The following is a 114,039-nucleotide window of genomic DNA, read 5'->3' as shown; positions in this document are numbered from 1 at the left end:
CGAAGGCCACGCGGGCCTTCGGCTGGAGAGGAAGGAAAACCACCTGTGGGCTGCGTCAGCGCGGGCCGTCGTCAAAGCCGTTCGCTGCGTCAGCAATCGCACCCGGCCCGTTTCGTGGCTGGGGCCGGAAACCTCTGGCGTGCATCCACACACAAAGGGAGCCCGTTGTTCCGCCGGCGGGCACCGGCACGGAATACCCTCGGCCCAAGGGGCCTCCTCACGGCTCGCGCGGCGGCAAGGCGTCAGGAAGCCCCTCGTGACCGAGGCAAGGCACACCGATCAAGGGAATGGCGGCGGGCGCGATTCGTGGGAGCAATGACCTTCTCGCCCCGTCGCCCGATGGCGGGCATACGGGGCGCGCACACCGTTGCAGAAGGAGACGCGCGCTTTGGAGTCCCGCGCGGTGCGGGACGTTTGCCTCGCCGCCAGTGAAGTGGCCGGCGCGGCAGGGGGAAAGCGAGGATCAGGACGCCTTGGAGGCAGCGCGCCGCTTGCGCGGTGCGCTGCGCCGGCCCGTCGGGGACTCGATCGGCAACGTACCCTTGCAGTCCGGGTAGCGCGAGCAGGACCAGAACGCGCCGCTCTTGCCCGTGCGCTGCTGCATCGGTGCGCCGCACTGCGGGCAGGCCGGCGCCGGCGGCAGCTTGAGCGAGAGCGTTGCGCCGCGGTACTGCTGCACGAGCTGGCCGACCCACACGGACTGCTTCTCGATGAAGGTGTCCAGCGCCATCTGGCCGGCCTCGATCATGTCGAGCGCCTGCTCCCACACCGCCGTGGTGCCGGGGTCGGCGATGGCCGAGGGCACCGCGTCGATGAGCGTGAATGCCGCGTCGGAAGCGCGGACGGCGCGGCCTTTCTTGACCAGGTAGCCTCGACCGATCAGACCGTTGATGATGTTGGCGCGTGTCGCCTCGGTGCCGATGCCGGTGGTATCGCGCAGCTTCTGTTTCAGGCGCGGGTCGGTCACGAACTTGGCGACGGTCTTCATGGCCTTGATCAGCTCGCCCTGCGTGTAGGGTTTGGGCGGCAGCGTCTTCAGCGCCTTGAGATCCACCTTTCCGACCGGGCAGGACAGGCCCGCATGCAGGGCGGGCAGCACCTGGCTGCGCTGCGCATCCTCGCCACCGGCATCGTCCGGCCCCGGCGTCGCCAGCACCTCACGCCAGCCGATGACGGCGATCTGCTTGCCCACGGCCACCAGCGACTGACTGCCGCACGAGAACTGCGCCACCGTCCGGTCGAACTCATGGTGCGGGAGGAACTGCGCGAGGTAATGGGCGCGGATCAGCCGGTAGACGGCCAGCTCCTTCTCGTTCATGGCCGACAGGTTGGCGGGCTCCAGCGTCGGGATGATGCCGTGGTGAGCCGACACCTTGCCGTCGTTCCATGCACGCGAGCGCTGTTGGCGATCCAGGCGCTCGATCAGCGGCCGCAGGCTGGGGTCGGTCTTGACCAGACTGTCGAGTACGGTCGGCACCTCGGCCAGCATGCTCTCGGGTAGGTAGCCCGAATCCGAGCGCGGATACGTTGTCGCCTTGTGCGTCTCGTACAGCGCCTGGGCAATGTCCAGCGTCTCCTGCACGTCGAGGCCCAACTGCTTGGAGCACACCTCCTGCAGCGTGCCCAGGTCGAACGGCAGCGGCGGTGCCTCGCGCACGCGCTCGGTGTCCACTGACACGACCTGCGCATCGCGTGCGGCGCGAATGCAATCCGCAGCCTGCTGCGCCACCGGCTGCTGAAGGCAGCGACCCGCTGCATCCGTGCTGCCTTCGGGCGGTATCCAGCTCGCGGTGAAGGACCGGCCGGCATGGGATAGCAGCACGTCCACGGCCCAATACGGCACAGAGACGAAGCGCGCGATCTCGCGATCACGATCCACCACCAACTTCAGCGTCGGCGTCTGCACGCGCCCCACCGACAGCACGCCCGTATAGCCGGCCTGACGCCCCAGCAGTGTGAACAAGCGGCTCAAGTTCATCCCGATCAGCCAGTCGGCGCGCGATCGGGCGAGTGCGGAGAAATACAGCGGCAGCGTCTCGGCGGACGGCTTGAGCGCACCCAGCGCTTTGCGGATCGACGCATCGTTGAGCGCCGACAGCCACAGGCGCTGAATCGGCCCGCGGTAGCCGCACAGGTCGATGATCTCGCGGGCGATCATCTCGCCCTCGCGGTCGGCGTCGGTCGCTATCACCAGCTCGCCCGCCTTGGCGACGAGCTGCTGCACGACCTTGAATTGCGCTGCGGTCGCCGCCTTGGGCTCGACACGCCAACGCTCGGGAAGAATGGGCAGTTGCTCGATGGCCCAGCGCTTGTATTGCTCGCCGTAGCCTTCGGGCGGAACCGCCTCCACCAGATGACCGATGCACCAGGTCACGACGACACCCGCGCCGCTGTAGCAGCCGTTGCCGCGTTGAACGGCACCCAGCACACGGGCGATGTCCTTGCCCTGGGAGGGCTTCTCGCACAGGAACACGCGCATGAAGCCTCCTTGGAAATGTGCGGTTCATCGGATGGGCGTCAGCTTGGCGGGGCCAGGAGATGCCGGCAGCAAGGAAGCCGATTGATGCAGACACCGCTTTGTGATCGGCAGGCGGCCCGTTCCCGCAGCGGTGTGCATAGACCGCAGGAGCTGGCACAGCAAGAGCGTCGTTTCGGGAGGGCGGCTGGAACTCCGTGGACGACCTTGGAGCTATCCCCTGGGGATAGCTCGCTGGTGCATCGCGGGCGTATGACGGTTGCTACAGCCGCCCTCGGGGGAACGGCGATGGGCGAATTACTGTCCGCCGGCCGGCTTGGTGCTGAGCGCCACCGACTCGATGCGGTACGGCAGGATGCCCACGCGCCGCGCCTCGACCTTGAACGTCACGCGCTCGTTCTCGTCGGCGTCCTCCCATTCGTCGCGCACGGTGCGGCCCTCGACCAGCACCCGCATACCTTTCTGGTACAGCGTCTTCCAGTGCTCGGCGTCGCGGTGCCACAGCTCCACGGGCGCCCAGAAGCCGCCGCGATCTTCGTACTCGCCGTCCTTCTTCGGGATCGGGTTGTCGAAGTAGACGTTCAGGCGAAGCAGCCGGCGCGGCTCGTCGTTGCCGTTCGGAAATTCGCGGTAGTCCGGCGCAGAACCGATGTTGCCCTCGCCGACGAAGTGCGTGCTCATGGTAACTCCTTGGTGGTGGGTGGAACGGCCGCGGTATGCCCGTGGACACGCCGCAGGTAAGCCGCTTCGGCCTGGGCGGCCTTGCTGGCGCATTCCAGGGCTTGGCGAGCGATGCTGTGGGTCAGGCTGATCTGCATGTTCAGCACGATGCGCTGCAGTTCGATCGCGTACAGCTCGTCGATCAGCGAGGCCGGCGTCGCGGGGTTGGCCAGCAGGGCCTCCCACAACGCCACGCCCATGGAGGAACGGTCGAGGTTGCGCCAGCGCAGGAAGGTCGTCCCTGCGCCAGTGGCCTGCTGGGCCAGTTGCACGTCGAGCAGGCTGAAGGGGTAGGCGCGTGCCTGGGGCAGCACACGCCGCTGCGCCAGGCCAATCACGTCGTCGCGCAGCGCTGCGCACTGGCTGGCCCAGGTCACCAGACTCCCCTTACCCTTAAAAGGCTGTAAAAGGCCTTTTAGGTAGCCTGCGTGTTCCAACCGCTGGAAGTCCGCCTGTTCCAGCGCCACGAAGCGCGTGGAGTGACCGATGGGGGCGATGCCGTCATGCGTCAGCACCCTCATTACCCGTCGCTGGATTGGCTGCGCCATCCGTGTGAGCCGGCGCATCGGGCACGATGGCGGGCGCAGCAGGCGGCGTGCCGGGCTTGGTCGTCCGCCGCGCGATCGGTGGCGCGAAGCGCGAGCGGCGCGTGCCTTCCAGCACGTCTTGCGGCAGCTCGCCGAACTTCTCCAGCGCCGCTCGCGCCGCGGCGTTCTTCGCCGCGAAGTCGTCGCGCGTCGTGCCCGAGTAGCGGTACTGCTGGGCGAGCGAGAACAGGCTGCGCAGCGCGTGCGCACCATCATTGAGCCAGCGCTCCAAGGTGCTGCGGTCGATCAGCGCCGTGTGGTGCGCCAGGATGAGTTTGCGCGCCAGGTCGTCGTAGTCAGCCAGCAGGTACACCGCCATGAAGCCGAGCTGGGCGTTCACGAACAGCGGCAGCTTAACCGGCTGCATGTTCATGTTCTCGCCCAGGGACAGCGCCGCTGGCACGTCGGCCAAGGCCTGATCCACCTGTTCGCAGGGTCTGCAGACGGGTCTTGGTGTCGGCGAGCTTGTCCTCGATCCGCAACATCCACCAATCCGAGTACGGGTCGTCCTGCTCGGCGCCGCGCTTCATCTTGTTCATGGCGCCGATGAAGCCGTTGAGACCGATGATGCCGGGGCGCCCCTCGGTCGGCGCGCGGCCGTGCCAGATGCGCGAAGCGTGGTGCGTGTGCAGCGTCAGCGACATCGCGCTGCGCAGCGATCCGAGATTCAGTTGCAGGGGTTCTGTGCGTTCGTTGGCCATGGGAGCGACTCGCGGTGAAGGGGCGAGTCGCCAGCATCGGCATCGGCCGGAAGGCTGTCAGTCAACAAACCGCAGCCCATGCGCGCCCGGTTTGTTCCGCACGGAAGGCTGTGTGTGCCGGCTATCCCCTGGGGATAGCTCGGCGGAGTTGTTCGCGGCTCGCGCGGAGGTGAGACCGCGTTGCGGGGCTATGCCTCGCGAGGTCTGTACCAGGCGGCCCGTTGCCCCTCCACCTCACGGTAGCGAAGCTCGAACAGGCGGCACTCGTGCACCACCTGCCGCCAACTGCTGCAGCCGTACTTGGCTGGAAGCTGCTCGGGATGCTGGTCCGCGATCCAGCGGCCAGCGGCGGCAATGGGTGTCCAGCCCTCGACGGCCAACTGCGCGGCGGCCTCGCGCAGCGCGCGAACGATGCCGGCGGCCGGCCAGTCCACCGTGCCGTCCGGCGCGATGCCATTGACCACCAGGTCGTGGAACACATCCGACTGGACGAACTCCGCTGCCAGGCGCCGCGCCTGATCCATGTGCTCGGCCCAGCCGCGCAGCTGCTCAAAGTGTTGATCGATGCGCGTGTAGGCGGAACCGAGTTCGTCCTGTGCAGCGCGACACCCGTCCACGGTCCATAGATCGTGCTGGTCGATGAAGTGGTGCACCAGGGTGTTGCGCAGCGATACCAGGTCTTTGAGGTCGGCCTGGGTTTTGGCGTAGTCCTGCGCAGACAGGCTCAGTTGCACGCGCGTGCGAAAGGAAATCACGTCGCCAGGAAGATCGTCGTCGCGTTCCTCGCCGCCATTTCCATCGGTGACGACATACGAACCAAACAGTTGTCCGATCAACGTGCCCAGGGTCTTGGTCGCGGCATCTTCAATCCGCGCTGCGCGAATGGCCTCCAGCGAATGCGCCGGGCCTGAAATCGGCTCTATTCCGTTTCCAGTGGAAATTGACTTCTCAACAGACATGGCGGTAGCGGCCAATCTCACGGGAGATGGCCGGTATCAAAGGATTGGCGGGTAGATGCTTGAGCTTGGACATGCGCAGGTAGGCCACCGCGATGAAGTTGCCGACATCGCGGAATCCGCGTGCGGCCGTCTTGGTCTGCTGCAGCAGGCCGTTCATGGCCTCGACGTAGGCGTTGCTACGCCCGTCGAGCATGCCGCGCACCACCCCGCCCAAGTGGGTCTTGAGGGTCTGGGCCAGACGCTTGAACGGCTCAAGGCGGCAGCGCCGCGCCCAGCTCATCCATTTGGTCAGCGCCTGCTGCGCGAACGGCTCACTATTGCTGTTGGCCGCCTCGCGATAGAGGTGGCGCAGCGCCTGCTTCAGGCGCCAGGCGCGCGCACTCTTCAGGTTCGTGCGCTGCAGCCAGTGCATGGCGTTCAACTGCGCGGGCGTCCACTGTGCCGCGTCCTTGCGCATGCCCCACAGCAATTGCCGCAGCGCCTTCTTGTCATGGGTACCGAGGGCCTCGCGCACCGCCGCGGCCGACGCTCGCATTTCCTCGCGGCGCACCTCGTCCATCGCAGCATTGGCCAGCGCCACCACATGAAAGCGGTCGTAGCTGACTTGGGCGTTGGGCAACGCCTGCCCCACGCCCTTGGTGTAAGCCGCACTCATGTCGATGCACACGTGCGCCACCGCGTCCGGGTCGCCCCCGTGCGCCCGCAACTCTGTGGCAAAGGCTTCGATCGTTGTGTGATCGCGTCCCGGGCAGGCAAAGAGCAGTCGCCTGGCCTGCAGGTCATGCACGAGGGTGATGTACTCGTGCCCGCGCTTGACGCTGGTTTCGTCGATACCGACGTGACGCACGCCGCTCATGTCATCCTGGGTACGTGCCGCCGTAACGTAGTGATGGACACGGCGCCACAACCGTTTGGCGCTCACCCGCATCTGCCGGGCCGCCTGGCTGACCGGCAGCTCACGACACAAGGACAGACCCAGCGCCTCGAACAGCAGTGTGAAGCCGCTCCCCTCACGCGCCCACGGCACGGGCAACTGCGTGGTCTTGCCGCAGCCGCTGCAGCGCACACGCGGCACCTCGGCGTGCAGCCACGCCTCGAACTGGAAGAAGTCCAGATGGCGCCAACTGCGCTCAATCCGGTCGTGGATCAGTTGGTGCTCCATGGCGCAGGCCGGACAGCTGGCACCCTTGGCGCCATAGGCCACCTGAAAGTCGATGCGCCGCTTTCCCGTGTTCAGCTCCACGCTGACCACCTCCCAGGGCGATTGCAGGCCCAAGGCCGTGGTGAAGAGGGTTTCGATCTGGTTGTTCATCGTCGTTCGGGCGGGCAATGGCAGGCCGCCATTGAACCAGCCGCCATGTCTGTTGAGAAGTCAATTTCCACTGGAAACGGAATAGAGCCCTGAAATCTCGTGGTGGGCCACGATGGCTTTCATGAGGCGCTCGTATTGTTGAAGGCGCAACAGGCATCTGCCCAGCAAGCGCTGAACGTCTCGCTGTAGTGGTTGCAGTGCGTTTGTGACGGGGAAAGTCGTCATATCCATCGTTGGCCGGGCTCGTGCGTGGCTGTCCTCGTTTGATTCACAGGCGACAGTTTCGCCTGTCGTTCGGCGGGCAGCAATCGAGCACGGCGGAAGGGTGTTTGTTCCAGCTATCCCCTGGGGATAGTCAACATCGGCGATCACGCAAGGCTTCTCGGAGCTGAGCCAGGTAGGCACGTGCCACCTCGGGGTCAGCCGCACGGGATGCTGGCGGTGACGAGGGCGCAGGTGACGGGGGCGCTGGCGGCGTCGATGCAGTTTCTCCGGCCCAGGCCTTGAACTCCCCGCGGATCGCCTTCTGGATGATGCCAAACAGGTAGCCGGCCGGGTTGCGTACCGCGCTGTTGTGGCAGCGTGCCGCCCACTCGTCGAGAACGGCCTGCCTCTGCGCCTCGTCCACCTGCTGCAGCGCCACCAGCGCGCCGGCCTGCTGCTCGTCCTTCAAGCGCAGGAAACGCTCGGGCAGTCGCAGGTTCTGCAAGGCCCTCGCGCGCGGTACTGTACGTACTTCATTTATACGATCATTACGTACTGTACGGTCCTCCTTCGGAATCCGAAGAGAGCTGTCCGGCGCGGGTTTCGGCCCTGCTTCGGATTCCGAAGACGGGCGCGCAGCATTCCGAAGAAGGGCTTCCTGGCCTTCTTCGGATTCGTGGTCCGCACCCTCCTGTGGATAACCTGGCGTCGTCCAGCCATGCCGCGCCATGCGCTGCGCCAGCACTTGCAGACGGGTCGGCAGTGTGCGCCCGCTGAGCAGCGGGTCTTCGGCGATCTCCCGCAGCGTGTTCATGCCCACGACCTGCACCGCCTTCGCCGCGTGCGTGAGCGCCTGGCTCACCAGGCCCAGGTAGTCCGGGTCGAGCTGCATCGCCTCGAAGGGTGACAGCGGTTCGTCGTGCAGCACGTAGAGGTTGCCTTGGATACGGCCGGTCTTGGGATCGCGCCGCCGCCGCACCAGGCTGAGCCAGCGCGTCAGCCGCAGCAGCGTCAAGGCGCGCGCCACGGTCTCGTGCGAGGCTTGCGCCGCACAGGGCATGGACGCCAGATATGGGCGGAGCTGGTCGTAGGTGGGAAAGGCGGTCACGCCGTCGTCGTTGAGCTGCAGGCGGAACACCTGCCAGGCATTGCGCTCCAGCGGCGTCAGGCGCCGGTCGAGGAACAACGCGCGCGGCACGCTCTCGTGCCGGTTGCCGCTGTAGAGAAAGCCGTCCTGGCTCGGCGCCGTGCCCTGCGCCGGTTCCTTCGGCTCAAGGTGCCGCAGCGCCTCGTCGAACAACGCCGACAGCGCAACCGGGCCATCACGCCGTGGAGCGTCGCCCGTCGTCATGACCTACACCAGCCCCTGGTCGACCCAGTTCCGTATCGCCGACCAGATCACCGACATGGGCAGGGTCATGGCCTCGGCCAGGTCCATGGTCAGCGCCAGCATCGCCATGTCGTCGTTCAGTGCGATGTGCCGCTCCGTGATGCCGGCCTTCCAGCGTTCCCACAGGGCCACGTCCTGCGCCTCGTCGAGCACCGGATGCCGACCCTTACGCTTGGGCAGCCCGAGGATGTCGCGGCGCAGCGCCACTTCCTGATGCGTGAGGCCGTAGAACTTGCTGACCATCTCCGTGCTCGCCCCCAGGCGCAGCATGCGGTCCACCGTGGCGATCTCCCGCTCCACGTCGTGCACCTGGCTCAGCAGCCGCTTCAACACTTCCCGGTTCACCGACACCGAACACCACGACACCGTGGCATTCACCAGCATGCTCACGAGTTCTGGGTGCTTCAGCGCATCCAGCTCCTCCTCACCGAAGCCCATGGCCTTGCAGCGGCGCAACTGGCCGTTGCGCAGGTCATGCAGGGCCTGGGCGATCACGGCCTGGTTGAGCGGGTGCGGTGCCGACATACGGGAGCCTCCTGCGCTCAGGAATCCTGGCTCGCTACGCCGGCTTCCAGATCCAGCAGCCGACGCGCCAGGCGCAGCAGACGGAACAGCTTTACCAGCCCGGCATCGCTCAGGCGCGTGACCAAGCCGCCGTGACCATGCAGCAGCGGCCCAAGGTCATCGGCCAGCCGCGCGCTGTCCAGCCCGGTCGCGGGTGCCGGCGCGGTGCTCAGCGCGTGCAGCAGGGTCAGCATCGCACGCGCGAACGCCGGGAGCGCCTTCGCCTGGCCCACGGCCGGCGTCACGCAGACGAAGCCGATGCCGCCATCGCTGGCTTCGATGTGGTCGCCCACCGCCGCTTCCCCCGCGATCTCGCGAGCGAACTGCGCGATATGCACGCGCAGGCGATCCGGCACGTCCAGGCCCGGCTCGATGTACCAGACATCCGAGATGGGAAAGAGCCCGCCAACCTGCACCGGGATCGCACGCAGCGCATCTGCCTCGAAGTCGGGTAGCTTGTCGCCGAGCTGATCCGCGACCATCCGCTGGATGGACTGCAGGCGCTCGGTGGTTGGGGCCGGCGTCACGATGTGCCCCTGCAGGCGCTCGTCGCGCTGCCCGTCCCGGGCGTTTGGTGCAGCGGCAGGTGGTGCCGAGGGTGTCTCTGCCGGTGGCGCGACGGGCGAGGTGTCCCGTGGCGTTGGCGCCGCGGGCGACAGTTGCGGCGTGATGGCTGGCGCCGCAGGTGCGACAGGCGTTGCCGGGTTCGGCGCGGCCGGCTCGCTGGTCAATACTCGCTGACGGCTTTCGCTGTCATCGACCTCCAATGCCAGCGTGTCGTAGTCCGCTTCCAGCAGCTCGGCCATCTGACCCACCAGTTCGTCCTGCACGCGCTGGGGCGAGAAGCCCTCCGGCTGCGTGTCGAACTGCGACAGCACATCCTGAAACAGCGAAGCGAAGTCCACGGTCAGCGGCCGGCCCAGCGCACGCCGCTCCCAGGTGCGCTCGCACGCCTTGCGCAGCACTGCGAGCCGGTCCACCTGATGCCGGCCCAATCCGCCGTACAACAGCGTCGGGATCGCCGGCAGCAGATAGCGCACCGCATCGTTCATGCGGCTGATGTGTGACTGCGGCACCGGATAGCCGTCGGCCGCCAGTCGCCGCGCGAGTTCGCTTTGCGACAGCGCCTGGCCGCTTTCCTGCTCGTAGAACTCGCGCGCCTTCTCGATGCCCAAGGCCCGCTCGATGAAGGTCAGGCCGCCGCGCAGCTCGTTCTCGGCCAGATGCCCGGTCAGCGCCACGATTTCGCCGCGCGCCGGCCACGGGCGGAACAGGCACGCAATGCGGAAGAAGCGTTCCTCCTTGGTCTCGCTCCACAACTCGCGCAGGATCGCCAGCCGCGTGTTGCCGCCGTTGCGAATAATGTAGTGCGCCTCGCCCGGCCTGCGCGTGATCGCGGGGGGCGCGTCCAGCCCACGTTCGCGGATGGACGCCTTGATCTCCGCATAGGCCGGGTTGCGCGTCACGCGTGGGTCATGTTCATAGGGGCGCAGCTCGTCCAGCGTCACCACCATCGGTGTGTCGGCGATGGGGTCGGTCAACGCCGCGGCCGAAGGACCGTTGCGTTCGAAGCCCTTGGCCAGCAGCTTGGTGGCCATGTCCTGCGGCGTCGGATCAGCCATCGCTGCTCTCCCGAGATGCCGTCAGTGCCTGTCGATCGGCGCGGCGAAGCTGCGCGCGTGCGTTGCGGCTGGCGCGGTGATCGCTCGCAGTCGAGCTGGTATAGATCGCGGCGCAGCCGGGCTTGGTGAACATCAGGTGCCCGCCGCGCGTGCGTTTCACGTGCCAACCTTCGCCCAGCGCGAACTCGATCAGCGCGCGTAGCCGCGCATGGCCGCGGGCCAGTTCATGCGCGATCGCCATGACTGGCTCCTCCTGCGCGGCCTCTGCCGGTAACGCATGCAAAGCGCTCCCGCCATGCCGGGAACAGCTCGCCAGCCAGCGCACGCATCGTCTCCAACGCCGCAGGCGCAGTACGGCCCACTGGTTGCCGGTATTCGACGCGATGCACTGGCAGCCCCCGTGTTGCGGCACGTGGGTAGGCTTCAATGGCCGGGACGTCGGTGCTCAGGACCTGTATGCCAGCGTGCGCCTGGAACACTTGTCGCAGGGCCTGCTGGATCAGTCGGGCGTTCGACGAAACCGGATGCACACGGTTGATGAGCAAGCGCAGCGGTGGCGGCTCGATGCCGAGGTGCCGATACGGAGCGATGTCCTCGATCAGTTGCAGCGTGCCGCGCCTCAGCTCACGCGCCGCCAGGATTTCCGGCGTCACCGGTGACAGCGCCAGACTGGAGGCCAGTACCGCCATTTCCAGCAGCACACTGCGCGCTCCCTGGGTATCGATCAGCAGCAGGTCGTAGTGCGACGCCAGCGCGGGGAGCAGGTGACGCAGGCGCAGCCGACCGTCGGGTGCGTGCAGCAGCAGTGTGTTCAGTTCGCCGCGATGGTCGTTCGACACCACCAGGTCGAGACCCGCCACAGCGGTCTGCGAAGCCAATTGCTCGATACGCTGCTCATTGAAGGCCAGCATCTCATAGATGCCGGCAGGCGCATGCGTGCCGAGCGTGAAGTAGCTCGACAAGGTGGGCTGTACGTCCAGGTCCAGCAGCAGCACGCGCAGTCCCGCATCGGCGATGAAGCCGCCCAGGTTCGCTGCGGTGGTCGTCTTGCCGACGCCACCCTTGGTCGAAATGATGGATACCACCTGCATGGTGCGACTCCTCGTGGAAGGGATTCCGGGGGGCGCGGGCTCACGCCCGCTCACTGAGTCGATCGGTGATCCACTGATCGATCTCCACCGAATCCCATCCGATGGCGCGTACCCCGAGGCGCAGGGGCTTAGGAAACTTGCCCTCCTTGATCAGGTTGTAGATGTGGGCGCGTTTGAAGCCGGTCTTGGCCTCGACTTCCGCGCGGCGCAGGATGCGGTGTTCGTTCGGCGTCGCGGTGGCGATGGTCTGGGCAGTCACGAGGGACACTCCTTGGCGCTGTGTAGCGGCGATGATGGAAGTGCCCCGTATTCAATAGCGCGGTTCCCGCGCGGTCACCGCAAGTGCAGACACGCCGTCTGCACTTGCAGTCAGCGGTCCTGGGTAGCGAGATGACGCTTGGCTGCCGAAAACTTCGCCCACAGCGTTCGCTCGCTGATTCCGGATTTGTCGCCGTAATGGGCAACCAGCGCATTGATGACCGATTCCAGCGTCTCGAAAGACGAATAGGGAACGCCATTGGGTGACTTGCCCAACAGCAGGGTCAGAAGACCGCCAACGATGTTCAGGTAGGTGGATTCACTGCGGGCGCCCGGCATCCCGGATCGCTTCTCGCGCTCCGTGCGCGCCTGGTGCTCCTGGCTGAGCGTCTGGAACTGCTCATAGAGCGCGTCCCAGGCCTGCACCTTGTCGGCAAGCTGGAGCTTCAACGCCTCGCGATCCATGACCAGTGCCTGCACGGCATCGACACTGACGGCCGGATGCAGGTGACGCTCGAAGGCATCGAACAGGAATGCCGGTCGCTGGTCGGGATAGAAACGGATCATCCAAGCCTTCAGATCGACGTGGCGGATCGTGAGGCCAGGATCATCGAGCAAGGCGGGATCGTTGCTCGTGAGGCCATCCTTGCCGTAGGGAAGGTCGAGATGCACCAGTGCGTCGTAGATCCGTTCCGCGTTCAGGCGAAGCTGTGGCCAGCGCGCCAGCGCAGCGTGCTCCGGCAGCCGGTTCATCCCTTCGGCAATATCAAGGATACGGCGCTCGAAGCGTGACAGTCCCGCCCACTGGATGGCCGCCTCGATCGGACGATAGAAGACCTTGGCTTGGGCGCCGGAAGAAGATGACTTTCTCATGGGCTACTCCCTGGTGAACGGGTTCAGGACATCGGCTTTTCTCGTGGTCTGGTCGACGCCATCCACACCTTCGCGGCGCGGAGCGGTGGCGACTTGGCTTGTGGAAAGGTTGTAGTGACGGCGAATGGCTGCAATGCTCACCCCAGCAACCAGTCGATGTGGCACCTTGTCCACCAACACCGAGCCTCTGCGTGGCGGTATGCTTCAAGATGTTTCTCGCCCGAGGCGGGGAGGCTTGGTGGTGAGGTTTTGCTACAGATGCCATCGCGGCGAAAGACGCATTCGGTCTACGTGCTTTCAAGTCTGGGCATCACCCGCATGTCAGACGCCGAGGGTCTTTCAGCAGACGCGGTTCGGGTGGCACCAGGCGCGGCGACGCCGTCTCGACGGGCAACGATGAGGCTTCGAGCCAGACGGCACGGGTCTTCGTTCAGATCAAGAAAGAATGACAGGCGAATGCCATCGATTCACCGACAAGTCTCAGAACATCAACAGTTCTATTGCGGGCAACCGACATGACAGAAAAGCCGATCACGGTCTTCCAGCATCTTCACCTCAGGGGCAAGACAGCAACCGCAATGCGCAGTGGCATCCTCGCGCAGGTTGGTGGCTCTTGGCGTCACGACGCTGAGCGGGAAGAAGACCTCAAGCAACACTTGGGCGACGACGATGTGATCGTGCTTGTACGATCTGCATTCGACGACGTCGATGAATCGGCTCTGGTGCTGTGGCAAGAGCCTGATGGCTACAAGGTTTCCAATATCGTGCCGCGAAACGTCGGTGAGCTTTGTATTGACAAGTACAACGCGATTCTTCGCGACTTCGTCGCCCAAGTCGCGGAACCGGCGTCCCGGGCCGGCGGTTTCGGCGTCGAACTGACCTCTCCCAACCAGACTCTTGAGGATTGGCTGGATGCCGAACCGGCAGCAGCCCTGCGGCGCTTCTCGCGGCTCGCCAATAAATCCACAGGTGCGGCCCATCCCATGGACAGGGAGCGCTGGTACGCGTTCCTGATTGCCGCGCACCGTGCATCGAAACGACTGGATAGTGACCAATTGGCACGGTGGCTTGTCGAGGTGGAGGCCTGGTCCGCAGGGCGGGCGCAGGACTTGGCCATCGACTATGAATTCGCACTCGGACTGCTTGAACAGTATGACCAGTCGCATACATGAGCCTGAATACTTCAGTCATTGACGACTTGGCTGCTTTAAACGCGCCTGTGTTGTGCGTGGATACATGCACCGTCCTTGACGTCATCCGTGACATCACGCGCGAAACAGCGGTAGCACACGATGCCAACGCCGGGCTTGCCTTGCTTGCGGCAGCCGAGGCCGGCTCCGATCTGATTGTTCTGATGGCAGAACAGGTGACCATCGAACTTGCTGCTCATGTCGCTGGCGTCGAGGTAGAGGCTCGAAACGCTTTGGCAAGGTTCCGGGCACAAGCTCAACGTATCCATGAAGTGGCCTTGGCCTACGGTGCCCAGGGAATGCTGCCGCTGGACCACCTTGAGGGACACGTCGCGCGGGCCAGGACAGTGCTGAACAGGTGGCGGGACGTTGCCAGCGTGGTGCCGCACAACGATGGGGTCGCCAGCCGTGCGTTCAAGCGAGTCAACGAACCTCGTGCTCCCGCCCGACTGGGTAAAGAATCAATGAAGGATTGCGTGATCGTCGAAGCCTATATCGAGGCGGCTGGCCAGCTTCGCTCCGCAGGGCTGGTGGCGCCGATCGTGTTCGCCTCGTCGAATACGAAGGAGTATTTCGCGCCGAACACCCGACGTCTTCAAGATGAAATCGCTGCCGATCTAGAGGACGTTGGTGTGGAGTACGCCCCAAACTTCGGCGCAGCGAAACACAGTCTCGGCCTATAGGCGCATCTGGACAGGACCCTGGTGGCTGTGCATGGACGTTGCTGGGCGATGGCAGACGATCCCGGGTTGCCGGGCAGGTGGGGCTGGTACATAATCTGGTCTAATTCCGTGGCGCTCACGGAAGAAACCCGTTATCAATCAACGGGTTGAGTGCGGCGTGATGTTCCCTTCGCCCGCTCCACTGTATCAATCTGCGGACTTCCGCAGAAGTCCAAGAGAGTCTGCAAGTCGTTGCCGCACAAAGACTTTTCCTCTCTTTGACGGTCTGCCGTAGTCCACTGCGATCCGCCTACAGCCGGGACTTTTAAGTCCACAAACAAGTCCATTTTTGTGGGCGCGGCTGATTCCGGATTGTTGATGGAGGGGCGAGGTCGACGTGACCAGCATCTGGTTCCTGACTCATGTTCAGGAGCAAGAGCATGGCACTCTCAGACCTGGCCGTTCGACAGGCCAAGGCAACTGGCAAGGCATACACCCTCCCTGACTTGGATGGCCTCTCCCCTGGCCGTCACGGCTGCAGGGGGCAGGACTTGGCACTTCCGCTACTACTGGGCGGGCAAGCAGAAGCGGATGTCGCTCGGCACCTACCCGGAGGTGACGCTTCGCGAGGCCCGCAGCCTGCGCGACGAAGCGCGCGCCCTGCTGGCCAAAGGCACCAATCCTCGCGTTCACCGCAAGCAGAAGCGCACCGCTGTCCGGCTCGCCGACGAAAACACCTTCGAGGCGGTGTATCGCAAGTGGCTCAAGCATCGCGGGCTCAGCCTCAAGGAAGGCCGGCAGACGACCCTCTCGATACTTCCGCGCATCTTCGACAAGGATGTGCTGCCCGCCTTGGGCAAGCGGTCGGTCTATGAGATCAAGCGTCCCGACCTCTTGGAGGTGATCGCCAAGATCGAGAAGCGCAAGGCGCTCTCCGTCGCCGAGAAAGTCAGGACGTGGTTCAACCAACTGTTCCGCTACGCGCTGGTGATCGTGCCGGGCCTGGAACAGAACCCCGCCTCCGATCTCGATGTGGTGGCGCTGCCGCTGCCACCCGTCAACCACAACCCGTTCCTGCGCATGGCCGAACTGCCGAAGCTGTTGCAGCGGCTACGCAGCTATCGCGGCAGGCGGCAGACCCAGCTCGGGCTGCGGCTATTGCTGCTGACCGGCGTGCGAACCGGAGAGCTGCGACAGGCGACGCCGGATCAATTCGATCTGGACCGTGGGCTGTGGATCATCCCGCCCGACGTCGTGAAGCAACTCCAATTGGATATGCGCAAGAAGCGGCAGCAGCCAAAGGACATCCCGCCCTACATCGTGCCGCTGTCGATTCAGGCCATGGAGATCGTCCGGCACCTGCTGGATGAGTTCAAGCCGGCCCAGCGCCACCTGTTCCGGCACGACAGCGACTTGAAGAAGCGCATCAGCGAGAACACGCTCAATGGTGCGCTCAAGCGCATGGGCTATCAGGAACGCCTGACCGGACACGGCATCCGCGGCACGATGTCCACTGCGCTCAACGAGATCGGCTACCCGAAGGTCTGGGTGGATGCACAGCTCTCGCATGTCGATCCCAACAAGGTCAGCGCGACCTACAACCATGCCGAGTACGTGGAGCAGCGTCGCCGCATGATGCAGGACTGGGCCGATCGGCTCGACCTCTTCGAGCAGAACCAGGTCGAGGCAGCCAGCATGCCGCTCACCGTGCATCTGGAAGGCGTGCCCGCGTTCCCGAGTGAGCAAACCGCAAGCGCGCCCTCCACGCCGGTTGCCGCTTCGCCAATCCTGCTGGTGACGAAGCCGGGTGACGCCATGCCGTTGGTTTCTGCCGCCGCACATCGGCTGCCGGCGGTTCCGCCCCCTCGATCGGCCGCGCCGCTGGTGCCTTCGGACATTCAGCGCGAGAGGATGGAACTGTTCGATGTCTTCGAGGCGCCGCACAACCTTCCCGTCGCTGCGTTTGCCAAGATGGCAGGCAAATCCCGCAGGTGGATCAGCTACGAGATCAAGGCGGGCAACTTGCTGGCGTTGAACGTAGGCAACCGCGGCCAGCGCGTGCCGGACTGGCACCTCGACCCACTCAAGCACGAGCTGATCCAGTCCGTCCTGAAGCTGACCAGGGGTGCGGACCCTTGGCAGATCTACCATGCACTGCTGCAGCCGCGCTCGATGCTGCGGGGGCGTTCGGCACTGGAGGGCGTGACGGCCAGCAATCTCGACAAGCTCGTCATGGCCGTGAGCACAGCCGTGAAGGAAAGCGAATGGACCCTGCCGCGAGTCGTGGTTGCCTAGCAGCAGGAATGCGGGATCGTGGCGAAACCGCGATCCCGGCGTATCTGTCAGGACACCAAGCGCGCGCGGCGGGCGAATCTTGCCTGGGTGTCCGACAAGGAAGCGTTGCGGCGCAGCAGGTAAGCCATCACGATCGCTGGTGCGCCGGCCAGCGGCCGCACGGCGATGCCTCGGCGTAGGTAGCTCGCCAGTCTCGCGGCAGGCGCAATGGCGATCCCGTACCCGGCGGCAACCAGCGTCATCGCCACATCGAATGTCTCCACCGTTTGCTCCCGCTCCTGCAGCGCGTTCTCGAACACGCGCTGCACGGTCATGCGCCATGGTTCATCGGCCGTGGACTGCGAGCAGATCAAGGGCTGCTTGAGCACTTCCTCGCACGGCACTTCACGGTAGGCCAGCAGGTGGGAGCGCTTGGCCACGGCGACCGCCAGCGTGTCATGCCACAGCGGCTCGCATACCCAGCCAGGCCACTGCCGGGCAACCGCAGACAAGGCGAAGTCGAAGCCGTCGCCCGGCAGCTCCGCGCCTCGAACGGGATCTGTCCATCCGGCCAGGACGGCATGAGTCTCCGGCTCTTCGGCACGCTGCAGGGCGAGCACGTCGGCGAGCTGGGGAGGCACCCATTCGCCGAGGACGGCCATGCGAATTTCGGCGGTGATGTCACTCGATTCCACGTCCAGCTCCCCCCAGGCGGTGAACTCGTGGCAACTGATCTCGAAGCCGTTGAATGAGTTAAGTTTAACGTGGTTTAAATCGTGACCGTGTTCGACGCTCTTGGCAATGCCAAAGCGTTCGATCCAAAGGGGCCGCCCCACCGGCACCACTACCTACGAAGCGGAACCAGCCATCGCGTTTGGGGCTGCCGTGCGGGAAGAGAGAACCAACCAGGGTATCGCTCAGGAAACGCTGGCTCACATGGCCGGCATCGAGCGGTCTCACATGGGCAAGATCGAGCGCGGCGAGCATGTCCCCACGCTCCCCCTCATCCTCAAGATCGCCCGTGCGCTGAAATGCAGTTCCGCCCACTTGATGACTCTGACCGAAGCCAAGCTGGCAGAGTCGGCCCCATCCGCGGATTGAAGCCGGCCTGCGCAGCGGCCGCACGCCTACCCCTGATCGTCGTTGTCCTTGCCCCCAAGGGCTGAATCTTCGCGCTTTGCGGCCTCGTTGAGGAGCCGCAGGTATGGGTTGTCTGGCGGCGTCTCCTGGAACAGCGCATCCGGGCTGACGAGCAGGTAGCCGTGCAGCCGGCGCGACTTGCGCGGCCCCGTGACTTCGCAGGTCCAGATGTTCAGCCCGCTCGGCTGCTTGCGGTGCTGTCCCAGCTTCTCGAAGCGCTTCTGTACCCACTGCCACCCCTCCAGCTTCTCCTGCTTGGCCAGCGCGGCGACTTGAAGGTACTCCTGCGCGTAGCGCTGGAACACGCCGGGGCTGACGAGGTAGGTCGTACCGGCGACGGTATGCACCAGGGCCTTGGCGTCGTTGATGATGAGCTTGCGCGTCTGGATGCTCTGACGCAGCCAGGCCATGAAGTGCGCCCCGGAGGGTTCCGCGCGATCCTGGGAAGGCGCGAGGCCCATCTGCGGCGGGGGTACGGTCGAAGGGGCCGGCTCGGGCTCGGCAACAGGGGAACTCGGGATCTCCGGTGCCGTGGGTGGAGCGGTGTCGCCCAGCAGGTCGAGCAGCGCGGCCACGCCGGTGTCCATGGCTGCGGATGCGACCGGCGCCGTGCTCGCGGATGCAGCTTCGTTGCCTTCCGCGCGCGGCCCATCGGCCACCGCCGGCGCCTGCGGCGTCGGCTCCGCTTGTTCCTCTTCGACCTGCACACGGCCTGCGAACGGCGCCGGCCGGTCGGCGGCATCCCAGATCATCGCCGGCGAGAGTTTCAGGAAGGTGAAGGCGTGCGACCAGCCGGCCTCGCTGGTGACCGCAGCCTTCCAGATCGCCTTGCCATCCGGCGTCGGTTGCACGATGCCGTGATCCTGCAGCACGTTGAACACCGCCGTATTGCTCGCCGGGATGCCGTCGATGCCCTGCGACAGCAGATGTGCGCGCAGCTTGTCGGAGACGGTCTTGCTCACCAGCCACAGGGCGTCTTGGGTCAGCCAGCCGTCCGCCGGGCCGGCCTGGTTCAACTTGAATTCTTCCTTGAGCAGGTAGCGCAAGCCGTCGAGCAATTTGCGTTGCAGCGCATGCTTGGGCGCCGCCAGCGCCTTGCTGGGATCGCCGCCGAGCTCCTGGGCGACCGATGCCTGATCGGCCTGCACGACCAGCTCGCCGAGCGTGCCGGCGTGCTCGTACTGGCCGGCCAGCACGTACAGCAGCGCGGCCCAGAGGTCGGGATAGCCGCTGAGCCAGTCGAAGATGTCCCGATCGAGAAGGCGCGCGTAGAGCAGCCCGGTGGCGGCGCTGTGCAGGCGGTACTCGCGCTCCTTTCGGTAACGGAAGCGGTAGGGCTTTCGCAGCGGGCCGTGCCAGGGATGCCAGACGCTGCCGTCGGCATGCTCGACGTGCAGATCGACCGCGATCTTGCCGATGTCGTGCAGCAGGGATGCGTAGGCCGTGCCTGCGGTCCAGGCTTCGGCCTGGGCCGCCTGTGCCTCCGGCGTGACGCCCGCAGGCAGCAGGTATGACTGCCGCAATTTCAGCGCATAGGCGACGATCTCCAGGCCGTGGTCCAGCATGCCGCCCGGATAGGCGTGGTGGTGGTTCTCGGAAGCCGGGAACTGCTGGACCAGCTCGGCGTAGCGCTCCAGTGGGCCGAGGTAGAGCGTGGCGAACTGTCGGCGCGAGAGCGATGTGCGCTGCCAGATGTGTTCCAGCAGTTTCTGCCGACGCGGCGTGGCCAGCAGCGATGCGGCCGACTCCGGCCGCATCGACCCTTTCGGAGTTTCGATGGCGGAGGTGGGCGGCGTGCCGGCGGTGGGTGGCACCCGTTTGCGCTGGAACAGCGAGAGCATGGCGAACCCCAGATGACGGGCTGCTCGGGGGCGCCTTTTGGCCTTTTCAGGATAGGGCCTTTCCCCTTGGCGCCCTTCCTTTGCCCCTTCCCAGCCCTTTGGCCTTTGTCGGAAGCCTTTGGGTATAGGGCCGCTGCTGCGCGGGTGCCACGATGAATGCGGCATGGGGCAATCCCGGCAAGTGGGGCGCTGCGGGATGTTCGTCAGCTCTGGCCCAAGCCGGTGTCGAGGGCGGCGGATTGCGCTGTGAAGTCGTCGGGACGGCGCTTGCGGAAGGTTTCGAGATTGGCGAGCTTCCAGCGCAGTGCCGGCAGTTGCGCGGCGTGCTGGCACTGCACCAGCGACCAGTCCGGTTCTGCGCGCGCCAGCCCGCTCAGAAACTGCTTGTGCGCGGTGCTCAGTCGCTGTGGCAGTTCGCGCCGCAGCCTGGCGCGAGCATCGAGCAGCATCTCCAGGGAGCAATCCACTTCGGTCATGCCGACAAAGGCCCGCTCGTACTCGCCGGCGATGTCCTTGTCGTTGCCGAACAGCACTTCGTGGGGCGGCCGGTTGTGGCCCGCCAGATAGATCACGAAGCACTCGACCATGCCGTCGCTGATGTCGCCCGATTCGTAGAGCTGCCACACGTCGAACAGGTCGCGGGGGTGCTGCCGATCCAGCGCGGCCACCAGCTTGCTGGCGTACAGCTCGTCCGGTGCCAGAACCGGCAGCTCGAACTCGACGCCGAACAGATCGCTGGTCTTGGCGCTCAGCGGCCGCCGCTCGACGGGCAGCACGCTGCCTCGGAACACGACGTTGACCTCGATCTTCACCTGGTTGGCGTCGTTCTCGACGATCAGCTTGGTGTCCCCCAGGTCCTTGGCGCGAACCAGGCGTGTCTGCACGCCCAGTGGTGCAACGCGCGCGGCGATGGCGGCCAGCTCCTGGTTGATGGCTTGCAGCGCTTCGTCGCGTGGCGTCTGCCACGGGAGGTACACCACGTCGATGTCCACCGACAGGCGCGGCATGTCCCGCACGAAGAGGTTGATGGCCGTGCCGCCCTTCATGGCGAAGATGTCGTTGGCGAACACGTCGGGCGCGACGGCCAGCAGCAGGCGAACGGTGTCCGCGTAGGTCTTATCCATGAGGTCTCAGGCTCAGCAAGGTGCCGTCATCGAGCCGGCTCATCCAGCGCGTGTTGCTGCCGGTGCGAACCGGGTACTGCTCCAGCAGGGCATCGACATCCACGAGGCTGGTCTCGCGCGCCCAGGTGAGGAACAGGCGCACGGCCTTCACGCTGGCGCAGCAGGACAGCAGTTGCCCGAGCACGTCCTTGCGGGGGGAACGCAGTCCATCGAAGAGGTTGCGGGCCTCTTCGAGGCTCTGCTTGACGCCGGCTTCGTACAGCAGCTCCAGAACGGCACGCTCGGGGGCTGCCACCCGCAGATCCTCGGGCAGGCCAGGCGGCGTGGCCAGGGTCTTGCTGGCCAGCGCCGTATCCGGCCAGTCGAACAGGCGGGCGTGGACATAGCGGGCCGGAAAGCGCGAAGTGAACCAAGCCGGCAACGCGAAGCGACCGTCGCCCCACAGCACCAGCGCCTCCCGGCTGCCCAGGTTGTGCCGCACACCCTGCAGGGCCAGGGCGCTCTTGCCGCCGACGTGCAGGCCGGGCACGCGCTGTTGCAGGAACTTCAGCGCACCGTAGACCCCGAACTCATCGTTCGGGAAGGCATAGACGCCATGGGCCAGGCGCACGAGCCACCCGCCGTCGGCATAGTGGGCGGCGAGCTGGGGCGACACCCCGAACTGGCTCAGGGTGGCAAGGTCGAACGGCGCCCCGCGGGGGAGTCCCGCCTGCAGCCGCTTGATTACCTGGTGCCGAGAATTTCCATCCATGTTATAAAAATAACACGGAATCCAATCAGCCCCTAGAGCCATTGCAAGAACGTGCAGAGAAAGTAGCATAAGGTTTGATTTATAGTGCAGAATCTAATCGCCCTGCGACCCAGGCCGACCCGGCTCTGCCAGCCGCAACCCGCCCTCCTGATCGCGGTCTATGCTGGAGGGCAAGCCACGACCGGCCACTCCGCGAGGTGAGGCGCCACTGAAGCCGAGGCACATGAGCATGACCACCAACACGCACAACGGGCGCTGGAGCCACCGGCTGGGCCGGGGGGCTGGCCGTGCCTGGCGTGGATACCTGCGCCGCGAGCAGCGTGTCGCCGGCTGGCTGGTGACGCGCGGGGTGCCCGCGGGCGCGGCGACGGCGGTGCTCTGGATCGTCAAGCTGGCCGTACTTGGCATGCTGCTCTACACCGTATCCTGGCTCGTCCTGCTGCTGGCCTTTGCAGTGGTCGCCGCATGGCTCGCGCGGAACGCCGACGAGGACGACGAGAAGCAGCCGGAACTTAGAGACGGACACTCGGGCGTCGGCCTGTACGACAAAGATGACTGGCGGATCGACATGGGCGATCCCGACGTGCCGTAGCTGCCGCATCAACGCGAGAGAGTGCTCCTTACTTCGCAGCACCTTTCGATACAGCCGTCATCGCAAGGCGAGAGCCACTACCCCCAGCCGACTTTGCATCGGACGTGCCAGTGATGAGACCGCCCAGGAAGTTTCCGGCGCGAACGCCTGCCCATCCGAGTGCCATGACCCAGAACGTCGGCAACACGATGAACATCGTTGCCATGACGAAGTTCAGCAGCATGTCACCGAACGCATTGTTCAGGCCGATCAGCGGATCGAAGTTCGTGTGCGGCCTGTCCGCGCCAAACCCCCAGCCGTAGAGCGCGTCCAGGATCGTGCTGTCGATCCAGCGCGCGAGCTGGAACCAGAAGTCCACGAAGAACAGCGCGAACTGGACGCAGCTCACCGTCACCACCGTCTTCAGGTCGTAGGTGCCGATCAGCAGCACCAGCGGGATGCAGATGACGAGCGCCATCTTGAGCATGGTCAGCACCATCGGCAGCGCCTGGCGCACCACGTCCATCGCCGGAAAGAAGCCCAGCGAGCCGACGGTCAGCCCCAGGTCGCTCGCGCCGCGCGTGACGACGTTTGGCAGCGTCTTGTCGATCTGGCCGCCGTAATCGGTGTAGACGGCGCCCTGGTTCATCTTCTGCTGCCGCGGTGAGACGACGGCGCGGATCACCGAGTCATTGACCTCGCTCTGCGACAGGAAGCCCGCCCAGCGCCCGATGCGGGTCAGCAGGTCCGGGTCGACCTGTGCCAGCAGCCGGCTGCGCAGTCCCTGGCCGCCATCGGCCCACCACTGCCGGCAGGACGGATAGCCGCCGCCGCTGTCCACCTGTGCCAGCCCTGCATCGCGGGTCGCGTCGTAGGGCCAGCCCGTGCGTGGGGTCTTGGCGCGATAGGTGTCATAGAAGCCGGGCGTGTCGAGGAAGTAGCTCGACCCGATCCAGGTGACGTCGTTCATCTGCTCGTCGGAAAGCGTCGGCCGGTTCATGAACAGCTTGGCGCGCGACGGCCCGTAGCAGTCGTGCGTGAAGTCGGCGACCTCCTGTGCCAGCACCGGATCGTCGATGCGCGTGGCATCCACATCCATGCGAATCTGACGCAGGTCCGTGCCACAGGGAATCGCCGCCACGGCGGCGCCGGTGACCGCCTTCGAGATGGCGTGCATGAAGAACCACCACACCGGCACCAGCGCGCTCTGGTTGTTGAGCGCCGTGTAGACGTTGGACCAGCCCGTGTCGTTGGGCAGCGGGACGTTGACCTGGCATTGCGCGGAGCGCGTGGTGTCGAACCTGATCGTGGCGAGATCCACCGGGATGAACGGGATGCCCGCGAACATGATGACCACGATCGCCACCCACACCCGGTTCTCGATGCGCATCGACGACAGCACGCCCTTGTTGCCCTCGTCCGCACCTTCGCTGCGGGCCTTGAGCCATTCCTGGATCACGATGGCCACGAACGGCAGCGCGAACACGCCGCTGGCCACGAGGATGCTCCAGATGCCGTTGTTGACCACCCAAGCCACCAGGGTCAGGTAATACTCCAGGTAGTCCGTGGTGTAGAGCGTCATGCCTGCCTCCCGGTCTCAGCCGTGCCGCAGCAGTTGGCTGGCTTCCAGCGCGACCACGGCGATCACGGCCGCGATCTCCGTGCGCAGCAGGCGCTGATGCGTCTCGCGGGACGGCTCCCGCCGCAACAGGCGCCGACGCATCCACCACCAGCCGTAAGCCGTCGCTCCGTAGAGGCACAGCCGCCACACGAAGAAGTGGCCGGCGTGCGCCTGCAGCCAGTGCTGCCAGCCCTCGACGCCGCCGACGACGTGGATGCCGGCGATGTTCACCGCCACCGCGGCGGCGACCACCAGCAAGGTCCACAGCAGCGCCACGCCGACGCGGCGGTTGAACAGCCATGGCAGCCGCAGCCAGGCCAGCCGGCTCATGGCGTACCGCTCCGCGGCTTCTGGACTTCCCGCAGACGGTCGCGCGTGGTGTCGCCCTCGAAGACGCCGCGCGAACCAGCAGCGCGGGTGCTGTGGCGCTGGATGATCGCCATCGCCGAGTTGCCGGCCAGCGTGCGCCGCAGCTCCAGCTCGGTCTTGAGGTTGTTGATCTCCTGCTCCAGCGCACTGTTCTCCTGGTCGACCGCCTGCACGGCCAGTTCGTTGGCGGCGACGTTCGGCTCCTTCTTGCCGGTCAGCAACGTGCGTTGCAGCAGCAAGGCCTTCTCCAGCACGCTGGACAGCGCCGCCTCCGACGCCAGGCGCTTGCCCAGCACGTCCTGGTCGGGTTCGTCCCGCAGGGCCTCGATCACGCCGCGGGTGATCGGCAGCGAGCTGCTGCCGGCCGCGTCGAGATTGGCCGGCGTCGTCGGCCGGGCGCCCGTCACCAGCTCCTGCAGCACCTGCAGCTTGGTCTCGTACTCTTCCTGGATCACTGGCGTGAGCCCGACGCCAGGCGTGGTCTGGGTCTTCGTGCAGTTTTCGCAGGTGCGTTGCTCGCGTTCGCCGAGCACGCGGTTCGCAAAGGCCGCGGCCGCGCCAGGCGACGACCAGGTCTGGCAGGTCAGGCGGTTGCCGCAGGCGCTGCGCGCGATCGACGAAGTATCGGTGACGCTGCGCCCGTTGAGCAGGTTGTAGCCCGCGCGCGTCACATCGCCGACCACCTTGATCGAACTCTGGCCGGAGCCGCCCGCATTGCCGCCGCCGACCCAGGGCACGCCGTTGTTCCCTTTGTTGGACTCGGCCTGCTCGATGGCGGAGACGGCATCGGTGCTGCTGACCGCGTCCCGCAGCGCCATCCCCTCGGCGAGCTGGTCCCAGCCGGCCTGGCCGCCGGCCATGTCCGCCATGCGATTGGCGATGGCCCGGCAGGTCATCTTCGAGCGGTCGAAGTCCAGGCGCGCCTGGAGGATGCCGTTGGTCAGCAGGTTGTAGAGCCCCGGGTCGGCGCGCTGGATGATCAGGGCCGGCAGCGAGGCCACGGCGCTGGTGGCGTTCTGGATCACGTTGCTCATGATCGTCTGGAAGCCGTTGGTGATGCCGTTGAGCTGGTTCTGCAGCGTCGTGGTGATGCTCATGTCGCCGCAGATCAGGTTGCTGTTCCAGCCGATCCCCACGCCGATGCTTTGCATGTTGCCGGCACCACCCATCGACACGGCCCGGCCGCCGCCGATGCTGTAGAGCACGTCGTCGCCGATCACGCTGCCGCTGACGTTCACGCCATTGGGGTCGATGCGGGTCTGCGCCCAGGCGGCGCCGACGGCCAGCGTGATGGCCGCCATGAGCAGCGTGGCCCGCAGGTGCGACTTCGCGCGGCGCAGGAAGTCAGGGAGGGAGGCGTTCATCGTGGGTTCCTCACATGAAATCGACGCTGCCGAGGAAGACCTGGCCACGGCGCCGGCAGCAGGAGTACGGCCGCCACAAGGCCCAGGCGTAGTCGCCCTGCTGGGCCTGCACGCGGGTGCGGCTGTGCGGGAAGACCACGCAACTGTTCGAGAGCGTGGGCGTCAGCTCCTGCCACTTGCCCGTCGAGGCGTCGGTCTCCATCAGCGCGCCGGCCGGCCAGTAGCCGTCGCGGGCGTTGGCCAGCAGGGGCTGATACACGTGAATCTGGTTGCGGCGCGTCACGATGTCGCCCGCGCGCTGCGCGACCACGGCGCCGCTCTTGTGGTCGTCGGTCTGGTGCAGGAAGCCACCGCGGGGATACACGTTGCCCCAGAGGTTCAGGCCAGTGCGCGTACCGATTTCGCGCCGGCCGGGGATGAGCGCTTCGGGATAGAACGCTTCCGGGATGTTGTAGCGCCAGGCGATCGTGTCGAGCGTGCTCAGCAGATACGGCATGAAGGCCGTGCCCGCGCCTTCGCAGGTGTAACCGGAGGCGCTGGCGAACTGGCTGAACACCATCCCGGCCGGATGGCCGATGACATCGGCGTTCTTGAACTTGGCGAGGTTGTTCTCGTTGTCGTGATTGGTCGTGCCGTCACCGCCAGCCTTGGCGCTCGGGTTGGGCATGCTCATCGCCCTGACTTCCAGCCACGGGTTTTCGCCGGTGTTCGAGTAGCTCGACACCACCGCATCGGGGACGTAGTGGCGCACCTTGACGGAGGTGCGCACCGAGCAGCCGAAGGGCGTGCAGTACAGCCAGTAGCAGATTCCGACCACGCGGTATTCGAGGCAGTCGGGGGACAGCGCCGACGAGACGATGGTGGCGGTGTCCAGGGCGAATGTCGACGTGGCCGCGCTCAGCAGCAGCGAGGCGGCGGTGGCGCGCAGGCGCCGGCGTGCCAGCAGGAGGCTCATGGCTGCGTGCTCCGGTAGGCGTTGATGCGCGCGACGGCGCGGGACACGTCGGGCTCGCCATAGACCACGTAGCGTCGATCGACCACCACGGCGGGAATCTTGGCGATGCCCAGTCCCCAGGCATCCGCGACACCTTGGTAGGCATGGCCGATGCGGCGTTGTAGCGCATCGCCGCCATCGCGCAGTCGCTGGCGCACCAGAGTAGTCGCCTTGTCAGGATCGTTGGGCAGATCCGTGGCGATCTTGGCCTCGATGCGCGCCGGCAGGTCCAGCTCGATGACCCGCACGCCGACAGAGGCCTGAACCGGATGGTGGCTGTCGGTGACGACGAGCACGTCGGCTGCTGCAGTCTGGGTAAACATGAACAGCACTGCCCACAGCCCGGGCGCAATGCTGATGGTCGGCAGCCGGGGCGAAGCCTTGAAGACGGGGGCCGGCATATCGGGCGTCCTTGGAGTCGATCAAAGTCACAGTCGACTTCAAGTGCCGATCTAGCGCGACAAAGAAACCGCATCCGGCCCCTGCCGGTTTCATACCCTATGCCGTTGTGAGCGTTGTGATTGCCTCCTGTCGGAGGCGGAGATCAGGTGCGGGACGCTGAGGTGCCCGCGAACCCAAGAAACGCATGCTGTAAGCGAATCGGCATCGACGGCTTGGAGCGTGCATGTAGGCTCTGCCAAGTCCCGTCACTGATGTCGCTCGGGGCGAGGCGATCTACCGAGCGCGAAACTCTTCTCAAGTAAGCGTTGACGCCATCCGCGGATTCCGAAGGAGCGCCGGCAAGAACATACCCCACCATGAAGCCGATAGCATGATTCTCGCCGTACTTCTCCTGGATGAATCGATCCATGCCCTCGACGACGTACTCTCGACACAAGTGAGTGTCCGACCCGGCGATTCGTTTGCATTCGATGATCGCGTGCGGATCATGCTCCTGCGTGCGCAAGAAAATTTCGACGAACGCCAGCGGGATGTCGGTACGTCCGTCTGGCAGCATCACGTTGCTTTTAGATCGCGATTCCGTGCCAGGCAGCACCATAATCTGCTTCCACGGGGAGTTCTTCAGCGCAATGCGCATCCCGTCTCGCAGGCGCTCGGTCATGATTACCTCTCCAGCGTTGGCATTCACGTCCTCGGCTGCGCATGCTCGCTGCCAACCTGCGGCCAGTGTCAGCAGAATGACCGCCACAACCTCGGGCTCAAGTTCAATGAACTCTCTGCCCAGTGCAGGAGGTGTCTCATAGGGGATCCTCAAACTTTGCCCCCTGAAAAGCTCTCCGCGACCACTGCATCGGCATCTTCCAGTGCCGCTATGCCCATCCAGTAGCGCCGCGCTGCTGGCTTGATGATCACGACTTCGTTGCGTCCGTGTACTCGCAATTCCCGCTCTGCACTGAGCGCGGTCGCAATCTTGACTTTCAGGCGCCTGCCGATACGTGTCAGTACTTCACCCAATTCGCCTTGTGGTGCCACGACGCTCACGCTCGCATTACCCGGCCCCTCTTCCAAGACAAAGCGCACGACGCGCAAGGCCGAACTGCTTGGCAAGTCGAACACTTCGGCGCGCATGTGCCGCTTATTGCGAACGGAAAGCCAATCCTCGATAACGGACAGGAACGTCTTGGCATACGCCGTGACCTCAGTACGACTGTCCGATGGCTCCACGGATGATTCGCGGCCGGCTTCCCATTGCCACCCGGCGCGAAGGAGGCCGTCTCGAATGACAGTTCGGTCGGCATCGTTCAGTTCGTACAGATCGAAGACAGCTTCGTCCAGTTCAGCCCATCCCCTCTCGTCGGTGCCGTTGGCGCGCAGATTCTTCTCAATCTGCAGCAGGCGCTGGCCAGCCTCAGATTTCACTGCGCTCGTGAAATTAGGCACCGGCAGGAAGCTGAGGTCGCGAGCCAGCAGCTTCCTCTTGTAGATTCCAAACTCTGCAGCGGTCAGATAGAAGAACCATGTCGCAAAAGCAGAACTCAACACGGTGGCAAGCAAATGTGCCGTCCGCGTGTGCCCTCTCGGAAGAGACACTGCGAAGTATGAGTTCGTGAAGACGAGATCCCGCTCGGAGACGGCCGCCAAGACGCGCGGACTCCCCAGAAGCATTTCCTTCACGATGAGAAGCGGGGCTTGATATATCTCCCGCGATCGTGGCCATTGTGCCTTCGATTGGCTGAAAGTCGGCAAATCACCGGGAATGTTGAAGTGCTGCATGTCTTTGACTTGCAGTACATCCAATCCTTTTAGCGGGCGAGCATCGCGCGTCTGATTTTCTGGGGCCCCGCGAATCAATCCAACCTGGAAGGTAGTGTCGAGTAATGAGAGTTGCTCGCCCAGATTTCTGTGGGCCGAAGTCAAGTCATCCAGCAATAGGAGGTCACGGCGCCGGCCAACGGCTGCTGCCTTGAGCTTCAACGGCTGTTCTTGGATCTCGTCGAGTGTCAAAGTGATGACGTCACTCGGCGCCACCTCGAACGAATGAGTCCTTGCACCGCTGGGCGTCCACGGGATCTGAACGACCGTGACCTGATCCGTTCGCTGCTTCGGTCGATGACGGGCAAAGAGAACCACTGCGGGCATGGCTGCAGTCGCGAAGAGCCAACTGCACAAATTGGACAGATTTACCAAGGTGATCGGAGCCACGGCTCGCATCACATGCTGAGCTGCTGCCATGCCGGTGCCGCTGCGGCTGAAGAACGGCATCGCGCTAAGAATGATGCCGAAACGGGTCTTCTCATGTGAGAACTCCGCCGCTCGCAACACGAAATCCAAGCCTTCACCGCGCGGTTGCGCAGGTACGCCCGCAACCCTGGTCTTGCGCCGCGCTTCGGTTCCTGTCTGCCCCTTAAAGCTCCAAGGGGGATTGCCCACGATAAGGTCGAACTGCTTCAGCCCTGTCGGCGTCGCCAGCACGGCCTTGCCATCTCCATCACGTTCGACAGTACGAGCGTCACCGACGAGCAATGTCCTGCCGATCAATGGCTGGAACTTCAGGGACTGCGGTGGTTGCGGGTCAGGGTCCAGCTCAAGCGCAGCCAGGTACAGGCTGAACGCAGCGACGCGAATCGCGGCTTCGCTAATGTCTACGCCATACACCTGCCCGTAGAGCGTCGAGCGGATCAGCTCCCTCGTGAGCGGCTGACCTTGCGAGCGAAGATGAACCAAGCGCCGCAGCGCTTCGACCAGGAAGACACCGGAGCCGCACGTCAAATCCAGCACCGACTCCCGTCCAGATAGACCATCCATGACCTCATCGAGGACCAGCGAGACGACGGACAGTCGCGTGTAGTGCACGCCGTTTCGCAACGCTTCTGTGCGCTTTCCTCCAGTCTGCGGCTCAGCATGTGCAAACTGCTCGTAGATCGAGCTGATGAGCTCGACCGGAATCACGTCGAACTGGTAGGGGAAGAAGCTGAGTTGCCCGCTTTCAGGATCGACAGCCTCCAGGAACTCCGCAACCCGCGTCAAATGGTGAGCTGCTGGTGTCGTTTTCACCGACGAGGGCGGAAACATATCGCCGTTGAAGGTCTGGGCCAGCCATGCGAACAGCTTGCTGGTCGCTGGCCGGTCGCGCAGGATCGCCGGCAACGCCGTGGGGCCGCATACCCGCTTCAACCGCGCCGCACTGACGATCTCGCGGTCAATCAGGTACTGGGTGAAGATCACGCGCCCAATCAAGGCCTGCGCCGCATCGCGCGCGAGATTGCCTGCGACCAAATCGCGTTCGAGACATCCAAGGTCAGACAGGAGCTTCTGATCGACGCTGGTCTTGCGATCGATGGCCGGCACCTGGGCCCAGAATTGGCCTGTCTCGATCGCCAGTCGGCCGGCCAACTCGTCCAGTTCATGAAGCGAAGCTTCGATGTTCTCGAAACGCCGAATCAAATGTCTCTGGGCATCGCCTTCTTTCGCGGGCGTGCCGAAACCGTTGTACAGGTCGATACGCTGCGGCGAGATCACCCACAGCAACGGCGCGAACCCCTCGTTCCAGACCTCTCGTCGCCACTGGCTGACCAGATCGTCTGCAGGCGCGCTTTGCTCAAACTTGAAGTAGACGGTCAACGACGACGCGCTGCGCCACAATGCGTCCGGAACAAAAACGCGGCCGTGGCGCGAGGACTGCGCCTCAGCCCCCAACCGAAGGCCGGGCGCGGGTCGCCCGTCCGGCAGGTAGCCGGTTGCGGCGAGCACCTGTTCCAGCGTGGCAGTGTTCACGCCCTACTCCGGATAGCTTCGGGTGGAAACGGCAACGCTGCCTGGCTCGGCGTCGGGACGATCGGCAGCATGTACTGCTGAAGCCGCATGATCAACGGATCGAGCGGGATCACGAGAGTCGGTTGGGCCGGCGCCGGCCCAACCCCCTCGGGGCCGATATCGCACAGGGTCGCCGAAGTGGACGTCACGAACGCCACAGACCCGTTCAGCGCCAACGCGCCACTGGTGCTCAGCAACCGAAAAAGCGCGTCCACGCCGACGCTGACGGTGGCGATGTGCACGCCCAATGAGCTGACCAGCTCATTGGTAACGGCCAAGCCAAGGAGATCGGCGAAGGTGAATCGGGCAGCCTTCCCGGTCTTGGACGCCAAGTAGGGCACGGTCTTGCGCCAATGCCGCACCGTTTCGGCGGACACGCCGGTTAGCGTACGCATCTGATCCTGAGTGTACTGGATGGCGGTGACGGCAGACATTCGCGTTGCTGGCAACTAGAAAATACGCACATTCTGCCATGTAAAGGTGTGCCTCTCAACAAATAAAGGCCGGTTCAGCCGCGTATCCCGCAAGCTTTCAAGCTTCCGAAATCGTGACCATCAGAGCGCATCGCAAGGGTGGCAACCGGAACCGTTCATGGTAGTTCTCGTGGAGAGGGGCAAGAGGAACAGGCGCCCCCGGAAGGGACGCCTGCGGATTACAACAAGCCGGCTTCGGCGAACGAGTACGGGCTGCCCTTGCCGACGATGAAGTGATCCAGCACCCGGACATCGACGGTGGCCAGGGCGCTCTTCAGCCGCTCGGTGATCGCACGATCAGCGGCCGAGGGCTCGGTGTTCCCCGAGGGGTGCTGATGCGCCAGGATCAGCGCCGAAGCGTTGAGCGCCAGCGCACGCTGGACCACCACCCTCGGATACACCGAAGTCTGGTCGACCGTGCCCTTGAACAGCGGCTCAAAGGCGAGCACCTGGTGCTGGTTGTCGAGAAACACGACGGCGAAGATTTCGTTCGGCTCCGCGACCAGTTTCAGGCGCAGGTAGTCGCGCACGGCGGCGGGACTGCCCAGCGCTGGACCGGCCTTGAACACGCGGTTCTCCAGCAGGGTGATGGCCTGCCGGATGATCCAGTCTTCGTGCTGGGCGGCGATCAGGGTGAGCGACTCCGGGCGGGAGTCGGCGATGACGAGAGACATGGCGAACCTCCAATGGATGAGATCGGAGGGCGCCTGCCCCTGGAGGGCAAACCCTCCTGGGGACGATGTGGATGGAACAGGTGACGAGCGGGCATCCACCACCGCAGGTGCGGTGGCTGTTCGCGTCAAGGGATGCGATGCGAACGGGTTTCGATCAACGCGGACGAGCCGCGCCGCAGCCTTGAAGATCGATGGCTACCTGGGCATGTCACCGGCAACGCCGGCGGGCATGTCTGGGGAATGGGTGGGTTCGGCTGCGGTCGTGCTGCCGGCGGCGAGCAGATCGATGGCAGACAGCAAGGCATCGCCTTCGACGGGACCGTGCAGCAGGAGGGTCTTGCCGGACTCGCGGTCGCGCAGTTGCAAGGCCGGCGTCGCCGCGATGCCCTGCTGTGCCGCTTCCGCCGCCTGGGCACGGATGACCGCATCGGGGCGATCGCTGTCGAGACAACCCTGCATGGTTGGTGTGAGGTCGGGATAGCGCAGGCCCTCCGGCAGGCCCTGGCCGTCGCCACGGGTATTCGAGTAGAGCCACGCCACGGCCTGCCAGAACGTGGCATGTCCGCCCGTCTCGCCCGCGCACTCGGCCAGGCGTGCCGCGGCGGTCGCGGCCGGCTCGTGCATGGACAGCGGCAGGTGGTGCCACTGCCAGTTCACCTCGGGATGGGCGTCGATCCAGCGCTTGAGCGCGGGGAAGTAGGCCCGGCAGTACGGACACTCCAGGTCGGCGTACCCGACCACCGTGAAGCGCGCATCGGCACGGCCATACAGCCAGGGCGGGCCGGCCGGTTTCGACGCTTCGGACCCGGCGGCGGCCAGGGACATGGGCTCGGTTGCCGGATGCGGCGCGCGCAGCAGCATCCACGAGGCAACCCCAGTCGTCGCCACGATCAGCAGACCGATCCAGGAATGACGGCGGGCGAATGAAGGCATGCGCATCGTGTTGCTCCCGTCAGGCCAACGTGTCCAGCGTCAGAGGTTCGATGCCCCGCGCACGGTCGATCTTCTCGGCCACGCGGAAGGCGGCATCCAGCTCGCTGATGCCGTGCTGCTGCATCAACTGGAAGCGTTCGGCCTTCTCCTCGGGCTCGGTCATCGCCATCGCCAGGTAGAGGCTGGGCGGCACGGCGCGGAACAGCACCTCCATCGACTTGGACAGGATGACGCCCTCGCTGAACTTGCCGGCCTCCTTGCGGGCCGAGAGCATCAGCGCCTTCTGCGACGCGTTGAGTTCGCGGAAGCGCGCGATCTTCTCGACCTCATCGGGCGGCATCGACAGGCAGATCCACCACTCGATCATGTTGAGCATGGGCTCGGCCGCTTTCGGCAGGTCGTCCAGGTTCTGCGTGGCGAGCCAGAACCAGGCGCCGAGCTTGCGCCACATCTTGGTGATCTTGACCACGTAGGGCGCGAGCAGCGGGTTCTTCGTGATGATGTGGCCTTCGTCCGTCACGTTGATGATCGGGCGGCCCAGGAACTGGTCGCGCTCGGCGATGTTATTGACCGTGTTGATGAGCGAGATGTAGGCAATCGAGAGTTGGGCGTTGTAGCCCTCGCGCGCAAAAGTGGCCAAATCCACGATGGTGATGTCCGCCTCGGGCCACGGCGTGCCGGACCGGTCGAACATCTCGCCGTCCACGCCCTGGCAGAACATGTCCATGGCGTCGGCCATCTCCAGCAGCCGTGCGCGCCGCATCTCCGGCAGCGTGGCGTCGCGGGCGCGCTCGCGCAGCGCGTCGCGCACATCGCGCGTGAGCACCGTGCGTCTGTCCGCCACGCAACGCTGGGCCGCATCGAGAATGCACTGGCGGATCAGGCTGCGGTCGGCGCGCGTCATGCGCGCTTCTTCCTTGTCCTCGCCGCCGGTGATCATCAGTCGTGCAGTGATCTCCAGCTCGCCGAGCACGTCACGCTGCTCATCGCCTTCCACGGCCATGCCGGCATCGGTCTGGTCTTCGTCGAGCGCATCGGCGTCCAGCGTCTGTACCTGGCTCGGTGTATCGACCAGGCGCCAGGCGTCGGCGAAGGGAGCCAGACTGACGCCCGCGCCCGGCGCGAGCTTCACCCGATGCACGGTGAGACCCAGCCGTGCCGCGAAGTCGCCGAACAGGCCGAAGCTGTTGCCAGCCTCGACGATGAACAGGCGCGGCCGATAGATCGCCGTCACCTGGTTCAGGATGTTGTTGAGCGTCGCGCTCTTGCCCGAACCCGTGGGGCCGAACAGGAACAGATGCGCGTTCATCTGCCGGTCGAGGCGGTTCAACGGATCGAAGGTGATCGGCCCGCCGCCGCGGTTGAAGAAGGTGATGCCCGGATGCCCCGTTCCCTGGCTGCGGCCCCAGACCGGCGCGAGGTTCGCCGTATGTTGCGCGAACATGAGCTGGGTGTACCACTGGCGCTTGTCGGCAGCCGGATCGAACACGCACGGCAGCCAGCGCAGATAGCTGTTCAGCGGCGCCACCTCGTCCTCTTCGCGTACCGGTTGCAGGCCGGCGTTGAGCATCACGTTGACGAGCTGCAGGCCGCGCGCATCAAGCTGGGCCAGATCGCGCCCGCGCAGGTAGAACGCCAGCGCGCTGCGGTAGAGCTTGTGCGCGCTGCCGATCAGGCCGCGCGCCTGCTGCACGTCCTGCCGGGTCTGCTCCGAGGCCAGGGTCTCGCCGACGGCCTTCCTGGCGAGGTGGTTGAGGTGCGCCTCCAGCACGTCCTGGGGCGTGGCGACCAGCGTCAGGCACATCACCGTGTCCTCGGGCATCTGGTCGAACAGCGCGTTCATGGCATCGCCGCCTTTGCGCGTCTCGCCCGTCAGATGGCCCGTCACGGGTGGCGTGCGCAGGCGATCCATCACGATCACCCGATGCGGCATGCTGTCGAAGAACCACAGGCCGTTGGGCACGTCCGAACGGGGCTGGCCGAAGAACAGCCGTTGTGCGAAGTCGGTGCCGCTGGCGAGTTCGATCTCGCCCTCCTCCCGCTCTTCCGGGTAGCGGGTCAGCGCGTAGAAGCGTTCCCGGTCTTCGGCGGTGGCGCCGAGCAAGGTCGGATTCGGGTTGAACCAGCGCAGCAGCCAGGCGTGAATGTCCGCCGCGCCGAGACGCCGGGCTTTCACGCCGGCATTGGCCAGCCCGCCGACGAGGCGGTCGCAGATCGTGGTCAGCGCCTGCTCGGGCGACTGGCCGCGCCAAGCAGAACGGCCGCAACCGCATCGAGTGCTACTGAGCGGCAACCCGCGCAGCAGAGCGTGCCGGGCGGCGCGCTCGATTTCTATCGTGAAAAAGCGTGCAGAATTTTTCACCATTATTTTCAGGCGTTGTAAATAATGGACTTTTTACGCTGAATCGATATTTATAAAAATCCTTTAAAAACAATAGATTACCAGCATTGTCCAACAAGATTTCGGCCATTATTTTTGACGCCGCCTAGCGAATTCGTTTGACATATTTAACGGCTCTGGCAGGCTGGTAGGCAGGTTTCGACCGGGAAATATCGCCTTCTGTGCGCTCCCGGCAGTGCTCGAAACCTCAGGTAGCGCTGCCTCGAGCGGGCGCGCCTGCACAAAAACGATGGGCTGCAGCTCGTCCAAAGGTGACATATGTCCAACAGCAACATTGGCAACAAGAAACAGACCCTCCGTAAACCCGTCGTCCTGATGTCCATGGGCAGCCAAGAGCGCAAAGGCCACGACTATCAGGTAATGACCCACAAATACATCGTGCCCCTGGTCGAGCAGTCCGATTGCGTGCCGGTACTGGTACCGACCTGCTGCGGCATCGAAGACCTCGAGCAGTACCTGGACATGGCCGACGGCGTGTACCTGACCGGCGCCGGCAGCAATATCGATCCGACCCTGTACGGCCAGGAGAACCAGACTCCCGGCAAGGGCCAGGACAAGGACCGCGACAACTTCGACATCCCGCTGATCAAGGCTGCCATCGCCCGTGGCCTGCCGATCTTCGGCATCTGCCGCGGCATGCAGGAAATCAACGTTGCCCTGGGCGGCGACATCTACCAGAAGGTCTATGCCGAGCCTGGCTTCAATGACCATCGCGAGAATCCCGATGACCCGGTCGACGTGCAGTACAGCCCGGTCCACGGCGTTCGCCCGGTCCAGGGCAGCTGGCTGCAGCAGCTGCTGGGTGACGAGATCCGCGTCAACTCGCTGCATGGCCAGGGCCTGAAGAACCTGGGCAAGGGCATCGAAGCCATCGCCCACGCCGAGGACGGCCTGGTGGAAGCGATCCACGCTCCCTCCCTGTCGCCCTTCCTCTTCGCGGTGCAATGGCACCCGGAGTGGCAAGCCGCGAAGAACCCCGACTCGGTGAAGATCTTCAAGGCGTTCGGCGATGCCTGCCGCGCACAGGTGAAGAAGAAGCAGGCCCGCGCACTCGCTGCCTGATCCGCTTCCCGCGTCATGAAAAGCCCGGCCTTGCGCCGGGCTTTTCGTTTGGTGCTCGATGACAAACTGCAGCAGCGCGCCATGCGCACGATTGCGCTCATGACCTACTCATCGATGGGCATCGCGTCGGGCTCCCCGGTCGTGAGCGCGCGTAGCCGCAGGCAGCAGCGAAGCCTGGGCGATACCCATGCCGCCAACGTCATCAGCCACGCGAATGGCGCGCCCTGCGCGCTCTTGAGAGCATCTCGGGCTACCCTTGGCGGCCAGCGATTTCACTCTGACGAACAAGGTGCAGCCATGAGCAACGACCTCTTCTCCCTCGCCGGCAAGACCGTACTGGTCACCGGGGCCTCCAGCGGCATCGGCGCGCACCTGGCGCGCGTGGCCGCCACCGCTGGTGCCCGCGTGGTGCTGGCGGCGCGGCGCACCGAGCGGCTGGCGCAACTGGCCGAGGCCATCCGCGGCGATGGTGGCGAAGCTCTCGCAGTGGCGCTGGATGTGACCGACCGCGCCAGCGTCGAAGCCGCCTTCGACAGCGCCGAGGCGCAATTCGGCGTGGTGGACGTGGTGCTCAACAATGCCGGCATCGGCAACGGCCAGCGCGCCCTGGATGTCAGCGAAGACGACTGGCGCGCCATGCTCTCCACCAACCTGGACGGCGTCTGGCGCGTCGCCCAGTGCGCGGCGCAGCGGCTGGCCAAGGCCAGACGCGGCGGCAGTATCGTCAATATCGCCTCGATCCTCGGCCTGCGCGTGGGCAGCGGCTACAGCCACTACTGCGCGGCCAAGGCCGGCGTAGTACAACTGAGCAAGTCCCTCGCGCTGGAACTGGCGCGCTACCAGGTACGAGTCAACGCCATCGCACCGGGCTACTTCAAGACCGAGATGAACGACGCCTACTTCGACAGCGAGAAGGGCCACGCGTACATTCGCGACACCGTGCCGATGCGCCGCCTGGGCCGGTTGAGCGAACTGGAAGGCCCGTTCCTGCTGCTGGCCAGCGATGCCGGCGCCTTCATGACCGGCGCGGTACTGGCAGTGGACGGCGGCCACCTGGTGAGCAGCCTGTAGCGGCATACCCAGCGCCACACCACCGAACGAGGCCAGCCAGGCGCGGGAAGATCGGGAACAGGCCGCACGGACCCACGCGGGTGGCGGCGGACGCTTCGCTCCGGCTGGGCCAAGACCTGCGCTGGAGCGGCCTCCCAGCCAAAGGCGCACCCCTCCCGGGCGGCCGAAACCGCCCGAGGATAGGCCGCCGCTGCGACAGGCGCATGGCGGCCAAGGCCGTCAATGGAACGGGAAGATGTAGTTCATCCAGGCCGCCATGCGCAGGAGAATCTTGCGCATGATCGCCACGTGATGGAAGTGTTCGGTGTAGATCGCCGCCTGGCCATAGGAACCGCCGGGCATCAGGCTCTTGTACTGCTCGTACGCCGGATCGGTGATCTCGATCATCACCGGCACCCGCCCGGGCGGCGATGACGTGCTGTAGCTGATCAGCGTGCTGGACGGCTGCACCTGGCCCTCGCCGATCACCGCGATGACCTGCTTGACCTTGCCGCTGAAGACCTGCCCCGGCAGACCGTCGAACGCCACTTCCGCCTCGTCGCCCACAGCCAGGCGCAACTGGCTGTTCTGCCGCATCCAGGCCACGAAGTAGTGGCCCTCGTCGGGGATGAACACCATCGGCGGCTTGAGCGGCAGCTTACTCACGCGCATGCCCGGACGCAGCGACACGTGGGTGACGTAGCCGCGCGTCGGCGCCCGTACCGTGGTGTGGTCGAGGTTGTACTGGGCAGTGGAGAGTTGCGCCGAGAGATCGCTGACACGAGCGTTGAGCACATCGACATCGCGGCGGTTGCCGACGTTGCGGTTATACAACTCGCTGGCGCGGCCAAGGTCGGCCCGCGCGGAGACGATCTGCGCCTGCAACGACTTCACCCGGTCCTGGAAGGGCGCGGGATCGATCTGGAACAGTACGTCACCCTTGCTCAACATCTGGTTGCCCTTCACCGGCACATCGATCACATCGCCAGACACCACTGGAACGACCGGGGTGGAAACGAAGTAGGTGCGCGCCACTTCGCTGTAGGGGTGGTTGTAGTTCATCGCGAAGATCAGCGCACCGATCAGCACCACCCCGCCCAGCACGGCGGTCGGCACCGTCCACTTGTTCAGCGGGATGCGGAATATCTTGAAGATCGCGATGCAGAAAGCGGAGTAGGTAAGAATGAGCAACAGATCCATGATCAGCTCTCCCCTTCCGCCGAGGCGCCCTGCTGCCGTGCGGGCAACGCTGCCTCGATGGCCGCCAGGCGCGCCTGAAGCTCACTGACCTGAGCCTCCAGGTGCCGCACGTGTTCCTTGGGCGCACCTCCGGCACCAAAACCCCAGCCGCGGTCCTCGCGGTAGAGCATCGCCCAGATCCAGAGGAACGGCCACAAGGCGTGCAGGGTGAACAGACTGACCCAGCCGGCGGCGTGGATCGCGTCCTGATGGGGGTGATTGCGGTGCACCGCGATCTCGTAGGGAATGTCGTGCAGCACGATGATGCCGTAGAACAGCACCACCGCCGCAAAGCACAAAATGCCCAGGGCAATGTAATCAAGCATGGTCTTTCTCCAGAACGGCCATTTGTTCAGAACCTCTTATTCCGGCGTCAACGCCGCCGGGCCCACTGTAATGCTCCCGCTACCGGGCACACCGGGTCCGCCCATCCCCCCAAGGGTCGGGCTGCATCAATGTGATCTGGTGGTCGGTCGGGCTACCCCGGCACCCTCGGCCAACGCAGCGAAATGCCGCTCTCCCCTCCAGCGAACGGCTCCTGCGCGCACCTCGTCGCCGCAAGCCGGGCCGACGTGGGTAGTCCCCATGATTCAGCGTAGCCGTGGATTGAATCGCCGTCCGGCCAGTTGGCCCACTTCACGGCGGAAGGCCGGAGGGCCCGCGGGATGCGGCCTGGACGCGTGGCCGGCGATGATGGCAGAGCCGCCTCTGGCACATTGTCGAATGGCGGGTGGATCACTCGTCCAGTTCGCGCAGGCGCTGTTCGAGAAAACGCCGCTCCGGCTCCTGGCGCACCAGGTTCAGCGCTCGGACATAGGCGGCGCGCGCATCCTCGCGACGCGAAAGTCGCCGGCACAGGTCGGCGCGGGCCGCGTGGGCCAGGTGGTAATCCTGCAACTCGCCACGGGCCAGAATCGCATCTACCTGCTCAAGCCCCGCCGCAGGTCCGTCGCGCATGGCCAGCGCCACCGCGCGGTTCAACTCGATCACCGGCGACGGCTGGATGCCCAGCAGCATATCGTAGAGGCCAACGATCTCCGCCCAGTCGGTGCCGGCGATATCCGGCGCCACCGCATGCACCGCCGAGATCGCCGCCTGCAGCGTGTACGGGCCTACCCGCCGGGTCGCCAGCGCGGCCTCGATCAACCGGCGGCCCTCGTCGATCTGCGCCCCGTCCCAGCGGCGGCGGTCCTGGTGCTCCAGCAGAACCAACTGGCCGTCCTCGCCAGTGCGCGCTTCGCGCCGCGACTCATGCAACAGCATCAGCGCCAGCAGCCCCATCACCTCCGCTTCAGGCAGCAGTTCGAGCAACTGCCGGCCAAGGCGGATCGCCTCGGCCGACAGATCGGTGCGGGTCAGCGAGTCGCCGGCGGAAGCCGAGTAGCCCTCGTTGAACACCAGGTAGATCACCCGCAGCACGCTGGCCAGGCGGCTGGGCAACTCGGCGGCCTCCGGCACTTGATAGGGAATCTTCGCGTCGCGGATCTTCGCCTTGGCGCGGACGATGCGCTGGGCGATGGTCGAGGGCGTCACCAGGTACGCGCGGGCGATTTCCTCGGTCTTCAGGTCGCAGACTTCCCGCAGGGTCAGCGGCACCTGCGCATCCGCGGACAAGGCCGGATGGCAGCAGGTGAAGATCAGCCGCAGGCGGTCGTCCTCGACGCTCGCGTCGGCCTGTTCCTCCACCGACTGCGTATCGATCTCCAGTTGCTCGGCGATCTGCAACAGCGACGCATCGAAACGCGAACGCCGGCGCAGGCCGTCGATCGCCTTGAAGCGCCCGGCCGACACCAGCCAGGCGCGCGGATTGGCCGGCACTCCATCGCGCCGCCACTGCTCCACCGCGGCGACGAACGCCTCGTGCAGCGCCTCCTCGGCCAGATCGAAATCGCCCAGCAGGCGAATCAACGTGGCGAGCACGCGGCGCGACTCGCGCCGGTACACATCGTCGACCACATCGCGCAGAGCCTGGGGAGCATAGTCGTGCATGCTGGCCGGTAGTCCGTGGCGGCTGAGGGAAGCCCCTATCCTGCTCCGCTTTTCCACGCCGCGGGAAGCGGGCGGACGAATGTGCGCCGGCAGCAGATCGTTGCAGCGTGTTTCCCCCGCCCGCAAAGCCCGGACGCAACGCCACCGCCCCGTAGCGCAAAGGCCGGGCGGATGATTCGCACAGCAGGCGCCTCAGGGCCTGGCATCGAACAGCAATTGCCCCGTCGCCGGGTCGAAGGGAATGGAGAAATGCTCATGGGCGATCTTCCACTGCCCCTCTTCCCGGCGCAGACAGACCGTCACGCGCGCCCATGAGGCGTTGCGCTGGCCCTTCTCGTCGGTGCCGCCGCAGTAAGCCAGGTAATGGCCGAATGCGATATCGCTGCCGGCCTCGAAGCTCAGCTCGTGTATCTCGAACGTATGTTCGGTACACATCCGCATGCACTCCTCCCAATGCCTGCCGTAGGCCTCCACGCCCTTGAACTGCAACTGCTTCACCGCATCGAAGGCGAGTATGTCGCGGCTGTAGTGGCTGGTGATGGCCGCCACATCGGCGGCGAGCACGGCGCTCAGCCAGCTATCGAGCAGCGCGTGCAGTTCGGTGTCGTCGGCGGAAGTCATGGCAATTTCCTCCTCTTGCGTTACGACGCACAGCAACCGTGCGGCCTGGCAGGCTCCTCGTACTCGTCGTGGAAGCGCGTCCAGTTCATGCCCTTGCCTTCGTAGTCCGGCATGCCGCCCCAGCCCTCGCCACGCCCCAAGGGCGTGAGGTCGAGCAGATGGTAGGTGAACAGCGGCGCCTCAAGCCCGCGCCCGAAGGTCGAGTAGCTGTGGAATACCGTATCGCCGTCGCGCAGGAACACACTCATGCCCGGCTGCTCGCCCTGCACGTGGTAGCCCTGCCCCAGGCGTTCCAGCTCCGCCTTGTCGCGGTAGTTGTACTCCACCGGTGCGACCTTCTCGTCGATGGTCACATGGAAGTCGTAGTTGAAATCGCTACCGAACGACGAATACCACGGCAGGCTCCAGCCCATGCGCTCACGGAACGGCGCGATCTCATCCAGCGGCGCGCGGGACACCATCGCCAGCGTAGTCCCGCGCGCATGCAGGTGTTCCAGGCGGCCCAGGTTGTCGATCAGGAACGAGCAGCCCTCGCAGCCCAGCGCCGTGTCGCGGTGGAACATGAAGTGATAGACGATCAGTTGCGGCCGCCCCTCGAACAGGTCCACCAGGCGCAGCGGGCCTCGCGGACCTTCGAAGCGGTAGTCCTTGTCGATGCGCACCACCGGCAGTGCGCGGCGTACCGCGCTCAGCGCATCGCGCGCCTGGGTGGCGGCCTTCTCCTGCTCCAGCAGACGCTTGCGCGCCTGCAGCCATTCATCACGGGAAACCACGCGGGGGAAAGCCTGGTTGGCAAGATTCATGCTGCACGCTCCTGGGGACACCCCGTAGGCAGGTTGGCACGCGCGCGGCGCAGGCCGCGCAACCGGGTGATGGCGAACGCGCTGGCGCCGCCGGCGGAAATAGCGCCGGTCACCGCCAGCGCCAGGGTGGAAATGCACAAGGGACACATGGCAGAGCTCCTCGAAAGTCGCCGGAAAAACACTCAGCCCTGTTCGCTGAGCCGCTTGAGGTTGGCCAGGCCCGCCTCGGAGTCCTTGCCGACCATGCCGTCCATGCTGAAGAACAGATGGATGATCTTCGTCACGAAAGGCGAAGGGCCGTACATCGCCCAGGTCACCTCCGTGCCACCGTCGCTGGGCAGCAGCGTGAACTCGGCGGTGTTGCTGGCCTTGAACGGCTTGAGGAAGTCCAGCGCGATGACCAGCCGCGTCGCCGGCGTGGTCTCGACGATCTCCATGCGCCCTTCCCCGGCCTTGCTGTTGCCGGCCCAGGCGTACACCGCGCCCTGGCCCTTGGCGGCGCCGGAGAAAGTGCGTTTCATACCCGGGTCGAGCTTCTCGAAGGGCGACCACTGCGGCCACAGGTGGAAGTCCTCGATGTACGCGTGGACCTTCTCCGGTGGCGCCTGGATGCGCACCGTGCGCTGCACCCGGAAACTGTCCGGGCGGCTGGCCGCCAGAACCAGCACCACAACCACCAGCACCGCCACGACCAATGCAATCCACTTCAACATGACATCCTCCTGATGTTGTCGCCTGGACTATTGCCCGGCGAAGTAACGGTCCCAGTCGCGGACCGCGCGAACCTCGATGCAACCCAGCCGTCCCGAGGGAATCCGCCCGGCGATCTGCAACGCCTCGTTGAGATCGCGCGCCTCCAGCAGCACGAAGCCGCCCAGGTGCTCCTTGGTCTCGGCGAACGGCCCGTCAGTGATCGCCAGTGAGCCATCGACATGACGCAGCGTAGTGGCTGTGGCCACCGGTTCCAGGGCCTGCGATGCCAGTAACCGGCCGTTCTCGCGCAAGCGCTGTTCATTGCAGCGGCACTCATCGATCACCTGGCGGAAAACCGGGGCCGGCAAGCTGGCGATGCGCGCGTCGTCGACGTAGATCAGGCAGAGGTATTTCATGCTCGGCTCCCGGCTTGGCGACCTCGTACCCCCATTAGTCGAAGTGCGATGGCCCGGATCGACAAACCGCCGGAAATTTTTTTTGCAGGCTGTAGCGCCCGCCACGCGCGAGCTCCACGACAAAGGCAGTGACGGCCCTGGTCCTTCTTTCAGATTCGTCTCAGATACGCGAGGTGCGCAAAAACCACACGATGTGCATGGGGAAAAACACCCTGACCTAGGAGCAATGACAATGAAACTTCGCGCAACCGCCCTGGCTGTCGCAGCAATCATCGCTGTGCCGGGAATTGCATCTGCCAGCAACACCATCACCTTCAACGGCGAAGTGACCGACCAGACCTGTTCGGCAGTCGTGAACGGCAACACCGACCCGACCGTTATCCTCGATAGCGTGCCGACTAGCGCCTTCACCGGTCTCGGATCGGTCGCCGGTGAAACCACCTTCACCATGCAACTGACCGGCTGCGTCGCACCGTCCGGCACCACCGAGCATTTCACCACCCTGTTCCAGGCGACCAACGCCACCAGCGCCGGCAACCTGACCAACACCGCCGCCAGCGGTGCCACGGGCGTGGCCCTGCAACTGCTCGAGGCCCCGGGTGGCGCCGCCGTCAACCTGGCGGGCGGTGCAGCGGTCGAGGCTGGCGACATCGTCCTCGCCGATGGTCAGAGCAGCACCACCTACGACTATGCCGTGCAGTACGTGGCCGAAGCCGCCACCGTCACCGCCGGCCCGGTGCTCGGCTCGGTGACCTACACCCTGCGTTACGAGTGATCCAGCGGCACCCTCGCGGTGCCGCAACCATCGTGCCGTACCGCTGCGAGACGCCACGCCCCGCAGCGGTCGACCCTCAAGGTGAACCGGATGAACACCCACCCACTGCACCCGCTTCGCGCGGTGACGCTTGCGCTCGCCCTGCTGTTGGCCTCCTCCGCCGCGATGCTGGCCCAGGCCAGCGTGGTGATCACCGGCACCCGGGTGATCTATCCCGGTGACGCACGGGAAAAAACCGTACAGATGACCAACCAGGACGCCTTCCCCAACGTGGTACAGGCGTGGATAGATGTCGGCGATCCAGCCTCTACGCCGGACACCGCCAAGGCTCCATTCCTGATCAACCCAGCCGTCTCGCGCATGGCCCCCGGCAGCGGCCAGACCCTGCGCATTCTCTTCACCGGTTCGGGCCTGCCGCAGGACCGCGAATCGCTGTTCTACCTCAACGTGCTGCAGATACCGCCCCGCAACGTAGCGAAGGCCGACCGCAACCAAATGCTGGTGATGCTGCGCAACCGCCTGAAGCTGTTCTACCGCCCGGCCGGCATCCCTGGCAGCCCGGAACAGTTGCCCGAAAAACTGAACTTCAGCCTGGTGCAGAGCGCTGGCGGCTGGCGCGTACGGGTAGAGAACCCCACCGGTTTCCATGCCTCGTTCGGCAGCGCAACGCTCAGCGTCGGCGAACGCCAATGGACACTGCGGACCAGCATCGTGCCTCCACACAGCACCGCGGAATGGACCGCGGAAAAACCCGCCGCGCTGCCGGTCGGCACACCCCGCCTGCACGCCCTGTTGATCAACGACTATGGAGCGCGAGTGGACGTTCGTCATGACCTGCCGCGCTGAACTCTTGCGCAACCCCATCGTCCCGATCGCCCTCGGCAGCCTGGCTCTGGCGGTGGCGGGGGTGGCGAACGGGGATGCGGATTATCGTTTCGACGACAGCCTGCTGATGGGCTCCGGGCTGGCCGGCGGCAACCTGGAGCGCTTCAACCGCGCCAACCAGATCGACCCCGGTACCTACCACGTCGACCTCTACCTCAACGGCAAGTACGCCAGCCGCGCGGAAGTGGAATTCCGCGCCCGCGGCGAGGGCGTGGAACCCTGCTTCAGCGAACGCTTCCTGCGCCAAAGCCTGGGGGTCCATCCTGACCCCAAGGCTGGCCGCGACGACCAGGGCGGCTGCCACGGCCTGAGCGAGCGCCTGCCCGGTTCCACCTTCAACCTCGACACCGCCCGCCTGCGCCTGGACCTTTCCGTCCCGCAGGCCCTTCTGGACATCAAGCCGCGCGGCTACGTCAACCCGGACGAATGGGACGCCGGCAGCAGCATGGCGTTCGTCAACTACGACGCCAACCTGTACCGTTCCACCTTCGACAGCGCGGGCAGCGGCAACTCCGACTACGGCTACCTCGGCCTCAACGGCGGCATCAACCTCGGCTTGTGGCGCCTGCGCCACCAGTCCAACTACACCTACTCCAGCTACGACGGCCAGACCCGCACCGACTGGAACAGCATCCGCACCTACGCCCAGCGCGCCGTGCCCAGCCTGCGCAGCGAGCTGACCCTGGGCGACAGCTACACCGAAGGCAACCTGTTCGGCAGCATGGGCTATCGCGGCGCACGCCTGGCCACCGACGACCGCATGCTGCCCGACTCGCAGCGCCAGTACGCACCGCAGGTGCGCGGCACGGCCAACGGCAACGCGCGAGTAGTGATCAGCCAGAACGGCCGCAAGATCCAGGAAACCAACGTCGCCCCCGGCCCGTTCGTCATCGACGACCTCTACGGCACCGCGTACGACGGCGACCTGGACGTACAAGTGATCGAAGCCGACGGCAGTGTCTCGCGCTTCACCGTGCCCTTCTCCGCCGTCCCCGAATCCATGCGTCCCGGCCTCTCGCGCTACAGCGCCACCCTCGGCCAGGCGCGGCAGTACGGCGACGGCAACGACCTGTTCAGCGACCTCACCTACCAGCGCGGCCTCACCAACGCCCTTACCGCCAACCTCGGCACCCGCGTTGCCGAGGACTACCTCGCCGTCCTCGGCGGCGGCGTGCTCGCCACTCCGTACGGCGCGTTCGGCCTCAACACCACCTATTCCAACGCCATCGTCGAGAACGGTCAGCGCAAGCAGGGCTGGCGCGTCGGCCTGAACTACAGCCGGACCTTCCAGCCCACCAGCACCACCCTCACCCTGGCCGGATACCGCTACTCCACCGAAGGCTACCGCGACCTCAGCGACGCGCTCGCCTCGCGGGATGCGGCAGACCACCACGACACCTGGGACTCCAGCAGCTACAAGCAGCGCAACCAGTTCACCCTGCTGGTCAACCAGGGCCTGGGCGGCTACGGCAACCTCTACCTGTCCGGTTCCACCAGCGACTACTACGACGGCAAGAGCCGCGACTCGCAACTGCAGTTCGGCTACTCCAACGTCTGGCGGCAGCTCAGCTACAACCTCGCCTACTCGCGCCAGCAGACCGTCTGGTACCGCGACATCGTCAACGATTACGACCCATCGATGCCGCCGGACTACAACATGCAGCACGGCAGCACCCGCAATAACACCCTCACCCTGAGCCTCTCCATGCCGCTGGGCTCCTCCAGCAGCGCGCCCAACCTCAGCACCAGCGCCACGCGGCGCTCCGGCGACAGCCGTGGCAGCAACTACCAGACCGGCCTCAACGGCACCCTGGGCGCCGACCGCAGCCTGAGCTACGCCATCTCCGCCGGGCACGACAGCGACGGCCAGGGCAGCGACTGGAACGGCAACCTGCAGAAGCAGACCTCCATTGCCACCTTCAACGCCGGCTACGCCGAAAGCTCCAGTTACCGCCAGGTCAACGGCGGCCTGCGCGGAGCCGCCGTGCTGCACAGCGGCGGGCTGACCCTCGGCCCCTACGTCGGCGACACCTTCGCCCTCATCGAGGCCAAGGGCGCCAGCGGCGCGGGCGTGCGCGGCGGCCAGGGAGCGAAAGTGGATAGCCGCGGCTACGCCGTGGTGCCGTCGCTCTCACCCTACCGCTACAACCCCATCAGCCTCGACCCACAAGGCATCGACGACGACGCCGAACTGGTCGAGACCGAACGCAAGATCGCGCCCTATGCCGGCGCCACCGTCCGCGTCGAGTTCAAGACCCTGACCGGCCACCCGCTGCTGATCCAGGCGCAGATGCCGGATGGTTCACCCTTGCCGCTGGGCGCCGACGTGCTCGATAGCCACGGCGCGAACATCGGCATGGTCGGCCAGGGCGGGCAGGTCTATGCCCGCGCCGACGGCGACAAGGGCCAATTGCGCGTGCAATGGGGTGAGCGCGCCGAAGATGCCTGCCTGCTGCCCTACGACCTGAAAGGTACGGACCTCAAGCAAGTGCTGATCCGCCTGCAAGGTACCTGCGCCCCCACCAAGGAGGCATCATGACTTCCGCATTCCGGCTGCTTCCCCTGGTCGCCGCGCTACTGGCGCCCGGCGCCTGGGCCACTTGCTACAAAGTCACTTCGGTGGGCAGCGCCAACACCACCTCCACCACACAGATACGCCCGGGCGAAGGCACGGCGGGGAGCTGGGGCGGCGCCTGCGATACCTGCAACGGCAAGCTGGGGCTGCCCAGCGTGATCAACGTCAGCGACCCCAGCTTCCAGCCCTACCCGACTCTCCTCGCCGCCTCGGTAGCGCCAATCACCCAGTACGGCGCCACCGCCGGCTACGACCCGGAACGGGTATTCTTCCGCTGCGCCGCCGAAGACGCGGTGTACGAGATGTTCTCCACCAACGGCGACGACCTCTATAGCGGCTGGTACCAGGGTGGCGACAGCGTCGGCATCTCCATCGGCCTCACCGCGGCCTACCGCACCGCCTGGCCCAACGTCCTGCTGCGCCTCACCCACGTGGAAACCGGCCAGTACTTCACCGACGTCTGGCGCGAGCGGCAGCTCACCGGGCTGGACATCGACTCGCGCGGCTTCCAGTTGGTCAAGGCGAAGAACCTGAGCGCCGTGCGCGCCGAACTTTTCAGTGCGCCGCTGGAGTCCACCCAGGGCTATTCACCGAATACCAAATCGCAGATATATGGCCGTACCCAGCCAGCCGGCTATATCGCCATCAAGGGGCCGGGGCTGAGCTACCCCAGGGTCGGCGAAACCCACTACGGCAACTGGTCCGGCTGGTACAGCAACTGGCCGGGCGCGATCGGCCTGTACAACGACGTCACGCTCAAGCGCTACCCCACCTGCGCCGTCACCAACGTCACCCCGCACGTGGTGTTCCCGTCGATCTCCATCGGCGAAGTCAACGCCGGCGGCTCGCGCGAAATGCCGTTCCAGGTGGACTTCAAGTGCCAGAGCGGCGTACTCAGCAGCACCACCCCCAGCACCAGCCAGACCGGCACCAGCGGCACCGCGCTAGGCATCAAGGTCTCCGCCGGGGCCTTGGCGGCCTACTCGGGCCTGGGGCTGGTCAACGCCAGCGGTGGCCTGTCCTACCTGGTTTCCGACCGCTACGGGCAGCCCGGCATGGCGCAGGGCGTGGGCATCCGCCTGCTGCGCAACGGCAGCGTGATGAACCTGCTGGCCAACGAAGACTCCGCCAACGGCAGCAACGCCGAGGCACGCGGCTGGTACCCGGTGATCGGCGCGGCCTCCAACCAGACCGGCAACAACGGCGGCATCTCCCAATACAGCGAAACCTTCCGCGCGCGCCTGGAAAAGCTCACCGTAGGCACCATGCCCACCGTCACTCCCGGCAAGGTGGAAGCCACCGCGCAAGTGGTGATCCGTGTCCAGTGAGCGCCAGCGCGGCCTGCTGCTGGGCCTGTGCCTGCTGGCCGCACTGGACGCCCAGGCCGGCGTGACCGCAGAGCGTACCCGGGTGATCTTCAACGAAGGCCAGCGCGAGGCCTCGCTGCTGCTGGTCAACCAGAACGCCTACCCGGTGATCGTGCAGACCTGGATCGACGACGGCAATCTCGACACCGCGCCGGAAACCGCCCAGGCACCGATCATGCCGCTGCCGCCGGTATTCCGCCTGAACCCCGAACAGCAACGCAGCCTGCGCCTGCTCTACACCGGGCAGGCGCTGCCGAAGGACCGCGAATCGCTGTATTGGCTCAACCTCTACGAAATCCCGCCCAAGTCCCGCGAACCGCTTGCCGAAGGCCAGTCGCGGCTGACCGTGACCCTGCGTACCCAGATGAAGGTCATCTACCGCCCCGCCGCGCTGCAGGCAGACGCCGAGGGTGCGCCCGCCCGCCTGCGCTTCAGCAGTGTGGCCGGCGAGTTGCGGGTGGAAAACCCCACCCCGTATTTCATCACCCTCGCCAGCGTCGACGTGCCCCAAGGCCAGCGGCACACCATCGTGCAGGGCGAGCTGCTGGAGCCCTTCGCCCGGCGCACACTCACCTTTGCGCAGCCGGTGCCCGAGGGCAAAACCCTGATTCACTACCAGTGGATCGACGATGGCGGCAACGCCCAGGCGGGCGAGAGCACGCTACGCTGACGTCGCATTACCCTCGATTGCTGTCAGACACTGCCGATACAGACAGCACGCGCACCCTGTCCCTTGCCCGTCCCTGAGGCTGCTCCTATGCTGCGCCCGTCACGGCCAAATCCGTGGCCGGGTTTGACAGCCCGAAGGAGTGGCGCGATTGCGCTAGCAGGTGCATGCGAAATCGGCTTTCTCACCCGCCTGCAGCAGCACCTCAAGCGTATGCCGCACGGCTGATCCGCTCCGCGCAACGGCGGGTAACGCAGCGGCGTTATCCGCCCGGCCTCACTGGAACAGATTGGCCTTTACGCAGAAGGTCAGCAGCGCCTGGTCGGTATCGACATCGAGCTTGCGCATGGCGGAAACCTTCTGCGCGCTGACGGTCTTCACACTGCGATTGAGCAACAGGGCGATGTCCCGCACGCTCATGCCGGAAACGAAATGGCGCAGCACCTCGTACTCCTTCGCCGAGAGGCTGGCGATGCGTCCGTCCACGTCATCCTTGCTGGCCAGCACGCTGTTCGCCGACTGCATGCCTGGCCCACGGTACACGCGGCCCTGGGCCAGCGCCTTGAGCGCCACCAGGATTTCATTGAGGTCGCCGTTCTTCAGGATCACCCCCGACACTCCCAGGTCGTACAGGCTGGAGAGAATCAGCGGTGTGGAAAGCATGGTGAGAATGAGGATGCGCGTGTCGGGGAAGTTGCGCAGCAGGTACTCGATCAGCTTGAGGCCGTCGCCATAGGTCTGGTCGCCGGGCATGTTGAAGTCGGTGATGGCGATGGCCGGCCGCAGCTCGCGGTACAGAGCCACCAACTCACTGGAACTGTGGGCTTCGCCAACCACCTCGAAGTTCTCGTCCCGCTCGATCATTTCCCGCACACCCATCAGCACGATGGGGTGGTCGTCCGCCACTACCACTCTGACTTTTTCCATGAGTCCTTCTTGAGTCCCAACCTTTGAATTAGCTAGCCCAATACTTTCTAGCGTAGCCCCTGGCCGTCAGAGCCGCGCCAGTGCCGACTCGATACGCGCCATCAGCGCCGACACCGCGGCCGTCAGTTCCGCCCCGGCCGGCTGGGCGACGAGTGCATCCTCCACCGCACCGCAGGCATCGCTGAGGCGATACGCACGCACCACCGCCAGTGCGCCGCGCAGGCGATGCACCTGCTGGCGCACGGTGGACAAGTCGTTATCCTGCAACGCCTGCCACACGCCCTGCATGTCCTGGCGCATGGTGCGGATGAACAACTCGCGCATCTTCTCCGATACCTGGATACCGTCCTCCGCCGCAGGCTCGTCGCGTTCGACCGGCGGTTCCGCCAGTTCGCCCAGCAGATGACCGCACACCTTGCGCAGACCATCATGCAACGTTCGCAAGCTCATGGGCTTGACCAGCCACAGGTTCATCCCCACCGCCATGCAGCGCTCGCCTTCTTCGCGCAGGGCATTGGCGGTAACGCCGATGATCGGCAGCCCACCGTCCTGCCGGCGCAGTTCGAGCACCAGTTCGTAGCCGTTCATGACCGGCATGTTGACGTCGGTGAGCAGCGCGTCGAAGGCACCCGGCTGCCAGCGCTGCAACGCCTCGCGGCCATTGCTGGTCAGGGTGACGCGGCAGCCCAGTTCTTCCAGTTGTTCCTTGAGCAGAGCCTGGTTGATGGGGTTGTCCTCGGCCACCAGAATGCGCAGGCCGAGCTTGCCAAGCCGCTTGGGCCGCGGCACAGGGTCGGCTTCGCCGACGCCGCCCTGTTGCGCCAGGCGCAGCGCGCGGGCGATGCCTGCGAGGTGGTACAGGCTGGCGGTCCAGCCCACGGATGTCGCCTGCGGTTGCAGTCCGGGTTCGGCCAGGGCGAGCACACGTACCGCCGGCCATAGCGGTTCGACTTCGTTGCGCCCGAGCAGGTCGAGCAGTACCGCGTTGGGCGGCGCCTCCAGCGGCAGCGTATCAACCACCAGCGCCGGCGCGCCCCAGCATTCGATCCAGGCGGCCAGGCTCTGCGCCAGCTCCTTGACCGGCGCGCGCACGTAGATGAGGTCCGCGCGCAGGCGCGTGTTCTCGCTCATCGGCTGGCGCGGCTCCAGCACCGGCAACGGCAGATTGAAGGTGAAACTGCTGCCCAGCCCGGTTTCGCTGACAACGCGCAGGTGGCCGCCCATCAGCTCGCTCAGCCGCGAGCAGATCGACAGTCCCAACCCGGTTCCGCTCACGGTGTGCTCCCGGCCATGCACCTGATAGAACGGCTCGAACAGGCGACGCTGCTGCTCATTGGAGATGCCGATGCCAGTGTCGGTAACCTGCCATTGCAGAGCGACCTCGTCACCCTCGCCGGCAACCACCCGCAGGCGCAGCACCACGCGGCCGATGTCAGTGAACTTGAGGGCGTTGCTGAGCAGGTTGGCAAGTACCTGGCGGATGCGCACCGCATCGCCGCGCACCAGACCCGGCACATTGGCCTCAATGCAGGCATACAGTTGCAACTCCTTGCCTTCGGCCACGCCCGCATAGCTGGCCACCACGTCCTCGGCCAGTTCCAGCGGATTGAACTCCACCTCCTCCAGAGCCATCTGCCCGGCTTCGATCTTGGATACATCGAGAATGTCGCTGATCAGTTGCAGCAAGGTGCTGGACGAGCGCTGGATGGTATCGAGGTAGTCACGCTGATGCTGGCTGAGATCGGTCAGGCCGAGCAGTTCCAGGGTACCCAGCACGCCGTACAGCGGCGTGCGGATTTCATGGCTCATGGTGGCGAGGAATACCGACTTGGCTTCGCTGGCGGCATCCGCCGAGTGCTTGGCGGCGGCCAGCACCTGCTGGGCCTGCTGGTGCGAGCTGATGTCGTTGAAAGTGCACAATACTACGTTCTCGCCCTTGTAGCGGGTCAGCGCGAAGATGGCGTGGAGGTAGCGCTCCTCGACCTGCAGGACGAACTCGTTGCCGACTTCCTCGGCATTGCCGGAAAGGTCCCAGTCGCGGCTGAGCCGGGTGATGGCCTCGGCGTCGCCCAGCCACAGCTCGGCCAGGCGATTCTGCATCACCACCTGGTGGTTGTCGCGGCGCAACACGCACAGGGCGACCGGGGCGGTCTGGATCACTGCGCGGCTGAAGGCGTCGCTCTCGACGATGTCCAGGTGTGCCTGGCGCGCCGGGCCTACCACCCGCCGCGCGTACCAGCGCATGGCTACCCAGCCTCCGGCCAGGCCACCGAACAGCAGCGCCAGCCCACCCAGGACCTGCCACTTGGCGTAGCGGAAGAAGCTGCTGTAGCTGAGCCGGTAGAACGCCGTCCAGCCGCCGTCGAATTCGCTGCGGATCTTGAACACCAGGCCGCTGGCGTCGATGTTCAGGCCATCCTCGAAGTCGGTGGCCTCGCCCAGGGTATTGACCAGCACGGTCCCATTGGGCGACACCAGTTCCAGTTCATCGAACACGGGCCGGTCCAGGACCTGCTCGAAGTCGTTGATTCGATCCAGATCCAGCAACGACACCGCCACCACACGGCGGTCGAGGTCGGACTCCCACCAGAGCGCATCGGGCAGGTCGAGGCTGACGTAGGCGAGCAGTTCCAGCCCGCCAGAAGCGGTATGCCGCTGCGCCTGCGCCCAGTGCACCTGCGCATCGCTGCGCTGGGGCTGGCGCGCCTCCAGGACCTTGCGCACCGCGTCGATGATCGGCAGGTAGTTGCGCCGCGTGAGCGGGCGCAGATCCCGGAAGTTGCCGATGGAGGGGACGGCGATGCTGGTCGGCCCATGCAGATCGAGCACCAGCAGTTGCGGCGAGGGGAAGGACGACCCACTCCAGTAGCTGCTGTAGAAGTTCGCCAGCATCACCCCAAGGGAGAAGGTTCCCGGCCTGTCCCGGGGGTCGATAGGGCGCACCTGCAGGGCCAGGGTGAAGGGCATGGCGAAAGAGAATTCGCGGCCCTCATGGATTTCCATGCCGTCTTCGCGCACCAGCAGGCGGCGCTGCAGGGGGATTATGTTGAGGTCCTGGCGCTGCGTTGATTCGTCGCTCTGCTGGGCGATCCGGTAGAGGAACGCCTCGTGCTCGTGGATATCGCCCACCAGGCGGCTGAAGTGGAAGTGAACCTTGTCGCGCTCCTCCTGCACCAGCCGTCCCAGCGCCCAGTAGCAGGCCCCCACCAGCATCAGGGCGAGCGAAACGGCACACAGCAGCACGACGTTGAGACGCAGCGAGCTGCTGGCCAACTTGCGGATCGAGCCGTTGTCGTGTTCCTTCATGCAGAAATGCGTCCGGTCTTGCGGAAAATGGCGGCGATTGCTCGCCAAGTACCAGCAGACTGTAGATGTGGGTGGGAGATTCAGCGACCTGCGATGTCACCCGCAGGCCCGGTTGGTTCAGGCATTCGACTTCTTCATGCTATGTGTCAATGCGCAACGGCTGGCCTCTCCTGACACAGCAGGCGGGTGAAGACCGGCGGCGGCACAGGTTCCGAAATCAGGTGGCCCTGCGCGCAGTCGCAACGCAGGCGCCGCAGCAGGGCCAGCTCGTCCGGGTGCTCCACGCCTTCGGCGATCACTTCCAGGCCCAGTTGCCGGCCAAGCTTGACGATACTCTCCAGCGCGGCCGCGAGCCCTTCGTCATCCACACAGCCGTGGACCAGCATGCGGTCGATCTTCAGTTCGGTGAAGGGCGTGGAAACCAGGTTGTACAGCGAGCTGTAGCCCTGACCGAAATCGTCCTGGGCAAGCCCGAAACCCTTCATGCGCAGGCGGCAGGTGCCGGCGTAGTAGTTGGCCGGGGAGACAGTGCGGCTGCATTCGAGCAACTCGAAGACGATATGCGCGGGTACCGCACCGGCTTCGGCGACGAATGCCGCCAGCCGATCCGGCAGCCCGCGATCGTCCAGCAGGTGGGTGGGCAGGTTCACCGCGACCGTCAGGCGAAAGCCCTGCCGCGCCCACTCGGCCTGGGCATCGATCGCCTGCGCCAGCATGCACCATAGCAATGTTTCGTCCAGCCCGGCACTGGTGAGCTCGGCCATGAAGTCCGGCGGGCGCAGTACGCCCAGTTGCGGGTGCTCCCAGCGCACCAGCGCTTCGGCAGCGACAATGCGGCCATCGATAAGCGACGACTTCGGCTGGAACCAGGCACGCAGCTCGCCCCGGCGCAGGGCGCGCTCCAGCTCCTCGCCGGTTGGTGCCGGCAGCGGCTGCCGGGCACGGCGCTCGGAACGCTCCAGGCGCGTGGCGAGCTTGTCGAGCAGGCGGCGGATGGTCGGCGCCCGGGCGGGCTTGGCGATCTGTTCCAGCACGGCGATGCCGTGGGCTCGCGCGACCATGCAGGCGCTGCCCATCAACTGGCGCGGGGCGGAACTCATGATCGCCAGCAGCGGCGGGCTTTCCAGCGCGGCGAGCCGCTGGATCAACTGCACGCCGTCCAGGCCGGGCATCATCAGGTCGCTGACCACCAGATCGAAGCGTTCTTGCTCCAGGCAACGCAGGGCGTCGCTACCATCTTCGGCGGCGCGCAGCTCCTGCGCTCCCAGCTCGCGGAACAGGTTGAGCAGGTATTCGCGCTGGAACGGCTGGTCTTCGACGATCAGGATTCGCTGGGGCCGCATGCGTGTGCCTCCGTGGGCAGGGTGGTGAGGCACTGACGCAGGGTTCGCAGGTCCACGGGCTTGAGCAGGCAACGGTCCATGCCCGCCGCCAGGCAGCGCTCGTTTTCCTCGTGCATGGCGTTGGCGGTGGCGCCGACGATGGGCACCCGGCACCCCCGTTGGCGCAGTGCGCGGGTCAGCTCGTAGCCGTTCATGTTGGGCATGTTGACGTCGGTGAGCACCGCGTCGAACGCGCCGTCCTGCCAGCGGCCCAGGGCCTGCTTGCCATCGGCGGCGAGTTCCACGCTGCAGCCGAGGGTTTCCAGTTGGTCGCGCAGGATCAGTTGGTTGATCGGGTTGTCCTCCACCAGCAGCACTCGCAGGCCGAGCGCACCATCGCTCGGGGAATCGGCCTGGCGGGCGGAGTCGGCGGAGTTGCAGCCCTGCGCCAGAGCGATGGCGCGGTAGATGCCGGAGAGGTTGTAGCGGCCGACGTGCCAGTCGCAGTCTTGCTGGCGCGGCTGCTCGCCGCCGACATCGGAGACCACAACGCGGCAGCCTTGCCAGGCCGGCAGCGGCGTACGCTCGTTCGGGTTGAAACGCACATCCAACAGCACCGAGCCGGTGTCTTGCTCGAACGGCTGGTCCACCTGCACCACCTGGGCCCGAGCGCCCCAACGGTTGATCCAGCCGCACAGGCTCTCGGCCAGCTCGCGGCTGGGCGCATGCACCCAAACCAGCGAGGCACACAGGCGCGGTTCGTTGCCGGGCGGCGCGTCTACCCGCTGCAGCGGCAGGCTGAGGGAAAAGCTGCTGCCCAGGCCGACATCGCTGACGACCCGCAACTGGCCGTGCATGAGGTCGGCCAGGCGCTTGCAGATGGACAGCCCGAGGCCGGTGCCACCGGCTACGCGGGCGTGGCCGGTGACCTGGAAGAACGGGTCGAAGAGGTGGTCCTGCATGTCGGCGGGGATGCCGATGCCGGTATCGGTGACCTGCCAGTGCACCAGCAACTGGCGTCCCTCCAGCACGTCGGCGCGCACACGTATGACGATGCGGCCGCTGTCGGTGAACTTCACTGCGTTGCTCAACAGGTTGTTGAGTATCTGCTGGATGCGGGAAGAGTCGCCCAGCACCCGCTCGGGCATCTGCGGATCACAGATCGCGTAGACCTGCAGCCCCTTGGCCCGGGCCGCCGCGGCGTAGGAATCCACCGCGTCGAGGGTCAGTTCCACGGGTGAGAACTCCACCAGCTCCAGGCCCAGTTGGCCGACCTCGATCTTGGAGACGTCGAGTACATCGCTGATCAGTTGCAGCAACGTGGCGGACGAGCGCTGGATCGCCCGCAGGTAGCCGGACTGCTGATGGTCCAGCGCTGTGCGGCCAAGCAGCTCCAGGGTGCCCAGCACGCCATACAGCGGCGTGCGGATTTCATGGCTCATGGTGGCAAGGAACAGTGTCTTGGCTTCGTTGGCGGCGTCGGACAGGCGCTTGGCTTCGGCCAGCGCCTGCTCGGTCTGCTTGCGCGCACTGATGTCGCTGAAGGCGCAGCAGAGCACTTCCGCGCCCTTGTAGCGGGTCGGCGTGAAGCACAGGTAGAGGTGCTTGCCGGTGACGGTGTCGATCTCGTCGGAGCCGCCATCGCTACCGCACTCGAAGGCGCGCTCGAGCCAGCCGCAGACCCACTGCCGGCGCGCCTCGCCACCTCCCAGCCATTGCTGGGCGAGGCGGTTTTCCAGGACCACGGCGGCGTCGTTGCGGCGCACCACGCAGAGAGCGACCGGCGCGGTCTGGATCATCGTGCGGGAGAAGCGCTCGCTCTCCACCAGGGCCTCCAGGCGCCGCTGCGCGGGGATGATCAGGCGGCGGTCGATACGCCGGCTCAGGCCCCACACGCTGAACGCGCCGGTCATCAGCAGCACCAGCGAGGCCGCCAGCTTGGGCCAGAGCGGAAGCAGCAGGGAGGCCAGGTCGAAGTAGTAGATCAGCGACCAGTCGGAGCTGCCCAGGTGCTTGAGCAGCGCCAGGTGCTGGGGAATCAGGCCCGGGCCGCTGAAGGAGAAGGTATCGTGCTCCCACAACCCGCTGAACTGCTGGCCCAGCAAGGGCGTGACGGAGGTACCGAGCAGGGCCCGGTGCAGGCGATCCATCAACAGGAAGCTGCCGGCCTCGGGCACATTGAAGGCGGAGCCAATATCGGCGCCGAACATCTCCAGGCCCAGCCAGCCGGCGTCTTCCTCGCTGGCCACGCGGGTGAACAGGTACTGGCGCGACTGCGGGTCCGACGGCTCGGCGAGCCAACGCACCTGTTGTTCCTCCTTCTGCGTTCCGGGAGCGGCCAGGGCTTCGAGCACCTGCGTCGGCACCACCGCGTTGAGTGCCGGCGAACCGTACAGCCGCGTGACCTGCGGCTCGGCCCCCGGCGAGATGTAGATCAGGTTGAGGCGCTTCTGCTCCATCTCGCTCATGTCGCGGCCGGACAGCGACAGGCTCCACTGCCGCGCCGGATCGCCGAGCGTCACGTAGATGTGCTCATGGGGCGCCACCGGTGCGCTGAGCTGGCGCCACTGCACCAGCGGCCCGCGCTGTTCGAAGGTGACGCCACGGCTGATGTGCTCCAGCAACGACTCGCGCTGGTAGAGGTAATCCTGGGCGTCGAACATGGCGGCATTCATCTGCCGGCGCAGTTGCGACACTTCATTGTTGAACGCCGCGCCAAGGAACAGGCTGAGCGCGCAGACCAGGCAGACCATCGATACCCAGGCCAATATCCACAACAACTTGCGTGCAGCCTTGGGAGTGGAAAAGTATGAGTCCTGGGGACGGAGGAACTGCTTGAGTTTCATGATTGCCAGCCTCGCGAAAAGCCGACGGATGGAACATCAGACGAATCTAAAAAGTTCGAATTCGGGAGCAGGCACACAAGATTCGCGCAGGCTCGTATCCGCCGCAGGCCGCGCTGGTGGGTAGCGCTGGCGCAAGCCTGAACCCATGAGCCCTCGAACATTTTCGATGCAGAGAGCAACTATCTCATCGGCCACTGCGCCAGGTCGCCTGGCGCAGCCGTCGGCCTGCCGCTCAGTGGCGGCCCAGAGCCTGCGCCGCGGCGGGCTGCGGCTTGCGCACCATTCGTCGGAGCGTATCGCCACACGTTGCGTTCACCCCTCCAGCAACCCGCTCGCCCGCTGTACCCGACGCTCGGTGGCCTGCTCCAGCACGTGCCAGCCACGCCCGGCGCTGGCCAGGGTGAACCAGCTACGGGCGCGGGTGATGCCGGTGTAGACCAGCTCGCGGGTAAGGATGGGGTTGAGGCTGTCGGGCAGCAGCAGGGCCGCATGGGTGAACTCCGAGCCTTGGGATTTGTGCACGGTCATGGCGAACACCGTTTCCACGGCTTGCAGGCGGCTGGGCAGGATCCAGCGTATCTCGTCGCCGCCATCGCCCGCCGGGAACGCCACTCGCGGCACCCAGCGCACACCGCCGTCTTCGTCGGCCTGGGGCAGCGCCAGGGCGATGCCGATGTCGCCGTTCATCAGGCCCAGCCCGTAGTCGTTGCGCGTGACCAGCACAGGGCGGCCAAGGAACCAGCCGTGCACACCGGGGATCAGTCCTTCACGATGCAGCAGTTCGGCGATAAGCTCGTTCAAGCCTTCCACGCCCCAGGGCCCGCGACGCAGCGCGCAGAGCAACTGGAATTGCCCGTGGGCTTGCAGCACTTCCCGCGCCCAGGCGTCCAACGCGGCCTGGCCGGCATCACTCTCCGGCCGGTTGCTCGCCAGCACGCTCAGGTAATGGCGATAACCGGCCGGCCCGAACAGGTCGCCGCCGCGTCCGCCATCCACCACCAGGTCGCGCAGGCTGCGGGTGTCCCGGGCGTCCACGGTGATGCGCGCCAGGTCTTCGTGACGGGCCTTCCAGACGTTGCGCAACGCCGCAATGTCCCCTGCGTTCACCGCCTCGGCCAACTGGCCGATGCCGCTGTCGGCGCTGAAACGGTGGCTGTGGCGCAACATGGCCACGGCCTGGTCGAGGTCGCTGCCCTGATCGTCGAGCAGCGCCGGGTCGATGTGCTCGCCGGTCACGGCCTCCAGCCAATCGCGGCTGGCCGGACGGTAGTGGCCGTCGCGGGCGCGGCTGCACAGCTCGCCCAGCACCGCACCGGCTTCCACCGAGGCGAGCTGGTCCTTGTCGCCGAGCAGGATCAGCCGTGCGCGGGGCGGCAGCGCGGCGAGCAATGCCGCCATCATTTCCAGGTCGACCATCGAGGCTTCGTCCACCACCAGCAGCTCCAGCGCCAGCGGGTTGCCGGCATGGTGGCGGAACTGGCGGCTGTCCGGGCGGCTGCCGAGCAGGCGGTGCAGCGTGGTGACGTCGGTGGGAATCGCCGCCCGGGCCGCTTCGCCATCGGGCAGCGCGTCCAGTTTCAGCCCTTGCACCGCGCCGGAAATCGATTCATTGAGGCGCGCCGCCGCCTTGCCGGTGGGCGCGGCCAGGCGGATGCGCAGCGGTCGGCCGCCCTCCCCCAGCGCCAGGCTCTGCAACAGCGCCAGCAGCTTGACCACGGTGGTGGTCTTGCCGGTGCCGGGGCCGCCGGTGACGATGCCGAAGGCGTTGCCGGCGACCAGCGCGCAGGCGAGCTTCTGCCAGTCGGCCGGAGCATCGGCCCGTTTCGGGAAGAGCGCATCCAGCGCCTGGCGCAACTGCGCGACAGGCAGTGAGGCTCGCAACGCTTCGCCCTGGCGCAGGCGCTGATCGATGCCGGCGCGCACTTCGCATTCGTACTGCCAGTAGCGGCGCAGGTACAGGCGCTTGCCGACCCGTACCAGCGGGGTGTCGCCGGCGCCTTCGCCGACCAGCCGGGGGTCGTTCAGCGCAGCCTGCCAGGCTGCCAGTTGCATACCGTCGAGCAGCACACCGGGCAGCTCGGGAGCGTCCTTGGCGGTGTCGCCCTCTGGCGGCAGCGACAGTGCGAAACGGCTGTCGGCCAGGGTGGCTTCGAGGTCGAGGCAGACATGGCCGCGGCCTAGCTGGTGGCTGGCCAGCGCGGCTGCAAGAACCAGCAGCGGATGCGCATCCGCCGCGCGTTCCACCAGGAAGACGGCGAAGGCGCGGTCCAGTTCGCGCAGCCAGCCACGTTCGGCCCAGCGGCCAAGCAGGTCGAGCATCTGGGAGGCGTCGGTGGGCGGCGCATTCATGCCGGAATCTCCTCGTCGACGGCACGGAACAACCGGTCCAGTTCATCCATCAGCGCCTTCGGCGGCCGCTCCAGGTACATCCCCTGGGTGGCCGACTGGCTACCGCGCAGGAACAGGTACATGGCGCCGCCGACGTGGCGTTCGTAGTCGTAGCCGGGCAGCCGCGCCTGCAACAGCCGGTGCAACGCGAACAGGTACAGCGCGTACTGCAGGTCGTAGCGGTGCTCCAGCAGGGCCTCGCGCAGGGCCGGCGCGGTGTAGGCGTCGTCGTCGGCGCCGAGCCAGTTGGACTTGTAGTCGGCCACGTAGTAGCGCCCCTGGTGTTCGAACACCAGGTCGATGAAACCCTTGAGCATGCCGTTGAGATGATTCGCCTGCAGTGCCGGCCGCGCCACACCACCGAGGGTGTGGCGGGTAACGATGCGGTCGAGGCGCTGGCTGTCGACCCGGTGCGTGGCGAACCAGAACTCCATTTCCTTCTGGTAGCTGGATAGCGTGGCGAGGCTGACCGGCGCGGCATCGGGCAGGCGGAATTCGGTGTGCAGCAGTTGCAGCAGCCAGCCGTGCAGCGGCTCGATCCAGCTTTCCCAGCCGCGCACCTTGCAGCGCCGCGCCAACTGGTCGCGCAGGCTCTGCGCGTCGCAACTGCCGAAACCTTCGTCGGCGGCCCACTCCAGCAGGCCGTGAAGGAAGCTGCCGGGGTTCGCGCCACGGGGGAAGGCGTGCAGGCTGAACGGCGCCGGCAGCACATCGGCCTCGCGCGCTTCCTCCATGCCGCCTTCGCGCAGCAGGTCTTCGCCGGCGCTGGTCGGCTCGTCCGCCGCCGGCGCGGGGGCGATGGATTCGACATTGTCGTCGCCAGCCAGGGCGGCCAGCGCGGAGTAGCTGGCGATCCACCATTTCTCCGCCACGCGGCGGCGCGGCTCGCGGGCGGCGCCAAGGTCGCCGGAGCACGTGGCCACGTATACCTGCGGGTCAGCCTCGGGCGCGGCTTCGAGGACGATGCCGGGCTCGCCGTCGCGCAGTTCGCCCAGGCGCTCGCCCAGCTCAGCCACGCTCAAGGCCTCACCACCGCCCAGCAGGTAGCCCATCGCGCCCTTGTGCAGTTCGGGGCTCTTGCTGTTGCTCATCACCAGCGGCGCCACGCCCAGCCACACGGCATGGCGCGCCCGGGTCAATGCCACGTAGAGCAGGCGCATGTCTTCGCTCAGGCGCTCGTCGTTGGCCTGCTGGAAAGCGGCCTTGGCCTGCTCCTTGTCGCGCGACAGCTCGACCACCCGCGTCTGGCCGGACTGGAAGCTCGGCGGCGTGGTGCTCTTGCCGTCGAGCTCGCGCCAGGTGCAGATGAAGGGCAGCAACACCAGCGGGTACTCCAGGCCCTTGGACTTGTGGATGGTCACCACCTTGATCAGGTCGGCATCGCTTTCCAGACGGAGGATTTCCTCGCTGGTGGGGCTTTCCAGTTGTTCCGCGAGCACACGCAGCAACGCGTGCTCGCCATCCAGCTCCACCGCCTCCCGCTGCAGCCATTCGGCCAGGTGCAGCAGGTTGGTGAGGCTGCGTTCGCCGTCGGTTTCGCGCAGCAGGCGCGCCGGCAGGGCAAAGTCCGCCAGCAGGCGGCGCAGCATCGGCAACACGCCTTGCAGTTGCCACAGGGAGCGGTATTCGCGGAAGCGCAGGACCATGTCTTCCCAGAAGCGCTCGTCCTGGTTCAGCCGTTCCAGGGTCGTCCAGTCCAGCGCCAGGCTGCGGGTAGCCAGTGCGATGCGCAGGGTACCGTCGTCGCCGGGATCGGCGCAGGCGCGCAGCCAGTGCAGCAGGTCGGCGGCTTCCTGGCTGTCGAACACCGAATCGCGGTCGGACAGGTAGACGCTGGCCAGGCGGCGCGCCGCCAGCTCGGCGCGAATGGCCTCGGCCTCGCTGCGCCCGCGCACGAGGATGGCAATGTCCGCCGGGCGCAGGGCTTTCCACGAGCCATCCGCGCCGCGCAGACCGCTGCCTCCGCTCTGCGCGGCGCTCAGCCAGCGCTGGATGGCAGTGGCGCTGCGGGCGGCCATTTCCTTGCGGTAATGGGTGGAGCCACAGACCTGGCCGTCGTTGTCCAGTTGCCAGAAGGTCATGGCGGGTGCCTGTGCGCCCTCCAGCACCAGGGTTTCCGAGCGGCCGCGCGCGCCCACTTCGAGGAACGGCACCGGGTTCTCCTGGCCCTCCACGGCGAAGCGGAACGCGGCGCGCGGGTGACCTTCGGCAAACAGGAAGCAGCGGTTGGCCGCCCGCACCATCGCCTGGGTCGAGCGGAAGTTGGTGCCCAGCGTGTAGTGCCGGCCTGCGGTGGCGGCGCGGGCGCGCAGGTAGGTGTGGATGTCGGCGCCGCGGAAGGCATAGATCGCCTGCTTGGGGTCGCCGATCATGAACAGGCCGAGATCTCGCGGGCTCTCTGCGATACGGTAGATGCGTTCGAAGATGCGGTATTGCAGGGGATCGGTGTCCTGGAATTCGTCGATCAGCGCCACCGGGAACTGCTCGCGGATGCGCCCGGCGAGACGCTCGCCAGTACTGCCGGCGAGTGCGCGGTCGAGGCGTACCAGCAGGTCGTCGAAGCCCAGTTCGGCGCGCTTCTGCTTCTCCGCCTCAAGGTTGCGCCGCACTTCGTCCAGGGCGTGCAGCAGCAGGTGCGGGGCGATGTCCGGACGCTGCTCGGCGCGCTCCACCCAGGCGTCGATGGCCTGCAGCGCCGGGTGCTCCGGCACCACGGCCTTGGCTTTCACCTTTATCCGCGTCTGGCCGAACTTGGCGAGGTTCTCCGGCGCCTCGGCGCCTTCGCTCCAGGCATCCAGCGCTTCGATCCAGCCGGCAAAGACGGCATCGTCGTCCTTGCCGCGATAGCTGTTGCCGTTGAGGTCGCCGCGCAGATTGCGCAGCAGCTCGGCAAGGCCGCCGCGGTCGGCGGCCCAGGCCTGGCGGGCGCGGGTTTCGGCTTCGTCGAGCTCGGCATACCACTGGCCGGTGGACTCCAGCAGCGCGCCGAGCGAGTCCGGCGCGGCCAGCGGCCGGTCGGCATAGCGGAAGCCCGCTTCCTGGGCGGCCAGCAGCGGTTGCAGGGCGCGGGCGAGCGCTTCCGGGCCGCTGTAGCAATGGCGCACGGCATTGGCCGCCGCGGCGCCCAGCGGGTAGAAGTTGCGCCGCCAGTAGTCGCGGACCGCTTCGGCGAGCAGTTCGCTCTGGTCGGCGGCCAGGTCCTGGGTGAACAGGCTGCCGCTGTCGAAGGCGTGTTCGCGCAGCATGCGGTAGCACCAACTGTGGATGGTCGAAACGGCGGCCTCGTCCATCCATTCGGCGGCGAGGCGCAGCAGGCGCGCGCAGCCCGGCCAGCGCTCGGCGGCATAGCTGTCGCGCAGTTCGGCCAGCAGGCCGTCATGCTCGCCGGCGGGGTCCGCGAAACAGCGTGCGGCTTCGCTCAGACGGGCGCGGATACGTTCGCGCAGTTCCTGGGTGGCGGCTTCGGTGAAGGTCACCACGAGGATTTCCGGCGGGCTCAGCGGCCGGCCAAAGGCGGCCTGCTCGCCACCGTGGTCGAGGACCAGGCGCACATACAGCAGGGCGATGGTGAAGGTCTTGCCGGTACCGGCGCTGGCTTCGATCAGCCGGCTGCCATGCAGCGGGAAGCTCAGCGGGACGAGTTCGGGGGTGCGGCTGCCGACGCTGCTCATGCGCTTTCCTCCTTGCGCGTCAGGAGCTGGAACAAGGGTCCGTAGAGCGTCTCGGCCCAGGCGGGGAATTCGTCGCTGGCGTCGAGGCTGGTGAAGTCCGGGTACACCCGCGTCAGCGCCGCCGAAGAGGCCGCCTCGCCGGATAGGTTGTAGCCGCCATCGTAGCGCTTGGCCGCCTCGCGCCTGGCGCGGTCCGGGTCGTCGCCAGCGGCCAGCCAGGCGAACGCCACCTTGCAGGCGACCGGCAGCGGGCGGCACATGCCTTCCCGCCAGGCGTCGATCAGCCGGTCCAGTTCGGCGCGCGCCTGTTCCCGCGGCAACGGTGGCAGTTCCAGGGTGCCGGTCAGGCCGACCAGGACGCTGCTCACCGGTTCGCCGCACAGTTGCAGCGCCAGGTGGCGTACCCAGTGGCGCACCAGCGAATGCCATTTGTAGCCGCGCCCTTCGTGCAGCTTGCCGCTGATCAATTGCACACTGCCAAGGCGGCCGTCGGGGGCACGGCGCAAGCCGCCAAGCCAGTCGGAAAGCTCGACCCCGGCGTGGGCGTGAGCGAGTTCGCGCTGTTCTTCTTCCACCTGCGACCAATGCTCCAGTTGTTCGCGGTAGCGCGCCAGCAGGTCGTACAGCGGTGCCACCAGCGCCTGGGCGGTGAAGTCGCCGAAGGCCGCCAGCGGCAGCCGGCCCTCGCGTCGCAGGCGCTCGACCTGTTCGTCCAGACGCTGGCCCAGTTGCTCGCCCTGCCAGTGCTGCTCGACCCAGGGCCGCAGCCGCTCGCAGAGTTCGAATTGCAGCAGCCAGCTATCCAGGCCGTTCAGTTCGAAGGGTTCTTCGTCCTGCCCGGTGAGTTGCTCTTCGCCAAAGCGCACTTTCAGGCGCTGGATGAAGAAGGCGTTGACCGGATTGGCGAGGAAGTCGGACAGCACGCGCAGGCCGATGGGGGCCTCCAGACGCAGCTCCGGGAGCGGCGCGTCACCCTGGCTGGCGTCGCCGTCGCGGTGCACGTCGCGCCATTCGCGGGCGTAGGTGTAGAGGCCGTCGATGCCGTGTGCAGCGTGTGCCTCGCCGAAGTAGGCGCGGCTGAACGGCTGCAGCGGATGCTCCAGGGTCAGGCCCTGCAACAGGTCGCCGCCGTCGGCGCGGCGCCAGCCATCGGCGAGGTGATCGCGCAACTGGCCGATGAGCACCGACGGCGGCCGTTCGCTGTTGTCGCGGATGCTCCGGCCCACCCAACTGACGTAGAGCTGGCGGCGCGCAGAAAGCAGCGCTTCGAGCAGCAGGTAGCGGTCGTCCTCGCGACGGGAACGGTCGCCCGGGCGGTAGTCGTTGCGCATCAGGTCGAAGTCCAGCGGCGATTGCGGGCGCGGGTAGTCGCCGTCGTTCATGCCCAGCAGGCAGACCAGTTGGAAGGGAATGGCGCGCATCGGCATCAGCGTGCAGAAGCTCACGGCGCCGGCCAGGAAGCGCTGGTTCAGGCCGCCCGCATCCAGGCCGCCGAGCCACGCCTCGCGCACTACCGAGAGCGGCAGCGAGGCGCTAAAGCCTGCGTATTCGCAGGTTTTCAGCCAGCCATCGAGCAGATCCCGCAGTTGCTGGAGCAGCAATTCGTCGTGGTCGCCGGTAACCCGGAAGAAGGCCTCGAGCAGGCCGCGCAGGCGCTCTACCCACTCCTGGGGCCCGGCGTCTTCGGCGAGCCGGGTACAGGCCAGTTCCAGCGCACCGAGCAGGCTGGCCAGCGGTCCGAGCGCGGCGGCGTCCAGCCCGCCGATTTCGGCGTAGGGCTGGATGCCCTGGAAGGCTTCGCCTTCGCCCACGGCGAAGCCGAGCAGCATGCGCCGCAGGCCGAAGCGCCAACTGTTGGCTTCCGCCGCAGCAGGCAGGCCGAGTCGTTCGCGCTGCCGACCGTCCAGGCCCCAGCGCACGCCGGCGCCGTCGATCCAGCGGCGCAGCAGCGGCAGGTCGGCATCGGCCAGGCCGAAGCGCTGGCGCAGGGCGGCAACGTCCAGCAGGTCGAGGATTTCACTCACGGCGAAGCGGCTGTCGGGCAGCCTCAGCAGGTGCTCCAGCGCCACCAGCAGCGGCTCGCGGCCACGCTGGCCCTGGTCGGCGAGGGTGTAGGGAATGAAGCGCCGGTCGTCACGCGGCAGTTGGCCGAACACTGCTTCGATGTGCGGCGCGTAGGTGTTGATGTCCGGCACCATGACGATGATGTCGCGCGGACGCAGCGTGGGGTCGGCGTCGAAGCGCGCAAGCAGTTGGTCGTGGAGGATTTCCACTTCGCGCTGGGCGCTGTGGGCGACATGGAAGCGCACCGAGTCGTCGGCCTGCGTATCCACCGCCGGCCAGTGTTCGCGGGTCTCGTCGAGCGGACGCAATTCGAGGATGTCGTCCTGCAACTGGCCGAGCAGGTGCCGCGGCGGTTCCTCGCTGAACAGGTCGATGCGCCCGTTGCTGACTTCGCCCAGGCGTGCGCGGTAGGTCTCGGGGTCGTCGTACTGGTCGAGCAGGTTGATGTAGTCGCGGCCCTGCTTGCCCCAGGCTGCCAGCAGCGGCTGGGCATACTGGTGCTGCTGGTCGTCGGAGAGCAGCTCGGGGGTACCGGCGCGGCGGCGCTGGCGGCGGTACTCATGGCGCAGCAGGTCCTTGTCGGCAACGATATCGGCCCAGTGGTGGCGACAGGGGTTGTGCACGCAGAGCAGCACCTGGGCGTGCCGCGCCAGCACGGCCAGCGCCTCGACGCTCTGTGCCGGCATGGCGGAGATGCCGAACACCACGACGCGCCTGGGCAAGGCCGGCAGCGGTGCGTCGGCGGCCTTCAGGCGCTCGACGAAGCGACGGTGCACGCCAGCCCGGCTGGTGGCCAATCCTTGTGGCCCGACGTCGGCCAACAGCGCGCGCCAGAGCGCGGCCTGCCAGCGGTTGTCGGCATCCAGCGGACGCAGCGTGCCGTTGGCCAGGCGCAGTTGGTCCAGGCCCTGGCTCCAGTCTTCGAGCCAGTCGGCACGGTAGACCTGGTACTGGTCGAACAGGTCGGCCAGGCGCTCGGCGAGCTGGTGGCGCTTGCGCAGGTCGGCATCGTCAGCGAGGAAGCGCTGCAGGGTGACGAACTCGTCCTGTTCGAGCAGCGTCGGCAGCAGACGCATCAGCCGCCAGGTGAGAGGGGCCTTGTCGAGCACGGAGACTTCGGGGATCTCGTCGCGGCCTAGCGCGCCACGGTAGGCACGCCAGAGGAATTGCGCGGGCAGTTGCACATCCAGCGCAGCGGTAACGCCGCAACCGCCTTCCGCCACGTCGCGCCCCAGCGCCAGCTTCAGCCACTGGGCGATGCCGTTGCTCTGCACCAGGATGATTTCGTTTTCCAGAGGCGCGAGCGGGTGCCGGCTCATCCATTGCACCAGGAGATCGCGCAGCGCTTCCGGATGGTTGCCGTGGATCACCATCAGGCCGGGGGTCAGTCGGTGCTCGCTCATCGGATCTCCTGAATCGGGCGAGCAGTCACTGCCCGCGGGGGTACGGCGGGCATTTCACCAAATGCGAACGGAACGGGATAGTGTTTTACAACGGCAGTGTCAGCGCACGCCTGCGCAGCCGCCAGCCAGCGCCCAGGCACGGCGGATGTCGCCGGTCACCGCCTCGCGCAGCGCTTCGCGGCGGCGGAACTCGCTGCGCCGCTGGCTTTTCACTTCGGCGATGTCGCGCTCCTGCTCACGCTCGGGCAAGCGGTACCAGTGCCGCTCACAGGGCACACCCTGCAGCTCCTGCCAAAAGGTGTCGTAGCTGGACCTCAACTTGTCCGAACAGCTATGCGCAGCATCAGCGATGCCCATGATCCGCAGTCCACCCATACACCTGGCAAGTTCGTACAAGGCCGAGATCAGCAGATTCTTCGGGCGCAGGCCGTGCATTTCCTTGCCCAGCCATTTCACCGTGCCCGCCTCGACGCTCGGCCTCGGCCCCTGTAGCCCACCGATCATGATGTGCTGCGCGCCAAGGCAGAAACTCAGTGAATACAGGCGCTCGCCGCCAGCATCGCGCAGGAACAGGCCGATTTCGCCCTCCCTGGCGAACTCCGAGGGTTCCAGCGACAGGCTCAAACGTTCGCCGCTCTTCAGCTCCACCTCGCACAGGGCAATGCACTGGTGGGCGAACAGCCGTCCGGACCAGGCGGTGGGCAACTGGCGCAATCGAGCGTAGTGCTCATACAGCGCGCGCAGGCGCCGGGCAATCCCCCAGTGCCGGCAGAGGTAGGTCTTGCGGTGGCGTCGGGCAGAAATCAGTTGCCCCTTGTAGGAGATGCCAAGCACAGGCTGGAGGCGCCGCTGGCGTGACCACTGCCAGTGCAGGCGCGGTGCGATCGCCATTGCCAGCACCTTCTGCACGGCATTTCGCAGGGAACGGAAAGGCATGGAGACCTCGGCGCGAGAAAAGATGGCCCAACGATCTCTACGAAACCTTTTGGAAGGCTTAAGGACGTGTAATTCGCGCGTGTCTGCGACAATTTCTCGCAGAACAGCCAGGAACCGCGAATCACGGCACCGCGAGCACGCCGATACTGTCATCAGGCAGAGGATCGAACCTGCTTGACCCCCGGCAGCCGCTATGCTCATTGCCACGGGACATATCACCCAGGAGGAAGGCGATGGCCAAGAAGAGCAAGGCGAAGAACCCGGCCAAGGAACCGGTCGGCAAGATGAAGAACAAGGAGTACGAGGAGCAGTTGAAGAAACTGACCGTCGAGCTGGTCAAGCTGCAGCAGTGGGTGGTGCACAAGGGGCTGAAGGTCTGCATCATCTTCGAAGGCCGCGACGGCGCGGGCAAGGGCGGCACCATCAAGGCCATCACCGAGCGCGTAAGCCCGCGCGTGTTCCGCACCGTGGCGCTGCCCGCCCCTACCGAGCGCGAGAAGTCGCAACTCTATGCACAGCGCTACCTGACGCACCTGCCGTCGGCCGGCGAAGTGGTGATCTTCGACCGTAGCTGGTACAACCGCGCCGGCGTCGAGCGGGTGATGGGTTTCTGCACCGAGGAGCAGGCCGACAAGTTCCTGGCCGTCACACCGCTGTTCGAGCGGATGCTCACCGAGTCGGGGATCATCCTGCTGAAGTACTGGCTGGAGGTTTCCCCGGAAGAACAGGAGCGCCGCCTGCGCGACCGCATCACTGACGGCCGCAAGATCTGGAAGCTGTCGCCGATGGACATCAAGTCCTTCTCGCGCTGGGACGACTACACCCGCGCCCGCGACCTGATGTTCGCCGCCACCGACTCGCCGTGGGCGCCGTGGTTCGTGGCACGCTCCGAGGACAAGAAGCGTGTGCGCCTGAACGTCATCAGCCACCTGCTCAAGCACGTGCCATACAAGGAAATCCCGCAGGAAGAGGTGAAGCTGCCCAAGCGCGGCAAGCTGGGCCGCTACAAGAGCCCGGACTACCCCTTCCACTTCGTCGACGAAGTCTTCTGAGATGACCGGACTGGTACCCCACGGGTGCCAGTCCGGCCTCCGCTACCCCAGATACATCAGCACCTCGCCCTGCAGCCACTCGGCAAAGGCCGCCACCTTGGCCTGCGTCGCCTCGCGCTCCGGCCACACCAGCCAGTAGGGGAAGCCGTACGGCACCCGCAGGTCGCTCAGCGTTACCAACTCTCCGCTCTCGAGCGCGCCGGCCACCAGGCTGCGACGTTCCAGGCCGATCCCCTGGCCCTGGCGTACAGCCTCGATGCTCAGGTTCGAGTCATTCACCACGAACTCCGCCGGCTCCTGCGGCAGCGCCACGCCCGCGGCCTGGCACCAGCCCAGCCAGGACTCGAAGCCGGTGATGCGAGGGCAGCGCAGAATCTGCTCGGGAGTCTGCGGCAAGCGGCCACCATTGAAGTCCGGCGCGGCAACCACCAGCAAGTCATCCTCGAACAGCCGATGCTGGGCCAATCCTTCCCAGCGCCCCTGGCCGATGCGGATCGCTACGTCCGCCAGCCCCTGGCGCAAATCCATCACTTCCAGGCTGGCCAGCAGGCGCAGGCGGTAGCCGGGATAACGCTGGCGGAAGCGAGGCAATCGCGGCAACAGCCATTTCTGGCCGAAGGATGGCGTAACGGCAACCACCAGTTCGTCTTCACCTGGCCGCGCTCTCGCCAGCCGCGTTGCCTCGGCGATGTCCTGCAGGGCACCGCGAATCTGCAGGGCGTAGAGCCGGCCCTCCTCGCTCAGGCGCAAGCCCCTGCCCTCGCGCAGCAGCAGGGTGACGCCCAGGAGGGTTTCCAACTGGCGCATCTGTTGACTGACGGCAGAGTGGGTGACGTGCAGCTCGGCTGCAGCCAGGGTCACACTGCCCAGACGCGCCACGGCTTCGAAACTGCGCAGGGCGGAGAGTGGAGGCAAGGCACTCATGTCAGTTTTCCTAACCGATTTGGTAATTAATCGTCACTGTTTTTGATGGGCCAATGCCGATAGATTCAAAGGAATAGCGCAAGCCGCGCCGATACCGCCATGTAATCTCCAATAACAGGACATGCTCATGCAACTGATCGGAATGCTCGACTCCCCCTTCGTCCGCCGCGTCGCCATCACCCTGCGCATGCTGGATGTCGACTTTCAGCACCGCTCGCTCTCGGTGTTCAGCACTTATGACGAGTTCCGCAGGATCAACCCGGTGGTCAAGGCGCCGACGCTGATTCTCGACGACGGCCAGACGCTGATGGACTCCACGCTGATCATCGACCTGATCGAACACCAGCACGGCCGCAGCCTGATGCCCGGCGAGAGCACCGCGCGCATTCGTGCCACTCGACTGCTGGGCCTCGCGCTGGCTGCGATGGAGAAGGCGGTACAGCGCTACTATGAGCAGCAGCGTCCGCAGGACAAGCAGCATGCACCGTGGCAGGGACGGGTCGAGGAACAGTTGCTGGCGGCTTGCGAAGCGCTGGAGCGTGATCTGGCGAGCCAGCCGCTGCCCCGTGACGAACACATCGACCAGGCCGGCCTGAGCATCGCGGTGGCCTGGACCTTCATCCAGCTGCTGCACGCCCAGCACATCCCGGCAGACAGCTACCCGAACCTGCGCGACTGGACCGCCCATGCCGAATCGCTGGAGGCGTTCAAGGCGTTCCCGCCGGTGTGACGGCTCAATCCTGCGGCAGTTCCTCATGGCGCTGCCGCGTCCAGCGCAGCAGGCCGAGGCAGATGAAGAAGCCGCAGACCGCAAGGCCGGCGGCGACCAGGAAGGTCGAGGCGTAGCCGTGACGGGCGGCGACCAGCCCCATCAGCGGGCCGGCCACGCCCATCGCCAGGTCGAAGAACAGCGCATAGGCCCCCAGACCGGCACTGCGGCTGCTGGCCGGTATGCGCAGCACCGCCTCCACCCCCAACGATGGGTAGACCAGCGACAGGCCGCAACCGGTGAGCGCCGCGCCCAGCAGCGCGAATGCCGGCGACGGAGCCTGCCAGAGCAACAGCAATCCGCAGGTTTCCACGGCCAGGCAGACCACCGCGACGACAAAGCCGCCAAAGCGGTTGACCATGCCGGAGAACAGCAGGCGCGCGCCGACGAAGCAGACGCCAAAGGCGGTCAGGCACCAGGCGGGGTCGGCCCAGCCCTGGCTGCCATAATAGAGCGTGATGAAGGTAGCCAGGGTGCCGAAACCGATAGAGCCGAGCATCACGCACATCCCGTAGGGCAGCACACGGCCGAGTACCGCGTGGAAGGCCATGCGCGTGCCGGGAATGACCGGCACCTCCTGCCGGCCACGGGCCGCGAGCCAGCCCAGGGCAGTCAGCAGCAGGATGCTCGCGCCCAGGCTCCACAGGCCCAGCGAGGCGGTCATCCCCACCCCCAGCGGCGCGCCGATGGCGATGCCGCCGTAGCTGACGATGCCGTTCCAGGAAATCACCCTGGCGGTGTTCTGCGTGCCGACCAGAGCGATGCCCCAACTGGCGGTGCCGATGCCGAGCAACCCCTGCGCCAGCCCGAACAGCAGGCGGCTGCCCAGCAGCAGGACCAGGCTCAGCCAGCGCACGTTTTCCAGGCTGGTGGAGAGCAACACCAGGGCACCGCCAGCACCCAGCACGCCCAGTCCGTAGAGCACCGCGCGCTTGGCGCCGTGGGTATCGGTGAGATATCCGGCGAGCGGACGCGAGGCCAGAGTGGCGAGGTACTGCAGACCGATCACCGCACCGGCGGTCACAGTGTCGTAGCCCAGCCCCTCATGGACGAAGCCGGGCAACACCGGCAGCAACAGGCCGATGCTGAAGAACAGGATGAAGGTGAAGATGACGGTGGCGAGTATCTGCAGGGTGACGGAGGCAGTTCGCTGCTCGGGAGAGCTCATGGACAGGCCTGGCGGTGGGTGGGCTACGCCAATCATTGCGCGCCGCCGGAAAAATGGAAAGCAGGCTATCTATTTTCCCGGTACGGAGTCCGCCCCATCCCTGCGCCGCGGCAGATGCACCTATAGTTGTTGCAACCGACCGCGTCCGCGCGGCGCTCCTTTCCTTCCAATGGGTTCACAGGAGGTCTCATGGATACCAGCCCGCACACCCTCGGCGCCCTCTTCAAGCAACTGGGCCTGCCCAACGGCCGGCAGGAGATCGACGCCTTCCTCGGCAGCCACCGCCTCGCCGCCGGTCAGGCACTGCCCGATGCGCCGTTCTGGAGCTCCGCCCAGGCCGAGTTCCTGCGCGAGGCGCTGGACGACGATTCGGACTGGGCCGAGGAAGTCGACGAACTGGCCGTGCGCCTGTCCGGCTGAAACGCCGGCGCAAGCGTCACTTCAGGTAGGAGCGCAGAACCCCCATCACCTGTTGCAGGTCTTCCTGGCGCTGCGCCGCGGTGCGCTCCTCGGCGGCCAGATGCTCGCGCAGGTGCCCTTCCAGCACTTCGGCCATCAGGCCATTCACCGCGCCACGGATGGCGGCGATCTGCTGCAGGATCGCCGCGCATTCGACGCCCTGTTCCAGCGCCCGTTCCAGCGCCTCGCTCTGCCCCTTGATCCGGCGCACCCGGGTCAGCAGCTTCTTCTGGTCCTTGATGGTGTGTCCCATGCGCTCATATCTCTCAAAGTATACTGGGGTATAGTATATGGAACGATTCCACGGACCATAATCATGCAGCCCAGCAGTTCCCCGCAAGACGGCCACCACGACCACGTATTTCATGAAGGCAACCCGCTGGCCGAACGCAATACCCTGCGCGCCACCCTGCTCACCGTTGCGATGATGCTGGTGGAGATCAGCGGCGGCTGGTACTTCAATTCGATGGCCCTGCTCGCCGACGGCTGGCACATGAGCTCTCACGCACTGGCGCTTGGCCTGTCCTTCGTCGCCTACGTGGCGGCGCGGCGCCTGCGCGACAACCCGCGCTTCGCCTTCGGCACCTGGAAGATCGAGGTGCTGGCCAGTTACACCAGCGCCATCCTGTTGCTGGGAGTGGCCGCGCTGATGCTGTTCGAGTCGGTGCAGCGCCTGCTCTCCCCTTCGCCGATCCATTACCAGCAAGCCATCGCCATCGCAGTGGTGGGCCTCGCCGTGAACCTGGTATGCGCCTGGCTGCTCAAGGGCGACCACCATCACCACGGACACGACCATCACCATGACCATCGCCACGACCACGGGCATGGGCACGCCCACGACCTCAACCTGCGCGCCGCCTACCTGCACGTGCTGGCGGACGCAGCAACCTCGGTGGCGGCCATCGTCGCGCTGGTCGGGGGCATGTTCTGGGGAGCCGCCTGGCTCGACCCGCTGATGGGCATCGTCGGCGCCGCGCTGGTGGCGAGTTGGTCGGTCGGTCTGCTGCGCCAGAGCGGCCGTGTGCTGCTCGATGCGGAGATGAGCGCCCCGCTGGCGGCAGAAGTCCGCGAAGTGATCGACGGACTGCCCTGCCCCGCGCGAATCACTGACCTGCATCTGTGGCGCGTCGGCAAATCCAGCTACGCCTGCATCCTCAGCCTGAGCGCCAGCCACGAACTGACTCCGTCGCTGGTGCGTGAGCGCCTGCAGGTCCACGAGGAACTGGCCCACATCACCGTGGAGATCAATCCGGCCCCCCACGGGTCGCCGCGCTTTGACGCCACGACCACACCTGCGGCCTAATGCGCGGCCTATCGAGTACCGGTTTTCCGCATGTCTGCATCCAGCTTCTCCGCCGCCCAGCAACGCGCCAGCACCCTGCACCTGCCCGCCGGCCCCTGGGCGACCGTGCTCGACTGCCTGTGTGCGCACTTCCCGGCCATTGACCGGGCTACCTGGCTGGATCGCATGGCACGCGGCCGGGTGCTGGACAGCGACGGCCAGCCGATCGGCCCGCAACATCTCTACCGCGAAGGGTTGCGTATCCACTACTTCCGCGAAGTGGCGCAGGAAACACCGATACCGTTCGAGGAAAGCGTGCTGCACGTCGATGAGCATCTGGTGGTCGCCGACAAACCGCACTTCCTGCCGGTGACGCCGTCCGGCCAGTACGTCGAGCAGACCCTGCTCGCTCGCCTGGCGAAGCGCCTGGACAATCCTTTACTGGTGCCGCTGCATCGGATCGACCGGCTGACCGCCGGCCTGGTGCTGTTCTCCGCCAATCCGGACAGCCGCGCGGCCTACCAGGCGCTGTTCCGTGAACGGCGTATCGACAAGATGTACGAGGCCATAGCCCCGGCGCTGCCGCAACTGGAGTTTCCGCATCTGCGCCGGTCCCGCCTGGTGGATGGCGATCCGTTCATTCTCATGCGGGAAGCCGAGGGCGTGCCCAACAGCGAAACGCGCATCGAGGTACTGGAGCGCCGGGGCGAATGGTGGCGCTATGCGCTGTACCCGGTGACCGGCAAGCGCCATCAGTTGCGCGTGCACATGTCGGCGCTGGGCGCGCCGCTGCGCGGCGACCCGCTCTATCCCGTGCTGCTGCCACGCGAACAGCGCGAGCCGGAAGACTACGCCAGGCCGCTGAAGCTCCTGGCCCGGGAACTGGATTTCATCGACCCGCTCAGCGGCCAGCCACGGCAGTTCCAGAGCCGCCTGCAACTCGACTGGTAGGGCACCGCCAGCGATCCCGCCCGCCAGCGTTCTCCATCAATTTCATCGATGGTGAACAACAAGACTATCCATTTCCGTCGATGATGGCCCCGGTGTTTTCATAGCTCCAACCCAACGGAGAGAAAGCATCAGGAGCCCAAGAATGAGCTACAGCGCAAAGTCGTTTTCCGCCCTCGTCAACGCCCTGCTGGCCGATGGCATCACCCGCCCCGAGCAGATGGCTCGCCAGCCGTTTCGCAACGCCCAGGGCTTCTGGTCCGCGGTAACCAGGAAATGAACCTGTCGCGATGGTCTTCGCCGCGCCTGAAGATCGATGGGGCGTTCATCGCCTACGCCCTGATCAGCGCCTGGCTGGTGTTCTCCGGCCTCTGACCCACCCGTGAAAAAGGGCAGCCCGCGGGCTGCCCTCTTGTTGTCGAACCACGCGGCCCTGCCGCGCTCCAGCCTCATTTCTTCAGACAGTTGCTCATGAACGCCTTGCGTTCGTCGCCCTTGAGCTCCTTGGTGGTGGCTGCGGCGTTGCAGGTCTTCATCTTCTCCTGCTGCGGCGTCATCGCCTTGGTGTCGCTGCCAGCCTTCAGACAGGTGCTCATGAACGCCTTGCGCTCGTCGCCCTTGAGGGCCTTGGCGGTAGCGTCGGCGTTGCAGGTTTTCATCTTGTCCTGCTGTGCGGTGGCGGCGAAACCCTGCACCGAAAACAGAAGGGCCAGTGCAAGCAGCGGAATGCGAACGATGGTCATGGAGAGGTCTCCTGGGATGGATTGCCTCTCTGAGCGTAGCTCGCGCCCCCGCATTGGCGACCCGGCGCGCCTCGCGGGCACCAGCGGTGAAGCAAAGCGCGAACCTGTCGTGGTTCACCGCCGCATCACAAGCAATAATGGTTATATATAAATTCTAATTAATAATTTTTTGAAATATTAAAAATGCCGCAGTATGGCGCTGCCTTCACATCCGGTACGCCAGGAACCTGCCATGTCGCTCTTGACCCTTCCCAATGCCCGCGAACAAACCAAGTCTGTCCGCGCCACGGTGCTGGTATTCGAGGATGCGCGTTCACAGGAGTTGCTCAGTCGCATCGAACGTCTGGCGCCGAGCGAGGCCAACGCGCTGATCATCGGCGAAACCGGCACCGGCAAGGAGCTGGTGGCGCGACATATCCACAAGCTCAGCCGGCGCAGCGGCGCCCCCTTCGTCGCGGTGAACTGCGGGGCGTTCTCCGAATCGCTGGTGGAGAGCGAGCTGTTCGGCCACGAGAAAGGCGCCTACACCGGTGCCATCAGCAGCAAGGCCGGCTGGTTCGAAGCGGCCAATGGCGGCACGCTGTTCCTCGACGAGATCGGCGACCTGCCACTGAACATGCAGGTCAAGCTGTTGCGTGTGCTGCAGGAGCGCGAAGTGGTGCGCCTGGGCTCGCGCACGCCGGTGCCGATCGATGTGAGGGTGGTCGCCGCCACCAACGTCAACCTTGCCGACGCAGTGGTCGCCGGGCATTTCCGCGAAGATCTGTTCTACCGCCTGCATGTCGCCACCATCCGCCTGCCCCCGCTGCGCGATCGCCCGGGCGACATCCTGCCGCTGGCCGGATTCTTCCTCGAAGAACACTGCCAGCGCCTGGGCTACAACCGCGCCAGCCTGAGCCCGGAAGCCGAGCGCAAGCTGCTCGCCCACAGCTGGCCGGGTAACATTCGCGAACTGGAGAACGCCATCCACCATGCCTTGCTGGTCTGCCGCAACCGCCTGGTGCAGCCAGCCGACCTGCAACTGGCAGAACTGCCCGGCGCCCCACGCCACGAAGCGCTCTTCCACCCGCTCGCGCCAGGCGCCGACGACGCGCTGGAACAGGCGCTGCTGAAGCTGTTCGAGAGCAACCGCGCGGACCTCTACGAGCATGTGGAAGAAGTGCTGTTCCGCACGGCCTATCACTTCTGCCACGGCAACCAGTTGCAGACCGGCCGCCTGCTGGGCATCAGCCGCAACATCGTCCGCGCCCGCCTCGAAAAGATCGGCGAGCTGAACCTCAGGCGCGTTGGCTGAGGTTCGCGCAGGCCCCGCCGTTCCTGGCCCGGCACCGTCCGTCGGCAGCATTCGTCCGGGCACCCCGCACGAAAGGTTATAATCCACGCCGTTTCTGGTCCGTCCCGGCTATGTCCTGTGCACCGACTACACTGCCTGTGGCAACGTCCAGGCGGGACGTTCACCAGCGACAAGCCAATATTCCCAGTCATCAGGACACATCGTGACCAAAGACGAACTGCGCGCGGAACTGGAGCGCCAGGAGAAACGTTACAAGGAAGTGTATGGCGGCGAAGTCACTCTCTACGCCGCTCAGCCGGCCCCCGAAAAGAAGCCCTGGCGCAAGCGCCGCAACCTGCTCGATCAGGCCTTCGACCGGGAACTGGAAAAGATCGAAGAACAACGACTGAAAAAGGAACGGGAAGCCGCTTCCCCGAAACCGTAGGTCCAGGCAATAGCGCTCACCGGCAGGCGTACCGAGCAGAGTTTTTCCGGTGGAAGACTCCGCGTCGATGAGTAGGAAGTGCTCTGTGGGGGAGCACGTATCCCGGACTAGAAAAATCCATCCGATGGGCCGACAACCCGGCGTGGAAGCATTGCAAGTTTTTTCCACCCGGCCTGAAAGCGCCGTGCGACGTGGCGTCGCGCATTTTCGAGAAACCGTTTCAGCCTAAATACGGTGCTCGACGCTTCTGGCATAATCGCCGCCCCGTCTCCGACCGGTCATAGAAACTTCATGTTCGATCTCTTCAGCGGACTCGATGTCTGGGTGGGTGTCAGCCTGGTTCTGGCACTTGCATTCGTACTCGCCTTCGAGTTCATCAATGGCTTCCACGACACCGCCAACGCGGTGGCCACGGTCATCTATACCAAGGCCATGTCGCCCTATCGCGCGGTGATCCTCTCCGGCATCTTCAACTTCCTTGGCGTGTTGCTCGGTGGCGTCGGCGTCGCCTATGCCATCGTCCACCTGCTGCCGGTGGAACTGCTGATCAACGTGAACACCGGCCACGGCCTGGCGATGGTGTTCTCCCTGCTCGCCGCTGCCATCACCTGGAACCTCGGAACCTGGTACTTCGGCATCCCCGCATCCAGCTCCCACACCCTGATCGGCTCGATCCTCGGCGTAGGCCTGGCCAATGCGCTGATCACCGACGTGCCGCTGGCCGACGGGATCAACTGGGGCAAGGCCATCGATATCGGCCTGTCGCTGATCTTCTCGCCGCTGGCCGGCTTCCTGGTGGCCGCACTGCTGCTGATCGGCCTGAAATGGATGTATCCGCTGTCCAAGATGCACAAGACGCCGGAAACCCGCCGCGACGTCGACGAGAAGAAGCACCCGCCGTTCTGGAACCGCCTGGTGCTGGTGATCTCGGCCATGACCGTAAGCTTCGTGCACGGCTCCAACGACGGCCAGAAGGGTATCGGCCTGATCATGCTGGTGCTGATCGGCATCGTGCCGACCAAGTTCGTCCTCGACCTGAACAGCACCACCTACCAGATCGAGCGTACTCGCGACGCCGCCATTCACCTGCAGCAGTTCTACAACCGCCACTCCGACACCCTGGGCGAGATGCTGGCCCTGGGCAAGGCCGGCAATGCCGAGATGCCGGACCTGTACCGTTGCGAACCGACGCAGACCGAAGCGACCCTCAAGGGCCTGCTGACCGACCTGCACGGCGTTTCCAGCTACAACGACCTGAAGGACGAGGAGCGCGTACAGGTACGCCGCTACCTGCTGTGCCTGGACGACACCGCGAAGAAAGTGGGCAAGCTCTCCGACCTGCCGTCCCGCGAGAAGGCTGACCTCGAGAAGCTGCGCAAGGACCTGACCAGCACCACCGAATACGCGCCGTTCTGGGTGATCATCGCCGTCGCCCTGGCCCTGGGTATCGGTACGATGGTCGGCTGGAAGCGCGTGGTACTGACCGTTGGCGAGAAGATCGGCAAGCAGGGCATGACCTATGCCCAGGGCATTGCCGCCCAGCTCACCGCAACCGCCGCCATCGGCATGGCCAATATCTACAGCCTGCCGGTCTCCACCACGCACGTGCTGTCCTCCGGCGTCGCCGGAACGATGGTGGCCAACCGCAGCGGCCTGCAAGGCAACACCGTACGCAACATCCTGATGGCCTGGGTACTGACCCTGCCGGTCTCGATCGCGCTGTCCGCCGGCCTGTTCTGGCTGTCCTCGCGCTTCGTCGGCTGAGCCAAAGCACCACGAAAAACGCCTGCATCCGCAGGCGTTTTTCATTTCCGGCGATAGTTCAGGGCGGCGGCAGGAGCGGCAGGCGGATCGTGAATCGCGCCCCGCCCTTGAAGTTGTCCACCGACAGGCTGCCGCCCATGTTGCGGATCAGGTCGTGGCTCACCGACAAGCCCAGCCCGGTGCCCTTGCCAATCGGCTTGGTGGTGAAGAACGGCTCGAAGATCCGCTCCATCAGCGCGCTGTCGATGCCGCCAGCGTTGTCCCGCACGTGCAGTTCCACCCACCCCGGATCGACACATGGCCCCTGGAACACACCGATCCAGCGAGCCGCCTCGACTTCACGGCCAAGCAGCGCATCGCGCGCGTTGGCCAGCAGATTGATCAGCACCTGCTCCAGTTGATCGGCGAAGCCGCTGACCGCCACCCGCTGCGCTGGCGGCCGGCATTCGAGCAGGATGCCCTGCTGCGCCAGGCTATCGCCCAGCAGCGCCAACGCGCCTTCGCAGGCATCGAACGGATCGAAGGGCGCGACCTCCAGTTCCGACTTGCGGCTGAACACCCCCATGTGGCCGATCACCCGCGACAACCTGTCGATCTGTGCGTCGGCGCGTTCGAGCTTCTCCTTCAGGTACTCCGGCTCCGCCAAGCGCTGGCGGGCGTTGTACAGCGCCATGCGCATCACGTGCAGCGGCTGCTTCATCTCGTGCGCCATGCCACTGACCATCTCGCCCAGGCTGGCCATCTTGGCGCCCTGGGCCAGTTGCTGCTGGGCGTGCCGCACAGCGGTGTTGTCGCGCCCCACCGCCTGCACTTCCAGCAGGCGCCCATCGGCGTCCAGCAGTGGCCGGTCCGACCACACCAGCCACAGGTTGCGCTGGCCCGGAAGGCTGAAGCGCAGTTCCCAGGAATCGTCGCCGGCCGCTTGCCCGCTCCCCACCAGGCGTGCGCGCAAGGCACTGCAATCCTGGGCCGACAGCCACTCGTCCAGGCGTCGGCCGAGCAGCGCCTCCACCGGCTCGCCCAGCACCTGGGCGAAGGTGCGGTTGATGAACGTCAGCGCAAGGTCCGGGCCGTAGCGGCAGATCAGTGCCGGCGAGTCTTCCACCAGCACCCGGTAACGCTCCTCGCTCTCGGCGATCTGCAACGCCGCCTGATGCTGTTCGGTGACATCCAGCCAGAGCCCGACCGCCTCCTGCGGAATACCCTGGATATCGCGCAACAGCTTGGCTTCGTCGTACATCCAGTGCCAGCCGCCGGCGCTATCGCGCAGGCGGTACTCGGTGCGCACGCGGCCCTCGCGCAGCAACTCGCGGCCACGGGCGAGGAAGATCTCCAGATCGTCCGGGTGCACCCGCTCGGCCAGTGCCTGCCAGCTCTGTCCCTGCAGGTCCAGCCCAAGCAGGTTGCCCGCGCTCTCGCTGTAGAACTCGGGGATCAGGTGCCCCTCCTCTACTCGCTGCACGTAGATCACCACTGGCGCGCTGTCGATCAGGTTGCGTAGCCGGGCGTGGGCCGCCAGGGCCTGCTCCTCCTGCAGCTTGCCCTCGCTGATGTCCAGCAGCACGCCATCCATCAACTGATCCCCCGCACGGGCCTGCATCCGTCCTTGCAGACGCAGCCAGCGACGAGTCTGCGCGGATGCCGCGCCGCGCAGGCGCAGGTCCTGCATCAGGCGGCCACCGGGTTGCAGATTGCGCAGGCGCAGGTTGAGTTCATCGGCATCCGCCGGGTGCAGCATCGGCAACAAGTCGGTGAGAGCCAACTGGCCTTGTCCGGCTGCCAACCCCAGGCCCGCCGCTACCGCCGGCGACAGCTCGAACACACCGTCATCCACACGCAACCGCCACCAGCCTCCGCCAACCATGTCCTGCAGCAGCGTCAGCCGCCGGCTGCTGTCGCGCAGGTTGTGCAGCTCGGAACGCTCATGCACCAGGTTGGCGAGGATTTCCGCCAGATACTGCCAGTCACCGGGCGTCGGCCCTATCCAGGCACCGCCCGGCGTCGAGGGCTCGGCCAGCAGTCCCGCCAGGCGCCCGCCGCGAACCGGCGCGGGTACCAGGTAAAGGCGCTCGCAGCACAGCGTCTGCAACAGGTCCGAGCGCGCTCCGCCGGCCTCCAGCAGCACGGCACCGATGGCGCGCCGCAGTTCGCCGTCAGGCAGCGCCAGGCCTTCGCGCAGCAGGCTATCGATGCCCGGCTGCACATGGCAGGCAAAGACCCGCAGGACACCATCGGCAGATTCCAGCAGCAGCGCCATCGAGCACATATGGAACGCGCCACAGAAGGACTCCAGCACCTCCGCCACTGCATCCCCCAGACGCCGCTGGGAGCTGTGCCGCAGGCGTGCCAGCAGCAGCTTGCTGAGATTCAGACATTGCAGCTTGTGCTGCTGGCTGTCGGACTGCCAGTTCAGGTCGGAGATATCGGTGCCCAGCAACAGACAGTGCTCGTCCGCCTGCAACACCGCCTGGAAGCGGCAGACCAGCGGCAGTTCTCCGTTGCCGCGCAGCACCAGATCGACCCGCTCGCCGCCACGCAGGTCGGTGAGGGGCATGCTGCCGGGCAGGCGGCGCTCGAGGTAGTCGCTCAGCGGCAGCGCCTCGCCGGGGCTGCCTGAAGGCTGCAACAGGCGATGCACCTGCCGACCGCCACGCGCAACCACACGGTCGCGGCTGTCCAGCTCCAGCCAGATATCCCAATGCTCGGCGGCGCTGGGTACCTTCACTTCGTCGGCGGACAGAGCCGGTCGCCGACGCGCCGCAAGCGGACGGCTGGGTGCCGGCACCGAAGGCTCCTCGTCCTGCGTCCCGGCCAGCGAGCGGAAGAAATCGAACATCGGCAACCTCAGAGCAGCACGCTGGCCTGCCCGGTGAGCACGTTCGGCAGGCGCGGTATGGTGCCGATTCCCGGCAGCGTCAGCAGCGGAACCACCGGAGAGGCGGCGTAGGGATAGTTCACGCAGACCTGAATGCGCGTGTAGCTGCGTCCCTGGACGGTTTCGGTGGTCGGCGTATTCAGGTACGCGCCGTTGTAGCAGCCGTTGCGCCAGGAGGCCGGCATCCAGCTCAGGCGCTGGTTGACCGCGCTGTCCACTGCGCTGCGCAACGCGGCGTTGTAGTCGTTCGTGCCGGGGTTCACCGACACCGCGATGCGCGCCCCTGCCGCCGCCGCATCGTTGAATGCCTGCAGCATCAACAAGGGCACGCAATAGCCGAGCAGCCCGTAGAGCACGGCGAAGAACAATACGAATACTGCGGCGAACTCGATCGCTACCGCTCCGCGTTGCCCGCGGCAACTGCCGACTCCTTTCATTCGCGGTACTCCTCGGACAACGTCAATAGTTGAATGACTGTTCAGGTTATCGGCGCCGCGAAAGATTTCCGCAGTAACTTTTCCGAGCCCGGTACTTGTTGATCAATACTAGTTGCTGCTGGCGAAGCGACAGAAAGTATTAATCCCTCAATAAGGATATGGATATTCCAATGCTGGTGAATTTCCTGCTGCTGGGCTGGTTCGCGGCATGTGCTTACCAGGACCTCACACGTCTGCGCGTAAGCAACCTGCTGACCCTCGGCGGAGCGCTGATCGCTGGGGTTTTCCTCCTGCTGGAGGGCCATACGCTGACCGGCCATACACCGTTGGAGGCCTCGTCCGCCGTGGTTCTCGCATTACTCCTGAGCCTTCCGGGCTACGCCCTGGGGAAGCTCGGCGCCGCCGACGTCAAGGCGCTGCTGGCGCTGGCGCTGGCCAGCGATCCGCAAGCGCTGCTCTACGTTCTCGCACTGGCCAGCCTGTTTACCCTGGCACTTATGTTCGCCAGCAAACTTTTGATTGATTCGGATTGGCTGCCTGCTAATTTCGAATCGAAATTAGCGAGACTGCTACCGTCAACTTTCAAGTCATTCCCGTTTATCTTCTCCGTTTTCGTCGGACTTCTGACGTATATGTCGTTCATCCATTGAACGAAATCTTCACATGGCAAAATCCAAACTTAACGACTATATGCTAAGGGTTAATACCGCCCGTCGAATGGCGTTAAACCCGGCTCCGGTATTTGCTCGTCCGGGCGATAAAAACAATGAAATCGTGGCATTCCTTCAAGGAGCGTGCAGTCATGGAAAAGTCGGCCAATCGTCGTTTCAGCGTGCTGGTCATCGACGACGAGCCCCAGGTCACCGCCGAACTGTCCGAGCTGCTGGAAAACAGCGGCTATCGGTGCGTGGTCAGCGATAGCAAGGACAGCGCTCTACAGCGCTTCCGCGACGATCCATCGATCGGTTTGGTGATCTGCGATCTCGGCCTGGGCCGCGACAACGGCATACGGGTAGTCGAGGCGCTGAAGGAGACAGCCGGCAGCGGACGCTTCTTCGAAACCATCATCCTCACCGGCCAGCAAGGCAGCCAGGAGGTCATCGAGGCCATGCGCGTCGGTGTCGCCGACTACTACCAGAAGCCGGTATCGCCGATGGACCTGCTCAAGGGCCTGGAGCGCCTGGAAGCACGCCTGCACGAACGCATCCGCAGCCAGCTGAGCCTGAGCCATGTGAACCAGCGCCTGGAATACCTCGCCGAATCCCTCAACTCGATCTCGCGGGATATCCACAAGATCAAGTACGAGGTGCACGGTGCCGGGCAGCCCAGCAGCGTACTCAAGCAGGAACCGGCGGAAGCCCGGGACAGCGTACCGAGCAGCGCCGAACAGATCGCCCCGGTGGTGAACAATCCGCTGTTCAACAAACTCTCTCCGCGCCAGCAGGCCGTGGCGCGCCTGGTCAGCAAGGGCCTGACCAACTACCAGATCGCCTATGACCTGGGCATCACCGAGAACACCGTGAAGCTCTACGTTTCGCAGGTGTTGCGCCTGATGCACATGCACAACCGCACGCAACTGGCCCTCGCGCTCTCCCCTTCCGCGGCGCAGAGCAGCGCCGTGCACTGATGCCCGCAGCCTTCAGATCAGCAGCTCCGCGCCGCTGGTCTGCAGGTCGATCAGACGCACATCTATCGTCCCCAGGCCGATGCCGAGCAGACGCAGCAACGGATCGAGCACCACATGCCCGAGTGCCGTGACGGCCGGGCGCAGTGTCGACAGCACGGTCCCCAGCAGCGGTCCGAGGCTCGCACTGATCAGTCCTCCCCAATCCCCTCCGAGCAGGGTGGGCTTCACGGTCAGTGTCCGCGACAACGTGGCGATGGCGTTGTCCAGCGAATCGCCCAGCGAACTGTCAGCGGTCTGGCTCTCGCTGGGGAGGTCCGACGGCTGCGTTACCCGGTAGTTCAGCGTGGTGCCATTCGCATCAGCCACCACGGCATCGGCGGCGATGTCCAGGCGAACCGCACCGTCCAGTACATCGACGCGGATAGGCACCAGCGCGGTGCCGTTCTGGATGTTCGTGTAGTAGCCAAGACTCAATTGGGCTATGCCCGGCTGCGCATAGACACTCACGTCCACCGGTTTGCCGACGCCACCACAAGCGATGGTATCCAACGCCGCCATGCCCTGGGCGACGCTCGCGGCCAGGCCGATGTCCACCGTGAGGATGCCCGGGATACCCAGGGTGCCCTTCACATCGGTGCGGATCGCGGCGGTGCGCACCTGCGTCCGCCACTGCCCGTCGCTGCCCTTGCCGGGATAGCCCAGGGCAATCTGCGGCGGCTCGATGATCCACAACCGTACCTGCACGGCGGCGAGGTTGGCGAGGTTGACGCCGGCGTTGAGCGTGACCGCGTGCTGCCGGTTGGCGACGAAGGCCAGGGCAGTGATCAGGTCCAGTACGTTGACGCTGCCCTGCAATGCCTCGTCGCGCACCGAGTCGGGCGCGATCACCGACAATACGCTGCCCAGGGTGACGGTCGCCGTCTTGACCCCGGCGCCCAGCAGTTGCTGCCCAAGCAGCACGGTATCGACATTGGCGGCCTTGGTCGGATCGATGGCCTTCACCGTCGCGCCGAGTAGCTGCCCGAGGCTGGCCTGGGTTCCCAGCAGCGAGTCCACCGAGCCGGCCGCCACGTTGACACCGGCCGCGCGGAGCTGATCCGAAAGCCCCAGCAGGCTCACGTTGGCGTTGGCCAGGCCGCGATAGCCGACCGCATTCAGCGACAGATTACTGCCCAGCAGGTTGTTGAGCAGACTGTTCAGCAGCACCGATTGCTGGCTATCGAGCGTCGCCAGGCTGGTCCCTGCGGACAATCCGCCCATCGCCGTGCGGCGCGCCACGGCCTGGGCGCTGAGGGTGGTGGTGGCGGAAGCGCCGGTGAACACGCTGGCGAGATTGAGGATCAGGCTCGACGGAACGGTATGGGTGGCTTTCACTTGTATCGAGTCGGCGGGATCGCCGCCGGCGCTGAAGGTCCGCCGCGACTGGGCACCGCCGTAGCCGCTATCGAGCTGGACACTGCCCAGGGTAGCGACCAGCGAATCGCCACTGCCCGCCACGAAGCCGTTGCCGGCCGCGCTGCTGGCGGCGTAGCTCTGTATCTGCCCGGCCGACTGGCTACCGCACATGCCGCTCTGGGTCGCGGTTTCCAGCGCGGCGCTGTCGACCACGCGCTGCAGCTTGCGCTGTTCCAGGTAAAGACGCCCGGTATCCACCACCAGCGCCAGGCAGATCAGCGCCAGCAGCAGCGTCGCCGCCGCGGGAATGCCAATCGCGCCACGCTGCCGCTCGCGCCCCATGACCGTCTCCCGGCTGGATCAGTTATTCCCGACCTTGAAGTCGCCGTCGTCCAGCAGGTACTCCGGCATCTCGCGGGTGTAGCTCTTCAAGTAACGCTGGTAGGCGCGGTCGCGCTCGGCCGGCGTCGCGCTCTGGCGGTAAGGCGAGGCCGCCTTGCCGCTGGCCTGCAATTCCAGCCAGGTGAGCACTTCCTGCTGGTCGCGCTCCGTGGTGCCGGGCTCGGTGATCGCCGCTGCGGTGGGGGTCGCCTCGACAGCCTGTGCCAGCAGCGGGACGGCCAACAGCAAGCCGGCCACTATCCGTGCGTTCATCCCATCCTCCTCGCCCGCGCTCAGCGGGCCTTGACCAGCAGCCCGGCATCCCGCGCGGCGGCGGGCATGGTTCCGGCAGTCAGCGGTTGAATCAGCTCGATCGGTTCGTCCCCGGGCAGGTCCACCTGGCTCAGGCTTTCCGCCGCCGGCGCGGAGCGGCTCGACGGCCGCAGCGAATCGGCGCGCTCGCGGGCCTCCTGGATCTGCTCGGTGGACAGGCCGGTCCGCTGGATCAGCCCCTCGGCCTGGCCGCTATCGCCTTCCAGGTACAGCAGGCTGAGCAGGTTGGTCGCCGGCAGCTTGTCGCCGTCGCTCAGCTCCAGCGCAGTGAGGAACTCGAAGCGCGCGCCCTCGTGATCGCCGCGCTGCAGCAACACCACGCCCAGGTCGTTGCGGAACGCGCTGTCGGTCGGCTGCAGGCGCGCCGCCTCGCGCAACTCGCGCTCCGCCTCGACGACGTTGCCGGAGCGCAGGGCTATCTGCCCCAGGCCGTGGTGCGCCTCACCGGCCTTGCAGGTATCCAGCAGGCGCTGGTACTCGGCCTTGGCCATCGGGCTGCCGATACGTCGCAGGGCCAATGCCTTGCTTTCGCGCACCTCCAGCGACTGCTGCGGCAGCACCTCCAGGTTGGCCAGTGCGGCGTGGGCGCGACCGTTGTTGAGCATCTCGCGGGCGAGGTTCAGTTGCAGCTCGACCTCCTGGCTCAAATGCTCATTGCACTGCTTGCCCGCCTCCGGGCCGCCCAATGCGCCGAGGTTGGCACAGCCGCCCAGGGTCAGGCTCAGCACGGCGAGCGCACATCCGTATCCATGTTTCATCCCATTCCCCCCAGTGCCTTGGTGATCGCGAGAAAGCCCGGCCCGGCAAGGATGATCAGCAGCGCCGGGAACAGCAGCAGCATCATCACCAGGCTCATCTTCGCCGACAGCTTGCTGACCTTTTCCTGCAAGGCCGTGAGCCGGCGGTCTTCGAACAACTGCTTGAGCGTCTGCAGCGAACTGCGCGCGCTGCCGCCCTGCCGCACCATCTGCCGCAGCACGTTGCAGCAGTCGCTCAGTTCCGACACCTCCAGGCGCTTGCGCAACTGGTCCAGTTCCTCGGCCAGGTCCAGGCCACTATCGATGTGCGCCAGCACCGCCTCCAGCTCCTCGGCCAGTACCGGCACGATGTTCTGCCCTTCCTGGCGCACCACGCGCAGGCTCTGCTCCACAGTGAGGCCGGAGTCGAACAGGATGCGGATGAGCTGGATGAACACGATGACTTCGCCGGACAGCCGCTGCCGGCGCTTCTCGGCGAAGTACGCCAGCACGCGCTTGGGCAGCAGGAAGCCAATGCCGGCGGCGAACAGCAGCGGCAGGCTCGGCGAGTCGATGGCGTGCACCAGGCTGATCGCCAGGACGATGCCCACCAGCAGCGCCGGGCACAGCAACAGCGCCATCAGATACAGGCTGCGCGGCGTGCTGCCGCTCCAGCCGGCCTGGTTGAGCAGCAGGCGGACTTCGTCGTCGCGCAGTTGCAGGCGACGACCGATGGACGTTGCGCGCAGACGTTCGAGCAGGGCCGCCACACGCCGGCTGCCGGAACGCGGCAGCGGTCCGCCGCCCAGGCGCTGTTCGATCAGACGCTGCTCGCGGCCCGCGGCACGGCTCTGCGACAGCCCCAGAAGAACCGCCGCCAGTACCAGGATCAGCGCAACCAGGCCATAGGACATCGGCATTTCCGTCTCCTACACGCTCTTGAGCATGCGCCAGAGCGTGTAGCAGCCCAGCACCTGCAAGCCGAGGGAGGTCAGCAGCAACCAGCGGCCGCCGCTGTCGAGCCACATATTCATCAGGTAGCCCGGATTGGTGAACAGGATGTAGCCGCCCAGGCTGATCGGCAGGACCGCCAGGACCAGGGCGCTCAGGCGCGTCTCGCCGGTCATCGCGCGCAACTGGCGGCTGAGTTTTTCCCGCTCGTGGATGACCTTGATGATGTTTTCCAGAAGATCGGTGGTGTTGCCGCCATACCGGTGGTTCACCGCAACGCCAAGGGAGAACACGTGCAGCTCCTCCACGTCGTAGAGTTCCGCCACCTCCTGCAACGCTTCCGGCAGGCTGATGCCCAACTGCACATGGTTGTTCACCAGCGAGAAGATTTCCCGCAGCGGGTCTTCGGCAGCGCTGACCGACTGGGTGATCGCATCGCCCAGCGTGCGCCCGGAATGCAGGCTGCGCACCACCTGGTCGAGGAAGTTCGGCATCTGCCGGATCATCCGTTGCAGACGGCGGCGATACAGCACATTGAGCAGGATATGGAACCCCAGCAGCGCCAGCGCAACGCCGCACAACGCGCCGAACGGGCCGCCCAGGCGCTGCCCGAACAGTGCGCAGCACAATCCCGCGAGCAGCGCGCCCATGCCCCAGCGCCGCATGTCGGAGATACCGGCGCGGCGCATGCGGCGCGCCAGCCAGTGGCTGCTGCGGGCACGCGTGGTTTCCGCCAGCGCACTGTTGCCGCCGCTCAACCGCCGCAGCACCTGCTCATTGTGCCGGGTGCGCCAGCCAAGGCCGCCCAGCAGCACGCCGAAGGCGCCCAGCAACAGGCTGCAGACGGTCAGTACGAGGGCACCGTTCATAGCACTACCTGGCGGAATTTCAGACCACTGGGCTGCGCCGTGCGGACGAACTGCCCGGTGCCGCGCCGGTCGAGGCTGAACAGCGAGTTGGTGACGTAGACCCCGTCGCGCACCTCCAGCACTTCGAGAATCTCGCTGATGCAGCGCCGGCCGTTGGCCAGGCGGGTGATCTGCACAATGATGTCCAGCGCTGAGCAGAGCATCTGCCGCAAGGTCTGCTCCGGCACCCGCTGCCCGGTCAGGCCCACCAGCATTTCCAGGCGCAGCAGGGAGTCCATCGCGGAGTTGGCGTGCACGGTGCTCATCGAGCCGTCGTGACCGGTGTTCATCGCCTGCAATACGTCGAGCACCTCCACCCCGCGGATCTCACCGAGGATGATGCGGTCCGGGCGCATCCGCAGGGCGTTGCGGATGAGGTCGCGGGCGGTGACTTCACCGAACCCTTCGGCGTTCGGTGGCCGGGTTTCCAGACGTACCACATGGTCGTGGCCGAGCTGCAACTCGGCGGTGTCCTCGATAGTAACGATACGTTCGCGCTCGTCGATGAAGCTGCTCATCACATTGAGCAGGGTCGTCTTGCCGGTGCCGGTGCCGCCGCTGATGAGGATGTTGCAGCGGTTCGCCACGGCCTGGCTGAGGAACGTCAGCATCGCTTCGTCGACGCTCTGGTAGGCCAGCAGGTCGGCGCTCTTGAGCAGCTCCTTGCTGAACTTGCGGATCGACAGGCAGGGGCCGTCCAGCGCCACCGGAGGAATGATCGCGTTGACCCGGCTGCCGTCGGGCAGGCGCGCATCGACCATCGGGCTGGACTCATCCAGGCGCCGCCCCAGCGGCGCGAGGATGCGCTGGATCACCCGCTGCACGTGGTGATCGTCGATGAAGCGCAGGTCGCTCTGGTACAGCCGGCCTTCGTGCTCGATGAACACTCGGTCGGGACCGTTGACCAGGATTTCCGAGATGCCCGGGTCGCGCAGGAGGATTTCCAGCGGGCCGAAGCCGGTCAGTTCGTCCACCACCTCTTCGGCGAGGCGGTCGAGTTCGTAGCGGGAGATCGCCAGTTGGCGGCGTGCGGCGTATTCGCAGACCTTCTCCGAGACGTACTGGGCCACCGCCGGGCGCGCGCCCTCCAGCAGGTTCATGCCGTCTTCGTCGATCTCGTCGATGATGTAGCGGTGCAGGCGCATCTTCAGCGCTTGCAGGTCCTGCTCATGCCGCCCCGAAAGGCTACCGCCGCCGTAGTTCATGTGCGCGCCGCCTTCGGCCAGCCGAGCCAGGCGAAACGCCTCGGCCGCTCGCCGACGTTGGCGCCGAGGTTGTCCGCCAGGTCGCGCAGCTTGACCGTGAGCGGGTCGCGCGGCGCCAGCTCGAACAGGCTCTGACCGATGTTCTTGGCCCGCAGCCGCGCCTCGGGCGAGGCTGGGAGAACGCCGAACAGCTCCAGGCCGAACATCTTGCCCAGCGCCGAGGAATCCGGTGGAACCGACGGCCAGTAGCGTTCGATCAGCAGTTCGATGCGCGGCAGCGACGGGCTGCGCTCGCGCAGGCGACGCAGGCGCTCCAGGCCCTTCTTGCATGAGGGCACGCTCTGGTCCACCAGCCACAGCACACGATTGGCCTGCGCCAGCAGTTGCCCACTGAGTTCGCCTTCGGCGACGCCGGTGAGGTTGACCAGGATATGGCTGAACGCGCTGCGCAGGTTGCCCAGCAGCAGGTAGAGCTCGGCGGTGGTGACGCGCTCCAGTATGCCCGGCTCGTCCGACAGGCTGAGGATGCGCAACCCGGATTCGTGACGGGTGAAGGCGCTGTCGATCAACGTCTGGTCGAGACGCCGCAGGTTGCGCATGGCGTCGGCGAAGCTGAAGGCGGACTCCATGCCGAGGATCGCCAGCGCCTCGCCGGAGGGCTGACCGATGTCCACCAGCAGCACGCGGTGGTCGGCCTGGCGTTGCAGCGCCAGCGCCAGGTGCAACGCCACGAAGGCGCCGTCGGCATCGGGCCGGGCGCTCACCAGGCTGATAAGCTCGCCCTGCCGCGCGGCGCTCACCGGCACGCTGGGCAGGCGTCCGCCAAGGCGGCGGATCAAGCCGTTCAGCTCGCTGGCGCGGGCACCGTAGGTTACGAAGTCGCGCGCGCCGGCACGCATTGCCGCCAGTACCAGTTGGTTGTCCAGGCCGTCGCCCACGGCGACTACCGAGAGCAGCGGACGGGCCGAGACCAGCCCCTCGATGAGCGAACTCTGCGCCACCAGGTTGGCCTTGTTCAGGCTGGTGAACAGCACGCTGGCGCCGGTGACGTCGAGCAGCGCCAGCAACTCCTCCAGCGTGCCGCTATTGGCGACCACCACCTGCCCGCAGTTGGCCAGGCTGTTCTGCAGCCACTCCTGCTCGCCGGGATGCTGGACCAGTGCAACGAATGTCTGACTCATGCTGCCGCTCCCTTCCCGCTCTCTGCGACCCGCACGCTGGCGGCTTGCCGCGTCATAGGTATCCATCAGCGCGACAACCCGCTGGAAGCCTTGCGCCCGTCGAAGCGGCCGTTTTCGAGGAAGTAGAACTCGCCGAAGCCGGGGTCGTACTTGCGCAGGCCCTCGCCCGGCATGGTCGGCAACGCCGCGTTGGCCGCCAGCGGCTGCACCAGGCGCGGGGTGACAACCATCAGCAGTTCGCGGTCGTCCTTGCTCAGGCTCGAAGAACGGAACAGCGCGCCGATGATTGGCAGGTTGCCGAGGAAGGGGAACTTGTCGACGTTGCTGATCGTGCTGCTGCTGATCAGGCCGCTGATCACGAAACTTTCGCCGTCGGCCAGCATCACGCTGGTGTCGGTGCGCCGCACGGTCAGCGCCGGCACGGAAATATCGTTGGTGCGGATGCCCGCCGAGAAGTCCAGCTCGCTCACCTCCGGAGCCACCTTGAGGGCAATGCGGCGGTCGCTCATCACGGTCGGTGTCAGGGTCAGGCGCACGCCGAACTCCTTGTACTCGATGGTGATGGTGTCCTTGTCGCCGTTGGGTACCGGAATGGGGAACTCACCGCCGGCGAGGAACGAAGCGCTTTGCCCACTGGTCGCCACCAGGCTCGGACGCGCCAGGGTGTAGGCGAAACCGCTGCCTTCCAGCGCGTTGATGAAGCCCAGCCACTTGCTGCTGCCACCGCCCCAGACGATGTTGAAGCCGCTGTTGAGTGTGGACTCGATGGCGCCGCCGGTGCCGTTCGCCAGGTCTCGCACGCCGTTGTTCAGCACGTCGGAGATGCTGCCATTGATATGCCCGGCACTGCCTGGCGAGCCGATACCGAAGAAGTTGGAGCCACGGCGCAGCAGCGAGGCACTGGCCTGCTTGAGCTTGCTGCGGCTGACTTCGACGAAGCGGATGTCGGTCTGCACCTGGTTGGGCAGCCCGGCGGCCATGTCGGCGGGCTGCCCGCCGGCATCGCTTACCGCCCGCGAGCCGACCCGCACCACCGTGCGCATCGGCTGATCGCCACAGGCGGTCCAGATCAGCAGGCTGGTCAGGCCCTGGGCCTTGCCGGTGACGAGAAAGTCGCGCTTGTCGAGCACCTGCACGTCGGCGATGTTCGGGTCGCCGATGGCCAGCCGCCTGATCGGCACCGGCAGTTGCTGGTCACGCTGCGCGCCCTGCTCGAGATCGAGGGTCAGTTGCTGGCCGGCGAACCCGGCGCAGGCGCTCGGCACCGCCTGAGCGCTGGCGTGGACGGCGCAGGCCAGCAGCACGGCCAGAGAAAGAATGAAGCGCTTGGACATCAATGCACTCCTTGCTCAATGTGCTTCACGGGTTATGGTGGTACCGCGATAAACCACGATGCCCGCATCCACCGCCGGTGCCGATACCTGGCGCATGGCCGGCGCCGGACGGGGCCTACCGAGCAACTGTTCGAGCGTGATCGACTGGCTCCCGGAAGCACCCAGCGAGGCCTGGAGGTAGCGGCCCTGCTGGTCTTTCTCGTAGAGATTCTCGTCCTTGCTGCGAACCGCCAGGCGCAGCGATCCGGCCTGGCTGGCCAGCATCAGCCGCGCAGCCGCCTCGGCCGGCACGGCCAGCACGGCGGTACGCGGCGGGCGCGGCGTCTTGTCCTTGGGATCACCGGCATTGCGTGCCTGGCCATCGCTGGCAACGGCAATCTGCTCGCCGTAGGTGATGACCCGCACGCCGGGCAGCACCACCTGGGCGCTGACCGTACGCTCAGTGCCCTGCGGATCCTGGACGAACAGCATGACGTCTACGTAGTCGCCGGGAAGCACGAAGCCACCACCACCGACCACCTCATCCACTGCGATGGCCATCGCCCGCTCGTCCGGCCGGATGGTGCGCGCCAGCGGGCCGCCCGGTTCGACCACTGCGGCGGAAACGATGCTGCCGGCAGGAATCGCGACCCAGACGCGCTGGCCGATCAGGTCCTCGGGCTTCGGATAGCTGCCGGCCGGCGCGGTGCGCAGCATCTCGACGCTCAGGTCGTCCTTGCCGATCACCGCCAGCGCCGGCAGATCGCGGCTTGCCACCACTACCGGCGTGCGCTGCAACTTGTCCGCCTCGCTGGCTGCGGCGGGCGCCACATCGGCGATCCTGGCCGCCGGCTCGACGGGCTTGCCCACCGACATTCCCAGATACCCCACGACACCTGCACACAACAGCAACAGCCCGGCGAATACCATCAGCACCTTGCTATTCATGACCACTTCCTTGCGTGGTGGGGGAACGAGGGCCTGGCGGCCCACCGCCTGGCCCGCTACCGACGTTCTGGCGCAGACCTGTAATTGTTGTTTCGGCCGCCTGAAGAAGTTCGATAAGAAGCATTTTTCATATTTAGAAACTATTTGTTCCAAAACAGAATTTAGTAGCTGCTCAAATAGCGTCAAATGCCGCCGGATAATTTCCAATCCTTCAGTTGGTTCTAGAACTCCGGAACTATTACTTTGGTATTAACGCCATTTGATCGGTTGCATTCACGCCCGCTACGCCTAGCCTGACGGTGAAGTCAGGGCATCCGCCCTGGATGTTGGGCGTGCACGGAGCGACGGCCATGAAAAACAAACTCGCCATCAAGCAACTTCCGCAACATGTACTTGGCAAACTGAAGTTCTTCGTCCATGACCGTGAAGGCGCAACTGCCATCGAATATGCAGTCATCGCCGGACTTATCTCCATCGCCCTGCTGACCGCCGCCGGCCCCATCGGCACTCGCATCGGCACGCTGATGGGAGCAATCAAGAGCGCCATCGGCGCCTGACCCCCAACATTCACCGCACGCCACTCGCGAAACCCTCTTCGCGAGTGCTCGCCGTCGTGCCTGGAGAATCGCCTATGGAACCCGTCCAACGTCCGCCACAACGCCTGTGGCGCAAGGTCCGCGCCCTCCTCGTCGAACGGGAGGGAGCCACCGCGATCGAGTACGCGGTGATAGCGGGGCTCATCTCCATTGCCCTGCTGACCGCCGCCGGCCCCATCGGCACCCGGGTGGGCACCCTGATGGACCTGGTGAAAGCCGCCCTGACACCCTGAGCGCACCGCAAAGCACCGGGGGAGACGTGTCGCCTCTCCCGTTTGTGCACACTCGCGCTAAAGTCCCGGCGGAACCTGCCGATACATCCTGCACACCCCTTCGTTCCACCTGCAGGATGCTTTACCGATGCTTCGCTCGTTGTCCTTCGCCAAGAAGATTCTTCTGGCGGCCTCCCTCGTGGTCATCTTCGCCTTCGCCTGCTTCATCCTCTTCAATGACTTCCGCCAGCGCGAAGCGATCCACGCCGATACCGACGCTTACCTGACAGAAGTTGGCAGCCTGACCGCCAGCAACATCCAGAGCTGGCTGGAAGGCCGCATCCAACTGGTGGAAAGCGAAGCCGCGCAACTGGCCGACCAGGAACCGACGCCCGAGCGCATCCAGCACGTACTGGAACAGGCGGTGTTCCAGAAGAACTTCGAGTCGGTCTATCTCGGCGAGGCGGCCACCGGCGTGTTCACCATGCGCCCCTATGCGCCGATGCCCGACGGCTACGATCCGCGCCAGCGTGGCTGGTACAAGGACGCCGTGGCCGCCGGCCGGCTGATCGTCACCGAACCGTTCCTCGATGCCGGCACCAACGAGCAGATTCTGGCGATGTCCACGCCGGTGATGCGCAACGGTCAACTGATCGGCGTTGCCGCTGGCGACATGAAGCTGGAAACCATCACTGCGATCATCAACTCGTTGAAGTTCGACGGCGATGGCTACGCCTTCCTGGTCAGCGATGCCGGCAAGATCCTGCTGCACCCCGACAGCAAGCTGATCTTCAAGAGCCTCTCGGACATCTACCCGCAGGGTGCGCCCAAGGTGCAGCCGGGCGTGCAGGAGGTCAGCGTCAACGGCGTGGACCAACTGGTGTCCCTGACGCCGGTGAAGGGCCTGCCGGGCGTCACCTGGTACGTCGCGCTGGTGCTGAACAAGGACGCCGCGTACCGGATGCTCAGCGACTTTCGTACCTCGGCGATCATCGCCACCATCATCGCCATCGTCGCCATCCTGTTCCTGCTGGGCATGCTGATCCGCGTGCTGATGGCGCCGCTGACCGACATGGGCCGCGCCATGCAGGACATCGCCCAGGGCGACGGCGACCTGACCCAGCGCCTGAAGGTCGCCAGCAACGACGAGTTCGGTGTGCTGGCCAACGCCTTCAACCGCTTCGTCGAGCGTATCCACGAATCCATCCGCGAAGTGGCCTCCACCGCACGCAACCTGCATGACGTCTCGCAACTGGTGGTCAACGCCTCCAACTCGTCCATGAGCAACTCCGACGAGCAGGCCAACCGCACCAACAGCGTCGCCGCCGCGATCAACGAGCTGGGTGCCGCCGCCCAGGAAATCGCCCGCAACGCCGCCGACGCCTCGCACCACGCCACCGATGCCTCGCACCAGGCTGGCGATGGCCGCCAGGTGGTGGAGCAGACCATCAGTGCGATGAACCTGCTGTCGGACAAGATCAGCTCTGCCTGCGCCAACATCGAGGCGCTGAACAGCCGCACGGTGAACATCGGCCAGATCCTCGAAGTGATCAAAGGCATCTCCGAGCAGACCAACCTGCTGGCCCTCAACGCCGCCATCGAGGCCGCCCGCGCGGGTGAAGCGGGCCGTGGCTTTGCGGTGGTCGCCGACGAAGTGCGCAACCTGGCGCACCGCGCTCAGGAGTCGGCGCAGGAAATCCAGAAGATGATCGAGGAGCTGCAGGTCGGCGCCCGCGAAGCCGTGGACACCATGACCGAGAGCCAGCGCTACAGCCTGGAAAGTGTGGAGATCGCCAACCGTGCCGGCGAGCGGCTGGCCAGCGTGACCCATCGCATCGGCGAGATCGATTCGATGAACCAGTCGGTGGCTACCGCCACCGAGGAACAGACCGCCGTGGTCGACTCGCTGAACATGGACATCACCGAGATCAACACACTGAACCAGGAAGGCGTGGAAAACCTCCAGGCCACCCTGCGCGCCTGCGCCGACCTGGAAAACCAGGCGGGCCGCCTGCGCCAACTGGTGGACAGCTTCCGCATCTGATCGCTGCCGCAATGAAAAAGGCGCCCGAGGGCGCCTTTTTCATTGATTGCTGACAAAGCGCAGGCGGACCTGTATCGCCGTTGAAACACCCGTCAGCCGGTGCGCCCTACCGTTCGTCCGGCAGTCTCAAGCTTCCCTGCGGCACGCCGAAATCAAGGGTGACGGCCTTTGATAGCAACCAACAAACCGGGCTCGTCGCCAAGCCGGGACAAGGGAGTTCCGGCTACGCCCGCACGGCTACCCGCCGCGCCGGCGCCGTCCGTTTCACACCAAGGGAACGGACCTTCCACGGCGGCATCGGACCTGTCGCCCGGATCAACGCCACTCCGGCCCCCACTACTTCCGGATTCAACGCAGCATGATCAAGAGCCTGAAATTCAGTCATAAGATCCTCCTGGCCGCCTCCCTCGTCGTCTTCTCCGCCTTCGCCCTCTTCACCCTCTACAACGACTACCTGCAACGCAACGCGATCCGCGACGATCTCGAAGACTACCTGCGGGAAATGGGCGACGTGACCGCCAGCAACATCCAGAACTGGCTGAGCGGCAGGCTCCTGCTGATCGAAAGTACCGCCCAGACCCTGGCTCGCGACAGCGCGCCCGAGCAACTATCCGCGCTGCTGGAACAGGACGCGCTGCGCAACACTTTCAACTTCACCTATCTGGGCCAGGAAAGCGGCGCCTTCACCATGCGCCCCAACAGTGCCATGCCCGACGGCTACGATCCGCGCACTCGCCCCTGGTACAAGGACGCCCTGGCCGCGGGCGGCACGACACTCACCGAGCCTTACGTGGACGCGGCCACCCAGCAACTGATCATGACCATTGCCACTCCCGCCCGCGCCAACGGCAAGGCGATCGGCGTAGTCGGCGGCGACCTCGGCCTGCAGACCCTGGTGCAGATCATCAACTCGCTGGACTTCAGCGGCATGGGCTATGCCTTCCTGGTCAGCGGCGACGGCAAGATCCTCGTGCACCCGGACAAGAATCTGGTGATGAAGACCCTCGCCGATGTCTACCCGCAGAACACGCCGAAAGTCGGCAGCGGCTTCAGCGAGTCAGAGCTCAATGGCCATGCCCGCATCCTCAGCTTCACCCCGGTGAAGGGCCTGCCTTCGGTGAACTGGTACATCGGCCTCTCCATCGACAAGGAGAAGGCCTACGGCATGCTCAGCAAGTTCCGCACCTCGGCGATCATCGCTGCCAGCATCGCCATCGTCGCCATCCTGTTCCTGCTGGGCATGCTGATCCGCGTGCTGATGGCGCCGCTGACCGACATGGGCCGCGCCATGCAGGACATCGCCCAGGGCGACGGCGACCTGACCCAGCGCCTGAAGGTCGCCAGCAACGACGAGTTCGGTGTGCTGGCCAACGCCTTCAACCGCTTCGTCGAGCGTATCCACGAATCCATCCGCGAAGTGGCCTCCACCGCACGCAGCCTGCATGACGTCTCGCAACTGGTGGTCAACGCCTCCAACTCGTCCATGAGCAACTCCGACGAGCAGGCCAACCGCACCAACAGCGTCGCCGCCGCGATCAACGAGCTGGGCGCCGCCGCCCAGGAAATCGCCCGCAATGCCGCCGATGCCTCGCACCATGCCACCGATGCCTCGCACCAGGCTGGCGATGGCCGCCAGGTGGTGGAGCAGACCATCAGTGCGATGAACCTGCTGTCGGACAAGATCAGCTCCGCCTGCGCCAACATCGAGGCGCTGAACAGCCGCACGGTGAACATCGGCCAGATCCTCGAAGTGATCAAAGGCATCTCCGAGCAGACCAACCTGCTGGCCCTCAACGCCGCCATCGAGGCCGCCCGCGCGGGTGAGGCGGGCCGTGGCTTCGCGGTGGTCGCCGACGAGGTGCGCAACCTGGCGCACCGCGCCCAGGAGTCGGCGCAGGAAATCCAGAAGATGATCGAGGAGCTGCAGGTCGGCGCCCGCGAAGCCGTGGACACCATGACCGAGAGCCAGCGCTACAGCCTGGAAAGTGTGGAGATCGCCAACCGTGCCGGCGAGCGGCTGGCCAGCGTGACCCATCGCATCGGCGAGATCGATTCGATGAACCAGTCGGTGGCTACCGCCACCGAGGAACAGACCGCCGTGGTCGACTCGCTGAACATGGACATCACCGAGATCAACACACTGAACCAGGAAGGCGTGGAAAACCTCCAGGCCACCCTGCGCGCCTGCGCCGACCTGGAAAACCAGGCGGGCCGCCTGCGCCAACTGGTGGACAGCTTCCGCATCTGATCGCTGCAGCAATGAAAAAGGCGCCCGAGGGCGCCTTCTTCGTTCGCGGGCGAAGCCGTCCTGGCAACTACCGTCGTTTACTCCCACCCAGCAGCGCACCCATCAACCCGCGCACCAACTGCCGGCCGATCTGGTTCGCCGCCTGGCGCACCACGGTCTTCGCGGTCTGGCTGGCCAGCGTGCCGAGCAGCTCTCCTGCCAGGCCGCCCAGGTCGCTGCCAATGCTCTTTTCCTCAGCCTTGGTTTCGGTCGGAGCCATCTTGCTATCGGCGCGACCAGTCAGCTTCTCGTAGGCGGATTCGCGGTCGACCGGCTGGTCATAACGCCCTGCCAGCGGCGAACGGCGAATCACCTCGGCGCGCTCGGCCTCGGTCAGTGGGCCGATGCGCGACTGCGGTGGCGCTACCGCTACACGTTGCACCATCGCCGGGGTGCCCTTCTCTTCCAGGGTACCGACCAGCGCCTCGCCGATACCCAGCTCGGTGAGCACCTTGAGGGTGTCGAAGGCCGGGTTGGGGCGGAAACCGTCGGCCACCGCACGCAGGGACTTCTGCTCCTTGGCGGTGAAAGCCCGCAGGCCATGCTGGATACGCAGGCCGAGCTGGGCGAGGACGTCATCGGGCAGGTCACTGGGCGACTGGGTGACGAAATACACACCGACACCCTTGGAGCGGATCAGCCGAACCACCTGCTCCAGGCGGTCCTGCAGCGCCTTGGGCGTGCCGTTGAACAACAGGTGCGCCTCGTCGAAGAACAGCGCGAGGATCGGCTTGTCGGCGTCGCCACGTTCGGGAAGCTGTTCGAACAGCTCGGCCAGCAGCCAGAGCAGGAAAGTGGCGTAGACCTTGGGTGCATCGTGCACCAGCTTACTGGCATCGAGCAGATGGATGCGGCCACGGCCATCGGCCTCGGGGCGCAGCAGGTCTTCCAGTTGCAGCGCCGGCTCGCCGAAGAATGCCTCGGCGCCCTGTTGCTCCAGCAGCGCCAGGCGACGCAGCAGGGCCTGGGAGGACGCGCCGGTGAACAGCGCACGGTCCTCGCCAAGCACTTCAGGGTGGTCCTTGAAGTGATTGAGCAACGCCTTGAGGTCCTTCAGGTCGAGCAGCAGCAATCCCTCGCGATCCGCCACCTTGAATGCGGCGAACAGCGCGGCCTGCTGGCTCTCGGTCAGCTCCAGCAGGTTGGCCAGCAGCAGCGGCCCCATCTCGGACAGCGTGGTGCGCAATGGATGCCCGGACTTGCCGGCGACATCCCACAGGCTCACCGGGTAGGCTCTGGGCGTGTAATTCAGCCAAGGCATGCTGGCGATGCGTTCAGCGACCTTGCCCTGGGGGTTGCCGGCAGCGGCGATGCCGCACAGGTCCCCCTTGATATCGGCGGCGAACACCGCGATACCCGCATCGCTGAAGGATTCGGCCAGGCGCTGCAGCGTGACCGTCTTGCCGGTGCCGGTGGCGCCGGCGATCAGCCCATGACGGTTGGCCAGCTTCCAGGCCTGGCCAACCGGCTGGCCGTCGGGTCCCGCGCCAATGATCAGTTCGTTCGTAGCTGACATCCTTGATTCCCCGTCGGTGGATTGTCGCGATGCTTCACCGGCTAAGACTGGCGCGTCCCGGCGCGCTGCGCAAACCGGAAGCGTTCAGACCTTGAATACGTGCTTGAGATAGTGAAGGAAGTTCTCGTCCCGGCACTGGGTCTTGCCGGGCGCATCGGAAATCTTCGCCACTGGGTGGCCATTGCAGGCCGTCATCTTCAGGACGATGCTCATCGGCTGTACGCCGGGAACGTCGCAGGTGAAATGCGTGCCGATGCCGAAGCTGACGTCGATGCGGCCACGCAGCGCGCGATAGATGTTCAGCGCCCCCGGCAGGTTCAGCCCATCGGAGAACACCAGGGCCTTGGTCATCGGATCGATACCAAGGCGCTCGTAGTGACGAATGGCCTTTTCCGCCCATTCCAGGGGTTCGCCCGAATGGAGTTTGAGCGGCGAAATGCGAGCAGTAGCTCTTAACTACCTGTCCACCGGTTCCAGGACAGACCAGTTTTGGTTCATACCGAATTAGAGATAAATGACCACCGTCCCCGTCTTTCCGCCTTGAGTAGCTAGACATACCAAACGACTACGACAAAGATTGGCTAATCTTGAATGCAGCCTCTTGGAGATGCGGAAGAACTCTCTCAACTAGATCGGCCCCGGTGGTTCGCGACGATTGTCCACCAACGTTCATTGCAGCAATGATCCTGCCAGAGCGGTCTGTGATTGGTACCGCAATTGATTGAAGGCCTTCCTCAAGCTCTTCGCTAACCAGGCAATAGCCTCGTTGCTTAGCAAGAGCAATCACACCCTTCAAAGTATCAATGTCCGTAATGGTTCTAGATGTATACTTAATGATATTGCTTTTCGAAAGAATATCGTCCCGCACAGATTCGACTACCCCACCAAGTAGTACGCGCCCCATTGAAGTGACCCAGGCAGGGAGGCGAGAACCAATTGATAGATTCACAGACATAATTCTATGCGTAGCAACACGCATAATATAAACGATATCAGTACCTTCCAGCGCCGAAATTGTACAGGTTTCCCCAGTCTGCTGAACAACCTCCTCCATATAAGGAGTGGCCAATTCCCAAAGTGGGTTCGCTGAAAGGTAAGAGTATCCGAGATCTAGGATCTTAGGAGTAAGAGAAAAAAGTCTTCCGTCTTGAGATACATACCCAAGAAACTCTAGGGTAAGTAATATCCTTCTTGCGCCGGCACGCGTGAGGCCAGTCGATTTTGCAACCTCGGACAAGGTCATTTTTGGGTGCTTAGGGCCAAAGGCCAAAATCACAGACAAACCGCGCGCAAATGACTGCGCATAAGCGTCACTAGGGGTGGGATTTTCAGGTTTTTCGTTACTCATGCGACTACATCCTCTGCGGCAGACGAAGTATAGCCACCTCATCTGCCGAAGAGAATGCTTAATGACTCAGGCGTTACCCTCACGTTGGCGCCAGTCGGCTGGGTAAAGGGCATAGAAGACCTGAGCACCTTCGCCGCTGTAGACAACTGGTGTTTTTTTGGGGATCCAAACAGTATCACCCGGCCCAGCTTTAATAGTCTCGCCTTCCAACTCCAAGACGAAAGTCCCTTGCAGTACGACACAAACCTCGTCATACAAAAGAGTCCACGGAATGGAGCAGCCATCAAGCTTTAAGATCCCGGCCCCCATAGTAGAACTGAAACTGCCATCAACTAAACGTGCAAGATATGCCTTGCCGAGATTGGAGTCTCCACCAAAGGCACCAAACTCTAATTTTTGCTTCTCGAAATGAACAACTTTTCCACCCGCCATTGTTTTCTCCAGCCAATTATATCAGCTAACCCAAAACCTCGTTCAAGCATGCCTTGAAGCGAGACACCACTTCGGAGACCTCGCCGGGGCTAACTGTGTATGCGGGCGAGAAGAGCACATGATCGCCGGAAATGCCATCCACAGTTCCGCCATTAGGATAAATAAGAAGCCCATTAGCAAACGCGACATTCTTAAGTTTTGAGTTAATTTTCTCTCCGGGAGAAAATGGCTGCTTTGTAGATTTATCCTGGACGAGTTCAACCCCAACAAACAAACCACGCCCCCGGATATCGCCGACATTGGGATGCCCCCCCACTTCTCGCTTCAATTCTGAGAAAAGCTGCTCACCCCGCAAGCTCACTTGGGGTAGCAGTTCGTCTTCCTTGATAATCCTAAAAACTTCCAAGGCGGCGGCACAGGAGACACTGTGCCCCATATAAGTAAAGCCATGTTTAAGCAGACCACTACCGGCTTTCAATGCCTCGTAGATTTTTTCCGAGACAAGTGTGGCACCAATGGGTTGAAACCCACCGCCCAGCCCCTTAGCAATAGTCAAAATATCAGGGACGACTTCATCGTGCTCACACGCAAAGTACCGACCAGTCCTTCCTGCGCCGCACATAATCTCGTCAAAAATGAGAATGACACCGTAAGCATCGCAAATTCTACGAATTTCTTTGAGATATCCTTCAGCGGCCGGCACGCACCCCAAGGTTGCACCAACAATTGGTTCACAGATGAAAGTCGACACGTTTTCTGCCCCAAGCTCAAGAATCTTCTTCTCAAGCTCTGCCGCAGCCCTTACACCGTAGTCGGACTCACTTTCACCTTGCTCTGCTTGACGATAATAGAAGCAAGGGGAAATAAAATGCGCCTCAAACAACATGGGAGCATAAATTTCACGCCGAGTTTTATTTCCTCCAACCGCGAGAGTTCCAAGCGTCCCTCCGTGGTAGCTCTGATTTCTAGAGATTATAAACCTTCTGCTAGACTCACCTTTTTCCACCCAGTACTGACGCGCAAGCTTTAGCGCTGTCTCAACCGCTTCGGAGCCGCCGGACGAGTAAACAACATAGTTCAGCTCTCCTGGAGCTATTGAGGTTAGCTCCTGAGCTAAAAGCTCTGCCGCATCAGAGGTGAAGAAGGAAGTGTGGAAGTACGCCGACTCCTTTAGCTGAGCGGCAATAGCGGAATTGACCCGCTCATTACCATAGCCCAAACAAGAAACCGCCACGCCGCCAGATAATGCATCAAGGTAAATTTTCCCGGAGTTATCCGTAATCCAAACACCCTGCGCTTTGGAGATGCTCGCCGGACTTCCAGAAAGACTTCTATGTAGAATTGCGCTCATTTCACCGTATCCCGCAATGCTAATTCATACAGCCTGCAAATTACCGATAGGAGTTTCCCTGCCAGAGTTCGCAGACAAATCAGACATTTTCAAGTTGATGGCTTGCGACAACCTCTCGGCAGCATCAAGCACGCATCTTACATGAAGCTCTTTATTCCTATTTATGAGTGCCTCAAGCGTACCAGTGAGTGCGATTGCGTAAATGACCTGCTGATTCTCAACCAATATCGGGGAAGCAATACCGGCGTAACCCTCAACGTCCTCACCGAGGCAGTAAGAGACTTTTGTTGACCTAATCTCTTTAAACTCGGACTCCAGCTCTTCCAATGTCACCTTGGTACGTGGCGTCAGCTTTGGAAGTGGCGAAGGCAGAAGCTTTTTCACGCGATCAATATCCTGGAACGCAAGAATGGCTTTCGCGGAAGAGGCTGCATGAGGGACTACCTCACTGCCAGGCAGGACATAACCTCTTACCCTCGTATCTGGCGCCATTATTGCGATGCTCCGAATATAGTTACCGGTCAGCTTTGCAACGAAACAGGATTGCCCAGTTTTTAGCGCCAAATCTTCAAGAATAGGCTGCGAAATATTTCGCACCCAATCCTCCGTAGCACCAAAGTAAAGGAGATTGAGACACCTTGCGCCAAGTTGATAACAGGGCACTCCCCGATCAATCACTTGAACCATCCCTGCCTCGGCCAAGCCTTTCAGTAACCGATGAACCGTCGACTTTGGCAGCGCTAATATGTCAGCAATAGGAGCTAGGGATAGGCCCTGAGGAAAACCTGACAGCACCTCGAGAATGCGGACATATCTTTCTAAAGGCTTATCCATACCACCACCATTATTTAGTTTAACCGACAAGTGCAATCCAACGATCCTTCATGTCGAACATTTTCATCGCCATGGGAACAAACCATGGATTGCCATGATAGAAAGGCATACTCGGGAAATTGAACGATTCAAAGATCGAATCCCCAGCCTTGTCACCAAGAATTTTGAGCGCCATTTTGCGCCCCAAATAGGTGCCCATAGGAACTCCGGCGAAATTGTATCCCATCGCATAGTGCACGCCATCCTTGACGCCGATGTGGGGCATAAAATCAAATGTTCCGCCGCACTTCCCAGACCATGCATGGCTAAGACGTACATCAGCACCAAGATCCGGGAGGATTTTCAGCATGATGTTGCGTAGTTGATCAGCAAGGTCGAGTGGCCCGGGCACATTGGTTCCAGTGAGCCCACCAAAAAGAATCCGATTGGTGTCAGGCGCAGGCCGAATGAAATTGATGTTCATCACGGTTTCGAGATAAGTCCGCCGATTGGGCAGCAGCTCCTCGAGCTTTCCTTGCGGCAACACCTCAGTTGCGATGATGTAGCCGGTGAAAGGAATGATCCGCCTGTGGAGCCATGGCATCAAATCAGAGCTATATCCATTGGTGCCAATCACAACATGGCTGGCTTTGATTTTACCTCGGGTGGTAGTCACGCTGTGCCCAGTGGCGGCGCTAGAGATTCCCAGAACATTGGTTCTTCCCAGAAACACAACCCCCGCTTCGCGAGCCTTTCGAAGCAGTCCGTCGTGGTATAGTCCCGGATGGATGCTTCCCAGGTCTGGGATCACAGCGCCACCAAAGTAGACATCCGTCTTGATCTCTCGATGCTGCTCCTCTTTAGAGATCATCTGGTAGTCGCTACCCAGAACCTGGCGATTTCTGCTCAGCTCTTTCTCAAGAAGCTTGAAGTGAGCAGGCGAGGTCGCACCGATAAAGCGGCCACAAGTCGTTCGGAAGCAATCAATCCCCTCTTCATCGACAACCTGCTCGACTAAGTGCAGCGCTTCGTTGAGCTCCTTGTATACGGTATCGGCATACTGTTCGCTATGGTGTTTTGCCAGCCATTCGTGACTGCGCTTCAAGGTTCTTCCCAGGAAGCCAGCGTTTCGACGCGAAGCCCCATAGCCACAATCTTCGGCATCGATAACCACGACCCGCTTGCCCGCACGGGCCAAGGTGAGAGCCGCAGAAAGGCCACTAAAGCCGCTACCAACAATAGCCACATCTGCTGTAGCGGGAAGATCTACCTGCTGCTCAACTACCAGAGGAGCCTTATCCCACCAATAAGGCAGTTCACGAAAATCGGAAGTCAGGTACTTCTTGTCAATCATGTTGATCACCGGTCAAGAAATTCACTTACACGCGCTGCCGCTGGAGACGACCAGCAACCAGCATCAAAGAAACAGTTAGAATAATTACAATTACAGAAGCGGCAATAATGGTCGGCTCAAGTTGCTCGCGCATCCCACTAAACAATTGACGCGGAAGAGTTCGCTGCTCTGGGCCAGCAATGAACAGCACCGCCACGACTTCATCAAACGAAGTAATAAAAGCAAATACTGCACCAGCTGCGATACCAGGCGAGATTAGCGGAAGCATTACTGTTCTGAATGCTGTCCACCGGCTTGCACCCAAACTTGTAGCAGCACGCATAAGATTGTAATCGAATCGACTTAAAGTAGCCGCGACAGTCACAACTACGAACGGGGTAGCAAGTACTGTGTGGGCGATTACAATTCCAGGGAAGCTATGCAGAAGCCCCAATTTCGACAAGAGCAGATAGAAGCCTAGCGCCGACACCACTACCGGAATAATTAGCGGCGTGAGGATCAGTACAAAAATGCTACTCCGATACGGAAATCTAGGATTAATAAGACCAATGGCCGCACCAGTACCAAGAAGCGTCGCCATGATAGTCGTTGCCAATCCAATAACCGTGCTGTTAATGATCGACTTCAGCCAGAGAGGGTTGTTCCACAGGGCTTCAAACCACCTCATTGAGATGCCCGGCAGCGGGTATGTAAACCAAGGGTCGCTGCTGATTGACATCGGCAGAACCAAAAGAAGCGGAACAGAGAGAAACACAAGCACCAGCCCAACCCAACCATAGAGAACCACTCGAACTCCGAGCGGAAGGTCATGATAATTTTTCATCAGATCCGACCTCCGTTTCTCTTCATGATTTGGCGGCAAAGCGGTATCGAGATAATCACTGCAGTCACGGTGAGTATTACACTGAGTGCAGATGCCAAACCCCAATTTAGCTCTTCATTTACAAAACGCGCGATGTAGTAACTAGCCATCTGATCAGATGCGCCCCCAACCAAGGCAGGGGTGATGTAATAACCAAGACAGAGAATGAATGTCAGCAACGCCCCTGCGGCAATACCCGGCAATGCTTGAGGGAAGTACACCGTCGCGTGGGCGACGATTGGCCCAGCACCTAACGAGCGAGCAGCCCTTACATGCGTACGAGGAATTGTCTTCATTACGCTATACATCGGCAACACAGTAAATGGCAACTGAATTTGAGTCATCGCGGTAACAGTTGCAAACCGCGTATATAGCAGCTGAATTGATTCATGACTCAACCCCAGACATTGAATCAATAGATTTATTACACCGTTTGATTGCAGGAGGACAACCCAAGACATACTTCTTACCAGAAGTGACGTCCAGAACGGAACAAGAACCAAAAGGAGGAGCAGGCCGCCAACTTTCCCCCGACTCTCTACAAGAACATATGCGAGCGGATACCCGAGGAGTACAGTCAGCAAGGTTACTCCAAGGCTAATAGTTGCTGTCCTGGCAAACATATCCAAGAAGGCATATCCCTTTTGCTCAGACACTTTCCCTGATGAATCAACCTGTTTCAGTCTATCAATAGACCAGCGAAAATAGATGAGACTTGTCGATCCACTTCCGTCCGCAATGACCTCCCAAATTGTCGAGTTTTTCCATGCTGGATTTGCTGCTTCTAGTCGCCCCTTCCAGTCTTCACCTTCACTCTTATTTAGACGCCTAATCGTTTGCTCAACCAGAGCTCGACCACCTACGAACTGAATTCCAATCCGCTGTGAAAGTGCACCAACATTGCCGGACTCATATAACGCTTTGAAGTCCATAATTGCAGCTCTGTAAGCAGAGTCAGGAAGCGGCAATGAACGATTCCAGTCTTCAAGCACTGCAGTCGTATGAGGTAGTGATTTGCTTATCACGTCATCTTGCACTGCATAGTAGAAGACAGTAGAAAGTGGCACTATGAAGAAAACAAAGATGAACGCGACAAGCGGTAAGGCGGGGGCCATGGCGAGTACTCGCTTGCGCTTTTCACCTGCCAGGTGGGGCTTCTGTTTTGCGGAAGCCATCGATGCCTCGGCCATAATCATACGACTCTCCTAAGAAGCGCACGCTGGGCAAGCCCAACATGCGCAACCAAAATTACTGAGATACCCAGGTAGAGAAACGCGCATTTAAGTCTGGCCCATATACCCCCCAGAACTCCGCATCTTGAACAAGATAGTTTTTCATATTCTGCGGCGCGGTCGGAAGATCACCCAAAGTATCTGGAGATACGTTCTTGACAGCCTCAACCACGGTCGGGCCGTAGTCGACATACTTTGAGAGTTCCGCGTTATTTTTCGGATCCGTAGTGAACTTTATGAACTTATATGCCAATTCCTTGTTCTTGGATCCTTTAGGAATTGCCCACATATCAAACCCTTGGATCTGACCATCCCAAACAACGCCCAGGCCGGCCTTCTCAGACTTGTTGGCATCGCTGACTCGGCCGTTCCATGCTAGGCCAATTACAGCCTCCCCGCTTTTTAAAAGCTGCGACGGCTGCGCACCAGCCTCCCACCAGACAATATCTTTCTTGATGGTGTCCAACTTCTTGAAAGCACGATCAACACCTTCCGGAGTTTCCAGTGTGCTGTAGACCTCATCAGCCGGTACGCCATCTGCCAGCAGGGCTACCTCAAGAGTATCGACGGGGCTTTTATGGAACGTCCTTTTCCCCGGGAATTTCTGGGTATCGAAAATATCGGTAATAGAGGTTGGCTTAGCCTTCAGTTTTTCCGGATTGTAAGCCAAGATGGTTGCATAGGAACTAATACCAACCGCGCAGTCCAATACCGCACCCTTGACCAAGGTACTGGGCGGGGTAATCTTCCCATAGTCAAGTTTATCTAGAAGTCCTTGGCTGCACGCCTGTTCAGCAGTTTGCGGATCAACATCGATCACATCCCAGACGACCGAGCCGCTTTCCGTCATTGCCCTAAGTTTAGCTAGCTCGCCGCTCCACTCATCCTGGGATACTTTGACCCCAGATACTTTAGAAAAAGGCTCCATGAATGCAGAGCTCTGATTCTTCTGCAGCGCACCGCCCCAAGAGGTAACGGTAATTGCGTCTGCAGCATTAGCAGACGTGGTGCCTGCAACAACCAAAGCAAGTGCAAAACTAGAATAAAACACTTTCATGATTGACTCCTCGTATTCTATTTATTTTTTACGGCAGATAATCAAGTGCTTCACAGTCTTCCGGTCGCCAGCCCACCTTTATACTCGCCCCTGGCTGGTAGGACTCACTTCTTTCATCCCCTGAAGTTCGAAGAACCAGAAGACAGCCATTTCCAATTTCAACGTGCACACGCAGTTCGTCTCCGTAGAATACGGACTCTCGAACCACCCCTTCCATCGCGCATTCACTGACGTCAGTGCAGATGGAAATTTTTTCCGGCCTAACTACAACAGTGCATTGCTCGCCCTTACGCGCGTGCAACGATGCTCGCGCTTTAATAGCACCACCAGAATTCAACCTGATTTCTGCAATCCCATTGGTGACGTCTTGGACTACACCATGCAGCTTGTTGTTCTCACCAACGAAGGTTGCAACAAAGGTATTAGCGGGACGCTGATATATTTCTTCTGGAGTAGCGAGCTGCTGGATAACACCGTCATTGAATACGGCTACTCGATCAGACATGGTGAGTGCCTCACCTTGGTCGTGAGTAACATACACAACCGTCAAATTGAGTCGATTACAGATATGCTTGATTTCTAGTTGAAGATCTTCCCGCAGTCGTTTATCCAAAGCCCCCAGAGGCTCATCCATCAAGACCAATTTTGGTTCGAAAACCAAAGCTCGCGCCAGGGCAACGCGTTGTTGTTGACCACCAGAAAGCTCCGATGGCTTCCGCTTACCCATTTTGTCCAACTGAACAAGTCGCATTACCTCTGCAACCTGCTGTTGAATTTTCTCTTTCGATACTTTCCGCATTTTCAGCGGATAGGCGATGTTCTCTTCGACAGTGAGATGCGGGAAAAGGGCATAGTTCTGAAACACCACGCCCATATCCCTTTTTTCGGGGGGGAGATTCTGTATTGGACTTCCATCCAGGATGATGTCCCCTTCGGAAGGGCTTTCAAAGCCGGCGAGCATCATAAGCGTCGTTGTTTTACCAGAGCCGGACGGCCCTAGAAACGACACAAACTCCCCCTTCTTGATGTCTAGGTTAAGCCCTTTGACTACCCAGTTGTCGCCATCGTACGATTTGCAGACATCTTTGAAGGAAACCTGGAGATCAGTACCGTTACAAGCGGCATCCGAGGTGCCGTCGTAGCCACGCATTGTTTGATTGTTAGCAGCGAACATTTCTATCCTCCGACTATCCAAATTTTCTCCAAACGGCAGAGAGAAATTTAATTTAGACCAGTACCGGACTGATTAATCCATGCTCGATGCTGGTTATTGTATTTATTCTCCAACATGCACACCTCGTGATTCTCTTACACTTCTTGCAGCTGAATCCTTTCCCTCTTCATTGCCACGTGCTCTTCTGACTCCTCAAACTCACGTGCATATTTATGCCCCGTATAGACGGCCTGGAATATTGCGGCAGGAGCTAAGCAGTCACCAATTCGGCCTACCGACTTTATCCCTCCATCAATATTCCCTTTAGCCTCTTCTTTCAGATCGTAATACAACTGTTCATTGGGCAGTCGAGCTGTCACCATAACAATTGTCGCTACATGTATCTCATGCGCTTTCGCCGTATGGACATGTACGAGAAGTGCGCGTTCACCTGAGATTTTTCCCAAGACGCTGTGAGTGAGCATATGCACACCGGCCTCATCAAGGCGCCGGGTCACCCTCGATAGCTCCAGAGTGTTCGCGGTGAATGCCGAGATTTCAGCTGCTGGAGTTGCGAGTGTTACTGAATGTCCAGCTTTGGCTAGTTTTTCCGCAATCACACTGCCCATGTAGTAATGATCATCGTCATAGACTAAGACAGGCCCATCGGCTGGGAGCTCACCATCCATAATTTGATCTGGCGTGAGTATCTTGACTGTGTTGTCGTGGGGAATTGGACGATCTGCAGCGCGCCCGACACCATCAGCTCGCCAGGTAGATCCCGTGGCAAGCACAACATGCGCAGCCCCAAACTCAAGAATATCTTGGACGCAGAGATTGCTATCCATGTAGATGCCAACATTCTGCATCTTATGTAACTGGGTAATCCGCCAATCGCGAACTCGAAGCCACTCACGTAGTCCCGGCAGTTGCTCACCTTCTCGCGTCACACGACCACCGAGTTGAGTACCACGCTCTGCCAGCGTTACGTTGTAGCCTCGTTGGCCAAGCGCCCGTGCACACTCCAAGCCCGCTGGGCCCGCACCGACCACAAGAACGGCATCATTGGAACGCTTGGCCGCGATGTATTCCGGGTGCCACCCACGACGCCATTCTTCGCCCATGGTTGGATTCTGCGTGCAACGCAGATTGGTCATCGCAAAGTGGCTCGAAACGCAGATGTTGCATCCGATGCACTCGCGGATGTCTTCATACCGCCCCTCACGGATCTTGTTCGGGAGGAACGGATCAGCGATGGAGGGACGAGCGGCCCCTACCATATCCAGGACGCCCCGACGCAGCAGTCCAGCCATGGTATCGGGGGAGGTGAAACGACCGACTCCAACAACCGGTTTAGTCGTCACTGACTTTATGCCGATCATAAATGGCTCGTGATCATTCTCTGCTGCGAATCGCGAGCTAGGTGAATCATCGGCCCAGGTACCGACGACCAGATCCCATAGATCAGGAAGCTCAGCCAACATCCCAATAGCCTCAATACCTTCCTCGTGGGCTCTCAGACCATTAGCTCCGCACAGCTCATCAATGATGAGCCGAACGCTGATCGCGCACTGCCCTTGAGTTGCATCGCGAGTCACCTCAATCAGCTCCCTGAGCAGGCGAGTTCGATTGAGGAGACTGCCACCATACTCATCTGTCCGCTGGTTTCGAGGTGACAGGAACTGGAAAGCAATAGTTGAAAAGTTGGAGTCGACGTTGATGATATCGAAGCCCGCTTTCATCGCGCGCTTCGATGCTGCCGCCCACCAGCCGAGGAGATTACGGATATCCTCTTTATCCATCCCACGGACTTGAACTGGCTGATACCCACTGACCGGTCGAGACATCGGCCCAAGCGGCACTTCGCGGGTAAACCGGTTGCCGTTGTAATAAGTCGAGTAAGCCAGTTGCACGCCAGCCAGGGCATCATGCTCGTGCACGGCCTCAACCATTTTTGCGAGCACCGGGATATCACCGTCGTCCCACAGCGTCTGCAATACCTCGGGAAGAAGGTCGCTCGACGGATGGACAGAGCAGTTTGCAGTGTTCACAACCCCCCAGCCGCCCTCAGCTTTTATCCCGCGCATGCGCGCGTGAGCATCAGGACGCAAGGCCCCCATGCCATTGCAATGCGGTGTCTGATAAAAGCGATTCTTCGCCCGAACCGGGCCAATCTGAATAGGCTCAAATAGAGCGGAAAACGGGGAGTTCTGCATCACAAAGCCTCACGGGAGGTTAGATCTTGTTTTGGTTCTGTTGTGATGAAGCAAAGGGCCGCCTCACATTCGAGCGGCAGCCCCTTTTTGTTACTTACGCAGCTTGATCCAAGTGGTCTTGAGGTCGGTGTACTTTTCAATTGCGTGCAGCGACTTATCGCGACCAAAGCCTGATTGCTTGACGCCACCGAACGGCACGGTGATGTTTCCTTCGTCGAAGCAGTTCACCCAAACGACGCCAGCTTTGAGGCCCCGCGACATGTTCAGAGCAGTATCGATATTGCTCGACCAAACGGCTGCGCCAAGGCCATAGATGGTTTCGTTGGCAATCTTCAGCGCCTCATCTGCACCATTGAACGTCAGCGTTGCGAGTGCAGGCCCGAAGATTTCTTCCTGGGCAATACGCATGGAGTTGTGAACGCCATCGAAGATCGTCGGCTCTACGAAGTAGCCACCGCTTTCCGTGCGAACCTGGTTGCCACCTAGCACAACCTTGGCGCCCTCCTTGCGGCCGATGTCGATGTACTCCAGGACTCGTTCCATTTGTGACTTGCTGACGATTGCGCCCAGCTTGCTTTGGGGATCGAGGGGGTCGCCCGGCTGGAGGGTCTTGCTGATCGCAATCACCCTGTCCAGGAATTCATCCTTGATGCTCTTCTCGACGATGAGACGAGAACCTGCGTTACAGACCTCACCCTGGTTAAAGAAGATGCCAAAGGTGGCGGCAGTTGCTGCTTCGTCCAGGTCGGGGCAGTCGGCCATCACGATGTGCGGGCTCTTCCCACCGCACTCAAGAGATACGCGCTTCATGTTGGACTGCGCGGCATAGCCCAAGAACAGCTTTCCAACTTCGGTAGAACCGGTGAAGGTGACGGCGTCGACGTCACGGTGCAGCCCCAATGCGCGGCCAGCAGTCTCACCAAATCCAGTTACGACGTTGAATACACCTTCCGGAATGCCAGCTTCGAGGGCCAGCTCGGCAAGCAGCAGAGCAGAAAGCGGCGACTGCTCAGCAGGCTTCAAAACGACCGAGTTGCCTGCGGCAAGGGCAGGGCCCAGCTTCCAGCAGGTCATGAGCGTCGGGAAGTTCCAGGGCACGACAGCTGCTACCACCCCGATTGGTTCGCGCGTGATGGTCGCAAGGGCATCACCACCGGTAGGAGCGACCTCGTCATACAACTTATCGATTGCTTCCCCATACCACGCGATGCAATTTGCCGAAACGGGAACTTCGATATTCCGGCTGTCGCTGATGGTCTTGCCCATGCTCAGAGTGTCCAGCAGGGCGATCTCATCACCATGTTGCAGCATGAGTTCAGAGAAGCGCTGCAGAACCTTCTTGCGTTCACTGGGAGCTCGGCGAGACCAAGAGCCCGACTCGAAAGCCTTACGTGCTGAGGCAACAGCAGCGTCGACATCTGCTACGTCACCAGCAGCGACTTCGACAATGGTCTTCCCCGTAGCAGGGTTGATCGCCGCGAAGGTCTGACCGGACTTCGCGTCGACTCGACGGCCATCGATAAAAATCTGGGAACGGAACTTGAGATTTGCGGCGAGTTCACGCCAGTTGGTCGAAGCGCTCATCTTTTCTCCTTCTTATTCCGATTTTCGGTACGCCTTACCGTTTAATTACATTGATTCCAATAGTTCGAAGCTGTCAATAAAAATTTTTCAGTGATCAATTCGCAATGAGCCTAAGGCGAGCTGTACAAATAATGTTCAGATCTAACGGTTCCGCTTCCGCCAGCATCTAGCCCAAGGGCGCTGAGAATCCCTTCCACAAAAGCTCTAGCACGCCACTCCTATCGGACTTCTAGCCGAATGCTGCGCCGTACCCCCAAAGCAGGCGCCCCCAGAAAAACGACGGCCGGGCCATTGACTCCGATAAAAAAACAGGAATAGTTTTATATACGAACAATTTGTTCGATATTTAAACATTCTTACAAGAACAGGCGAGGCTTTGATGGACGCTTTTATCTGCGATGCGATACGCACCCCTATCGGAAGGTATGGCGGCGCCCTTTCCTCCGTACGCCCAGACGACCTCGCAGCTTTGGCAATCAAGGCGCTGCTTAGGCGGAATTCGCAG

97 protein-coding genes and 4 pseudogenes (1 of these 101 running past the window's edge) are annotated in these 114,039 nt (G+C 64.1%); 29 read left to right on the top strand and 72 right to left on the bottom strand.

Annotation, left to right across the window (positions count from 1 at the left end; translation table 11 throughout):
• Nucleotides 1-463 precede the first annotated feature (463 nt).
• The 13 genes and pseudogenes from OU419_RS06460 to OU419_RS06400 form a co-directional block, all read right to left on the bottom strand.
• Entirely contained in the window at nucleotides 464-2,479 is a 2,016-nt protein-coding gene (locus OU419_RS06460; protein ID WP_024889628.1) for a DNA topoisomerase III, read from the bottom strand.
• A gap of 294 nt (nucleotides 2,480-2,773) precedes the next feature.
• Nucleotides 2,774-3,157 carry a single-stranded DNA-binding protein gene (locus OU419_RS06455; protein WP_003141056.1) on the bottom strand — a complete coding sequence of 128 codons (384 nt, stop codon included), beginning with the start codon at nucleotides 3,155-3,157 and terminating at the stop codon, nucleotides 2,774-2,776.
• Nucleotides 3,154-3,717, bottom strand: coding sequence for a DUF3158 family protein (locus OU419_RS06450; protein WP_268173219.1), 564 nt, complete (start codon nucleotides 3,715-3,717; stop codon nucleotides 3,154-3,156). Before OU419_RS06450 ends, OU419_RS06455 begins: the two co-directional genes overlap by 4 nt.
• Nucleotides 3,698-4,484: pseudogene (locus OU419_RS06445) on the bottom strand (PFL_4669 family integrating conjugative element protein). Before OU419_RS06445 ends, OU419_RS06450 begins: the two are co-directional and overlap by 20 nt.
• A gap of 188 nt (nucleotides 4,485-4,672) precedes the next feature.
• Nucleotides 4,673-5,458 carry an OST-HTH/LOTUS domain-containing protein gene (locus OU419_RS06440; RefSeq protein WP_254471752.1) on the bottom strand — a complete coding sequence of 262 codons (786 nt, stop codon included), beginning with the start codon at nucleotides 5,456-5,458 and terminating at the stop codon, nucleotides 4,673-4,675.
• Nucleotides 5,433-6,755 carry an ISL3 family transposase gene (locus tag OU419_RS06435; RefSeq protein WP_254471753.1) on the bottom strand — a complete coding sequence of 441 codons (1,323 nt, stop codon included), beginning with the start codon at nucleotides 6,753-6,755 and terminating at the stop codon, nucleotides 5,433-5,435. The genes OU419_RS06440 and OU419_RS06435 overlap by 26 nt, the downstream gene beginning before the upstream one ends.
• A gap of 355 nt (nucleotides 6,756-7,110) precedes the next feature.
• The gene (locus tag OU419_RS06430; protein ID WP_024889632.1) at nucleotides 7,111-8,310 is read right to left on the bottom strand and encodes an STY4528 family pathogenicity island replication protein; all 1,200 of its coding nucleotides are present in this window, start codon (nucleotides 8,308-8,310) and stop codon (nucleotides 7,111-7,113) included.
• 3 nt (nucleotides 8,311-8,313) lie between these two features.
• Nucleotides 8,314-8,874, bottom strand: a complete 561-nt coding sequence (locus OU419_RS06425) for a DUF2857 domain-containing protein (protein WP_010792177.1) — start codon at nucleotides 8,872-8,874, stop codon at nucleotides 8,314-8,316.
• 17 nt (nucleotides 8,875-8,891) lie between these two features.
• Nucleotides 8,892-10,535 carry a ParB family protein gene (locus tag OU419_RS06420; RefSeq protein WP_024889633.1) on the bottom strand — a complete coding sequence of 548 codons (1,644 nt, stop codon included), beginning with the start codon at nucleotides 10,533-10,535 and terminating at the stop codon, nucleotides 8,892-8,894.
• Nucleotides 10,528-10,776, bottom strand: a complete 249-nt coding sequence (locus OU419_RS06415; protein ID WP_024889634.1) for a hypothetical protein — start codon at nucleotides 10,774-10,776, stop codon at nucleotides 10,528-10,530. The genes OU419_RS06420 and OU419_RS06415 overlap by 8 nt, the downstream gene beginning before the upstream one ends.
• On the bottom strand, nucleotides 10,760-11,626 hold the full coding sequence (locus OU419_RS06410; protein ID WP_024889635.1) for a ParA family protein: 867 nt from the start codon (nucleotides 11,624-11,626) through the stop codon (nucleotides 10,760-10,762). Before OU419_RS06410 ends, OU419_RS06415 begins: the two co-directional genes overlap by 17 nt.
• Before the next feature lie 40 nt (nucleotides 11,627-11,666).
• Nucleotides 11,667-11,885, bottom strand: a complete 219-nt coding sequence (locus OU419_RS06405; RefSeq protein ID WP_024889636.1) for an AlpA family transcriptional regulator — start codon at nucleotides 11,883-11,885, stop codon at nucleotides 11,667-11,669.
• Nucleotides 11,886-11,995: 110 nt separating this feature from the next.
• Entirely contained in the window at nucleotides 11,996-12,757 is a 762-nt protein-coding gene (locus OU419_RS06400; RefSeq protein ID WP_024889637.1) for a hypothetical protein, read from the bottom strand.
• A 515-nt stretch (nucleotides 12,758-13,272) separates the two neighbouring features.
• On the opposite strand from OU419_RS06400, the gene OU419_RS06395 reads away from it, so the two are divergent.
• The 3 genes and pseudogenes from OU419_RS06395 (at nucleotide 13,273) to OU419_RS06385 (ending at nucleotide 16,904) form a co-directional block, all read left to right on the top strand.
• Complete coding sequence (locus OU419_RS06395; RefSeq protein WP_024889638.1) at nucleotides 13,273-13,929, top strand: hypothetical protein; 657 nt, start codon at nucleotides 13,273-13,275, stop codon at nucleotides 13,927-13,929.
• Nucleotides 13,926-14,630, top strand: a complete 705-nt coding sequence (locus OU419_RS06390) for a hypothetical protein (RefSeq protein ID WP_081770071.1) — start codon at nucleotides 13,926-13,928, stop codon at nucleotides 14,628-14,630. The genes OU419_RS06395 and OU419_RS06390 overlap by 4 nt, the downstream gene beginning before the upstream one ends.
• Before the next feature lie 419 nt (nucleotides 14,631-15,049).
• Nucleotides 15,050-16,904 (top strand): annotated as a pseudogene (locus OU419_RS06385) (tyrosine-type recombinase/integrase).
• Nucleotides 16,905-16,951: 47 nt separating this feature from the next.
• Here the strand turns inward: OU419_RS06385 and OU419_RS06380 are convergent.
• Entirely contained in the window at nucleotides 16,952-17,578 is a 627-nt protein-coding gene (locus OU419_RS06380) for a substrate-binding domain-containing protein (protein ID WP_124082410.1), read from the bottom strand.
• Nucleotides 17,579-17,684: 106 nt separating this feature from the next.
• Between OU419_RS06380 and OU419_RS06375 the strand changes: the two genes are divergently transcribed.
• Nucleotides 17,685-17,984 (top strand): helix-turn-helix domain-containing protein, encoded by a 300-nt coding sequence (locus tag OU419_RS06375; protein WP_003282197.1) that lies wholly within the window; start codon nucleotides 17,685-17,687, stop codon nucleotides 17,982-17,984.
• 26 nt (nucleotides 17,985-18,010) lie between these two features.
• Here the strand turns inward: OU419_RS06375 and mobH are convergent, their stop codons facing one another.
• From mobH to OU419_RS06360, 3 genes are all read right to left on the bottom strand, one after another.
• Complete coding sequence (gene mobH, locus OU419_RS06370) at nucleotides 18,011-19,864, bottom strand: MobH family relaxase (RefSeq protein ID WP_124082411.1); 1,854 nt, start codon at nucleotides 19,862-19,864, stop codon at nucleotides 18,011-18,013.
• A 203-nt stretch (nucleotides 19,865-20,067) separates the two neighbouring features.
• Nucleotides 20,068-20,988 carry a nucleotidyl transferase AbiEii/AbiGii toxin family protein gene (locus OU419_RS06365; RefSeq protein WP_124082412.1) on the bottom strand — a complete coding sequence of 307 codons (921 nt, stop codon included), beginning with the start codon at nucleotides 20,986-20,988 and terminating at the stop codon, nucleotides 20,068-20,070.
• A complete protein-coding gene (locus OU419_RS06360) occupies nucleotides 20,981-21,739 on the bottom strand; it encodes a type IV toxin-antitoxin system AbiEi family antitoxin domain-containing protein (protein ID WP_162500941.1) in 759 nt (252 codons plus the stop codon). Before OU419_RS06360 ends, OU419_RS06365 begins: the two co-directional genes overlap by 8 nt.
• Nucleotides 21,740-21,962: 223 nt before the next feature.
• Between OU419_RS06360 and OU419_RS06355 the strand changes: the two genes are divergently transcribed.
• The gene (locus OU419_RS06355) at nucleotides 21,963-22,331 is read left to right on the top strand and encodes a DUF3742 family protein (RefSeq protein WP_162500942.1); all 369 of its coding nucleotides are present in this window, start codon (nucleotides 21,963-21,965) and stop codon (nucleotides 22,329-22,331) included.
• Between the two features lie 28 nt (nucleotides 22,332-22,359).
• On the opposite strand, the gene OU419_RS06350 is transcribed toward OU419_RS06355, so the two are convergent.
• The 11 genes and pseudogenes from OU419_RS06350 to OU419_RS06300 form a co-directional block, all read right to left on the bottom strand.
• Complete coding sequence (locus OU419_RS06350) at nucleotides 22,360-23,892, bottom strand: conjugal transfer protein TraG N-terminal domain-containing protein (RefSeq protein WP_124082414.1); 1,533 nt, start codon at nucleotides 23,890-23,892, stop codon at nucleotides 22,360-22,362.
• A gap of 15 nt (nucleotides 23,893-23,907) precedes the next feature.
• Nucleotides 23,908-24,261 (bottom strand): hypothetical protein, encoded by a 354-nt coding sequence (locus OU419_RS06345; protein ID WP_003292115.1) that lies wholly within the window; start codon nucleotides 24,259-24,261, stop codon nucleotides 23,908-23,910.
• Nucleotides 24,258-25,664: an integrating conjugative element protein gene (locus tag OU419_RS06340; RefSeq protein ID WP_124082415.1), complete on the bottom strand. Its 1,407-nt coding sequence runs from the start codon at nucleotides 25,662-25,664 to the stop codon at nucleotides 24,258-24,260. The genes OU419_RS06345 and OU419_RS06340 overlap by 4 nt, the downstream gene beginning before the upstream one ends.
• A 10-nt stretch (nucleotides 25,665-25,674) precedes the next feature.
• Nucleotides 25,675-26,619, bottom strand: coding sequence for a TIGR03756 family integrating conjugative element protein (locus OU419_RS06335; RefSeq protein WP_058149370.1), 945 nt, complete (start codon nucleotides 26,617-26,619; stop codon nucleotides 25,675-25,677).
• A complete protein-coding gene (locus tag OU419_RS06330) occupies nucleotides 26,616-27,059 on the bottom strand; it encodes a TIGR03757 family integrating conjugative element protein (protein ID WP_124082416.1) in 444 nt (147 codons plus the stop codon). The genes OU419_RS06335 and OU419_RS06330 overlap by 4 nt, the downstream gene beginning before the upstream one ends.
• Before the next feature lie 143 nt (nucleotides 27,060-27,202).
• Nucleotides 27,203-27,721, bottom strand: coding sequence for a hypothetical protein (locus OU419_RS06325; protein ID WP_017462901.1), 519 nt, complete (start codon nucleotides 27,719-27,721; stop codon nucleotides 27,203-27,205).
• 149 nt (nucleotides 27,722-27,870) lie between these two features.
• On the bottom strand, nucleotides 27,871-30,834 hold the full coding sequence (locus OU419_RS06320; protein WP_252589921.1) for an HsdM family class I SAM-dependent methyltransferase: 2,964 nt from the start codon (nucleotides 30,832-30,834) through the stop codon (nucleotides 27,871-27,873).
• Nucleotides 30,831-31,307, bottom strand: a complete 477-nt coding sequence (locus OU419_RS06315) for a MerR family transcriptional regulator (protein WP_124082418.1) — start codon at nucleotides 31,305-31,307, stop codon at nucleotides 30,831-30,833. The genes OU419_RS06320 and OU419_RS06315 overlap by 4 nt, the downstream gene beginning before the upstream one ends.
• Before the next feature lie 218 nt (nucleotides 31,308-31,525).
• Nucleotides 31,526-32,020 carry a RadC family protein gene (gene radC / locus OU419_RS06310; RefSeq protein ID WP_003292123.1) on the bottom strand — a complete coding sequence of 165 codons (495 nt, stop codon included), beginning with the start codon at nucleotides 32,018-32,020 and terminating at the stop codon, nucleotides 31,526-31,528.
• Nucleotides 32,021-32,215: 195 nt separating this feature from the next.
• Complete coding sequence (locus tag OU419_RS06305) at nucleotides 32,216-32,959, bottom strand: DsbA family protein (RefSeq protein WP_011805405.1); 744 nt, start codon at nucleotides 32,957-32,959, stop codon at nucleotides 32,216-32,218.
• A gap of 13 nt (nucleotides 32,960-32,972) precedes the next feature.
• Nucleotides 32,973-35,201 (bottom strand): annotated as a pseudogene (locus OU419_RS06300) (conjugative transfer ATPase); the annotation flags it as partial.
• On the opposite strand from OU419_RS06300, the gene OU419_RS06295 reads away from it, so the two are divergent.
• From OU419_RS06295 to OU419_RS06285, 3 genes are all read left to right on the top strand, one after another.
• Nucleotides 35,094-35,336, top strand: coding sequence for a hypothetical protein (locus OU419_RS06295; protein WP_254471823.1), 243 nt, complete (start codon nucleotides 35,094-35,096; stop codon nucleotides 35,334-35,336). The pseudogene OU419_RS06300 and the gene OU419_RS06295 overlap by 108 nt on opposite strands.
• Before the next feature lie 276 nt (nucleotides 35,337-35,612).
• Entirely contained in the window at nucleotides 35,613-36,416 is an 804-nt protein-coding gene (locus tag OU419_RS06290; RefSeq protein WP_254471754.1) for a gamma-glutamyl-gamma-aminobutyrate hydrolase family protein, read from the top strand.
• Between the two features lie 297 nt (nucleotides 36,417-36,713).
• Nucleotides 36,714-37,487: an SDR family NAD(P)-dependent oxidoreductase gene (locus OU419_RS06285; protein WP_254471755.1), complete on the top strand. Its 774-nt coding sequence runs from the start codon at nucleotides 36,714-36,716 to the stop codon at nucleotides 37,485-37,487.
• A gap of 219 nt (nucleotides 37,488-37,706) precedes the next feature.
• Here OU419_RS06285 and OU419_RS06280 read toward each other — a convergent pair whose 3' ends face one another.
• From OU419_RS06280 to OU419_RS06245, 8 genes are all read right to left on the bottom strand, one after another.
• Nucleotides 37,707-38,666 (bottom strand): HlyD family secretion protein, encoded by a 960-nt coding sequence (locus OU419_RS06280; protein ID WP_254471756.1) that lies wholly within the window; start codon nucleotides 38,664-38,666, stop codon nucleotides 37,707-37,709.
• Nucleotides 38,667-38,668: 2 nt separating this feature from the next.
• Complete coding sequence (locus tag OU419_RS06275) at nucleotides 38,669-39,031, bottom strand: DUF3302 domain-containing protein (RefSeq protein WP_254471757.1); 363 nt, start codon at nucleotides 39,029-39,031, stop codon at nucleotides 38,669-38,671.
• A gap of 409 nt (nucleotides 39,032-39,440) precedes the next feature.
• Nucleotides 39,441-40,694 carry an RNA polymerase sigma factor gene (locus OU419_RS06270; protein ID WP_254471758.1) on the bottom strand — a complete coding sequence of 418 codons (1,254 nt, stop codon included), beginning with the start codon at nucleotides 40,692-40,694 and terminating at the stop codon, nucleotides 39,441-39,443.
• Nucleotides 40,695-40,886: 192 nt separating this feature from the next.
• On the bottom strand, nucleotides 40,887-41,315 hold the full coding sequence (locus OU419_RS06265) for a YybH family protein (RefSeq protein WP_254471759.1): 429 nt from the start codon (nucleotides 41,313-41,315) through the stop codon (nucleotides 40,887-40,889).
• Nucleotides 41,316-41,335: 20 nt separating this feature from the next.
• Nucleotides 41,336-42,118: a DUF899 domain-containing protein gene (locus tag OU419_RS06260; protein WP_254471760.1), complete on the bottom strand. Its 783-nt coding sequence runs from the start codon at nucleotides 42,116-42,118 to the stop codon at nucleotides 41,336-41,338.
• A complete protein-coding gene (locus tag OU419_RS06255) occupies nucleotides 42,115-42,267 on the bottom strand; it encodes a hypothetical protein (RefSeq protein WP_254471761.1) in 153 nt (50 codons plus the stop codon). Before OU419_RS06255 ends, OU419_RS06260 begins: the two co-directional genes overlap by 4 nt.
• 33 nt (nucleotides 42,268-42,300) lie before the next feature.
• Nucleotides 42,301-42,831, bottom strand: a complete 531-nt coding sequence (locus tag OU419_RS06250) for an SRPBCC family protein (RefSeq protein ID WP_254471762.1) — start codon at nucleotides 42,829-42,831, stop codon at nucleotides 42,301-42,303.
• Nucleotides 42,832-42,858: 27 nt separating this feature from the next.
• A complete protein-coding gene (locus OU419_RS06245) occupies nucleotides 42,859-43,227 on the bottom strand; it encodes a YciI family protein (RefSeq protein WP_254471763.1) in 369 nt (122 codons plus the stop codon).
• 232 nt (nucleotides 43,228-43,459) lie between these two features.
• Here OU419_RS06245 and OU419_RS06240 point away from each other — a divergent pair, with 232 nt between their 5' ends.
• From OU419_RS06240 to OU419_RS06220, 5 genes are all read left to right on the top strand, one after another.
• The gene (locus tag OU419_RS06240) at nucleotides 43,460-44,002 is read left to right on the top strand and encodes a fimbrial protein (RefSeq protein ID WP_254471764.1); all 543 of its coding nucleotides are present in this window, start codon (nucleotides 43,460-43,462) and stop codon (nucleotides 44,000-44,002) included.
• A gap of 90 nt (nucleotides 44,003-44,092) precedes the next feature.
• Nucleotides 44,093-44,848 (top strand): fimbrial biogenesis chaperone, encoded by a 756-nt coding sequence (locus OU419_RS06235; RefSeq protein ID WP_254471765.1) that lies wholly within the window; start codon nucleotides 44,093-44,095, stop codon nucleotides 44,846-44,848.
• Nucleotides 44,832-47,426, top strand: a complete 2,595-nt coding sequence (locus tag OU419_RS06230) for a fimbria/pilus outer membrane usher protein (protein WP_254471766.1) — start codon at nucleotides 44,832-44,834, stop codon at nucleotides 47,424-47,426. The genes OU419_RS06235 and OU419_RS06230 overlap by 17 nt, the downstream gene beginning before the upstream one ends.
• Nucleotides 47,423-48,790 (top strand): fimbrial protein, encoded by a 1,368-nt coding sequence (locus tag OU419_RS06225; RefSeq protein ID WP_254471767.1) that lies wholly within the window; start codon nucleotides 47,423-47,425, stop codon nucleotides 48,788-48,790. The genes OU419_RS06230 and OU419_RS06225 overlap by 4 nt, the downstream gene beginning before the upstream one ends.
• Complete coding sequence (locus OU419_RS06220) at nucleotides 48,780-49,499, top strand: fimbrial biogenesis chaperone (protein WP_254471768.1); 720 nt, start codon at nucleotides 48,780-48,782, stop codon at nucleotides 49,497-49,499. Before OU419_RS06225 ends, OU419_RS06220 begins: the two co-directional genes overlap by 11 nt.
• A gap of 273 nt (nucleotides 49,500-49,772) precedes the next feature.
• Here OU419_RS06220 and OU419_RS06215 read toward each other — a convergent pair whose 3' ends face one another.
• The 8 genes from OU419_RS06215 to OU419_RS06180 all read right to left on the bottom strand — a co-directional run bounded on the left by OU419_RS06215 (nucleotide 49,773) and on the right by OU419_RS06180 (nucleotide 68,359).
• A complete protein-coding gene (locus OU419_RS06215) occupies nucleotides 49,773-50,423 on the bottom strand; it encodes a response regulator (protein ID WP_254471769.1) in 651 nt (216 codons plus the stop codon).
• A 66-nt stretch (nucleotides 50,424-50,489) separates the two neighbouring features.
• A complete protein-coding gene (locus tag OU419_RS06210; protein ID WP_254471770.1) occupies nucleotides 50,490-53,729 on the bottom strand; it encodes a hybrid sensor histidine kinase/response regulator in 3,240 nt (1,079 codons plus the stop codon).
• Nucleotides 53,730-53,875: 146 nt separating this feature from the next.
• Nucleotides 53,876-55,072: an EAL domain-containing response regulator gene (locus OU419_RS06205; protein ID WP_254471771.1), complete on the bottom strand. Its 1,197-nt coding sequence runs from the start codon at nucleotides 55,070-55,072 to the stop codon at nucleotides 53,876-53,878.
• Entirely contained in the window at nucleotides 55,051-57,897 is a 2,847-nt protein-coding gene (locus tag OU419_RS06200) for an ATP-binding protein (RefSeq protein WP_254471772.1), read from the bottom strand. The genes OU419_RS06205 and OU419_RS06200 overlap by 22 nt, the downstream gene beginning before the upstream one ends.
• A 312-nt stretch (nucleotides 57,898-58,209) precedes the next feature.
• Nucleotides 58,210-60,246 (bottom strand): exodeoxyribonuclease V subunit alpha, encoded by a 2,037-nt coding sequence (gene recD, locus OU419_RS06195; protein ID WP_254471773.1) that lies wholly within the window; start codon nucleotides 60,244-60,246, stop codon nucleotides 58,210-58,212.
• Nucleotides 60,243-63,956 carry an exodeoxyribonuclease V subunit beta gene (gene recB / locus OU419_RS06190; protein ID WP_254471774.1) on the bottom strand — a complete coding sequence of 1,238 codons (3,714 nt, stop codon included), beginning with the start codon at nucleotides 63,954-63,956 and terminating at the stop codon, nucleotides 60,243-60,245. Before recB ends, recD begins: the two co-directional genes overlap by 4 nt.
• Entirely contained in the window at nucleotides 63,953-67,423 is a 3,471-nt protein-coding gene (gene recC, locus OU419_RS06185; protein ID WP_254471775.1) for an exodeoxyribonuclease V subunit gamma, read from the bottom strand. Before recC ends, recB begins: the two co-directional genes overlap by 4 nt.
• A gap of 99 nt (nucleotides 67,424-67,522) precedes the next feature.
• On the bottom strand, nucleotides 67,523-68,359 hold the full coding sequence (locus OU419_RS06180) for a DUF535 family protein (protein ID WP_254471776.1): 837 nt from the start codon (nucleotides 68,357-68,359) through the stop codon (nucleotides 67,523-67,525).
• 233 nt (nucleotides 68,360-68,592) lie between these two features.
• Here OU419_RS06180 and ppk2 point away from each other — a divergent pair, with 233 nt between their 5' ends.
• On the top strand, nucleotides 68,593-69,411 hold the full coding sequence (gene ppk2, locus OU419_RS06175) for a polyphosphate kinase 2 (protein ID WP_254471777.1): 819 nt from the start codon (nucleotides 68,593-68,595) through the stop codon (nucleotides 69,409-69,411).
• A gap of 42 nt (nucleotides 69,412-69,453) precedes the next feature.
• On the opposite strand, the gene OU419_RS06170 is transcribed toward ppk2, so the two are convergent.
• Nucleotides 69,454-70,335 (bottom strand): LysR substrate-binding domain-containing protein, encoded by an 882-nt coding sequence (locus OU419_RS06170; RefSeq protein ID WP_254471778.1) that lies wholly within the window; start codon nucleotides 70,333-70,335, stop codon nucleotides 69,454-69,456.
• A gap of 127 nt (nucleotides 70,336-70,462) precedes the next feature.
• On the opposite strand from OU419_RS06170, the gene OU419_RS06165 reads away from it, so the two are divergent.
• Nucleotides 70,463-71,065: a glutathione S-transferase family protein gene (locus OU419_RS06165; RefSeq protein WP_254471779.1), complete on the top strand. Its 603-nt coding sequence runs from the start codon at nucleotides 70,463-70,465 to the stop codon at nucleotides 71,063-71,065.
• Between the two features lie 4 nt (nucleotides 71,066-71,069).
• Here the strand turns inward: OU419_RS06165 and OU419_RS06160 are convergent, their stop codons facing one another.
• Entirely contained in the window at nucleotides 71,070-72,272 is a 1,203-nt protein-coding gene (locus OU419_RS06160) for an MFS transporter (protein ID WP_254471780.1), read from the bottom strand.
• Nucleotides 72,273-72,461: 189 nt separating this feature from the next.
• On the opposite strand from OU419_RS06160, the gene OU419_RS06155 reads away from it, so the two are divergent.
• The gene (locus OU419_RS06155; RefSeq protein WP_254471781.1) at nucleotides 72,462-72,692 is read left to right on the top strand and encodes a DUF2789 domain-containing protein; all 231 of its coding nucleotides are present in this window, start codon (nucleotides 72,462-72,464) and stop codon (nucleotides 72,690-72,692) included.
• Between the two features lie 16 nt (nucleotides 72,693-72,708).
• Here the strand turns inward: OU419_RS06155 and OU419_RS06150 are convergent, their stop codons facing one another.
• Nucleotides 72,709-72,984: a metal/formaldehyde-sensitive transcriptional repressor gene (locus OU419_RS06150; protein ID WP_254471782.1), complete on the bottom strand. Its 276-nt coding sequence runs from the start codon at nucleotides 72,982-72,984 to the stop codon at nucleotides 72,709-72,711.
• 63 nt (nucleotides 72,985-73,047) lie between these two features.
• On the opposite strand from OU419_RS06150, the gene dmeF reads away from it, so the two are divergent.
• The 3 genes from dmeF to OU419_RS06135 all read left to right on the top strand — a co-directional run bounded on the left by dmeF (nucleotide 73,048) and on the right by OU419_RS06135 (nucleotide 75,241).
• A complete protein-coding gene (gene dmeF / locus OU419_RS06145; protein WP_254471783.1) occupies nucleotides 73,048-74,034 on the top strand; it encodes a CDF family Co(II)/Ni(II) efflux transporter DmeF in 987 nt (328 codons plus the stop codon).
• 30 nt (nucleotides 74,035-74,064) lie between these two features.
• Nucleotides 74,065-74,964 carry an RluA family pseudouridine synthase gene (locus OU419_RS06140; protein WP_254471784.1) on the top strand — a complete coding sequence of 300 codons (900 nt, stop codon included), beginning with the start codon at nucleotides 74,065-74,067 and terminating at the stop codon, nucleotides 74,962-74,964.
• 142 nt (nucleotides 74,965-75,106) lie between these two features.
• A complete protein-coding gene (locus OU419_RS06135) occupies nucleotides 75,107-75,241 on the top strand; it encodes a hypothetical protein (RefSeq protein ID WP_268173190.1) in 135 nt (44 codons plus the stop codon).
• Nucleotides 75,242-75,410: 169 nt separating this feature from the next.
• Here OU419_RS06135 and OU419_RS06130 read toward each other — a convergent pair whose 3' ends face one another.
• Nucleotides 75,411-75,704 (bottom strand): PsiF family protein, encoded by a 294-nt coding sequence (locus tag OU419_RS06130; protein ID WP_254471785.1) that lies wholly within the window; start codon nucleotides 75,702-75,704, stop codon nucleotides 75,411-75,413.
• Nucleotides 75,705-75,936: 232 nt separating this feature from the next.
• Between OU419_RS06130 and OU419_RS06125 the strand changes: the two genes are divergently transcribed.
• From OU419_RS06125 to OU419_RS06115, 3 genes are all read left to right on the top strand, one after another.
• Entirely contained in the window at nucleotides 75,937-76,998 is a 1,062-nt protein-coding gene (locus OU419_RS06125) for a sigma-54 interaction domain-containing protein (RefSeq protein WP_254471786.1), read from the top strand.
• 202 nt (nucleotides 76,999-77,200) lie between these two features.
• Nucleotides 77,201-77,422: a hypothetical protein gene (locus OU419_RS06120; RefSeq protein ID WP_254471787.1), complete on the top strand. Its 222-nt coding sequence runs from the start codon at nucleotides 77,201-77,203 to the stop codon at nucleotides 77,420-77,422.
• A gap of 291 nt (nucleotides 77,423-77,713) precedes the next feature.
• Nucleotides 77,714-79,186 (top strand): inorganic phosphate transporter, encoded by a 1,473-nt coding sequence (locus OU419_RS06115; RefSeq protein ID WP_254471788.1) that lies wholly within the window; start codon nucleotides 77,714-77,716, stop codon nucleotides 79,184-79,186.
• A 58-nt stretch (nucleotides 79,187-79,244) separates the two neighbouring features.
• Here OU419_RS06115 and OU419_RS06110 read toward each other — a convergent pair whose 3' ends face one another.
• Together OU419_RS06110 and OU419_RS06105 are read right to left on the bottom strand one after the other, a co-directional pair.
• Entirely contained in the window at nucleotides 79,245-82,022 is a 2,778-nt protein-coding gene (locus OU419_RS06110; protein WP_254471789.1) for a PAS domain-containing sensor histidine kinase, read from the bottom strand.
• 8 nt (nucleotides 82,023-82,030) lie between these two features.
• On the bottom strand, nucleotides 82,031-82,498 hold the full coding sequence (locus tag OU419_RS06105; protein WP_254471790.1) for a TadE/TadG family type IV pilus assembly protein: 468 nt from the start codon (nucleotides 82,496-82,498) through the stop codon (nucleotides 82,031-82,033).
• 170 nt (nucleotides 82,499-82,668) lie between these two features.
• Here OU419_RS06105 and OU419_RS06100 point away from each other — a divergent pair, with 170 nt between their 5' ends.
• Together OU419_RS06100 and OU419_RS06095 are read left to right on the top strand one after the other, a co-directional pair.
• Entirely contained in the window at nucleotides 82,669-83,148 is a 480-nt protein-coding gene (locus OU419_RS06100; RefSeq protein ID WP_254471791.1) for a prepilin peptidase, read from the top strand.
• Nucleotides 83,149-83,300: 152 nt separating this feature from the next.
• Nucleotides 83,301-84,125, top strand: a complete 825-nt coding sequence (locus tag OU419_RS06095) for a response regulator transcription factor (protein ID WP_254471792.1) — start codon at nucleotides 83,301-83,303, stop codon at nucleotides 84,123-84,125.
• Between the two features lie 12 nt (nucleotides 84,126-84,137).
• Here OU419_RS06095 and OU419_RS06090 read toward each other — a convergent pair whose 3' ends face one another.
• From OU419_RS06090 to cpaB, 9 genes are all read right to left on the bottom strand, one after another.
• On the bottom strand, nucleotides 84,138-85,862 hold the full coding sequence (locus OU419_RS06090; protein WP_254471793.1) for a pilus assembly protein TadG-related protein: 1,725 nt from the start codon (nucleotides 85,860-85,862) through the stop codon (nucleotides 84,138-84,140).
• Nucleotides 85,863-85,880: 18 nt separating this feature from the next.
• Nucleotides 85,881-86,174: a DUF3613 domain-containing protein gene (locus tag OU419_RS06085; protein ID WP_254471794.1), complete on the bottom strand. Its 294-nt coding sequence runs from the start codon at nucleotides 86,172-86,174 to the stop codon at nucleotides 85,881-85,883.
• A gap of 20 nt (nucleotides 86,175-86,194) precedes the next feature.
• The gene (locus tag OU419_RS06080) at nucleotides 86,195-86,992 is read right to left on the bottom strand and encodes a tetratricopeptide repeat protein (RefSeq protein ID WP_302328918.1); all 798 of its coding nucleotides are present in this window, start codon (nucleotides 86,990-86,992) and stop codon (nucleotides 86,195-86,197) included.
• The gene (locus tag OU419_RS06075) at nucleotides 86,989-87,891 is read right to left on the bottom strand and encodes a type II secretion system F family protein (RefSeq protein WP_254471795.1); all 903 of its coding nucleotides are present in this window, start codon (nucleotides 87,889-87,891) and stop codon (nucleotides 86,989-86,991) included. The genes OU419_RS06080 and OU419_RS06075 overlap by 4 nt, the downstream gene beginning before the upstream one ends.
• A 9-nt stretch (nucleotides 87,892-87,900) precedes the next feature.
• Entirely contained in the window at nucleotides 87,901-88,791 is an 891-nt protein-coding gene (locus OU419_RS06070) for a type II secretion system F family protein (RefSeq protein ID WP_254471796.1), read from the bottom strand.
• Complete coding sequence (tadA, locus tag OU419_RS06065) at nucleotides 88,788-90,035, bottom strand: type 4b pilus Flp biogenesis ATPase TadA (protein WP_254471797.1); 1,248 nt, start codon at nucleotides 90,033-90,035, stop codon at nucleotides 88,788-88,790. Before tadA ends, OU419_RS06070 begins: the two co-directional genes overlap by 4 nt.
• Nucleotides 90,032-91,216 (bottom strand): type 4b pilus Flp biogenesis protein TadZ, encoded by a 1,185-nt coding sequence (gene tadZ, locus OU419_RS06060; protein ID WP_254471798.1) that lies wholly within the window; start codon nucleotides 91,214-91,216, stop codon nucleotides 90,032-90,034. Before tadZ ends, tadA begins: the two co-directional genes overlap by 4 nt.
• A 65-nt stretch (nucleotides 91,217-91,281) precedes the next feature.
• Entirely contained in the window at nucleotides 91,282-92,550 is a 1,269-nt protein-coding gene (locus OU419_RS06055; RefSeq protein ID WP_254471799.1) for a type II and III secretion system protein family protein, read from the bottom strand.
• A gap of 15 nt (nucleotides 92,551-92,565) precedes the next feature.
• Complete coding sequence (gene cpaB / locus OU419_RS06050) at nucleotides 92,566-93,477, bottom strand: Flp pilus assembly protein CpaB (RefSeq protein ID WP_254471800.1); 912 nt, start codon at nucleotides 93,475-93,477, stop codon at nucleotides 92,566-92,568.
• A gap of 350 nt (nucleotides 93,478-93,827) precedes the next feature.
• Here cpaB and OU419_RS06045 point away from each other — a divergent pair, with 350 nt between their 5' ends.
• The 4 genes from OU419_RS06045 to OU419_RS06030 all read left to right on the top strand — a co-directional run bounded on the left by OU419_RS06045 (nucleotide 93,828) and on the right by OU419_RS06030 (nucleotide 98,577).
• Nucleotides 93,828-94,034 (top strand): Flp family type IVb pilin, encoded by a 207-nt coding sequence (locus OU419_RS06045; RefSeq protein WP_254471801.1) that lies wholly within the window; start codon nucleotides 93,828-93,830, stop codon nucleotides 94,032-94,034.
• 74 nt (nucleotides 94,035-94,108) lie between these two features.
• A complete protein-coding gene (locus tag OU419_RS28880; RefSeq protein WP_302328919.1) occupies nucleotides 94,109-94,306 on the top strand; it encodes a Flp family type IVb pilin in 198 nt (65 codons plus the stop codon).
• 127 nt (nucleotides 94,307-94,433) lie between these two features.
• Complete coding sequence (locus OU419_RS06035) at nucleotides 94,434-96,329, top strand: methyl-accepting chemotaxis protein (protein WP_268173182.1); 1,896 nt, start codon at nucleotides 94,434-94,436, stop codon at nucleotides 96,327-96,329.
• A 358-nt stretch (nucleotides 96,330-96,687) separates the two neighbouring features.
• The gene (locus OU419_RS06030; protein WP_254503844.1) at nucleotides 96,688-98,577 is read left to right on the top strand and encodes a methyl-accepting chemotaxis protein; all 1,890 of its coding nucleotides are present in this window, start codon (nucleotides 96,688-96,690) and stop codon (nucleotides 98,575-98,577) included.
• Nucleotides 98,578-98,644: 67 nt separating this feature from the next.
• Here the strand turns inward: OU419_RS06030 and OU419_RS06025 are convergent, their stop codons facing one another.
• From OU419_RS06025 to OU419_RS05965, 13 genes and pseudogenes are all read right to left on the bottom strand, one after another.
• Complete coding sequence (locus OU419_RS06025) at nucleotides 98,645-100,132, bottom strand: helicase HerA-like domain-containing protein (protein ID WP_254470902.1); 1,488 nt, start codon at nucleotides 100,130-100,132, stop codon at nucleotides 98,645-98,647.
• Nucleotides 100,133-100,216: 84 nt separating this feature from the next.
• A pseudogene (locus OU419_RS06020) lies at nucleotides 100,217-100,561 on the bottom strand (nicotinate phosphoribosyltransferase); the annotation flags it as partial.
• Between the two features lie 136 nt (nucleotides 100,562-100,697).
• Nucleotides 100,698-101,480, bottom strand: coding sequence for an IclR family transcriptional regulator (locus OU419_RS06015; protein WP_254470903.1), 783 nt, complete (start codon nucleotides 101,478-101,480; stop codon nucleotides 100,698-100,700).
• Between the two features lie 66 nt (nucleotides 101,481-101,546).
• A complete protein-coding gene (locus tag OU419_RS06010; RefSeq protein ID WP_254470904.1) occupies nucleotides 101,547-101,912 on the bottom strand; it encodes a cupin domain-containing protein in 366 nt (121 codons plus the stop codon).
• A gap of 25 nt (nucleotides 101,913-101,937) precedes the next feature.
• The gene (locus OU419_RS06005; protein WP_254470906.1) at nucleotides 101,938-103,263 is read right to left on the bottom strand and encodes an aspartate aminotransferase family protein; all 1,326 of its coding nucleotides are present in this window, start codon (nucleotides 103,261-103,263) and stop codon (nucleotides 101,938-101,940) included.
• Nucleotides 103,264-103,287: 24 nt separating this feature from the next.
• Nucleotides 103,288-104,133 carry an IclR family transcriptional regulator gene (locus tag OU419_RS06000; RefSeq protein ID WP_254500500.1) on the bottom strand — a complete coding sequence of 282 codons (846 nt, stop codon included), beginning with the start codon at nucleotides 104,131-104,133 and terminating at the stop codon, nucleotides 103,288-103,290.
• On the bottom strand, nucleotides 104,117-105,430 hold the full coding sequence (locus OU419_RS05995; RefSeq protein WP_254470909.1) for an NAD(P)/FAD-dependent oxidoreductase: 1,314 nt from the start codon (nucleotides 105,428-105,430) through the stop codon (nucleotides 104,117-104,119). Before OU419_RS05995 ends, OU419_RS06000 begins: the two co-directional genes overlap by 17 nt.
• Before the next feature lie 25 nt (nucleotides 105,431-105,455).
• On the bottom strand, nucleotides 105,456-106,253 hold the full coding sequence (locus OU419_RS05990; protein ID WP_254470910.1) for an ABC transporter permease: 798 nt from the start codon (nucleotides 106,251-106,253) through the stop codon (nucleotides 105,456-105,458).
• Complete coding sequence (locus OU419_RS05985; RefSeq protein ID WP_254470911.1) at nucleotides 106,253-107,488, bottom strand: ABC transporter permease; 1,236 nt, start codon at nucleotides 107,486-107,488, stop codon at nucleotides 106,253-106,255. The genes OU419_RS05990 and OU419_RS05985 overlap by 1 nt, the downstream gene beginning before the upstream one ends.
• Nucleotides 107,489-107,540: 52 nt before the next feature.
• Entirely contained in the window at nucleotides 107,541-108,581 is a 1,041-nt protein-coding gene (locus OU419_RS05980) for an ABC transporter substrate-binding protein (protein ID WP_254470912.1), read from the bottom strand.
• Nucleotides 108,582-108,609: 28 nt separating this feature from the next.
• On the bottom strand, nucleotides 108,610-109,755 hold the full coding sequence (locus tag OU419_RS05975; RefSeq protein ID WP_408004925.1) for an ABC transporter ATP-binding protein: 1,146 nt from the start codon (nucleotides 109,753-109,755) through the stop codon (nucleotides 108,610-108,612).
• Nucleotides 109,756-109,889: 134 nt separating this feature from the next.
• Complete coding sequence (locus OU419_RS05970) at nucleotides 109,890-111,950, bottom strand: oxidoreductase (protein WP_254470913.1); 2,061 nt, start codon at nucleotides 111,948-111,950, stop codon at nucleotides 109,890-109,892.
• A 90-nt stretch (nucleotides 111,951-112,040) separates the two neighbouring features.
• The gene (locus OU419_RS05965) at nucleotides 112,041-113,534 is read right to left on the bottom strand and encodes an aldehyde dehydrogenase (protein WP_254470914.1); all 1,494 of its coding nucleotides are present in this window, start codon (nucleotides 113,532-113,534) and stop codon (nucleotides 112,041-112,043) included.
• A 376-nt stretch (nucleotides 113,535-113,910) separates the two neighbouring features.
• On the opposite strand from OU419_RS05965, the gene pcaF reads away from it, so the two are divergent.
• A protein-coding gene (pcaF, locus tag OU419_RS05960; protein WP_254470915.1) for a 3-oxoadipyl-CoA thiolase crosses the window boundary here: on the top strand, nucleotides 113,911-114,039 show its start. It continues 1,074 nt past the right edge of the window; only the first 129 of its 1,203 coding nucleotides appear in the window; it begins with the start codon at nucleotides 113,911-113,913; the stop codon falls past the right edge of the window.

The sequence above is a fragment of the Pseudomonas triclosanedens genome (assembly GCF_026686735.1).
In the GTDB taxonomy this organism is placed as follows: domain Bacteria; phylum Pseudomonadota; class Gammaproteobacteria; order Pseudomonadales; family Pseudomonadaceae; genus Pseudomonas; species Pseudomonas triclosanedens.
Note: the sequence above shows the minus strand (reverse complement) of the source record. Positions and strands in the feature narration are given on the sequence as shown.

What these genes read in the sequence shown, in the direction of transcription:
- OU419_RS06200 (WP_254471772.1), bottom strand. Translation starts at nt 57,897, where the DNA reads ATGAAACTCAAGCAGTTCCTCCGTCCCCAGGACTCATACTTTTCCACT.
- OU419_RS06025 (WP_254470902.1), bottom strand. Translation starts at nt 100,132, where the DNA reads ATGTCAGCTACGAACGAACTGATCATTGGCGCGGGACCCGACGGCCAG.
- OU419_RS06030 (WP_254503844.1), top strand. Translation starts at nt 96,688, where the DNA reads ATGATCAAGAGCCTGAAATTCAGTCATAAGATCCTCCTGGCCGCCTCC.
- OU419_RS06245 (WP_254471763.1), bottom strand. Translation starts at nt 43,227, where the DNA reads ATGAAATACCTCTGCCTGATCTACGTCGACGACGCGCGCATCGCCAGC.
- mobH (WP_124082411.1), bottom strand. Translation starts at nt 19,864, where the DNA reads ATGCTCTCGCTGTTCCAGCGCAAACGGGTGCCACCCACCGCCGGCACG.
- OU419_RS06115 (WP_254471788.1), top strand. Translation starts at nt 77,714, where the DNA reads ATGTTCGATCTCTTCAGCGGACTCGATGTCTGGGTGGGTGTCAGCCTG.
- OU419_RS05985 (WP_254470911.1), bottom strand. Translation starts at nt 107,488, where the DNA reads ATGATTATGGCCGAGGCATCGATGGCTTCCGCAAAACAGAAGCCCCAC.
- OU419_RS06330 (WP_124082416.1), bottom strand. Translation starts at nt 27,059, where the DNA reads ATGCCGGCCCCCGTCTTCAAGGCTTCGCCCCGGCTGCCGACCATCAGC.
- OU419_RS06345 (WP_003292115.1), bottom strand. Translation starts at nt 24,261, where the DNA reads ATGAGCCGGCTGGCCTGGCTGCGGCTGCCATGGCTGTTCAACCGCCGC.
- OU419_RS06395 (WP_024889638.1), top strand. Translation starts at nt 13,273, where the DNA reads ATGACAGAAAAGCCGATCACGGTCTTCCAGCATCTTCACCTCAGGGGC.
- OU419_RS06015 (WP_254470903.1), bottom strand. Translation starts at nt 101,480, where the DNA reads ATGAGTAACGAAAAACCTGAAAATCCCACCCCTAGTGACGCTTATGCG.
- OU419_RS06280 (WP_254471756.1), bottom strand. Translation starts at nt 38,666, where the DNA reads ATGGATCTGTTGCTCATTCTTACCTACTCCGCTTTCTGCATCGCGATC.
- OU419_RS06460 (WP_024889628.1), bottom strand. Translation starts at nt 2,479, where the DNA reads ATGCGCGTGTTCCTGTGCGAGAAGCCCTCCCAGGGCAAGGACATCGCC.
- OU419_RS06210 (WP_254471770.1), bottom strand. Translation starts at nt 53,729, where the DNA reads ATGAAGGAACACGACAACGGCTCGATCCGCAAGTTGGCCAGCAGCTCG.
- OU419_RS06160 (WP_254471780.1), bottom strand. Translation starts at nt 72,272, where the DNA reads ATGAGCTCTCCCGAGCAGCGAACTGCCTCCGTCACCCTGCAGATACTC.
- OU419_RS06230 (WP_254471766.1), top strand. Translation starts at nt 44,832, where the DNA reads ATGACCTGCCGCGCTGAACTCTTGCGCAACCCCATCGTCCCGATCGCC.
- OU419_RS06105 (WP_254471790.1), bottom strand. Translation starts at nt 82,498, where the DNA reads ATGAAAGGAGTCGGCAGTTGCCGCGGGCAACGCGGAGCGGTAGCGATC.
- OU419_RS06420 (WP_024889633.1), bottom strand. Translation starts at nt 10,535, where the DNA reads ATGGCTGATCCGACGCCGCAGGACATGGCCACCAAGCTGCTGGCCAAG.
- OU419_RS06205 (WP_254471771.1), bottom strand. Translation starts at nt 55,072, where the DNA reads ATGCGGCCCCAGCGAATCCTGATCGTCGAAGACCAGCCGTTCCAGCGC.
- OU419_RS06045 (WP_254471801.1), top strand. Translation starts at nt 93,828, where the DNA reads ATGAAAAACAAACTCGCCATCAAGCAACTTCCGCAACATGTACTTGGC.
- OU419_RS05975 (WP_408004925.1), bottom strand. Translation starts at nt 109,755, where the DNA reads ATGTTCGCTGCTAACAATCAAACAATGCGTGGCTACGACGGCACCTCG.
- recC (WP_254471775.1), bottom strand. Translation starts at nt 67,423, where the DNA reads ATGAGCGAGCACCGACTGACCCCCGGCCTGATGGTGATCCACGGCAAC.
- OU419_RS06275 (WP_254471757.1), bottom strand. Translation starts at nt 39,031, where the DNA reads ATGCTTGATTACATTGCCCTGGGCATTTTGTGCTTTGCGGCGGTGGTG.
- OU419_RS05980 (WP_254470912.1), bottom strand. Translation starts at nt 108,581, where the DNA reads ATGAAAGTGTTTTATTCTAGTTTTGCACTTGCTTTGGTTGTTGCAGGC.
- OU419_RS06165 (WP_254471779.1), top strand. Translation starts at nt 70,463, where the DNA reads ATGCAACTGATCGGAATGCTCGACTCCCCCTTCGTCCGCCGCGTCGCC.
- OU419_RS06215 (WP_254471769.1), bottom strand. Translation starts at nt 50,423, where the DNA reads ATGGAAAAAGTCAGAGTGGTAGTGGCGGACGACCACCCCATCGTGCTG.
- OU419_RS06125 (WP_254471786.1), top strand. Translation starts at nt 75,937, where the DNA reads ATGTCGCTCTTGACCCTTCCCAATGCCCGCGAACAAACCAAGTCTGTC.
- radC (WP_003292123.1), bottom strand. Translation starts at nt 32,020, where the DNA reads ATGTCTCTCGTCATCGCCGACTCCCGCCCGGAGTCGCTCACCCTGATC.
- OU419_RS06435 (WP_254471753.1), bottom strand. Translation starts at nt 6,755, where the DNA reads ATGAACAACCAGATCGAAACCCTCTTCACCACGGCCTTGGGCCTGCAA.
- OU419_RS06255 (WP_254471761.1), bottom strand. Translation starts at nt 42,267, where the DNA reads ATGTGTCCCTTGTGCATTTCCACCCTGGCGCTGGCGGTGACCGGCGCT.
- OU419_RS06070 (WP_254471796.1), bottom strand. Translation starts at nt 88,791, where the DNA reads ATGAACGGTGCCCTCGTACTGACCGTCTGCAGCCTGTTGCTGGGCGCC.
- OU419_RS05970 (WP_254470913.1), bottom strand. Translation starts at nt 111,950, where the DNA reads ATGCAGAACTCCCCGTTTTCCGCTCTATTTGAGCCTATTCAGATTGGC.
- OU419_RS06335 (WP_058149370.1), bottom strand. Translation starts at nt 26,619, where the DNA reads ATGAGCCTCCTGCTGGCACGCCGGCGCCTGCGCGCCACCGCCGCCTCG.
- OU419_RS06305 (WP_011805405.1), bottom strand. Translation starts at nt 32,959, where the DNA reads ATGCGCATGCCTTCATTCGCCCGCCGTCATTCCTGGATCGGTCTGCTG.
- OU419_RS06075 (WP_254471795.1), bottom strand. Translation starts at nt 87,891, where the DNA reads ATGCCGATGTCCTATGGCCTGGTTGCGCTGATCCTGGTACTGGCGGCG.
- OU419_RS06035 (WP_268173182.1), top strand. Translation starts at nt 94,434, where the DNA reads ATGCTTCGCTCGTTGTCCTTCGCCAAGAAGATTCTTCTGGCGGCCTCC.
- OU419_RS06150 (WP_254471782.1), bottom strand. Translation starts at nt 72,984, where the DNA reads ATGGGACACACCATCAAGGACCAGAAGAAGCTGCTGACCCGGGTGCGC.
- OU419_RS06315 (WP_124082418.1), bottom strand. Translation starts at nt 31,307, where the DNA reads ATGTCTGCCGTCACCGCCATCCAGTACACTCAGGATCAGATGCGTACG.
- OU419_RS06055 (WP_254471799.1), bottom strand. Translation starts at nt 92,550, where the DNA reads ATGTCCAAGCGCTTCATTCTTTCTCTGGCCGTGCTGCTGGCCTGCGCC.
- ppk2 (WP_254471777.1), top strand. Translation starts at nt 68,593, where the DNA reads ATGGCCAAGAAGAGCAAGGCGAAGAACCCGGCCAAGGAACCGGTCGGC.
- OU419_RS05990 (WP_254470910.1), bottom strand. Translation starts at nt 106,253, where the DNA reads ATGAAAAATTATCATGACCTTCCGCTCGGAGTTCGAGTGGTTCTCTAT.
- OU419_RS06155 (WP_254471781.1), top strand. Translation starts at nt 72,462, where the DNA reads ATGGATACCAGCCCGCACACCCTCGGCGCCCTCTTCAAGCAACTGGGC.
- OU419_RS06135 (WP_268173190.1), top strand. Translation starts at nt 75,107, where the DNA reads ATGAGCTACAGCGCAAAGTCGTTTTCCGCCCTCGTCAACGCCCTGCTG.
- OU419_RS28880 (WP_302328919.1), top strand. Translation starts at nt 94,109, where the DNA reads ATGGAACCCGTCCAACGTCCGCCACAACGCCTGTGGCGCAAGGTCCGC.
- OU419_RS06225 (WP_254471767.1), top strand. Translation starts at nt 47,423, where the DNA reads ATGACTTCCGCATTCCGGCTGCTTCCCCTGGTCGCCGCGCTACTGGCG.
- OU419_RS06005 (WP_254470906.1), bottom strand. Translation starts at nt 103,263, where the DNA reads ATGAGCGCAATTCTACATAGAAGTCTTTCTGGAAGTCCGGCGAGCATC.
- OU419_RS06340 (WP_124082415.1), bottom strand. Translation starts at nt 25,664, where the DNA reads ATGAACGCCTCCCTCCCTGACTTCCTGCGCCGCGCGAAGTCGCACCTG.
- OU419_RS06250 (WP_254471762.1), bottom strand. Translation starts at nt 42,831, where the DNA reads ATGTTGAAGTGGATTGCATTGGTCGTGGCGGTGCTGGTGGTTGTGGTG.
- OU419_RS06390 (WP_081770071.1), top strand. Translation starts at nt 13,926, where the DNA reads ATGAGCCTGAATACTTCAGTCATTGACGACTTGGCTGCTTTAAACGCG.
- OU419_RS06130 (WP_254471785.1), bottom strand. Translation starts at nt 75,704, where the DNA reads ATGACCATCGTTCGCATTCCGCTGCTTGCACTGGCCCTTCTGTTTTCG.
- OU419_RS06400 (WP_024889637.1), bottom strand. Translation starts at nt 12,757, where the DNA reads ATGAGAAAGTCATCTTCTTCCGGCGCCCAAGCCAAGGTCTTCTATCGT.
- OU419_RS06085 (WP_254471794.1), bottom strand. Translation starts at nt 86,174, where the DNA reads ATGAACGCACGGATAGTGGCCGGCTTGCTGTTGGCCGTCCCGCTGCTG.
- OU419_RS06110 (WP_254471789.1), bottom strand. Translation starts at nt 82,022, where the DNA reads ATGTTCGATTTCTTCCGCTCGCTGGCCGGGACGCAGGACGAGGAGCCT.
- OU419_RS06270 (WP_254471758.1), bottom strand. Translation starts at nt 40,694, where the DNA reads ATGCACGACTATGCTCCCCAGGCTCTGCGCGATGTGGTCGACGATGTG.
- tadA (WP_254471797.1), bottom strand. Translation starts at nt 90,035, where the DNA reads ATGAACTACGGCGGCGGTAGCCTTTCGGGGCGGCATGAGCAGGACCTG.
- OU419_RS06365 (WP_124082412.1), bottom strand. Translation starts at nt 20,988, where the DNA reads ATGGATAAGACCTACGCGGACACCGTTCGCCTGCTGCTGGCCGTCGCG.
- OU419_RS06355 (WP_162500942.1), top strand. Translation starts at nt 21,963, where the DNA reads ATGAGCATGACCACCAACACGCACAACGGGCGCTGGAGCCACCGGCTG.
- recD (WP_254471773.1), bottom strand. Translation starts at nt 60,246, where the DNA reads ATGAATGCGCCGCCCACCGACGCCTCCCAGATGCTCGACCTGCTTGGC.
- OU419_RS06375 (WP_003282197.1), top strand. Translation starts at nt 17,685, where the DNA reads ATGCCAAAGCGTTCGATCCAAAGGGGCCGCCCCACCGGCACCACTACC.
- OU419_RS06140 (WP_254471784.1), top strand. Translation starts at nt 74,065, where the DNA reads ATGTCTGCATCCAGCTTCTCCGCCGCCCAGCAACGCGCCAGCACCCTG.
- OU419_RS06430 (WP_024889632.1), bottom strand. Translation starts at nt 8,310, where the DNA reads ATGACGACGGGCGACGCTCCACGGCGTGATGGCCCGGTTGCGCTGTCG.
- OU419_RS06090 (WP_254471793.1), bottom strand. Translation starts at nt 85,862, where the DNA reads ATGGGGCGCGAGCGGCAGCGTGGCGCGATTGGCATTCCCGCGGCGGCG.
- OU419_RS06350 (WP_124082414.1), bottom strand. Translation starts at nt 23,892, where the DNA reads ATGACGCTCTACACCACGGACTACCTGGAGTATTACCTGACCCTGGTG.
- OU419_RS06450 (WP_268173219.1), bottom strand. Translation starts at nt 3,717, where the DNA reads ATGAGGGTGCTGACGCATGACGGCATCGCCCCCATCGGTCACTCCACG.
- OU419_RS06180 (WP_254471776.1), bottom strand. Translation starts at nt 68,359, where the DNA reads ATGCCTTTCCGTTCCCTGCGAAATGCCGTGCAGAAGGTGCTGGCAATG.
- OU419_RS06455 (WP_003141056.1), bottom strand. Translation starts at nt 3,157, where the DNA reads ATGAGCACGCACTTCGTCGGCGAGGGCAACATCGGTTCTGCGCCGGAC.
- OU419_RS06410 (WP_024889635.1), bottom strand. Translation starts at nt 11,626, where the DNA reads ATGCAGGTGGTATCCATCATTTCGACCAAGGGTGGCGTCGGCAAGACG.
- tadZ (WP_254471798.1), bottom strand. Translation starts at nt 91,216, where the DNA reads ATGAGTCAGACATTCGTTGCACTGGTCCAGCATCCCGGCGAGCAGGAG.
- OU419_RS06260 (WP_254471760.1), bottom strand. Translation starts at nt 42,118, where the DNA reads ATGAATCTTGCCAACCAGGCTTTCCCCCGCGTGGTTTCCCGTGATGAA.
- OU419_RS06095 (WP_254471792.1), top strand. Translation starts at nt 83,301, where the DNA reads ATGGAAAAGTCGGCCAATCGTCGTTTCAGCGTGCTGGTCATCGACGAC.
- OU419_RS06265 (WP_254471759.1), bottom strand. Translation starts at nt 41,315, where the DNA reads ATGACTTCCGCCGACGACACCGAACTGCACGCGCTGCTCGATAGCTGG.
- OU419_RS06325 (WP_017462901.1), bottom strand. Translation starts at nt 27,721, where the DNA reads ATGACCGAGCGCCTGCGAGACGGGATGCGCATTGCGCTGAAGAACTCC.
- OU419_RS06240 (WP_254471764.1), top strand. Translation starts at nt 43,460, where the DNA reads ATGAAACTTCGCGCAACCGCCCTGGCTGTCGCAGCAATCATCGCTGTG.
- cpaB (WP_254471800.1), bottom strand. Translation starts at nt 93,477, where the DNA reads ATGAATAGCAAGGTGCTGATGGTATTCGCCGGGCTGTTGCTGTTGTGT.
- OU419_RS06360 (WP_162500941.1), bottom strand. Translation starts at nt 21,739, where the DNA reads ATGGATGGAAATTCTCGGCACCAGGTAATCAAGCGGCTGCAGGCGGGA.
- OU419_RS06285 (WP_254471755.1), top strand. Translation starts at nt 36,714, where the DNA reads ATGAGCAACGACCTCTTCTCCCTCGCCGGCAAGACCGTACTGGTCACC.
- OU419_RS06235 (WP_254471765.1), top strand. Translation starts at nt 44,093, where the DNA reads ATGAACACCCACCCACTGCACCCGCTTCGCGCGGTGACGCTTGCGCTC.
- OU419_RS05995 (WP_254470909.1), bottom strand. Translation starts at nt 105,430, where the DNA reads ATGATTGACAAGAAGTACCTGACTTCCGATTTTCGTGAACTGCCTTAT.
- OU419_RS06425 (WP_010792177.1), bottom strand. Translation starts at nt 8,874, where the DNA reads ATGTCGGCACCGCACCCGCTCAACCAGGCCGTGATCGCCCAGGCCCTG.
- OU419_RS06415 (WP_024889634.1), bottom strand. Translation starts at nt 10,776, where the DNA reads ATGGCGATCGCGCATGAACTGGCCCGCGGCCATGCGCGGCTACGCGCG.
- OU419_RS06080 (WP_302328918.1), bottom strand. Translation starts at nt 86,992, where the DNA reads ATGAAACATGGATACGGATGTGCGCTCGCCGTGCTGAGCCTGACCCTG.
- OU419_RS06100 (WP_254471791.1), top strand. Translation starts at nt 82,669, where the DNA reads ATGCTGGTGAATTTCCTGCTGCTGGGCTGGTTCGCGGCATGTGCTTAC.
- OU419_RS06010 (WP_254470904.1), bottom strand. Translation starts at nt 101,912, where the DNA reads ATGGCGGGTGGAAAAGTTGTTCATTTCGAGAAGCAAAAATTAGAGTTT.
- dmeF (WP_254471783.1), top strand. Translation starts at nt 73,048, where the DNA reads ATGCAGCCCAGCAGTTCCCCGCAAGACGGCCACCACGACCACGTATTT.
- OU419_RS06170 (WP_254471778.1), bottom strand. Translation starts at nt 70,335, where the DNA reads ATGAGTGCCTTGCCTCCACTCTCCGCCCTGCGCAGTTTCGAAGCCGTG.
- recB (WP_254471774.1), bottom strand. Translation starts at nt 63,956, where the DNA reads ATGAGCAGCGTCGGCAGCCGCACCCCCGAACTCGTCCCGCTGAGCTTC.
- OU419_RS06290 (WP_254471754.1), top strand. Translation starts at nt 35,613, where the DNA reads ATGTCCAACAGCAACATTGGCAACAAGAAACAGACCCTCCGTAAACCC.
- OU419_RS05965 (WP_254470914.1), bottom strand. Translation starts at nt 113,534, where the DNA reads ATGAGCGCTTCGACCAACTGGCGTGAACTCGCCGCAAATCTCAAGTTC.